Here is an 81,929-nt window from a genome sequence, read left to right on the forward strand (position 1 = left end):
GAAGAATGCGTTAGCAGAGAGAGTCAATGGGATACTAAAACAAGAGTTCCTACTCAATAGGTGTCAAGACATCAAAGAGCTCAACCAACTAGTAAAAGAGTCTATTAGTATCTATAACAATATGAGACCACATCTTAGCCTCGGGATGAAAACCCCAAATGAGGTTCATGAAAAAAGCCAGCTGCTAACGCAGTTGGCTTAGCATAAAACTGTCAACGTATTTTAGGACGAGACAGTAGCAACAGGGGAAGGGGATGTCCCGCTTATTAGCTTGTCGTATTCCTTGACTCTGTGTTAGCGGTCCAATAACTCTTTGCTGCGCCAAAGAGTCATCAGAAAGGCGCTTTAGTCTCGAGTGCGCTGTTCGGTCGGTTTTAGGCGTTCCCGACACCGAAAACCTAAAAGTTCGTCCTGAACTTTTACCTAATGAGGTGGACGAATTTGAGTGGCGTGATTGCGTTGGACAAGAACATAAGACAAAGCCTAATCACATAGATAATTATGTGATTAGGCTTTCAAGTTCAGCATCAATATGAAAGTCTTTCTCCAAACTAGTTGGTGTTATAGCTAGGCAACCAAATGAGAAAAGTCTCTGAGCATAGTGAACTATGTGATGAGATTTTCGAGTGTAGGTTAACGACGCTATAGCACCAAATAGGCAGGAGGACTCCTCAAACTAATTAGAATCACAGCTAGGCGAACAAATGAGCAAAGCCTCTGAGCATAGTGAACTATGTGATGAGGTTTGAGAGTGCAGCTCAACAACGCTGTGACTCTGATTAGGAAGAGGAAGGTTAGTGCATGGCGTGCAGGCTTACCAACACGATGGCACTAAAACCAATCACAAACCAACTCGAACCCATAACTAATGCAGTTTTTAATTCAGTACTCACTTTACTTCTCCTCAATATCTCGAGATTAATCCCTAGTAAACTGGGATTTTATTTTGATTATTTTTGAAGCAACAAGGTACACCAATGACGTGCTACTGTTATCTGGCGAAGCTTACTTTTCATTTTTGATCGACTCCCCATATCGCGCTTTGCTATTACCAACGGATAAAGGAAGGGACTACAATGTGGTTCACTCTTCCTTGTAAGTGATAAACATGAGTTGTAATACCTGCCAACAGAACTGGTTTTGGCGCAAGATTGGGCGCTGCATGCGCTGCGTCTATCAGCTGAGCGGATTATCGCTACTGAGTATGGTGAGCTGGTGGCTGATGTTTCGTGATACTCCTAAGAGCATTGAATCTATCGCGTTGATTACTGCGATGGTTGGTTTTACTGGGTTGTTAGCATTGCACCTTTGGATGCGCTGGGTGGTTATTCCACTTCGCTCCCGAAGTAGAAATGAAAAAAGGCGATAGCCAATTAGCCATCGCCTTTCTATTTAGCTTAAATCGGCTAGGGGATTAGCCTAGGTAAGCTTCTAGCTCTTCGCTGCCACCGATGTGTTTACCACCGATAAATACTTGAGGAACCGTCGTGCGACCCGTGATTGCACGTAGGCTCACCGTGGTTGCGTCTTTACCTAGTACAAGCTCTTCGTAGTTCAGACCTTTGTCGATTAGGTTCTGTTTTGCTTTCATACAGAATGGGCAACCAGGTTTTGTGAATACTGTGATTGACGCTTGCTCTTTGTGCTCTGGCGCAATGTAGTTCAGCATAGTGTCTGCATCAGAGACTTTGAACGGGTCGCCTGGTACGTTTTCTTCAACGAACATTTTCTCAACCACACCGTTTTTCACTAGCATGCTGTAACGCCATGAACGCTTGCCGAAGCCTAGATCGTTTTTCTCAACCAGCATACCCATGCCGTCAGTAAAATCACCGTTACCATCTGGGATGAACGTGATGTTTTCTGCTTCTTGGTCTGCTTTCCATGCGTTCATTACGAAAGTGTCATTTACAGAAACACATAGGATGTCATCAACGCCGTGCTCTTTGAATACAGAGAATAGCTCGTTGTAGCGAGGTAGGTGGCTTGATGAACAAGTCGGAGTAAATGCACCAGGTAAGCTGAATACGATAACGGTCTTGTCTTTGAATAGATCGTCAGTCGTTACGTTAACCCAAGCATCACCTTGGCGAGTTGGAAAAGTAACTTGTGGTACAGCTTGACCTTCTTTTGATGTAAACATGGTTAAATCCTTATTAACGATATTGTTCGTTGGTAATATATCTGAGAGTTGGGTGGACTCAATCTTTTTTCTTTGCAGTTATTATAAAAATTTTTATTAATCGCACTAATCGTTTAAGACGATGGCTTTGATAGTCATTAACGTTTGGTGTTATGATTTTGATAGTTTGATCCTATTGGTAAAGGATGGTTTATGAATATTCGTGATTTCGAATACTTAGTCGCCTTGGCTGAGCACAATCATTTTCGTAAAGCGGCGGAAGCCTGCTTTGTTAGTCAGCCGACCCTAAGCGGGCAGATCCGTAAGCTGGAAGATGAGCTAGGTACCGCGCTATTAGAACGCAGCAGTCGTCGCGTGTTGTTTACCGATGCGGGTTTGCAGCTGGTCGAGCAGGCGAAAAAAATCCTCAGTGAGGTGAAGCTGTTCCGCGATATGGCAAGCGATCAAAGTGGCGCGATGACAGGACCGATGCACATTGGTTTTATCCCGACGGTGGGTCCTTACATTCTGCCGCGTATTGTTCCTAAGTTGAAAGAGCAGTTTCCTGAGCTTGAGCTTTATCTGCATGAGGCACAAACTCAGCAACTTGTTCATCAACTTGAAGACGGCAAGCTGGATTGTTTGGTGTTAGCGGCGGTAGAAGAAACGGCGCAGTTTAAAGAAATTGAAGTTTACAGTGAGCCATTAAGTGTAGCCGTGCCTTGCGAGCATGAATGGGCATCGCTGGATGAAATCGACATGTTAGAGCTCAATGGACGCACGGTTTTAGCGTTGGGTGATGGGCATTGTTTACGCGACCACGCGTTAGGCTTTTGCTTTGCTGCGGGCGCTAAAGATGATGAGCGTTTTAAAGCAACCAGTCTAGAGACCTTACGCAACATGGTCGCAGCAGGAGCAGGGATCACCTTGCTACCAAAACTGGCGCTGCCAAAAGAGAAGATCAAAGATGGCGTTTGCTACGTGCGAGCAGTCAACCCGGAGCCGACGCGCAGTATTGTTGTGGCTTATCGCCCAGGTTCGCCATTTAGAGCGCGCTTTGAGCAATTGGCAGAGACAATTAAGCAGCAGCTTGAAGCTTAATTCACACTGTTTGATTGGAATAAAAAAGAGGTTGGCATTGCCAACCTCTTTGCGTTTATGACTTGAGAAGGTGTCTAGAACAGCTCTTCGCCTTCGTCACTTGAGTAGATAGTATCGGTGAGCTCTTCAGAGACATACTCTGTTGGCTCATGACCTTCACGGAAGTACTCAAACATCGACGTACCATCGACTTTATTGGTCAGTAGACCTGAATCGCGGTCAATACGAATACGCACGATACCCGGCGGGATATCTTTGTCTTGTTCAGCATTGAGCGACAGTGCCGTATGCATAAAGTCGATCCAAGCTGGTTCTGCGGTTTTCGCCCCAGACTCAGCGCCAGTGATTTGACCTTTTCCAAGGTTTGCGTTTTGTGTCGTGCGACCTAGAGTGCGGCTGTGATCATCAAAGCCAACCCATGCAATCGCGACAACACCCGGACCATAACCGTTGTACCAAGTATCTTTCGAATCATTGGTGGTACCGGTTTTACCGCCGATATCACGACGTTTCAGTTTTTGTGCTCGCCAGCCCGTACCGTTCCAGCCTGTGCCATCACGCCAGCTACCGCCGCCCCAAATGTTGCTGTACATCATTTCACGTACAAGGAATGCAGTTTGCTCAGAGATCACTTGCGGAGCATAAGGTGATTCAACTTTTGCAGTTTCTTCAGCTTCGCTACCCGTTGAGATATCTTGTTCGTTAAACTCATTTTCTGGTTGGTCAGCTTGAGCTACTGGGGCAATTTGTGTTGCTGGGCAGTTTTGCTGACAAATGGTTTTTGGCGCAGCTTCAAATTCCATATCACCGTAAGGACCGGTTACTTTCTCGATGTAGTAAGGCTCAACATAGTAACCACCGTTAGCAAATACTGAGTAGCCTTGCGCCATTTTCATCGGTGTTAAGCTGCCCGCGCCAAGCGCAATGGTTTCTGAACGTGGCACATCATCAATGGCAAAACCAAAGCGAGTGAGGTAGTGACGGGTGTCATCCAAGCCCACTTCACGTAAAACGCGTACCGCCATTACGTTCTTCGATTGGGCAAGACCGATACGCAGACGGGTAGGACCGACATAAGTTGGTGGTGAGTTCTTCGGACGCCATGCAGTGCCTTGGCTTTGATCCCATTGGTTGATTGGCGCATCGTTAATCAGGGTTGCGAGTGTTAAACCTTTATCGATTGCTGCTGAGTAGATAAATGGCTTAATACTTGAGCCCACTTGGCGTACCGACATAGTGGCGCGATTAAACTTGTTATGCACAAAGTTAAAGCCGCCTACCAGTGATAGTACCGCACCATTTTCAGGGTTCATTGCGACAAATGCGGTGTTGGCGTTTGGCACTTGGCTTAGTTGCCAGTGATAAACTACGTCACCTTCCTCTTGTTGATTGGCAATTTGGCGCACCCAAATCTGCTCACCCACTTCGAGTACATCACTTGCTTTCTTCGGTGCAGGACCTTGGCGTTCATCAGTGCGGAATTGACGTGCCCACTTAATGCCATCCCAATCCAGTTTTGCTTCACCGACATTTTTAATGGTGACGGTTGCTGATTTTGCCGCAACGTTAGTGACAACTGCCGGCGTTAGCTCACCGTAAGTTGGGACGTTACGCAGCGTTTTTTCAATTTGCTCAGCCGTCATTGGCGCTGCATTTGGTTTCCACAGCACTTTTTCAGCGCCGCGGTAGCCATGGCGTTCATCGTAAGCAAGCAGGTTATTGATGGCGGCATCATTGGCTGCGCTTTGTAGCTTTGAGTTCACCGTGGTGTAGACGTTCATACCTGAGGTATACGCATCTTCACCGTAACGTTCTACCATCCAAGCACGCGCCAGCTCTGCCACATATGGCGCGCTAAGCTCAATCTCGGCGCCGTGATAACGAGAGACAATCGTCTCTGCACGCGCTTGCTCGTACTCTTCCTGAGTGATGTATTTCTCATCCAACATACGCAGCAGAACCACGTTACGACGGTTGGTCGCACGTTCAATCGAGTAGATTGGGTTCATAGTCGAAGGCGCTTTAGGCATGCCCGCTAAGGTGGCAATTTCGCTCAAAGTCAACTGGCTAAGATCTTTACCAAAGTAAACACGTGCTGCGGCACCAAAACCGTATGAGCGATGTCCCAAGAAAATCTTGTTTACATACAGCTCCATGATCTCTTGCTTGCTAAGAAGTTGCTCAATATGGATCGCAATAAAGATCTCTTTAATCTTACGCATGATCTTCTTCTCGTTGGATAAGAAGAAGTTACGCGCAAGCTGTTGGGTAATGGTACTTGCACCTTGTTTGGCAGAACCTGACATTGCTACCACGATTGCTGCGCGAGTGATACCGATAGGATCAATGCCGTAGTGATCGTAGAAGCGGCTGTCTTCAGTCGCGATTAAGGCTTCAACAAGATGTGGCGGGATTTCGTCATATTTCACTGGAATACGGCGTTTTTCACCGAACTGAGAAATCAGTTTGCCATCTTGGCTATAGACTTGCATTGGCGTTTGAAGTTTCACGTCTCGCAAAGTCGCCACGTCTGGCAGTTCTGGTTTAACGTAAAGATAGAAACCAAAAATAGTTCCCACTCCAAGGATCATGCAAACCACAATGAAAATGAGCAATCGCTTTATGAACTTCACCGGATATTCCCTGATTGATTGAGGTCAGCAAGACCTAATGCCTTGTAACCTTAGCTAACAATTTAGCTTGCGTTAATGTTGTGCTTCTTTATCGGCAACCATGCTGTTTTCGCAAATTGTCACCGATGCCTGGAGCACAGCGATATGAGTTATTCATTAATCACTGGCGTTGATATTGGTCATTACAGCATTAAAGCCGTTGTTATCAAACCAGTAAAAGGTCGTCTCACTCTCGTCTCTGTTCGAGAGTTGGCGGTCGAAGCTATTATTTTCTCCGATAACCACCTGTTAAATCATCAGGAAATTGTAAAGAAACTAAAGCAACTTAGAAAGGCTTTGCCTCTGTTTATGCGCTCGGTTGCTTTTGCGATACCTGATGACTGTGTTATCTCGAAATTGCTGCAGATAGATAAAGCCTTGTCTGCTCAAGAAAAAGAGTATGCCATTATTGAGGCTTTTTCTCATCAATCTGCCTATCAAGTGGAAGAGCTTTATCTTGATTACGAACTGCTTGCGCCCGCGCCTGCATCGTTAACGCAAGCGGTGCAAGTGTATGCTAGCAAGAGATCGGTGGTAGATAACTATGCCACAGCATTTCACCAAGCTGGCTTTACTCCCTTGTTGTGCGATTCACATCAGCATGCATTGGTTCGTTTATGGCAAGCGATGGCGAAGAAAACGCAGTTGGACAACTGGCTGCTGTTAGATATCGCTACCACTCGCGCCACATTGGTGTATGACCATGCCGAGCAAGCACCGTGGTGCAGAGAGTTCGCTTTTGATGCGGCGTTAGGTCAGCAAGTTGAACCGCTGGTGGAAGTAGTCATGCAACATGTATTACGCCAGTGGCAACTGATGTCGAGTGTCGAGCGAGAAGCTATTGGCGGGATCTGGCTTACGGGCGGTGAGTTTGCAGCCTTAACTCTCAGCGATGCTCTTGCTGCACAATTAGGGCTTAAATGCTGTTTGTTTGATCCTTTGAGCTTGTTCGAACATCAAGGCGTTCAGCTTGCAAGTCACGGTTATGATTGCGCGTTAGCAACGGGACTGGCGCTGTTGGGAAGCGATTGGCAGGAGAAGCGAGATGTTGCATAGCATCAACCTACTGCCATGGCGCGAGCAGTATCGCCAAGCTAAGCGAAATCAATGGCGAGCTTGGTTGGTTGTGAGCCTGATTTTGACGCTGCTTATTCTGTTGGGCGCAAAGAGTTTGATTGCCAACCAGCAGGTGTTGCAGCAGCAAAGAGTCAGCTTTTTGCAAACCCAGCTAGACCAATGGTTATTGGAGCAAAAGCAACTGCAGAGGCTTTTGCAACAACTTCAGCAAGTAGAGCAAAAGAATCAGCACTTCGAGAGTTTAGAGAGACAACGCTCTAAGGTAACCCGCTTGATGAGTTTATTCGCTCAGCATGTACCGGATGGGATTTATCTTGAACGAGTTGAAACGCGCGACTTACAAGTAGAGCTAAAGGGTTTTGCTCATACCAGTCAGGCGCTGACGCTGTTAGCTGAGCGTTTACAAAACTCTGCTTATATTAATGAGCTAAGTGTTCGCTCGATTCTTCACCAGCAGCAACGTTGGCGGCAAAACTATCAGGCTTTTCATCTCTCTTTTCATTTGCGTTTAGACGTTAAGGGGGAGTGAGTTGATGCTTGATTTTGAAATCAGTGAAATAGCGTACAAGCCTTGCTGGCTTAAATTGGCGCTCTTAGCTGGGATAACGGCGTTAGGGCTGATAAGCGGATATGCGCTATTGCTCAAACCGCAACTGTCACACCTCGAACAGTTACGTCAGCAAGAGCACACACTTAAAACCACCATTGATACAGCTCGTCAAACGGTCAAGCAGCTGTCTCAATATCGTTTAATGCTCGCACAAGAGATCGCGCGTGAGCAGGCTTTTTCAAGCCGTTTACTCTCGCAAGGTGAGATGTCGGCGCTGCTGCAAGCCATCAATCAACAAGGTCATCAGCAACAGATCTCTTTTGTTCATCTGGATTGGGGAGAGCCGAAATTGCAAAGCGATTTTGTTGAGTTGCCACTGATGTTGGAGCTTAGTGGTAATTACCACCAAATAGCCCGCTTTAGCCAAGGTCTTGCAGCTATCCCGCACTGGGTGCACGTCAAAGATTTTACCCTCTGGCGCAGTCATGTAGAGGGGCAACAAGTATCAATGCGCATCAGTGGCACCAGCTATCAAGCAAAACCAGCCGTGCTACAGGAGAAACAAAATGGACAATAAAGCCAAGCTCTGGATTGCGCTGCTGTTTTTAACTGGCTGTGATGCTGAACAGAGCGATCTCGCGCCTTATCGCTTTATCTCTCAGCCAGTCGTTGAACTAGAGGTGGCTGGAGAACAAAAACTGGAAGTCTTGCGTTACCAAGAGCAGGAGCGCCGCTCCCCGTTTGTGTTGCCGTCAAATGTTGTCAAACCTGCGCAGCCACTTGTGCCGCTTGAGTCAGAGCAGACGTCGGTAATTGAGTTGGAGCCATCGGATCCGCTCTTCGCCCAAGTGCGCTTATCCGGCGTCATACATGGACATTCTGGCAAGATTGCACTATTCCAACTGCTTGATGAGCGGTTGGTGCAAAAACAACAGGGACAAGTACTTGAGCTTAGTGATTCGCAACGCTCGTTTGTTGTTCGCGAGGTTGGCGAAGACTTCGTCTATTTGCAATCCACAAGCGTGGAGGCTAGCTCCTTGCGATCATTGACCAAGCTAACATTGGCACAAAGGAGCCGTCGATGAAGCATACCTTTTTACTTCGCAATCTTTGGCTTGCGGTTGTTTTGCTGTGTTCACTGACTTCGCATGCAGGCACTACGGGGAATGAATTTGTCGGCTTAGACTTTAAGTTAGACAGCGAGAGAAATGGTCATTTAGTCATAGAGCTGAGCAATCGCAGTATTGCCCTAGATGTGCGCAAAAAGAGCCAAGGTTTAGTGATTGATTTGCCTGACACGACGATCTTGCCATCCCAGCTTAGCCAATACGATGTGCGTGATTTTGCTACCAATGTCCAAACCATCGAGCTGCGAGAGCAGCAAGGTCGCGTGCAATTTGTCGTCAACATCGAGGGTGACTATCGATATCACTATCAGATAAAGCAGCACTATATTGAAGTGGTGATCATGGCTTCAGCATCTCAAAATAGTCTGCTGACAGATATCGATCGCGAGCAGCGTATCTCGATTAATTTTCAAGATATTCCTGTACGTCGCGTGCTGCAGATGTTGGCTGAATACAATCAATTGAATTTGGTGGTTTCTGATTCGGTGACGGGTAACCTGACCATGCGTTTAGATGAAGTGCCTTGGCAGCAAGTTCTGGATATTTTGCTGCAAGCCAAGGGATTAGATAAATACATTGAAGGCAATGTGATGCTGGTGGCGCCCATTGACGAGTTGGCTCAAGAAAGGCTGCGCCAGCAGCAGAGAGAGCGTGATAATTCACAACGCTCGCGGCAATCGCAACTGATCAAAATTAACTTTGCCAATGCGCAGGATATTGCAACGTTAATCTCACCGACCCAAGGAGGCATGCTATCAGAACAAGGCTCCCTTCAGGTTGATGAGCGAACCAACACCTTGCTGATTCACGACTTTCCAACCAATATTAATCGGGTACGGGAAATCGTTGCTTCACTCGATGTCCCTATCAAGCAAGTGCAAATAGAAGCGCGGATTGTCACGGTGAGTGAAGGAACCCTTGATGAGTTGGGCGTGCGCTGGAGCATCAATTCCAATGATGGCAAGCTTGGCGCAACGCTTGATGGTAATTTCGCTCAACGTAACCAAGCACAGTTGTATGATTATCATAGCGGCGATGTTGCCGATTTGCTCAACGTGAATCTAGCAGCCGCGGCGTTGAGCTCTTCCAGCATTGCTTTCCAAGTGGCAAAACTGGGTGGCGGGACGTTACTCGATTTGGAACTGTCGGCATTGCAGCGCGAATCAAAGGCGGAAGTGATCTCCAGTCCGCGTTTAATTACCACCAATAAACAGGCGGCTTATATCGAACAAGGGACGGAAATTCCATATTTGGAAGCTGCGTCGAGTGGCGCGACATCAGTTTCCTTTAAAAAAGCGGTATTAAGCCTTAAAGTAACGCCGCAAATTACCCCTGATAATCGATTGATTCTTGATTTAGATGTTACACAAGACCGACCGGGTGAAGTATTACAAACCGGTACTGGCGAAGCGGTCTCAATTAATACCCAGCGGATTGGTACACAAGTATTGGTGGAAAATGGTCAAACGATTGTCTTGGGGGGCATTTATCAGCACAGCGTGACAGATACGGTGGATAAAGTTCCGCTACTTGGTGACCTGCCATTATTGGGCTCACTGTTTCGTCGTAGCTATCAACAACTGGGTAAAAGTGAGCTACTTATTTTCGTTACGCCCAAAGTAGTTGTGCACTAAATAGAAAATAAATTTGCATTAGGTCGACCTTATCTAGATAATTTCGGGTCTTATCACGAAATATCTGTGAGGAATCGGTGTCACAAGCATCTTCTAAGTCAGCTTAACGCTGTCCCTTCTTGTGGCGATGTCATTGAATTAACGTTGTAAATTACTGCTAAAACATGGCTGAGAAACGCAATATTTTCCTTGTTGGCCCAATGGGAGCCGGCAAAAGTACAATTGGTAGACATCTAGCTCAACAGCTTCATATGGAGTTTGTTGACTCAGACACTGTCATCGAAGAACGCACTGGCGCAGATATCGCTTGGGTATTCGATGTTGAAGGTGAAGAAGGCTTCCGCGCTCGCGAAGAGAAAGTGATTAACGACCTAACCGAAGAGCAAGGTATCGTACTTGCGACGGGTGGTGGTTCAATCCTGAGCAAAGAAAACCGTAACCGTCTATCTGCTCGCGGTATCGTTGTATACCTAGAGACAACCATTGAAAAACAACTTGCACGTACAAACCGTGACAAAAAGCGTCCTTTGCTACAAACGGACGAACCACGTGATGTACTAGAGTCTCTGGCTGAAGAACGCAACCCGCTATATGCTGAAATTGCGGATTACACTGTACGCACAGATGATCAAAGTGCAAAAGTGGTAGCCAACCAGATCGTAAAAATGCTAGAAGAGAGATAAGACTTACTTATTTCGAATTGGAGCATAACCATGGAACGGATTACGGTCAGCTTAGGCGAACGTAGCTATCCAATATCAATTGGCGCCGGATTATTTGATGATCCGGCCCACCTTTCTTTTCTTTCTAACCCTAATAGTTCGGCAAAACAGAAAGTCGTCGTGATCAGTAATGTCACGGTTGCGCCAATCTATGCGGAAAAAATTCTCTCAACGCTGGCACAGCATGGCTGCCAAGCGACTCTGCTTGAATTGCCAGATGGCGAGCAATACAAAAGCTTAGCAACCTTCGAACAAGTGATGAGTTACTTGTTAGAGCACAACCATAGCCGCGATGTAGTGATCATTGCTTTAGGCGGTGGTGTGATTGGCGACTTAGTTGGTTTTGCTGCTTCTTGTTATCAGCGCGGTGTGGATTTTATTCAGATCCCAACCACCTTATTATCTCAGGTGGATTCTTCCGTTGGCGGTAAAACGGCAGTAAACCATCCCCTTGGTAAAAACATGATTGGTGCTTTCTACCAACCGAAAGCGGTGATTATCGACACCAATTGTCTTGCGACGTTGCCCCCGCGTGAGTTTGCTGCTGGTATTGCTGAGGTGATCAAGTACGGCATTATCTATGATGCGGCGTTTTTCGATTGGCTAGAGCAAAATTTGGATGCGCTGTATGCCTTGAATGAAAAAGCGCTGACGTACGCAATTGCTCGTTGCTGCGAAATCAAAGCTGAAGTGGTCGCGCAAGATGAAAAAGAGTCAGGCATTCGCGCCTTGTTGAACCTTGGTCATACCTTTGGTCATGCGATTGAAGCTGAGCTTGGCTATGGCAACTGGCTGCACGGTGAAGCGGTTTCATCTGGCACTGTGATGGCAGCAAAAACCGCACAACTGCTTGGCGATATCAGCCAAGAGCAACTGGATCGCATTATTGCGCTGCTCAAACGTGCCAAATTGCCAATTCATACCCCAGAGAGTATGAGCTTTGATGATTTTATGCGTCATATGATGCGTGATAAGAAAGTGCTCGCTGGTCAATTGCGTCTGGTTTTACCGACCAGTATTGGCAGTGCGGAAGTGGTTAAAGGCGTCTCAGAAGAGATTATTGAACAGGCAATCGATTTTGCCCGCGAACTTTAATTGCAATGCTTAACCGTTGCGTGTTCGAGATTTAGCTTAAAAGCTTAGGTTGATACTATGAGTGTGACACATCAATCCAGAGTGTTGGAATTAGATAGCCAAATAGAATTGTTAGAGCGTTTGCAGCTCTTAACCCATTTTACGTCTAATTTTATTACTGTCTCTGGCGCCGCTGGAGCGGGCAAAACTTGGTTAGCGCAACGCTTTTTAGAAGCGTGGGCGGATGATAAAAACCAAGCCTTGCTGATGTGCCACCCCAACCAAACCGACGAGCAGCGTCGCACGACAATTTTGACGCAAGTGCTTTCCGAGCCGCTGTTTAATCCGGCGGATAATCTGGTCGACAGTTTTACTCGCAACATGGAACATGAGTCATGCAACGTCGTCATTGTTGTCGATGATGCGCATCTGCTCAGTGAGACTCTTGTTTCCGAGCTTTGGCTGTTATTACTACAAGCACAGCAGCGCAATCGCTGGACGATCAATATTGTGCTGTTCAGTCGCGTAGTCAGTCTTGATGCGCTCTTTCGTCGTCTTAGTCATGGTCAAGACATTAAGCCAATTGAACTTGAAATTGAATCACTTAGCTCGCAAGAAGCGGATCGTTTTTTTGAACAATTGGTGATGCGCTTTGTCGAAGATGAGAGAGAAAAAAGGGTGCGTCATGCGTACCGAACCGTTGCGCGTCGTCCGGGAGAAATCATGGCATTAGCAGATCAGAAAGTGGAAAAGAAAGTCGTTATTCGTTCTATTATCGGTTCGCCGCTTAATATTGCGGTCATTGTACTGCTGCTATTGGCACTAATTGGTGGCGGTTATTGGTGGATGATGGCTCAGCCAACGCCGGATGAAACCGCCCAGCAAATTACTGGGCAAGTTGAGCAAACGGTGATCCCTACTTTGGATGAGACAGAGCCTGCTACTGCAGAGTCTTCTGCTACTGATGCAGAGCAAGATAATTCCGAGCCAGACTTCGCGAGTGAGCAAGATAGTAATGGCTTAGCGGTGGAAGATGATTCGAGTGCACTGCCGCCAGAGGTGACAGATAAGCCGGAAAGCGTCGGAGTGATTGAAGATAACTCCCAACGCGTGGTGATCACCTCAGAAGTGGTGGATGCTTTATTAGAAAATGAAGCTGAGCAAGTCGATACCACCGAGATTGAGCAAGTGGTTGATGATGCACGTGAAGAAATCCCACGAGAGACACAGGTTAATGTGTTGACCCCAATCACGTTCGAGTTTGCTAAAGAGCAGCTCAACAGCTACTCGCCGCGCAGCTATACCTTACAGCTTGCTGCGGTGAATAGCCGATTGGAAGTGCAGAACTTTCTTGATCGCTATAACTTGAATGATATCGCGCTCGTTTACCCGACACTGCGCGATGGTCGCGAATGGTTCATTATTACCTATGATAATTACCCAACGATTCAAGTTGCTCGTGATGCGGTGAGTAATCTACCAGAGCCAATCCAAAAGCTTGGACCATGGGCGAAATCACTCAATCAAGTACAACGCGAAATCGCACGCAGCGAATAACTGGCAGGGTACGCACCATTTTATGCACCAAGGTTGACCAAAGCAGTGACTTTCTGCTCGGTCAGCCTAATTCAGCCTGCCAATTGCTTTGGGTATGGCGTTAAATATGTTACATTCCGCAGCCTTAATTTGTGGTTGATAGATAGAGCAGTCGATGAAAAAGCAGCGTGCCTTCCTGAAATGGGCTGGCGGTAAATACGGACTAGTTGAAGATATTCAGCGTCATCTGCCTGAAGCGCGCAAGCTGGTAGAACCGTTCGTAGGTGCAGGTTCTGTATTTCTCAATACTGACTATGAGCAGTACCTGCTGGCGGATATCAATCCCGACCTGATCAATCTCTACAACTTGCTGAAAGAGAGCCCAGAAGAGTATATCTCTGAGGCTAAGCGCTGGTTTGTAGCCGAAAACAACCGCAAAGAAGTCTACCTCGATATTCGCGCTGAGTTTAATCAAACCGACAACGTGATGTATCGCTCGTTAGCATTTCTCTATATGAACCGTTTTGGTTTTAATGGCCTGTGCCGTTACAACAAAAAAGGCGGCTTCAATGTCCCATTTGGCTCTTACAAAAAACCGTATTTCCCAGAGAAAGAATTGGAGTTTTTTGCTGAGAAAGCCAAAAAAGCTACGTTTGTCTGTGAAGGTTACCAAGAGACCTTCAAACGTGCGCGCAAAGGCAGTGTTGTCTATTGCGATCCACCTTATGCACCGCTTTCGACTACGGCTAACTTTACCTCTTACGCAGGTAATGGTTTCTCGCTTGATGACCAAGCGGCACTGGCTGATATCGCCGAAACTACCGCCAAACAGCGTGGCATTCCAGTATTGATCTCTAACCACGACACCACGCTTACTCGTCGTTTGTATCACGGTGCAGAGCTTAATGTGGTGAAGGTGAAGCGCACCATTAGCCGCAATGGGGCAGGGCGCAATAAAGTCGATGAACTGCTGGCACTGTTTAAGCCAAATAACGACTAAGCTACACATTTCTTAACCTACTACTATCATCTGCCTGACCGCTTCGGTAGAATTGCGCCAAATTTATGCAATGAAGCCAATTTACTTTTTGAGGTCAGGTATGAAAGATTTCCTTATCGCTCCTTCGATTCTGTCTGCGGATTTTGCTCGTCTTGGTGAAGACGTAGAGAAAGTTCTCGCAGCCGGTGCGGATGTGGTGCACTTTGACGTTATGGACAACCACTATGTGCCAAACCTGACTTTTGGTGCACCAGTGTGTAAAGCCCTGCGTGACTACGGCATTACTGCGCCAATCGATGTACATCTGATGGTTAAACCGGTTGATCGCATTATCCCGGATTTTGCTAAAGCTGGCGCATCGATGATCACTTTCCATATTGAAGCATCTGAGCACGTAGACCGTACTTTGCAACTGATCAAAGAACATGGCTGTAAAGCAGGTGTAGTACTAAACCCTGCAACGCCACTTGTGCACCTTGAATACATCATGGACAAGGTTGATATGATCCTACTGATGTCAGTGAACCCTGGTTTTGGCGGTCAGTCATTTATCCCGAATACACTCGATAAGCTGCGTGCAGTACGTAAGATGATCTATGAATCCGGTCGCGATATTCGCCTTGAAATCGATGGCGGTGTAAAAGTGGACAACATTCGCGAAATCGCCGAAGCGGGCGCAGATATGTTTGTGGCAGGCTCGGCAATCTTTAGCCAGCCAGATTACAAGCAAGTGATCGACGAAATGCGTGCCGAGCTTGCGCAAGCTAAATAAGTTCAGCAGAGTTGTAGGATAGAGTTTTGAAACAATTAAAACTGATCGCTTTCGATCTTGACGGTACGCTGCTAGATAGCGTGCCGGATCTTGCCGTGGCGGCTGACCAAGCCGTACGTGAATTAGGCTACGCGGGTGTTAGCGAAGAACAAGTGCGTGATTACGTCGGTAATGGCGCCGATATTTTGATTGCTCGCGCACTGAGCCAAAGCATCGATATCGATCCAGAGTTAAGCCCAGAGTTACGTGCAAAAGGACGTGAACTGTTTGATGACTACTACGAAAAGAGTGGTCATAAATTGACGCATCTTTACCCACAGGTAAGAGAGACTTTAGCGGAGTTAAAGCAAGCGGGCTTTACTTTGGCGTTGGTCACTAACAAGCCATCTAAGTTTGTGCCAGATGTACTGGCGCAGCACAACATCGCCGACTTTTTTAGTGATGTGTTAGGCGGTGATGCTTTCCCTGAACGTAAACCTAACCCAGTAGCATTGAACTGTCTGATGGAAAAGCATGGCTGTACGCCAAGTGAAATGCTGATGGTTGGTGATTCGAAAAACGATATCTTGGCGGCCAAAAACGCGGGTTGTCGTTCGTTTGCTCTGACTTATGGCTATAACCACGGTGAGCCAATTTCTGCCAGCAAACCAGATTTTGTCGCAGACAATATCGCCCAATTACTCGAAGTGATCGCTGTTTCTGCTTAAGCAAAACAAAATCACTAGCAAAATACTCTTCAATGAGTACACTGAGATGACCTTATTTTTCTCTATCACAGAGAGAGGTAAGGTTTTTTCTATTTTATGAGATTAAGAAGTCAAAGGAATCCATCCATGAGCAAACCCATCGTATTCAGTGGTGTTCAACCTTCTGGTGAACTAAGTATCGGTAACTACTTGGGTGCTCTACGTCAATGGCAACAAATGCAAGACGATTACGATTGTCACTACTGCGTAGTTGACCTTCATGCGATTACGGTTCGTCAAGATCCTAAAGCGCTGTATGAAGCGACACTAGATGCATTAGCAATCTGTCTGGCAGTTGGTGTTGACCCACAGAAGAGCACGCTATTTGTTCAGTCACATGCACCAGAGCACGCTCAACTAGGCTGGCTTCTTAATTGCTACACCCAAATGGGTGAATTGAGCCGTATGACTCAGTTTAAGGATAAGTCTGCTCGTTACGCTAACGATGTAAATGCGGGTCTATTTGGCTACCCAGTGCTGATGGCTGCTGATATCCTGCTGTACGGCGCGCACCAAGTGCCAGTAGGTAACGATCAGAAGCAGCACCTTGAATTAGCGCGTGATATCGCGACTCGCTTTAACAACATCTATTCGCCAGAAGATCCAATCTTTGTGGTTCCAGAACCGTACATTCCAACGGTGAATGCGCGTGTAATGAGCCTGCAAGATGCGACGAAGAAAATGTCTAAATCAGATGATAACCGTAAGAACGTGATCACTCTGCTAGAAGACCCTAAGTCGATCATTAAGAAGATCAACAAAGCACAAACGGATACCGAGACACCGCCACGCATTGCTCAAGATTGGGATAACAAAGCGGGCATCTCAAACCTAATGGGTCTGTACTCTGCAGCAACTGGCATGAGCTTTGCGGAAATTGAAGCTAAATACCAAGGCGTAGAGATGTACGGTCCATTTAAGAAAGATGTTGGTGAAGCGCTGGTTGCAATGCTCGAGCCTATCCAAGCGGAATACCACCGTATTCGTGCAGACCGTGCTTATATGGATCAAGTGATGAAGCAGGGTGCGGAAAAAGCATCTGCTCGCGCAGCACAAACACTGGAAAAAGTTTACCAAGCGGTAGGCTTTGTTGGTCGCCCATAAGCGATTGAAAGACGAAAAGAAGGTCAGCGAAATGCTGGCCTTTTTCTATTCTAAGCGGCAAAATTTTTACTTGCCTTTATAGGGCACTATTGCACAATACACGCCCTGACTAAGATTGATTATTGAGCTGTTTATCCGTCATGTTGCTGATCATTGATAATTACGATTCGTTTACCTATAACCTCTACCAGTATTTTTGTGAGCTGGGCACGGAGGTACAAGTTGTGCGTAATGATCGGATTGATCTGCAAGGAATAGCCGATCTTGAGCCGACTCATCTAGTCATTTCACCAGGACCGTGCACACCAAACGAAGCGGGTATCTCCTTGCAAGCGATTGAGCATTTTGCGGGTAAACTGCCAATTTTAGGTGTCTGCCTTGGTCACCAAGCGATTGCACAGGTATTTGGTGGCGAAGTGGTGCGTGCACGCCAAGTGATGCACGGTAAGACGTCACCGATTCGTCATACTGGTGAGAGCGTGTTTAAAGGCTTGAACAATCCTTTGACTGTAACGCGTTACCATTCATTGGTGGTAAAAAGCGATACCTTGCCAGATTGCTTTGAGTTAACCGCTTGGACTGAGCTGGAAGATGGCTCAATGGATGAGATCATGGGTTACCAACATAAGACGCTACCGATTGACGCGGTGCAGTTCCATCCAGAGTCGATTAAAACTGAGCAAGGTCATCAATTGCTGGCAAACTTCCTCGCTCGCTGATCATTTCTAATAGAATGCCTCTCTGTGTAGAAAGGGCGATTTAGCTCACTATTTTAACATTTGTTTTACAGTTTTGTCTGTGAGGCTGTTTTGCAAAACTATTCGTTCTCTAGTGGGTAAGAAACCGGTTATCTCTACTCTAATTTCTGAGCTATTTCATCTAATTTCTAATCTCTCAATCCTCTACTCTTCTCGTATCTACCATCTCAACTCTCACATCCACCATCATCTCGAATCTCACCCCTTTCTCTGCACTCTAAAGCTTAGCTTATGGCAATCTTAACTATTAATTACTTCATAAAAGTCGTTTAATGATGCATAAATAGTCATAGCTTGTTTTGGTGAAGTGATCTTTCTCTATTTAAACAGCATAAATCACTATTGAATTGGTTAATTAAATGTAAATACAATGCCGTGTTAGGGAATGCATAACACAAAAAATTGTTTCTATACTTATTTGTAAGGATACAAAACCTACATTGGCATGCGGTATCGAGAGGGAATGTACGATGACGGTAGAAATGAATGTTCAAAGAGCGCTGTTTGACGAGGTGATGGTACCTTGTTACAGCCCAATGGAAATGATCCCAGTGAAAGGTGAAGGCTCACGTGTTTGGGATCAACATGGCAATGAATACATTGATTTTGCTGGTGGTATTGCCGTGAGCTGTTTAGGTCATTGCCACCCAGCAATGGTTACTGCGCTTAATGAGCAGAGCCAAAAAATCTGGCATTTAAGCAATGTCATGACCAATGAGCCAGCGCTGCGTCTGGCGAAAAAACTGACCGCTCTCTGCTTTGCAGACAAAGTCTTCTTTGCTAACTCTGGCGCTGAAGCTAATGAAGCGGCACTCAAACTGGCTCGTCGTTACGCTGCGGATGTTTATGGCGCGGAAAAATCAGAAATTATCGCCTTTAAACAAGGTTTCCACGGGCGGACATTTTTCACTGTGACGGTCGGCGGTCAAGAAGCCTATTCAGATGGCTTTGGTCCTAAGCCCGGAGATGTCACTCACCTTGAATATAATGATGTCGATGCTCTGCGCGCGCATATCTCGGATCGTACTTGTGCGATCATGATGGAGCCATTGCAGGGTGAAGGCGGCATTATTGCACCCACCGATGAATTTATTCAAACCGTGCGTGAGTTGTGTGATAAGCACAACGCGCTACTGATCTTTGATGAAGTGCAAACCGGTAACGGGCGCACTGGTGAGTTTTACGCTTACCAAGGTTTGGGTATTACGCCGGATATTTTAAGTACCGCGAAATCTCTTGGTGGCGGCTTCCCAATTGGCGCAATGCTGACGACCAATGAACTGGCTGAGCATTTAAAAGTGGGCACTCATGGCTCAACTTATGGCGGTAACCCGCTTGCTTGTGCGGTGGCAGAAGCTGTGATTGATGTGGTGAGTGAGCCACAAACTTTGGCTGGCGTTAAAGAGCGTGAAGCGCTGTTCCGCGCTGGGCTAGAGAAAATCAATGCTAAGTATCAGATCTTCAGCGAAATCCGTGGTAAAGGTTTACTGCTCGGCGCTGCGCTTAATGACGAGTGGCAAGGTCGCGCTCGTGATGTGTTGGTGGCAGCGGGTGAACAAGGTCTGATGGTGCTGGTCGCAGGAGCCAATGTAGTGCGCTTTACGCCATCTTTGGTGATCAGCCCGCAAGATATCGAGCAAGGTCTTGATAAATTAGATAAAGCGCTAGCGACACTTACAAAATAGTTAAAACATCAAACGAGGTAAGCGATGTCGAACTTGCCTCGTTATATCAAGCACATTGAATTACTGGATGGCAGTTTAGACTGACTAGATTGCTAGCCTAGCGTGGTTGATATCAGTATCTGGAGGGAGTATCGATGCTGGTTGTTCGTCCTATCTCTATGTCAGACTATGATGCGCTGCATACCTGTGCGGTTGAATCTGGTCACGGATTTACTTCTCTACCGGTTAATCAAGATTTACTGACTAACCGTATCACCCATTCAGAATATAGCTTTGCTAAACCCCAAGTGACCGAACCCGGTGATGAAGGCTATCTTATGGTCGGTTTTGACAGTGACAGTGATGAAGTCGCTGGCTGTACCGGGATTGAAGCATCGATTGGTTGGGATGTGCCATTTTATTCTTACCACATCAGTACCATCGTCCATTCATCGCCCAAGCTTGGCGTGAATAATGTCGTCAAGCTGCTGACCTTTGGCAATAACTACACCGGATGCAGCGAAATCTGTACCTTGTTTTTGCGTGAGAAATTCCGTGGTGGTCTTAATGGACGATTGATGTCGAAGTGCCGTTTTTTGATGATGGCGGAACATCCTCATCGCTTCTCAAAAACCGTTTTTGCCGAGATGCGTGGCGTCTCTGACGAAGAGGGCAACTCTCCGTTTTGGCAATGGCTGCAAGAGAACTTCTTCAGTATCGACTTTACCATGGCGGATTATCTAACCGGCATCGGCAAAAAAGGCTTTATTGCTGATTTGATGCCAAAACTCCCTATCTATATCAATTTACTCAGCCCAGAAGCGCAAGCGGTCATTGGGCAGGTGCATGACAATACTAAACCTGCGCTGAGCTTATTAGAAAAAGAAGGGTTCACTTGCCGCAACTACGTCGATATTTTCGATGGTGGTCCAACCGTTGAGTGCGATCTACGCAATATTGAATCAGTGCGTCACTCTTTCCGCGCAAAAGTCGCGATTAGCGAACACAGCAGTGATAACGACTATTTGATCAGTAACACTTCCTTTGAAAACTTTAGAGCAGTAGCTGCCAAAGCGGCGCACGATCATGCCACTGAGTCAGTAATTATCGCACCAGATGTGGCAAAGGCACTACAGGTAGAACACGGGGATTACGTGCGCATGCTCGCGCAATAATGTTCAACAGTTAAGGACAGATGATATGACACAGTGGATTGCAGGTAAGTGGCTAGAAGGTGCAGGTAAAGTCATCGAATCAACTAGCCCATACAATGGTGAAGTGGTATGGCAAGGTCGTAGTGCAACAGCCGCGCAAGTAGAGCAAGCGGTATCGGCAGCCCGAAGCGCGTTTCTAAGTTGGAAAAAGCTGAGCTTTGAGCAGCGTGAAGCGATCGTGTTGCGCTTTGCCGAGCTGGTAAAAGCCAACAGCGAGCAAATCGCTGAGGTGATTGCTAAAGAAACAGGAAAACCGCTGTGGGAAACCCGTACGGAAGCGGCGGCAATGGCGGGTAAAATTGCCATTTCAATTCGTGCTTATCATCAGCGTACCGGTGAGTCGCAACGTGAGGCGGCAGGTAATCAAATCGTCCTGCGTCACAGACCGTTAGGCGTGATGGCAGTTTTTGGTCCGTATAATTTTCCTGCTCATTTACCCAATGGGCATATCGTGCCGGCGCTGTTGGCCGGTAATAGCGTGGTGTTTAAGCCGTCGGAGCAAACGCCGTGGACCGGTGAACTGGCAATGAAGCTATGGCAGAAAGCGGGTCTGCCAGATGGCGTGATTAATCTTGTGCAAGGGGCAAGGGAGACTGGCATCGCGCTGGCTGAATCAAAACGGATTGATGGATTGCTGTTTACTGGTAGCGCCAATACTGGTCATGTGCTTCATCGTCAGTTTGCCGGACAGCCCGATAAGATGCTGGCTCTGGAAATGGGCGGTAACAACCCAATGGTGATTTCAGATCAGTACGGCGATCTTGATGCGACCGTCTATACCATTATCCAATCCGCATTTATCAGCGCAGGGCAGCGTTGCACCTGTGCGCGCCGACTGTATGTACCAAGCGGCGATAAAGGCGATCAACTGCTGGTAAGGCTGGTTGAAGCCACGCGCAATATTCGCGTTGACCAACCTTTTGCCGATCCGGCGCCATTTATGGGGCCGCAGATCTCTTTATCGGCGGCGAACATAATCCTCGATGCGCAGCAAAACCTGCAATCACTCGGTGGTGAAAGTCTGATTGAAGCTAAGTTAGGTTCATGCGCGTTTGTTTCTCCGGGCATCATTGATGTAACGGCTGTCGAATCGTTGCCAGATGAAGAGTATTTCGGTCCTTTGCTGCAAGTGATTCGCTATCAAGGCATTGAGCAAGCGGTAGAGTTCGCCAATGATACCCGCTTTGGTTTGTCGGCAGGGTTAGTCTCCACCGATGACGCGGAGTGGGAATATTTTGTTGAGCACATTCGCGCCGGTATCGTTAACCGTAATCGTCAGTTAACCGGAGCCAGTGGCGATGCGCCATTTGGTGGACCGGGCGCATCGGGTAACTTACGCCCAAGTGCTTACTACGCAGCGGACTACTGTGCTTACCCAATGGCATCAATGGAAGGCGAACATACCGAGTTACCTGAAAGTCTGAGCCCGGGCATCACACTATAAAAACTTAGACTCAGTCACATAGGTTTAGACTCCGGTGACTGAGTCTTACACTACACTTGATTGACTACTCAAAGAACAATAACAACACCCTACACCGAAACAAGGAGGCGTTATGACGCCAGATAGATTGTTCCAGTCGCTATGGGAAGACTATACTTCGCGCCTTTGCCCCTCAGCGGGTAATGTGCATAAATTGCTGCAAGAAGATGAACCGCTCATCAATGACCACATTGCCCTGCGTACCTTTAACTTAGCGCCGGTTGAGTTAGAGGTGTTAGCTAAACCTTTCTTGGCGTTAGGCTACCAAGAGGCAGGAGATTACCTGTTTGAAGCTAAAAAACTGGTCGCCAAGCACTACCAACACCCTGATCCAACGCAACCGAAAGTGTTTATTAGTCAACTCAAAGTCGAAGAGTGCTCTGCGCAGCTACAAGCGATTGTGAAGCAGTTGGTTGCACAAGTTTCCGCGGAGGACATGCAAGGCAGTGAGTTTTTGTATGCCGGTCGCCCTTGGCAATTAACGCATCAAGATTATCAACTGCTCGCACAAGAGAGTGAGTACGCCGCGTGGTTAGCCGCGCACGGTTATGGTGCCAACCACTTTACTGTGAGTGTTAATCAGCTCAATCAGTTTGACCAAGTGCAGCAGGTGAATGATTACCTGAAAGCTTCAGGCTTTGTGATTAACCAATCGGGCGGTGAAGTTAAAGGCTCTGCTGATGTGTTACTAGAACAATCGTCTACCATGGCAGATAAAGTACAAGTCGACTTTGATGATGGCGTGATGTTGATTCCCGGCGGTTTCTACGAGTTTGCCAAACGCTACCCGATGGCAGACGGGGAGCTTTACCCCGGCTTTGTTGCTGCATCAGCCGATAAGATATTTGAGAGTACTAACGGGTAACGGAACGCTGTCGCTTACGGATGCGGGAACGCTGTCGCTTACGGATATTGGAGTGCTTTGTGTATGGAACGGGGTTTAAGTTGTTTTATCTCGAAGGACGAAGTCCGCTCTCGGAGCAAAGCGTTCCAAATTCTCGATTCCGCTAAAGAAAAAAGCCACCCAAGGGTGGCTTTTGCAATCTTATTTGTTCACTCGGTGTGAATTAGCGAGTGCCGTACACAACGATAGTCTTACCGTGAGCAGAGATTAGGTTCTGCTCTTCAAGCATCTTCAAGATACGACCAACAGTCTCACGAGAACAGCCAACGATTTGACCGATTTCTTGACGTGTGATCTTGATTTGCATGCCGTCTGGGTGAGTCATCGCATCAGGTTGTTTCGCTAGGTTTAGTAGCGTTTGTGCGATACGACCAGTTACATCTAGGAATGCTAGGTCACCCACTTTTTGGCTAGTCACTTGTAGGCGACGTGCCATTTGCGAAGATAGACGCATAAGAATGTCTGGGTTTACTTGAATTAGCTGACGGAATTTCTTGAAAGAAATCTCCGCAACTTCACAAGGAGACTTGGCACGAACCCAAGCTGTGCGCTCTTGGTCTTCTTCAAATAGACCAAGTTCACCGATGAAATCACCTTGGTTTAGGTAAGAAAGGATCATTTCCTTACCTTCTTCGTCCTTGATAAGAACCGCAACAGAACCTTTAACGATGTAGTACAAAGTCTCTGCTTTCTCGCCCGCATGAATTAGCGTGCTTTTTGATGGGTACTTATGAATATGACAGTGTGAAAGGAACCACTCTAATGTTGGATCGGTTTGAGGTTTACCTAGAACCATAATATCTCACTTCCTCTGCAGGGTACGCTTGCGCTTTCCATGTTGTTGCTAAGCCCAAAATGGGGATAACTAGGATAAGAGCACTTTACCAGTGCTGCAAGCTATCTTGTGTTTCGGTTTCAAATAGTATCCTTTTTCCCGAATGATTTCTTGATTTTAATCGGGTACAGGGTGCTATTTTATAAGCGAAAACGTGCACATGATCACGGTATGAAAAGTAATCGCAACCTAATGCACTTTTTTAGCCAATTTTGCCCGTTTCTATCAGTTGTTGAAGAATCGGTCTGACGATCAATTCCATCGCAAAGCTCATTTTACCACCAGGGACAACCAGCGTGTTATGGCGCGACATGAATGACCCATCTATCATTGCCAATAGGTAGGGATAGTCAACATTTTTAAACCCGCGTAAGCGGATTACCACGAAGCTTTCATCCAAGCTTGGAATGCCCTTCGCATCCAGCGGATTTGAAGTATCGACGGTAGGCACGCGTTGGAAGTTAATATGAGTGCGAGAAAATTGTGGGGTAATGTAGTTCAGGTAATCGTCCATTGAGCGAACAATTGAGTCCATCACCGCTTCACGAGAATGACCTCGGTCACGAGTATCGCGGACGAACTTTTGAATCCACTCAAGATTAACGATCGGCACCATGCCAATCAGAAAGTCGACATGCTGCGAGACATTAACATCGCCATCCACCACACCGCCGTGTAAACCTTCATAAAACAGCACATCGCTGTCTTCAGGGAGCTCTTGCCATGGCGTAAAAGTGCCGGGCATTTGGTTGTATGGCACCGCTTCATCAAAGGTGTGTAGGTAACGGCGCACTTTGCCCGTGCCATCTTCACCGTATTGACGGAAAAATTCAGCTAGGGCAGGGAAGTCATTGGCTTGCGGACCAAAGTAGCTGATATGGCGACCCTGTTCACGCGCTTTGCGGATCTCCACATCCATTTCAGGACGCGTAAAGCGATGGAAGCTATCGCCTTCCACCCAAGCAGGTTTGATGTCCATCATGTTGAACATCTTGCGAAAGGCTTCGGAGGTCGTGGTGGTACCCGCACCAGAAGAACCGGTGACGGCAATGATTGGATGCTTTGCTGACATGACAAACCCTGTCTAAAACTAACGTTCCTGTTAATAATTATGTTTGCTCCAAGTCAGTACTGCGCAGGGCAGACTTATTTGGATATCACAGCAATATAACATGCTTTAACTTTTTGTTTAAAAGATTCTACCGTTGGCATGGGTGAACAAAACACGGTGCAGCGGCACAGAAGTATCTATGCCGCATCGAGATTAGAATTTCTGTTTAAGCTGAATATCTACAGTTTCGTGCAGCTCAGAATAGACAATCACAGCCTCGCCAGAAGCGAGCTGCGCTTTTACTTGATCGACTTTAGCTTGCAGTGAAACTTCAACCGCACCGTAATCGGTACCTTCACGTAGTACAAACTCACGAATTAAATTGTCTAGGGTGTCGGCAGCAATTTCTTGCCAAGGGATAATCATAAATACCTCTTACGTTTATGATTGGGAGAGAGCCAGTCTTGCTGGCTCCGATATTATGCTGTTTTTAGTGGCTGATAGTAAGCGGGTAGCATCTCTTCTAGCCAGAATCTTGGTTTGAGCAGTGAGCCAGTGACAAAGCCGACGTGTCCACCGTTATCCAGCAGTCGATAATCGATATTGTCAGGTAGCACAAAGTGAGGGATCACCGCATCAGTCATAAAGGGATCATCTTTGGCGTGAATGATCTGGGTGGGCAGCTTGATTTGTTGTAAGCGATGGATGCCCGAGCAGCGCTGATAATAATCTTCGGCATCTTTAAAACCATGCAGTGGCGCGGTAATCAAATCGTCAAAGTCGTATAACTTAGTCACGCGCTTAATGCTTTGGTAGGTGAGACCAAGCTCCCCTTTGAGTAGATGGTGCTTGCGCAGCGCATTACGTTTGAGCGACTTAAGTAAGTAGGCTTTATAGAGCTTTGAAAAACCCTGTTCAATGCGACTTGAACATGCAGAGAGATCAAGCGGCGCCGAGACAATTGAAGCGGCATTGAGCAGTGGATCATCAGCATACTCGGCTAAGTAATTCGCTAGCATATTGCCGCCAAGAGAAATGCCTACCGCAACTTTGGTCTGCTGAGCAAATTGCTGCTCAATGTGCTCTAAGAAGAAACGTGCATCTTCCACTTCACCGGAGTGATAGGCGCGTGGCAAGCGATTCGGCTTACCGCTACAACCGCGAAAATGCATCATCACTGATAGCCAACCTTGCTTGGCGAAGGCTGACATCAAGCCATTGGCGTATGGGCTATAAAAACAGCCTTCTAAACCATGAAACAGAATAAATAGCGGTTTGTTTTTTGCCGCATCGGATTGCGGATCTTCACTCCAAGCCAGGTCGATAAAGTCACCGTCTGGGGTGTTGAGGGTTTGCCAAATAGGTTCAAACAGCGCTTTTTTACGAATAAAACGTGGCGCTAGTGTTTGCATATGGGGATTGGTCATGCCCGAGGCAGCAGTAAAGTTTGTCATAGCGTGTCAGTTGGGTTATCCGGTACAAAGGGTTGAGAGAAAATGGAGTAAAGGTACTCTCCATCCAACTGACGGCAATAACGCAGAGTAAGGGGCTCATCATCGGCGTTGTGCAGAGTAAGCCCATTGATGCAATCAACTAAATCTGACTGTTGTTGCTTTTCTAGTTGCAACTCAAACTGCAGCGATTCTCGATATAAACTATCAGGTAGGCTGAGTTTGAGTTTTCTTCTTAATTCGCGAAAGCTACTGAGGAGCGTTTCAGAGCGGCTCAAGCACAGTTCGACTTGAGCCCAATCTTGTGGCGCGATTGTCGCGCCTTGTTCATCCAACCACTTGAGAAGCAGCAGGAGGTTGACGTTACCATGGTGATGGTTTTGCAGAGTTAAGCACGCTTCCTTCACTTCTCGCACACTGTAGTATTGCAAGCTAAATTGCCAAAGGCGTTCTAGAGTAAGTGAAAGGTATACGCGCTCATGACTCATAGATTACTGAACTCCTGTTCCATCTGCTCTAGCTCTTCTTGAAGAGCCATCCATTCCATTTCTACATCTTCTAGTTCGGCTTTGCTGGAGGCTTGTATCGCGAGAACTTGATTAAGTTTAGCCTTGTTTTCCGCTTCATACAGTGAGTTGTCCGCTAATTGTTGCTCTGCAGCGGCAAGGCTCTCACCCAACTTATCCATTTTCTCTTCCAGTTTGGTGAGATTTTTGCGAATTGGTGCAGTGAGTTTACGGAACTCTGCTTCGCGACGTTTTTGATCTTTTTTCGCTGCGGCACTGTTAGCGGTGTTTTTCTCTGGTTGTTCCGCTTGTGCTTCACGACGGTCCGCTTTTTGTTGCTCTGTCAGCCACTTGTAGTAGTCGTTCAAGTCACCATCAAATGGCGCTACTTGACGATCATGAACTAGGTAAAGGTCATCGGTGGTCGCACGCAGTAGGTAACGGTCGTGGGAGACAATTACCATTGCACCTTCGAAGGTTTGCAGTGCCATGGTCAGCGCCTGACGCATATCCAAGTCCAAGTGGTTGGTTGGTTCGTCGAGCAGTAGCAAGTTTGGTTTTTGCCACACAATTAACGCCAGCACCAAACGCGCTTTTTCACCACCAGAGAAAGGTGCCACCTTCTCAAGCGCTTTGTCGCCTTGGAAGCCAAAGCTACCCAAGTAATCACGCAGTTGCTGTTCGGTGTGTTTTGGCGCGATCTGCATCATGTGCTGCAAAGGCGTTTCTTCTGGATGTAGCGTTTCTAACTGATGCTGAGCGAAGTAACCAATTTTTACCCCTTGAGAGTACGTCAGTTCACCACTTTGTGGTTTATGTTCACCAGAGAGCAATTTGATCAGTGTCGATTTACCCGCACCGTTACGACCCAGCAGACCAATGCGGCTACCCGGTACTAGGTTAAGGCGGATCTTCTCTAGAATAAGGTTATCGCCGTAACCAGCTGATGCTTCATCCATCATAATGATTGGGTTTGGTAATGCCTCTGGCTCACGGAATTCAAAGCTGAATGGGTTATCAAACTGCGCAGGTAGCACTTTTTCCATTCGCTCAAGGGCTTTGATGCGGCTTTGTGCTTGGCGCGCTTTCGATGCTTTGTAGCGGAAACGATCAATATAGCTTTGCATGTGTGCCATATGCTTCTGCTGCTTGGCATACATAGCTTGTTGCAAGATAAGCTTCTGTGCACGTTGATCTTCAAATGATGAGTAGTTACCGGTGTACTCATTGAGGTTTTGGTTTTCAACGTGAATGATGCGACCAACGATTGGGTCAAGGAAGTCACGGTCGTGTGAGATAAGTACCAATGTACCAGGGTAGTTTTGTAGCCAGCGTTCGAGCCACATTACCGCATCTAAGTCCAAGTGGTTGGTTGGTTCGTCGAGTAGCAGTAAGTCTGAGCGGCATAGCAGCGCTTGTGCAAGGTTAAGACGCATACGCCAACCACCGGAGAACTGCGTTAGGTTCCAACTCATCTGTGGCTGAGTAAAGCCCAGACCATCCAAAAGTTCAGCTGCGCGTGCACGAATACTGTAGCCACCGATGGTTTCGATTTTGCCATGCAGTTCAGCCACGAGTGTGCCGTTATCCGCTTGCTCAGCTTGAGCCAGTTGTTGCTCAAGGGCGCGGTACTCGCGATCACCATCAATCACATATTCAAGCGCGGTGCGGTCAAGGGCAGGGGTTTCCTGAGCGACCCAAGCTAACTCCCAATGTGCAGGTTTGCTAAAATTACCAGCATCAATAGAAAGTTCATCTTTGATCAAAGCAAAGAGGGTCGACTTACCACAACCGTTTTTACCCACCAGACCGACTTTGTCGCCCGGATGGATGGTTGCAGATGCATTTTCTAGCAGGGGTTTACCGCCGCGTAGCAATTGAATATCAGAGAAGGTAATCATAGCGTTTTGTTTTTTCTTTAATCGTTTCCGCACGCATAGTAGGAGGATTGGTCGAAAAAGTCGATCATTGCGTTATGCCTCTCAACCGCGTATAACAAAATGATAACGAAAATAAAAGGAATGCTGTACAAGGAATGGATTTATCAGCAACAGCTCAAGCTAAAGTACTCGTCATTTACGCTCATCCTGAGTCACAAACGTCGGTCGCCAATCAAGTGATGCTCAACAAGATTGCTTCACTTGAACACGTCACTGTGCATGATCTTTACGCCCTTTATCCCGATTTTTTTATTGATGTTCATGCCGAGCACAAGGCTTTGCTAGAGCACGATGTGATTGTCTTTCATCACCCAATGTACCTCTATTCGTGCCCATCGCTGCTTAAAGAGTGGCTTGACCGAGTGTTAGGTAAAAAAGGCTTTGCTTATGGCGAAGGAAGCGCACTGCGTGGCAAGTATTGGCGCAGCGTGATCACTACCGGCGGTAAGCAAGAAGCGTTTGGTGAGCATGGCTACAACAAATACCCCCTTGAACAGATCCTGCAACCGTTTGAGTTAACAGCCGCTCTATGTCGCATGCACTGGATAGAGCCGCTGGTGCTGTATTGGGCGCGCAATGTTTCTGACAATGAACGTGAGCAACACGCTGAGCACTATCGTGAATGGCTCCAGACCCCGCTGGTGGGAGTTAATGTAGTTAGTGGTGAAACACCCTCGTTCCAATTGAGTGCTCAAGGAGGTGATCATGGCTCTAGAAAGTGATTTTCTGCAAAGCAGTGCGATCTTCCTAACGGCTGCGGTGGTTGCCGTGCCACTAGCGCAGCGTCTTGGTCTTGGCTCGGTTTTGGGCTATTTACTGGCAGGAGTGGCGATAGGTCCATGGGGGCTGGGGCTGATTCGAGACGTTGATGCGATTCTCCATTTTGCTGAATTTGGTGTGGTGCTGCTGCTGTTTTTGATTGGTCTTGAACTGAACCCGAAAAAACTGTGGCAGCTGCGCGGACCGATCCTCGGTTTAGGCGGTGCACAAGTGGTGTTAACCACCGCCTTTATTGCCAGTGTCGCTAACGCGATGGGGCTGTCTTGGCAGGTGAGCTTAACTATCGGTATGGGTTTGGCTCTCTCTTCTACTGCAATTGCCTTGCGGGTAATTGAAGAGCAGGGGCTGGCAGGCAGTGAAACGGGGCAATCGGGGTTTGCGGTTTTGCTGTTCCAAGATATTGCGGTGATCCCGATGCTGGCGATGCTGCCGTTGCTGGCTGGCAACACCAGTGGTAATTGGCAAGATGGTTTATGGATGCTAGGTGGCGTTCTCGGGCTTTTGGTTGGCGGACATTTCTTATTGCGACCGCTGTTTCGTTATGTGGTGGCTAGTGGTGTACGAGAGCTGTTTACTGTCGCGGCGCTGCTGTTGGTGATTGGTATTGCACTGATCATGAAGCAGCTTGGGCTTTCAATGGCGCTGGGGGCATTTCTGGCTGGTGTGCTGCTGGCAGAAAGTGAGTATCGTCATGAACTCGAAATCGCCATCGAGCCGTTTAAAGGACTGTTGCTTGGGCTGTTTTTCATTGCCGTCGGCATGGCGGTTAACCTTGGTCTATTAGCGCTGCATCCGTGGAAGATCTTGCTTGGCGTTTTAGCGCTGATCACCGTCAAGGGCTTACTGCTTTATGCGTTAGCACGCGCGGCGGGGAGCCGGGCAAAATCTCGCAGCCGTATGGCGGCGATTCTCAGCCAAGGTGGTGAGTTTGCCTTTGTGATATTCACTGCGGCACAAAGCCAAAACTTACTGAGTGCTGAGCAAACCGCGTTTTTGCTGGTGGTGGTTAGCTTATCGATGGTAACGACACCGCTACTACTGATGGGGCAAGAGAAGTGGTATGCGCTCAAGCTTAACCAAGATGATGAGGTGCAAATTACCAGTGATGTGGTGGATAACCAACCGCGGGTGATCATTGCCGGTTTCGGGCGATTTGGTCAGATTGTCGGTCGCTTGCTCTACGCTAACAAAATCAAGCTGACAATTTTGGAGAGCGATGCCAGCCAAATTAAGCTGCTGCGTAAGTATGGCTATAAAGTGTTTTATGGTGATGCAACTCAGCTTGATCTGCTGCGCGCCGCTGGAGCAAGTAAAGCCGAAGCCATTATCCTGTGTACCGATTCACCGGATGAGATCATGCAAATTGTTGATCTATGTAAGCAGCATTTCCCACAACTCAAAATACTGGCTCGAGCCCGTAGTCGTGTCGAGGCTTATCAATTGCTCAGTCATGGCGTCGACAAGTATTCGCGTGAAACCTTCTTAGGCGCACTTGATCTCGGCAAATTAGCGCTGATTGAGTTAGGGATGCATCCATATCAGGCGCAGCGCGCAGAATCTCATTTTAGAAAGTTAGATAATGCGATGCTCAAAGAGCTGCTTCCGCAGCACAATGAAGATAAACAATTGGCCCAAAGAGCCAAAGAAGCGCGTAAAGAACTGGAAGAGATTTTCGGGCGTGAAATGGAAAGCGATCAGCAGCCGAAAAACTTCTGGGACTAATGCGCCAGTTGTAGCCTAAGAGAAGAGAGTCAGATGAAGAAAAGATTTATTGCCGGGGCAAGCTGCCCTAAGTGCCAACAACAAGACAGTCTACGCTGGTGGATTGAGAATAATATCGAGCTGGTAGAATGTGTTGACTGCAACTATCAAGATCAACGTAAGCCACAATCGGTCGAGCAAACCCCTCGTGCTGATGAAAATATGATCGGTATTTTTAGACCAGAATAATTGTGTTTCTTAAATTCATCCCCATAATACGCAGGGTAAAGTTTTAAATCCCAGAATTCTGGGTCTCAATAATGCCTTGGAGCAATTATGAAAATTGAAAAGAACGTAGTCGTAAGCCTAGCGTACCAAGTTAAACTAGAAGATGGCGCAGTTGTTGACCAATCAACAGTTGATGCTCCACTAGATTACCTACATGGTAACAACAACCTAATCTCTGGCCTAGAAAAAGCGCTAGAAGGTAAGCAAGCTGGCGACAAATTCGAAGTAACTGTAGCTCCAGAAGAAGCATACGGCGAGCACAGCGATGACCTAGTTCAACGCGTACCTGCAAATGTATTCCACGGTGTTGATCAAATCGAAGTTGGTATGCGTTTCCTAGCAGACACTGACCAAGGTCCAATCCCTGTAGAAGTAACTGAAGTTGACGGCGACGAAGTTGTGGTTGATGGTAACCACATGCTAGCTGGTCAAACTCTAACGTTTGAAGTTGAAGTTGTTGCAGTACGTGAAGCAACAGCAGAAGAGATCGAACATGGTCACATCCACCAAGGTGGTGGTTGCTGTGGCGGTCACGACCATGACCACGAAGGCGGCTGCTGTGGTGGCGAAGATAAAGGCGACGATCACGAGTGCTGCGGTGGCGGCGGTTGTGGTTCTCACTAATCGCAAGTTTGCTTAAAGCAGAATAAGAAAAGCGCAGCCAATTGGCTGCGCTTTTTACTTTCAGGTTAAATGCTTTCTGTTCGCTGGGGGTTAAGCTGCAACAGACTCGCGCGTTAAACTGCGCAGTTCCTGCATGGTTTCTTGGTAGCTCTTCTCTTTACCAAACAGACCTGCGGTACCTAAAATAAAGTACTCAATTTTCTCACCAAGACGCTCAATAACTTCAGGGCTAATTGCACCGTCAATCGCGATCTTAGTGTTGGTTCCCTGACGCTCGATCATTTCAATAATACGATCAATACGGTTATATGCATTCGGGATAAATGCTTGACCAGCAAAACCTGGGTTCACTGACATCACTAGAATCACGTCTGTGACATCTAATACATCTTCGATGGCGCTAAGTGGTGTACCTGGGTTAATCGCAAGACCTGATTTGATGCCTTTTGCTTGAATATTTCCCAATGTACGGTGCAGGTGCGGCGGCGCTTCTGCGTGGATATACATGAGCTTAGGACCTAGCGCAGCAAACAAATCAATAAATTGATCTGGGTTGGACAGCATTAGATGAACGTCGTAATCAATATCCGTTAGTTCACGAATGGCTTTGATATCTTCAGGACCTAATGCAAAGTTTGGTACGAAGTGACCATCCATAACATCGATATGCAGCATATCAACTTTGGCTTTTTCAAGCTCTTGTAGCTCAGATGCGAGTTTGGAAAAGTCCACACACATCATTGAGGGACAGAATTTAGACACGGTTACGCCTCCTCAATAGCTGCAATTTGTTCAACACGATTTTGGTGACGACCACCCTCAAACTCAGCACCTAACCAGCAGTCGATGATCATTTTTGCTAGCTCAATACCGATAACGCGTGAACCAAAAGCAAGAATGTTAGTGTTGTTATGCTGCTTAGAAAGCTGCGCTGTGTATGGGTCGCTACATACCACTGCTCGAATACCTTTCACTTTATTTGCCGCTAGTGAAATACCCACACCAGTACCACAAATCAAAATACCCAGATCGACATGTTGATTTTGTACCGCTTGCGCTACCGCTAAACCATATTTTGGATAGTCTGTACGTTCTGTTGAATGGGCACCAAAATCTTCTACTTCGATACCTTTTTCTTGCAAGTGTTTGATAACTAGATCTTTGTGTTCGATACCAACGTGGTCGCAACCAATCGCAATTCTCATAATCTTTTCTCTAACTCTATTTAACCTGAAGGGAATACTTAAAAGTTTACGAAAAAATTCACACGTGTAAATAGTTGTTTAAAGTGAATTGTGGCTAAATTTAGTTAAGTCTATGATTTTAAATAAATTAAAAGTTAACAAAAAAGTTCACGAAGATAAAAAATTCACGAAATTAGAAAAAGTGTGATCTTCGCCTGAGTCGGCGCGAGAAATAATTGCTAGCTTAAATAACAGCTAACTTACCTATAAATATGACGTGCTACAGGTTCTAATATGTCTTACACAATGATTGCTGAAGAGCTGGTTGGTTCTTTAGGCGGAAAAGAGAATATAGTGTCAGTTGCGCACTGTGCGACACGCTTACGTGTCATGGTGGCTGACGAAGAGAAAATTGATAAAAAACGTATCGAAGACACAGATAAAGTGAAAGGTGCTTTTTTTAACAGTGGTCAATACCAAATTATCTTTGGTACTGGTACGGTAAACCGAGTATTTGAAGCGTTTGAGAGCTTGGACCTTTCAATGTCGAGCAAGTCAGAAATGAAAGAAGCCTCGGCGAAACAGGGTACTGCTTTACAGCGTGCGATTCGCACATTCAGTGACGTGTTTGTACCTCTGATCCCTGCACTGGTTGCGACTGGTCTATTTATGGGATTACGTGGTCTAGTCACTCGTCCTGAAGTGCTTGCTCTTTTTGGGCTTACGCCAGAGTCGATTTCTCCAAACTTTATCCTTTATACACAAATTCTGACTGATACGGCGTTTATCTTCTTACCTGCGATGGTGGCATGGTCTGCAAGCCGCGTGTTTGGTGGTACACCATTGATTGGTTTGGTGTTGGGTCTCATGCTTGTTTCTCCAGCCCTACCAAATGCTTGGGCAGTGGGCTTTGGCGATGCTCAGCCATTACTGTTCTTTGGCTTTATTCCAGTTGTCGGCTACCAAGGTTCGGTGATTCCTGCCTTTATCGCTGGTTTCTTAAGTGCCAAGCTAGAGCGCCGCATCCGTTCTGTTATGCCAGAAGCGTTTGATTTGGTGATGACGCCATTTTTGACTCTATTGATCATGAGTGCGGTAGCATTGCTAGCGGTTGGTCCACTGTTCCACGTCGTTGAAGTGGCAATGGTTGATGCAACTAAGTATCTGCTAGATCTACCATTTGGTCTAAGTGGTCTCTTTATCGGCTTTGTGTGGGATCTAATTGTAATTACTGGTGTTCACCATGTATTTAACTTGCTTGAGATTCAATTGCTGGCTAACGAAGGTAGCAACGTATTCAATGCTCTGATCACCGGTGCGATTTCAGCACAAGGTGCGGCATGTCTTGCTGTTGGTATGAAAACCAAGAGTAAGAAACTGAAAGCACTGTGTTTCCCATCAACAGTTTCGGCTTTCCTTGGCATTATTGAACCCGCCATCTTCGGTGTGAACTTACGTTACTACCGTCCATTTGTGTTCGCTCTTATTGGTGGTGCATTGGGTGGCTTTACAGCGCAAATCCTTGGCTTGGCAGCGAGCGGTATGGCGGTGACGGTAATTCCAGGTACATTGCTATACCTTGATGGTCAGCTAATGTCTTACTTCCTAGTACACGCTGTGAGCTGTAGCGTAGCCTTCGCGCTGACTTACACCATGGGCTTCTCAGACAAGATGCTGGAAGAGAAATAATCCTCAAACTTGCCCCCTCATCGTAGGGGGCTTGGAGATCCGATGACATATTCACATACCCTTGCTGACCAACTCTATTTCAATGACGTGCTCGCCATCGCGCTGAATCAAGCAAATCAAGCTTCTGATCCTTATCGCCCGGTGTGGCACTTTGCTCCTCAATTCGGTCTGTTGAATGACCCAAATGGGCTGGCCTATTTCAACGGTGAGTATCACCTCTTTTACCAGTGGAATCCTAAAGCCTGTGCTCATGGCGCCAAAGCATGGGGGCACGCCACCAGTAAAGATCTACTTAAGTGGCAACATCAGCCGCTAGCGCTCGCTCCCACTCAAGAGTTTGAGACGCACGGTTGTTACTCAGGTTCGGGCTTAGTCAATGGTGAAAAACTGGAGCTTTTCTATACCGGTAATGTCAAATTTACTCAAGGCGGTCGTACCGCTTATCAGTGCCGAGCGACTTATGAAGCAGGTAAGCAAGTAGAGAAGAAAGGCATTGTACTTCCACTGCCTGAAGGCTATAGCGGTCATGTGCGCGACCCTAAAGTGTGGCAACACCAAGGGCGTTACTACATGGTGTTGGGTGCTGAAGATCTCGATTATCAAGGCAAAGTGTTGGCGTATGTGTCTGATGATTTACAACAATGGCACTGGCTGGGTGAAGTATTTGGGCATGGACTCAATGGTCACCACAGTGATGACTTTATGTTGGAGTGTCCGGACCTTTTTCCGTTAGCGAATCGTCATGTGTTGATCACTTGTCCTAAAAACTGGATTGAGCGTGATGGCGAAAAGATTGAAACCTTTGATGTGACTTATCACGTTGGCGATTTTGACTATCAAACCGCGGCATTTGCTCACCAAGAGGGTGTGTTGATGGATCACGGTTTTGATTTCTATGCACCGCAGACTTTCGCAGATCAAGAAGGGCGTCGCATTCTATTTGGTTGGATGGGTAAGCCAGATGAGTTTGAGGCTTACCAACCCACCATTGCTCATGGCTGGATTCATCAAATGACTTGTGCGCGTGAGCTGACCCTAGTTAACGGGCGACTAAAACAGCTACCTGTTGCTGAAATTAGCCAAATGCGTCACTCACAACAATGCTTTACCGGTTTGTCTACTTGCTTTGCAGGTCTGTCGGCAGAATTGCAATTGCATGATTTGCAGGGCAAAGAACTCACCATTGAAGTTGCAGATGATTTACGTATTGAAGTGGATAGTACGGGGTTACGCACTGTGCGCCGTAATCTGAAAACCAATCAGTGGCAAAGTATTGAATGGCAGGGGCGAGTTGAGTCACTGCAGTTGCTGCGCGATCACTCAAGCCTTGAAGTCTTTATCAACCAGGGTGAAGCAGTTTCCACCTCGCGCTTTTTCGGCAAAGGCTTTGGCGTCGAAAGTGATAAAGGTTTTAAGGTAAGCAGTAAACAAGAAATCTCAGCAACTTGCTGGCAATTAGCGCAATAACAGGCATTGACTGCTTGAGCGCGTCATGACGAATTAAGGGAGCCTATGTATAATAAAGCGATTGCTTCACAAGGAATGATACTTTCGGTGGATATTAATCAAGTAATTCCCAATATTCGCATGCGATTACCATCGCTAACGCGCACAGAGCAGTCTATTGCTGAGAACTTCCTCAAGCCGCATTTTCTCAATAAGTCTGTTTCAATTAATGAAGTGGCAGAGCGTTTGGGCGTATCAACAGCATTAGTTGTGAAAGTGTCTAAAAAACTGGGTTTCAGTGGCTTTAAGCAGCTGAAAGATGCGCTTAATGCGCATCAAGACTCAGAAACTTATGCGCCAAATGAGCAACTTCTGCCGGATGATTCGTGCGATCAAATCGTGACTAAAGTGCTGCAAAACTCGATCAACGCGCTGCAAGAGATCCTCAACTTTGTTGACGCCAAAATGGTCAGTGCCGCAGCTGATGCGATTATCAATGCGCAAAATATCGAGCTGTATGCGGTGGGTGGGTCGACCATTATCTGTGAGGATTTCCAGCACAAGCTATTGCGCTTTGGTATCCGCACTAATGTGCCGAAAGATCGCCATCTCATGTTGATGTCAGCCAGCGTCTTGAGCGAAAAAGATGTGGTTTTGGTGGTGTCTCACTCAGGACAAACCGTCGATTTAATGGATGCAGTGCGTTTAGCTAAACAATCTGGCGCCACGGTGATCTCGATTACAAACAACTACCATGCAGAGCTATCGCAACTGTCAAACTATCCGTTGTACGCGCCTGCCTCACCAGAGCCTTTGCTGGGTAAAAACGGCATCGCACGTTTGGTTAAGTTGGCGATGATCGATAGTCTTTACGCCACGATCGCGAGCAAGATCCCGCAAGTGGTACAAGACAATCTTGAGAAAACCACTAAAGCGGTTGCTTTGTTGCATCGCTAAGCTGGATTCTGTCATTTTTGTTTAACGAGAGCCAAATAGGCTCTCGTTTTTTATACCATTCAAGTAGACTGGGCTTTTCGCATCCTCCAGGAGCGCCAGTTATGCCATCAGTTAATACTGCCAACACTTCTCCTTTTGCTATCGCTATTCATGGTGGCGCGGGTACGATTTTACCTGAGCATATGAGTGCCGAATTACAGACGGCAATCGAGCAAGACTTGGCGCTCGCTGTAAAAGCCGGGCATGCCATTTTAGTCCAAGGTGGCTTGGCGGTTGATGCGGTAGTAGCCGCGGTTAAAGTGCTTGAAGATTCCCCCCATTTCAATGCTGGTAAAGGCTCGGTTCTTACCCATAAAGAGATGGTTGAGATGGATGCAAGCATTATGGATGGTCGCCACTGCGAAGCGGGTGCGGTTGCTTGTGTGCGTCATATTAAAAACCCGATTGCGCTGGCTTATGACGTGATGCTGCATAGCCAGCACGTGCTTTTATTTGGAGAGGGCGCAGAGGAGTTCGCCTTTAGCCAAGGCTATGACTTTACTGAGCAAGATTACTTCTTTACCGATCGTCGTTATGACCAACTGATGGCGATCAAAGAGCAAGGCGGGGTGGCACTTTCGGAAGCGAATTACTCACAAGCCAGCTATCCCGATGATAACAAGCACGGCACGGTTGGTGCTGTGGCACTAGACCAATTAGGCAACCTTGCGGCTGCGACTAGCACCGGTGGCATTGCCAACAAACGCTACGGTCGAGTTGGCGACTCACCGATTATTGGCGCAGGGACATTTGCAGAAAACGGCAATGTGGCGCTTTCTGCAACCGGAGTGGGTGAGTGTTTCTTGCGTAAAGCGGTAACCGCAGATATCGCGGCTCGCATGCGTTATCTGCAAGAAGATGTATCAACTGCATGTGACAATGTGATTCATGGCGAACTTAAAGATATTGGTGGCGAAGGTGGGGTGATTGGTCTCGATGCCAAAGGAAAAGTACACTTTGCCATGAATTCAACCGGTATGTATCGCGCAAGTATTGATGCAGATGGCACTCTGCAGGTGAAAATTTATGCTGAATAATAGCTAGTTTAACCACTACTTAGCTAAGTGGCTGACTCTGCTCAGCCTTTTATCACGTGATATTCAACCACAACCCGATTAAATCGGTATGATTAAAAAATGACTGCAAGAAGCGTGATTCAGTGCTAGAATCCTTTTTTAACTAGCAATCAGACTTGGAAAGATGGGAAATAACGTAGTCGTTCTAGGCACCCAATGGGGTGACGAAGGTAAAGGTAAAATCGTAGACCTTTTAACTGAAGATGCAAAATACGTGGTGCGCTACCAAGGCGGTCACAATGCAGGTCATACACTTGTAATTGACGGTGAAAAAACCGTTCTTCACTTAATTCCATCAGGTATCCTTCGCGATAACGTAAAATGTGTTATCGGTAACGGTGTTGTTCTATCACCTGAAGCTCTAATCAAAGAAATGAAGCCTCTAGAAGAGCGCGGTATCCCGGTACGCGAGCGTCTTTTCGTTTCTGAAGCTTGTCCTCTAATTCTTCCATACCACGTTGCGCTAGACCAAGCGCGCGAAATCGCTCGTGGTAAGAAAGCAATCGGTACGACTGGTCGTGGTATCGGTCCAGCATACGAAGATAAAGTTGCTCGTCGCGGTCTACGCGTTGGCGACCTATTCGATATGGAAGCATTCGCAGAGAAACTAAAAGAAGTAATGGAATACCATAACTTCGCTCTAGTGAACTACTACAAAGCTGACGCAGTAAGCTACGAAGAAGTACTTGAGCAAGCTAAAGGCTACGCTGAGCTACTAACTTCTATGGTTATTGATGTAACTGACGAACTAGACGCAGCACGTAAGCGCGGCGACAAGATCATGTTCGAAGGTGCTCAAGGTACACTGCTAGATATCGACCACGGTACTTACCCATACGTAACTTCTTCTAACACGACTGCTGGTGGTGTTGCTGCAGGTTCTGGTTTTGGTCCTCGTCACCTAGGTTACATCCTTGGTATCGCGAAAGCTTACTGCACTCGCGTTGGTGCAGGTCCATTCCCAACTGAACTATACGATGGTCTAGACAAGCAAGATCCAGTAGGTAAACACCTAGGTACTGTTGGTCACGAGTTTGGTGCAACAACGGGTCGTCTACGTCGTACTGGTTGGTTCGATGCTGTTGCTATGCGTCGCGCAATCCAAATCAACTCAGTAACTGGTTTCTGTCTAACTAAACTAGACGTACTAGATGGTCTTGAAGAGCTAAAAATCTGTACTGGTTACAAGATGGCTGATGGCTCGGTACTAGAAGTATCACCAATGGCTGCAGATGCTTACGAAAACGTAACGCCAATCTACGAAACTATGCCTGGTTGGTCTGAGAACACAGTTGGTGCTAAATCACTAGACGCGCTTCCACAAGCTGCTCTTGATTACATCAAACGTATCGAAGAACTAACTGGTGTACCAGTAGACATCATCTCAACTGGTCCAGATCGTAACGAAACAATTATCAAGGTTCACCCATTCGAATCTAAGTAATTGGTTACACAGTTTGATAAAAGCCGACTTTAGAGTCGGCTTTTTTGTACCTGCTGGTTGAGGAAGCTTGCTTTCCCGCGCTATAGATGACAAGGGTTGCTGGATTTTTCAGCAACTTGTGGCAAACTATTGCCAACAGATGGCAATTTTTGTCTAAAGAGTTTGCAAGCGTTGCCGATACAGTTATCGAGACTAATTCTGCCTATTATTTAGGTAGGGTAGGCATCGAATTCAACAACAGTGCAGGTATAGTGCAGGTATGAAGCTACGAACAGTAGCAGCTTCGTTGATGACGTCACTGTGTGCGACCTTTAGTTACGCTAACGTAGCGGATGTGGGGGCGCCAGTGCCGATATATTCCGAAGCTGAACTAATTAAACTGATCGAACAGAATAAACATTTAGAACGAGTCAAAGCCGACAACTGCCAGCTGGTGGAAGATATTGTCGCGCGCGCAACCCGTATTAGCCTGCCATCTTACGAGTTTTTGTATGGTGATATGTTGGCGTGGGGCGTGTGTGTTGAGCAAGATGTTGAACTGGGTCTCTACTACATGGAAAACGCCGCTCATCAAGGCTTGCCGACCGCACTTGAGCAGCTTGGTCGTTATTACTCGCGTGGTACGTTAGTACAGCAAGATAAAGAGCGCGCGATCCCTTACCTGCGTGAGGCGGCAGCAATGGGTAACTTGAATGCTCGTATTCACTTAGCGGAACTGCTGCTGCGTGATTACGGCAGCCCACTCGATTATGAAGATGCTTACCGTTGGTTGTACAACTCAGTAACGGCTGATCAGCGCCAACACAAACGAATTTCACGCTTAAGACAAGGTCTTGAGCTACGCATGCCAGACAACATTATTGCGCGTGCGAAACGTCGCGATACCTTCTGGTAAGTCTGCGTTAAAATTTCAAAAAAACTGCACTTATAAAAATGCCCAGCAATTGCTGGGCATTTTTGTCTTCAATGTAGAGAGAGGTTATTGAACCACTTCACCTGATGCGATAACAGTTTCGCGTACCACTTCAGTAAACTCTAGTGCTTCCTTACGGATTTCATCTTCGTCTACCGTTAGGATTTCGCGATCTTGCATGATTAGCTGACCGTCAACGATAGAGTGGCGAACGTTAGCAGAGTTAGCTGAGTACACTAGTGCCGAGTATGGGTTGTAAACCGGTACCATGTTTGGCGCTTTGGTATCGATAACAATGATGTCAGCCAGTTTGCCTGCTTCAAGTGAGCCGATCTTGTCTTCCATGTGTAGTGCTTTTGCAGCCCCCATGGTTGCCATATCGATAACCTTGATTGGTGGCATTGCTGCGCGGTCTTTGTTTACTAGCTTGTGCACTTTTGCCACTTGGTTGAATTCATCAATCGTGCTCAGTGTGTTGCCAGACATAGGACCATCAGTACCTAGACCGATACGTACGTTTTCATCGTACATTTGCAGTGCTGGTGATACACCTTTTGCTGATTTGATGTTGGCACTCATGTTGTGTGCCACACCCATATCAGATTTCTTCACTAACTCGATGTCTTTGTCATCGATTAGGATCATGTGCGCGCCAACGAGGTTTTTGTTTAGTGCGCCAATGCTTTCCATGTATTGCACTGGTGATAAACCATTTGAACGTTCAGCGATCACTTGTTGCTCACGATCAGATTCTGCTAGGTGCATCATTACTGGTACATCTTTCTCTAGCGAAAGCTTCGCTACTTTTTGCAGGATCTCTGTGGTGTTGGTGTATGGACCATGCGGTGCAAATGCTGGTGTGATACGTGGGTGGTCTTTGTATTCTTCAATAAACTTAAGCGTGTAATCGATACCTGCTTCTGCGTTCTTCGCTGATGCTACCGGGAACTTGATGATGGTTTCACCAAGGATTGCACGCATACCAATTTTATCAACGGTTTTCGCTACTTCGTCTTCAAAGTAGTACATGTCAGCGTAAGTAGTCACACCACCTTTTAGCATTTCAACGTTACCTAGGTTTGCACCGATGCGCACCATATCACGTGATACAAGCTTCGCTTCTAATGGGAAGATGTAACGGTGTAGGCGATCTGGCACGTCGTCCGCTAGTGAGCGGAATACGGTCATTGAAACGTGAGTGTGAGTGTTGATAAGACCCGGCATAACGATATCGCCATCCACATCTAACACTTTATCTGCTTTGTATTGCTTCTCTAAAGACTCATCACCAACGGCGATGATTTTGTTGTCTTTCACTACAACAGTACCGTTTTCATAAACAGTTTTGTCTTGGTTCATAGTTAGAACCATAGCGTCGGTGATCATCAGATCAACTTTCTCTGCGGCAGTTGAGACTGCTGAGAATAGACCTAAGCTGGCAATCGCTGTTGCTAATAAAGTGCGTTTCATAGTTATCACTAAACCTATAAAGGGGGAGGGGATAGGAAATTGGCGCTGAATATGGCAATAAGGCGATTTATTTGCAAACGTTTGCTTTATAAATTGCAGTAAAGTGTGATCTTGATCGGTAGTGGTTATCACGTGTACATTGGCTCGCTAAGTTATCAAAATTTCATGGCTATTTTTCCTTTTTGTAACAGCTAAGCTGTAGCTTATATCGTTACTCAGATATAATAGCCACATACCTTCCTTGCTAATTGGGCTTGCTTATGTCAGACCAAATCCAAAACGATCCATTCGCTGATCGTGAATCAGAAAATTATGAAAATCCGATTCCAAGCCGTGAATTCATTCTTGAATTTCTAGCGCAGGCTGGCGTCCCACTAAACCGCAATGATTTATTCGAAGCACTGCAACTTGAAGGCGAAGAGCAGTATGAAGGCTTGCGCCGTCGACTGCGTGCGATGGAGCGTGATGGACAACTGGTCTTCACTCGTCGTCAATGCTATGCGTTACCTGAAAAACTCGAGATGGTGAAAGGCTACGTGATTGGTCATAAAGACGGTCACGGCTGGGTAAGACCTGAAGGCAGCATGAAGAAAGAAGACGATATTGTGCTGCCTCACCATCAGATGAAGAACATCATTCATGGTGACTTCGTGTTGGTACAGCCAACGCAAAACTCTAAACGCGGTCGCAAGGAAGGACGTTTAGTTCGCGTATTGGAAGAGCGTAACACACAAATTGTGGGTCGTTTCTTCTTAGAGTATGGCTATTCATACATGGTGCCAGATGATTCACGCATCAGCCATGACATCTTGATCCCCAATGACCAAAAAGCCGGTGCCCGTATGGGTAACGTGGTGGTTATCGAGATCACCGACCGTGGTTCACGCTCTCGTGGCATGATGGGTAAAGTGGTAGAAGTTCTTGGTGAGAACATGGCGCCAGGTATGGAAACTCAAATTGCTATCCGTACCCACCAAATTCCACACGAGTGGCCAGAAGCTGTCGATAAGCAAGTTGCGAATCTGGGCGAAGAAGTGCCAGAAGAAGCCAAAGTCGGTCGCGTCGATTTGCGTCAGCTGCCTTTGGTCACGATTGATGGTGAAGACGCTCGTGACTTTGATGATGCGGTTTACTGTGAAGCCAAGAAAGGCGGCGGTTGGCGTCTATGGGTGGCGATTGCTGACGTAAGTTACTATGTACGTCCAGAAACGGCGCTCGACAAAGAGGCGATTAACCGTGGTAACTCGGTTTACTTCCCATCGCAAGTTGTACCGATGCTGCCAGAAGTGCTGTCGAACGGCTTATGTTCGCTTAACCCGCAAGTTGACCGTCTATGCATGGTGTGTGAGATGACAATCTCGGCGAGCGGTAAGCTATCAAGCTACAAGCACTATGAAGCGGTGATGAACTCTCATGCACGTCTGACTTACACCAAAGTGGGTGAAATTCTCGATGGCAATGAAGAGCTACGTGAACGCTATCAGCCATTGGTGCCGCATCTAGAAGAACTGCATAAGATGTACAAGGTGCTGAAAGATGCACGTGATAACCGCGGTGCGATCGAGTTTGAAACGGTAGAAGCGAAGTTCATCTTTAATGCTGACCGTAAGATTGACCGTATTGAACCTGTGATTCGTAACGATGCACACAAGATCATCGAAGAGTGTATGATTTTGGCGAACATCGCTTCGGCATCCTTGGTAGAGAAAGCCAAAGAGCCAGCGCTGTTCCGTATTCACGAAACTCCGGGTGAGCTGCGCCTGCAAGGTTTCCGTGATTTCCTTGGTGAGCTAGGTCTAAACCTAGGTGGTGGTCTAGAGCCATCGCCAACCGATTATGCTGAGCTAGTAAAACAGATTGCCGAACGCCAAGATAAAGAGTTGATCCAAACTATGCTGCTGCGCTCAATGAAGCAAGCGGTGTACAGTGCGGATAACTGCGGTCACTTTGGTTTGGCACTCAAACGCTACGCGCACTTTACTTCACCAATTCGTCGCTACCCTGACTTATTGTTACACCGTGCAATCAAATATTTGATCGCCAAAGAAGAAGGTCGTAACCAAGACCGTTGGACACCAACCGGTGGTTTCCATTACTCATTTGACGATATGGACTTCTACGGTGAGCAATGTTCGATGACTGAGCGTCGCGCGGACGATGCGACTCGTGAAGTCGCTGATTGGCTCAAGTGTGAGTACATGCAGGATCACGTAGGTGAAGAGCTAGACGGTGTGATTGCCAATGTAACTAGCTTCGGTTTCTTTGTCCGTTTGACTGAACTGCACATCGATGGCTTGGTTCACATTTCATCATTGGCGAACGACTACTACCAGTTTGATCCAATTGGTCAAAGACTTATCGGCGAAAGTTTCGGTGCTATTTACCGTCTTGGTGATGCAGTAAAAGTGAAAGTGCTGTCGGTCAACTTGAACGATAAGCAAATTGACTTTGAATTAGTCGAAACAAGTCGTAAGCTACGCGGCAAAGGAAAGACGGCGAAGAAGCGTGCGGCAGAAGCACAGCAGAAAGCGAAAGCGAAAAAACGTGCCGCGACGGGAAGCCGTTCGGAGCGCAAAGCAACACCAGACATTGAACCGACTAAACGTCCAGAGCCTGCCGAGCGTAAAGGACGTAAAGAGGTGAGTGGTGATGCCAACAAGCCGAAAGTGAAAAAGGCACGTAAGAAAAAGCCGCATAGCAAGCCGAAGAAAACTAAGCGCGCAAAGAGCGAATAACAGGTTTAGATAATGAGTAACGAATTTCTTTACGGTATTCACGCAGTCAAAGCAGTACTAGAGCGTGAACCTGAGCGTTTCATTGAAGCGTTCGTATTAAAAGGTCGTCAAGACGACCGTCTATTGCCAATTCTGAATGAACTGCAACGTTGTGGTGTGTCGATTCAACAGATGGTGCGTAAAACGCTAGATGACAAAGCGCAAGGCGCAAACCACCAAGGTATCATCGCTCGAGTTAAGCCGGCTAAACAGCTTAACGAGAACGACCTTGATGACATTCTAGCTCAGCATGAACAGCCACTGTTGTTGGTGTTGGATGGTGTGACAGATCCGCATAACCTAGGTGCTTGCCTGCGTAACGCAGATGCAGCAGGTGTTGCGGCAGTTATCGTACCGAAAGATCGCTCAGCACCAATGACGGCAACAGTGAGTAAAGTTGCTTGTGGTGCGGCTGAAATTATACCGCTAATCCGTGTTACTAACCTTGCACGCACGATGCGTGCACTGCAAGAGCAGGGCGTTTGGTTTGTAGGTACGGCAGGTGAAGCGACGCACGACATTTACCAAGCAAAACTGACCGGTAAACTGGCAATCGTAATGGGCGCTGAAGGTGACGGCATGCGTCGCTTAACGCGCGAAACCTGTGATGACCTAATCAAGATCCCAATGGCAGGTACGGTTTCAAGTCTTAACGTATCAGTAGCTTCAGGTATCTGTTTGTTTGAAGCCGTGCGTCAGCGTAGCTTGTAAAAGTGAGCGCAACGCTTAAAGAGCGTTGCTTACGGATCACGGAACGTTAATCTCGATGGAGATTAGCTACCGAGAAGGGATGTGAACGCTGTATAGCTTCACATCCTTTTTTATTCGATGTTGTATTTGGGCTCGTGTGTTTGCGAGCGCAGCGTTCCGTAGCGGAGCATAAGCTTCGCGTTGACCATTCCGTAGTGAAGCGAAAAGCTTCACGTTCCCGCATCTCAAAGCCATGCCAAGCAGGGCGCTCTCATCTCTCCAATCTTTGAAGATTATTTTTCACCCAACCCTTGCACATCAAACTGTGATCTGTATAATGCAGCGCACTGGTTAAGCCAGTTGTGAACCAATGAGCAGCGAGGAGCTGACTTTAAGTCAGGTAATGTAGACTCAGCTTATGTTCGCGGTTAATACAATTAGCTATCTTTTCTTCGGAAAAACTATCCCCAGAGGTGACTCTGGTATGTAGGGGTAGTTAATCGAAAATTAACTGACAATGCGTCCTAATCTTGGATGCTACGGTTTCACATAAATCAATCGGCATTCTCTCGTCTTGACGAGTTTGAGTGGCGATATTGTTTGTGTAATTTTTAATAATTGGAGCTCTGTCTCATGCAGAACCAACGTATCCGTATCCGCCTAAAAGCTTTCGATTACAAACTAATCGACGCTTCTACAGCGGAAATCGTTGAAACGGCTAAGCGCACTGGCGCACAGGTTCGTGGTCCAATCCCACTACCTACTCGTAAAGAGCGTTTCACAGTTCTTATCTCTCCACACGTTAACAAAGATGCTCGTGATCAGTACGAAATCCGTACTCACAAACGTCTAATCGACATCGTTGAGCCAACAGACAAAACTGTTGATGCTCTGATGCGTCTAGACCTTGCTGCGGGCGTTGACGTACAAATTAGCCTAGGTTAAGGGAGATTAGAAGAATGATTGGTCTAATCGGTCGTAAAGTGGGCATGACCCGCGTATTTACTGAAGAAGGCGTTTCTATCCCTGTAACTGTTGTTGAGGTTGAAGCGAACCGTGTAACTCAAGTTAAATCTCTTGAGACTGACGGCTACGCAGCAATCCAAGTTACTGCTGGTACTAAGAAAGCTAACCGCGTTACTAAACCAGAAGCTGGTCACTTTGCTAAAGCAGGTGTTGAAGCTGGTCGTGGTCTTTGGGAATTCCGTTTGGAAAACGGTGAATCGTTCGAAGTTGGTGCTGAACTAACTGTTGAACTATTCAACGAAACTAAGAAAGTAGACGTTACTGGTACATCTAAGGGTAAAGGCTTCCAAGGCGCTATCAAGCGTTGGAACTTCCGCTCTCAAGATATGACTCACGGTAACTCATTGTCTCACCGTGCTCCTGGTTCAATTGGCCAATGTCAAACTCCAGGTCGCGTGTTTAAAGGCAAGAAAATGGCAGGTCACATGGGTGCTGAGCGTGTAACGACTCAAAACCTAGAGATCGTACGTGTTGACGCTGAGCGCAATCTGCTTCTTATTAAAGGTGCAGTCCCAGGCGCAACTGGCGGTAACGTGATCGTTAAACCAGCTATTAAAGCATAACGTCTCAGGAGTAAGTAATGGAACTTATGGTTAAAGGTGCTGATGCACTGACTGTTTCTGAAACTACTTTCGGACGTGAGTTTAACGAAGCTCTTGTACACCAAGTAGTTGTTGCGTTTGCAGCAGGTGCTCGTCAAGGTACACGCGCTCAAAAAACACGTTCAGAAGTTTCTGGCGGTGGCGCTAAGCCATGGCGTCAAAAAGGTACTGGCCGTGCACGTGCTGGTACAATCCGTAGCCCAATCTGGCGTACAGGTGGTGTTACTTTTGCTGCGAAACCACAAGATCACAGCCAAAAAGTTAACAAGAAAATGTACCGTGGTGCTATGAAGAGCATTCTTTCTGAGCTAGTTCGTCAAGAGCGTCTAATCGTTGTTGATAACTTCTCTGTAGAAGCGCCAAAAACTAAAGAGCTAGTTGCTAAGCTTAAAGAGCTTGAGCTAAACGATGTACTAATCGTAACTGGCGAAGTAGACGAGAACCTATTCTTAGCTGCTCGTAACCTATACAAAGTTGATGCACGTGATGCAGCTGGTATCGATCCAGTTTCTCTAATCGCATTCGACAAGGTTCTAATGACTGCTGATGCAGTTAAGCAAGTTGAGGAGATGCTAGCATGATCACTGAAGAGCGTATCCTAAAAGTTCTACGTGCACCGCACATCTCTGAGAAAGCAACTATGGCTGCAGAGAAAGCGAACACTATCGTTTTCAAAGTAGCTAAAGATGCAACTAAGAAAGAGATCAAAGCAGCTGTAGAAAAGCTATTTGAAGTTGAAGTTAAGTCTGTAAATACTCTTATCACTAAGGGTAAGACCAAACGTCAAGGTCTACGCCAAGGCCGTCGTTCAGACGTGAAGAAAGCGTACGTTACTTTGAAAGAAGGTCAAGATCTTGACTTCGTTGGCGGCGCGGAATAACAGGAGTAGTTGAGAAATGGCTATTGTTAAATGTAAGCCGACTTCGGCTGGTCGTCGTCACGTAGTTAAAGTTGTTAACGCTGACCTACACAAGGGTAAGCCTTACGCACCTCTTCTAGAGAAAAACTCTAAGAACGGTGGTCGTAACAACAACGGTCGTATTACAGTACGTCACATCGGTGGTGGTCACAAGCAACACTACCGTCTAGTTGACTTTAAACGTACTAAAGACGGTATCCCAGCGAAAGTTGAGCGTCTAGAATACGATCCAAACCGTAGCGCGAATATCGCTCTAGTTCTGTACGCAGACGGTGAGCGTCGTTACATCCTAGCACCTAAAGGTCTAAAAGCTGGTGATGCTATCCAGTCTGGTGTTGATGCACCAATCAAAGCTGGTAACACGCTTCCAATGCGTAACATCCCAGTAGGTTCAACTGTACACAACGTTGAACTTAAACCTGGTAAAGGTGGTCAGCTAGCTCGTTCGGCTGGTGCATATGCTCAAATCGTTGCTCGCGACGGTGCATACGTAACTATCCGTCTACGTTCTGGCGAAATGCGCAAAGTATTGTCTGAAGGCCGTGCAACGATCGGTGAAGTAGGCAACTCTGAGCACATGCTACGTGAATTAGGCAAAGCTGGTGCTAAGCGCTGGCGTGGTGTTCGTCCAACCGTTCGCGGTGTGGTAATGAACCCGGTTGACCACCCACACGGTGGTGGTGAAGGTCGTACATCAGGCGGTCGTCACCCAGTATCACCTTGGGGTATGCCAACTAAAGGCTTCAAGACTCGTAAGAACAAACGCACTGACAAGTACATCGTACGTCGTCGTAACAAGTAATCTATATAAAGAGGAATCGCCATGCCACGTTCTCTCAAGAAAGGTCCATTTATTGACCTACACTTGCTGAAGAAGGTAGAGAAAGCGGTGGAAAGCGGAGACAAAAAGCCACTTAAGACTTGGTCCCGTCGCTCAATGATCATCCCTACGATGATCGGTTTGACCATCGCTGTCCATAATGGTCGTCAGCACGTACCAGTATTTGTAACTGAAGAAATGATCGGTCACAAACTGGGTGAATTCGCACCAACTCGTACTTACCGCGGTCACGCTGCGGATAAGAAAGCTAAGAAGCGTTAAGGAGTAAATAATGGAAGCTATTGCTAAACATAACTTTGCTCGCATTTCGCCTCAGAAAGCTCGCTTAGTTGCAGATCAAATTCGTGGTAAAAACGTTGACCAAGCACTAGAAATCTTGACTTTCAGCAACAAAAAAGCTGCTGAACTAATCAAGAAAGTTCTTGAATCAGCTATCGCGAACGCGGAGCACAACGAAGGTGCAGATATCGACGATCTAAATGTCGCTAAAATCTTCGTAGATGAAGGCCCAGTAATGAAGCGTATTATGCCTCGTGCTAAAGGTCGTGCGGATCGTATCTTGAAGCGTTCAAGCCACATCACTGTTGTTGTAGCAGATCGCTAAGAGACTAGGAGAGTAAGCAATGGGTCAAAAAGTACATCCAAATGGTATTCGTCTTGGCATCGTTAAGCCTTGGAATGCTACATGGTTTGCTAATACCAAAGATTTCGCTGACAACCTAGACGGCGACTTCAAGGTACGTCAGTTCCTAACTAAGGAACTAGCAAAAGCGTCACTATCACGCATCGTTATCGAGCGTCCTGCTAAGAGCATCCGTGTGACTATTCACACTGCTCGTCCAGGCGTTGTAATCGGTAAGAAAGGTGAAGACGTAGAGAAGCTACGCGCAGCTGTAGCTAAAATCGCAGGTGTACCAGCGCAAATTAACATCGCTGAAGTACGTAAGCCTGAACTAGATGCGCAACTTGTTGGTGACAGCATCGCGTCTCAACTAGAGCGTCGCGTTATGTTCCGTCGTGCTATGAAGCGCGCGGTACAAAATGCAATGCGTCTAGGCGCTAAAGGCATCAAAGTGGAAGTAAGCGGTCGTCTAGGCGGCGCTGAAATCGCACGTTCTGAGTGGTACCGTGAAGGTCGTGTACCTCTACACACTCTACGTGCTGACATTGATTACGCAACTTCTTCGGCTCACACTCAATACGGTGTGATCGGCATTAAGACTTGGATCTTCAAAGGTGAGATCCTAGGCGGTATGCCAGCAGCTAACGCTGTAGAGCCTAAGGCTGACAAGCCTAAGAAGCAGCGCAAAGGCCGTAAGTAAGGAGTCGACAGATGCTACAACCTAAACGTACTAAGTTCCGTAAGGTTCAGACAGGTCGTAACCGTGGTCTAGCTAAAGGTACTGATGTAAGCTTCGGCGAATTCGGTCTTAAAGCTGTTGGCCGTGGTCGTCTAACTGCTCGTCAAATCGAAGCGGCACGTCGTGCAATGACACGTCACGTTAAGCGTCAAGGTAAAATCTGGATCCGTGTGTTCCCAGACAAACCAATCACAGAAAAACCACTTGAAGTTCGTCAAGGTAAGGGTAAAGGTAACGTTGAGTACTGGGTAGCCCAAATCCAACCTGGTAAGGTTATGTACGAAATGGGTGGTGTACCTGAAGAATTGGCTCGTGAAGCGTTCCGCCTAGCGGCACGTAAACTGCCATTCAAGACTACATTTGTAACTAAGCAGGTGATGTGATGAAAGCACAAGATCTACGCGAAAAGAGCGTTGAAGAGCTTAACGCTGAGCTATTGAATTTGCTACGTGAACAGTTCAACCTGCGCATGCAGGCTGCTACTGGTCAACTTCAGCAGACTCATACTCTGAAAGCTGTACGCCGTGATATCGCACGTGTGAAAACTGTTTTGACTGAGAAGGCAGGCGCATAATGAGCGAAGTAAAACGTACTCAACAAGGTCGTGTAGTTAGCGACAAGATGGACAAGTCTATCGTAGTTGCTATCGAACGTTTCGTGAAACACCCAATTTACGGTAAATTCGTAAAACGTACGACTAAAGTTCACGCACATGACGAGAACAACGAGTGTGGCCTAGGCGACACAGTTGAAATCGCAGAGTGCCGTCCACTTTCTAAGACTAAGTCTTGGACTTTGGTAAAAGTTCTAGAAAAAGCTAAAGGTTAATCTTAAGCTAATTCTATGAAATTAAACGGCTCCAAATTTATTTTGGGGCCGTTTATTTTTTGACTACCCAATCACAAAAAAGGGTGGTACAATTCGCGTCCCTTTTAAAGAGGCAGCCCGACCCGTGATGGGTCTAGTTATTAATATTTAGCGGAGCACTAACAATGATCCAAATGCAAAGTACACTTGACGCAGCTGATAACTCAGGCGCGCGCAAGGTAATGTGTATTAAGGTCCTGGGTGGCTCACACCGCCGTTATGCACACATCGGTGACGTTATCAAAGTTACTGTGAAGGAAGCAATTCCTCGCGGTAAAGTTAAAAAAGGTGACGTTCTGAAGGCGGTTGTTGTGCGCACTCGCAAAGGCGTTCGTCGTCCAGACGGTTCTGTCATTCGCTTCGACCGTAATGCTTGCGTATTGCTTAACGACAATACTGAGCAACCAATCGGTACACGTATCTTTGGCCCTGTGACACGTGAGCTTCGTGGCGATAAGTTCATGAAGATCGTTTCACTGGCTCCAGAAGTTCTGTAAGGAGCGCTAAGAGATGGCAGCTAAAATCCGTCGTAATGACGAAGTAATCGTTCTTGCTGGTAAAGACCAAGGCAAGAAAGGTAAAGTAACTAAGGTTCTGACAACTGGTAAAGTTATCGTAGAAGGTATCAATCTAGTTAAGAAACACCAAAAACCTGTTCCAGCACTAGGTATCCAAGGCGGTATCGTAGAGCAAGAAGCAGCTATTGATGTTTCTAACGTTGCGATCTTCAACGCAGCTACTGGTAAAGCAGACCGCATCGGTTTCCGCATCGAAGACGGTAAGAAAGTTCGTTTCTTTAAGTCTAACGGCGAAACTGTTTCTAACTAATAGAAAGTAATTTGGAGTTCTACTATGGCGAAACTGCATGATTACTACAAGTCGTCTGTAGTTGCTGAACTGACCAAAGAGTTCAGCTACTCAAGCGTCATGCAAGTCCCTAGAATCGAAAAGATCACCCTTAACATGGGTGTGGGTGAAGCAATCAACGATAAGAAACTGCTAGAAAACGCAGCTGCTGATATGGCAACGATCTCTGGTCAAAAGCCACTTATCACTAAAGCTCGTAAATCTGTTGCTGGTTTCAAAATCCGTGAAGGCTACCCAATCGGTTGTAAAGTAACCTTGCGTGGCGAACGTATGTGGGATTTTCTTGAGCGTCTAATTAACATCGCTCTTCCACGTGTACGTGACTTCCGTGGTGTTAGCGCTAAGTCTTTTGACGGACGCGGTAACTACAGCATGGGCGTTCGCGAGCAAATCATCTTCCCGGAAATCGACTTTGATAAAGTTGATCGTGTCCGCGGTCTTGATATCACTATCACGACGTCTGCTGGTTCCGATGAGGAAGGCCGTGCTCTGCTGGCTGCCTTTAACTTCCCATTCCGTAAGTAAGGTGAAGGGTTACTGTTATGGCTAAAAATTCGATGAAAGCACGTGAAGCAAAACGTGCGAAGCTAGTAGCTAAGTTCGCTGAAAAGCGTGCAGCGCTTAAAGCTATCATTAGCGATGTAAACGCATCTGAAGAAGATCGTTGGAACGCAGTACTTAAACTGCAAGCTCTTCCACGCGATTCAAGTGCATCACGTCAGCGCAACCGTTGCAACCAAACTGGTCGCCCACACGGTTACCTACGTAAGTTCGGTCTAAGCCGTATCAAAGTTCGCGAAGCTTGCATGAAAGGCGAGATTCCTGGACTTCGTAAGGCTAGCTGGTAATTGCCACTTAATCATTTGGAGTAAATCATATGAGCATGCAAGATCCGATTTCGGATATGCTGACCCGCGTTCGTAACGGTCAGGCAGCAAACAAAGTTGCTGTTAAAATGCCTTCTTCAAAGCTTAAAGTTGCAATTGCTGCACTACTGAAAGCTGAAGGTTACATCGTTGACTTCGCTGTTGAAGGCGAAGCAAAACCTGAGCTAGAAGTTACTCTTAAGTACTTCCAAGCTAAACCAGTAATCGAGCAACTTAAGCGTGTTTCTCGTCCAGGTCTACGTGTTTACAAGAAGAAAGATCAACTTCCTTCTGTAATGGGTGGCCTAGGTGTTGCTATCGTTTCAACTTCCAAGGGTCTTATGTCAGACCGCGCTGCACGTAAAGCAGGTCTTGGTGGTGAAATCATCGCTTACGTAGCGTAATAGGAGTAGAAAATGTCTCGTGTTGCTAAAGCACCTGTCGCTATTCCAGCTGGCGTAGAGGTGAAACTAAACGGCCAAGAAATCACTATCAAAGGCGCTAAGGGCGAGCTATCTCGCGTACTTAACGACGCAGTAGTGATCGCTCAGGAAGAAAACAACCTTACATTCGGTCCTAAAGAAGGTGTTGTAAACGCATGGGCTCAAGCAGGTACTGCTCGCGCTCTAGTTAACAACATGGTTATCGGTGTGACTGAAGGCTTTACGAAGAAGCTAGTTCTTAAAGGTGTTGGTTACCGTGCTGCTATCAAAGGCAACGCTGTAGGTCTAACACTAGGCTTCTCACACCCTGTTGAGCACGAGTTGCCAGCGGGCGTAACAGCTGAGTGTCCAAGCCAAACTGAAATCGTACTAACTGGTTGCGACAAGCAAGTAGTTGGTCAAGTTGCGGCTGACATTCGTTCTTACCGTCAACCTGAGCCTTACAAAGGTAAAGGTGTTCGTTACGCAGATGAAAATGTGCGTACTAAAGAAGCTAAGAAGAAGTAAGGTAACACTATGGATAAGAAAGCATCTCGCATCCGTCGTGCTACACGTGCACGTCGTAAGATTGCAGAACTGGGTGCAACTCGCCTAGTAGTACACCGTACTCCTCGTCACGTGTACGCACAGGTGATTGCGGCTAACGGCTCTGAAGTTATCGCTGCAGCATCTACTGTAGAAAAAGCGATCCGTGAGCAAGTGAAATACACTGGTAACATCGATGCAGCTAAAGCAGTAGGTAAAGCTGTTGCTGAGCGCGCTCTTGAAAAAGGCGTATCTGCAGTTGCATTCGATCGTTCTGGTTTCCAATACCACGGTCGAGTAGCGGCGCTAGCAGAATCTGCTCGCGAAGCTGGTCTGAAATTCTAAGGTAGGGTTGGAAGATGGCTAAAGAACAACAAGTTCAAGCGAATGATTTGCAAGAAAAGCTAATCGCAGTTAACCGCGTTTCTAAAACGGTTAAAGGTGGTCGAATCATGAGCTTTACTGCACTAACTGTAGTTGGTGACGGTAACGGTCGTGTAGGTTTCGGTTACGGCAAAGCTCGTGAAGTACCTGCAGCGATCCAAAAAGCAATGGAAAAAGCGCGTCGTAACATGATTACTGTTGCGCTAAACGAAGGCACTCTTCACCACCCAGTGAAAGGTCGCCACTCGGGCTCTAAAGTTTACATGCAGCCTGCTGCAGAAGGTACTGGTGTTATCGCAGGTGGTGCGATGCGTGCAGTACTAGAAGTTGCTGGCGTACATAACGTACTATCTAAAGCATACGGTTCTACGAACCCTATCAACATCGTTCGTGCTACGATCGATGCACTAGGTAGCGTTAAGTCACCAGAAATGGTTGCTGCTAAACGTGGTCTAACTGTTGAATCTATTTCGGAGTAAGAACACCATGGCAACTATTAAAGTAACTCAAACTAAAAGCTCAATTGGCCGCCTACCAAAGCACAAAGCTACTTTGCGTGGTCTAGGTCTTCGTAAAATCAACCACACAGTAGAACTTGAAGATACTCCGTGCGTGCGCGGCATGATCAACAAGGTTTACTACATGGTTAAAGTTGAGGAGTAATCAGAATGCGTTTGAATACTCTTGCACCAGCTGCTGGCTCTAAGCACGCTCCTAAGCGTGTAGGTCGCGGTATTGGTTCTGGCCTAGGTAAAACTGGTGGCCGTGGCCATAAAGGTCAAAAGTCACGTTCTGGCGGTAAAGTTCGTCCAGGTTTTGAAGGCGGTCAAATGCCTCTGAAACAACGTCTACCTAAATTCGGTTTCACTTCTCGTAAGAGCCTAGTGTCTGCTGAAGTTCGTCTAGCTGAGCTAGCGAAAGTTGAAGGTGACGTAGTAGATCTAAACAGCCTGAAAGCTGCTAACATCATCACTAAGAACATCGAATTCGTAAAAGTTGTTCTTTCTGGTGAAATCAGCAAGTCAGTGACTGTTAAAGGTCTACGTGTGACTAAAGGCGCTAAAGCTGCTATCGAAGCTGCAGGCGGTAAAGTAGAAGAATAATCTTCGAAGGAAAGGTACAGATGGCTAAAAAACCAGGACAAGATTTTAGTAGTGCGAAGAATGGATTGGCGGAGTTAAAATCGCGCCTATTGTTTGTATTAGGTGCACTTTTAGTATTCCGTGCAGGTTCTTTCGTACCAATCCCTGGTATTGACGCAGCTGTACTTGCCGATTTGTTCGAACAGCAAAAAGGTACCATCGTTGAAATGTTTAACATGTTCTCCGGTGGTGCTCTTGAGCGTGCATCTATATTAGCGTTGGGCATCATGCCGTATATTTCGGCTTCGATTGTTGTCCAACTGCTAACTGTAGTTCATCCAGCGTTAGCTGAACTCAAGAAAGAGGGTGAAGCAGGCCGTCGTAAGATCAGCCAATATACACGCTACGGCACGCTTGTACTTGCAACATTCCAAGCTATTGGTATTGCAACTGGCTTACCAAACATGGTCGATAATCTGGTTGTTATCAACCAAACCATGTTTACGCTAATTGCTACCGTAAGTTTAGTAACCGGTACCATGTTCCTAATGTGGTTAGGTGAACAAATTACAGAGCGAGGAATTGGTAATGGTATTTCATTACTGATTTTTGCAGGTATTGTTGCTGGATTGCCTTCGGCAATCGGTCAAACAATCGAGCAGGCGCGTCAAGGTGAATTGCATGTACTTCTTCTGCTGTTGATTGGTGTACTTGCTTTTGCAGTAATCTACTTTGTTGTTTTCATGGAGCGTGGTCAACGTCGTATCGTTGTTAACTACGCGAAGCGTCAACAAGGTCGTAAAGTATTTGCTGCGCAAAGCACTCACTTGCCACTTAAAATTAATATGGCAGGTGTTATTCCAGCAATCTTCGCATCAAGCATTATCCTGTTCCCAGGAACACTGGCTCAGTGGTTTGGTCAGAACGGTGAGAGCAGCGCGTTCGGTTGGTTAACTGACGTGTCTTTGGCTCTTAGCCCAGGTCAACCTCTGTATGTAATGCTTTATGCAGCAGCGATTATATTCTTCTGCTTCTTCTACACGGCGTTGGTTTTCAACCCGCGTGAAACAGCAGATAACTTGAAGAAGTCTGGTGCATTCGTACCCGGCATCCGCCCAGGCGAGCAGACAGCCAAGTACATTGATAAAGTGATGACACGCTTAACCCTAGCGGGCGCGATGTACATTACCTTTATCTGTCTGATCCCAGAGTTCATGATGGTCGCGTGGAACGTACGTTTCTACTTCGGCGGCACATCACTACTTATCGTAGTTGTGGTTATCATGGACTTTATGGCACAGGTACAGACTCATCTGATGTCTCAACAGTATGATTCTGTGTTGAAGAAAGCGAATCTGAAAGGCTATGGCCGTTAATTCGGCGGTAGTGTCAGATTTCATTTACGGAGTTTAGCAATGAAAGTTCGTGCTTCCGTTAAAAAAATCTGCCGTAACTGTAAAGTTATCAAGCGTAACGGTGTCGTTCGCGTGATTTGCAGTGAGCCAAAGCATAAACAGCGCCAAGGCTAATCAGCAGAAATTTTTACTTGAAATGTAAGGTAGTGTCGAGTATATTCCTCGGCCTACCTTTTGCGTGCAAAAGAAGTAGTACTCCGCAGCGTATCCGAGACGGGCTTTGCTGCGGCTAATTCTTTTAAGAAACACTATGGAGTGAATAATGGCCCGTATAGCAGGCATTAACATTCCTGATCAAAAACACGCTGTAATCGCACTAACTGCGATCTACGGCATCGGTAAGACTCGCTCTAAAGCTATCCTAGCTGAAGTGGGTATTGCTGAAGATGTTAAGATCAGTGAACTATCTGATGAACAGATCGATCAACTGCGTGATGGTGTAGCTAAGTACACTGTAGAAGGTGATCTACGTCGTGAAGTATCAATGAACATCAAGCGTCTTATGGACCTTGGCTGTTACCGTGGTCTTCGTCATCGTCGCAGTCTACCACTACGTGGACAGCGTACTAAAACCAACGCTCGCACCCGTAAGGGTCCGCGTAAGCCGATCAAGAAATAATCGGGAAGGTAGAGTACAATGGCTAAACAACCAACTCGCGCGCGTAAACGCGTTCGCAAACAAGTTGCAGACGGTGTTGCGCACATCCATGCTTCTTTCAACAACACAATCGTTACCATTACTGACCGTCAAGGCAACGCTCTAGCTTGGGCTACTGCAGGTGGTTCAGGTTTCCGTGGTTCACGTAAGTCTACTCCGTTCGCTGCACAGGTTGCTGCTGAGCGTTGTGCTGAAATGGCTAAAGAGTACGGTCTTAAGAACTTGGAAGTTATGGTTAAGGGTCCTGGTCCAGGTCGTGAATCTACTGTTCGCGCACTGAACGCAGCTGGTTTCCGCATCACAAACATCGTTGATGCTACACCAATCCCTCATAACGGTTGTCGTCCACCTAAGAAACGTCGCGTATAACGTTTCTAGGACTATTGGAGAAGAATCATGGCAAGATATTTGGGTCCTAAGCTGAAGCTTAGCCGTCGTGAAGGCACTGACTTATTCCTTAAGTCTGGTGTTCGCGCGATCGATACCAAGTGTAAAATTGATAACGCACCAGGTGTACACGGCGCTCGTCGCGGTCGTCTATCTGAGTATGGCGTTCAGCTTCGTGAGAAGCAAAAAGTTCGTCGTATGTACGGCGTTCTAGAAAAACAATTCCGTAACTACTACAAAGAAGCTGCACGCCTTAAAGGCAACACAGGTGAAAACCTGCTTCAACTTCTTGAAGGTCGTCTTGATAACGTAGTTTACCGCATGGGCTTTGGTGCAACTCGCGCTGAATCTCGTCAGCTAGTTAGCCACAAAGCTATCCTAGTTAACGGTAAAGTTGTAAACGTTCCTTCTTTCAAAGTAGCGGCTAACGACGTTGTATCTATTCGTGAGAAAGCTAAACAGCAGTCTCGCATTAAAGCGGCTCTAGAAGTTGCTGAACAACGCGAAAAACCAACTTGGATTGAAGTAGATGGCGGTAAGATGGAAGGTACATTCAAGCGTATGCCTGAGCGTTCTGATCTATCAGCTGACATCAACGAACAATTGATCGTCGAGCTTTACTCTAAGTAAGGTTTAAACTAAAGAGAGGACACAATGCAGGGTTCTGTAACAGAATTTCTTAAGCCACGTCTTGTTGACATCGAACAAATCAGCACGACACACGCAAAAGTAACTCTTGAGCCGTTAGAGCGTGGTTTTGGCCATACTCTGGGTAATGCACTTCGCCGTATTCTACTATCTTCTATGCCAGGTTGTGCTGTAACAGAAGTAGAGATTGAAGGCGTTCTACACGAATACAGCACGAAAGAAGGCGTTCAAGAAGATATTCTTGAAATCCTACTTAACCTTAAAGGTCTTGCTGTACGCGTTGCTGAAGGCAAAGATGAAGTGTTTATTACGCTTAACAAATCAGGCTCGGGCCCTGTGGTTGCAGGTGACATCACCCATGATGGTGATGTAGAGATCGTTAACCCAGAACACGTAATTTGTCACCTAACGGATGACAACGCTGAGATCGCAATGCGCATCAAAGTTGAACGTGGTCGCGGTTATGTTCCTGCTTCTGCTCGTATCCATACTGAAGAAGATGAGCGTCCAATTGGTCGCCTACTGGTTGATGCAACATACAGTCCAGTAGACAAGATTGCTTACTCTGTTGACGCGGCTCGTGTAGAGCAACGTACAGACCTAGACAAGCTTGTAATCGATATGGAAACGAACGGTACTCTTGATCCTGAGGAAGCAATCCGTCGCGCAGCTACTATCCTAGCTGAGCAACTAGATGCGTTCGTAGATCTACGTGATGTACGTGTACCTGAGGAGAAGGAAGAGAAGCCAGAATTCGATCCGATCCTACTGCGTCCTGTAGACGATCTTGAACTAACAGTTCGCTCTGCTAACTGTCTGAAAGCAGAAGCGATTCACTACATCGGTGATCTTGTACAGCGTACTGAGGTTGAGCTACTTAAAACGCCAAACCTTGGTAAAAAATCTCTTACTGAGATTAAAGACGTACTTGCATCACGTGGTCTTTCTCTGGGCATGCGCCTAGAAAACTGGCCACCAGCGTCTATCGCTGAAGATTAATCGATACTAGTTAGAAGGATTAGGTCATGCGCCATCGTAAGAGTGGTCGTCAACTCAACCGCAACAGCTCACATCGTAAAGCGATGTTCAGCAATATGGCTAGCTCTTTAGTACGTCATGAAGTTATCAAGACTACATTGCCTAAAGCAAAAGAGCTACGTCGCGTAGTTGAGCCTTTGATTACACTAGCTAAGACTGACAGTGTTGCTAACCGTCGTCTTGCATTTGCACGCACTCGTGATAACGAAGTAGTTGCAAAACTGTTTAACGAACTAGGTCCACGTTTTGCTGCTCGTCAGGGCGGTTACACTCGTATCCTAAAAGCTGGCTTCCGTGCTGGTGACAAAGCTCCAATGGCTTACATTGAGCTTGTAGATCGCCCAGCTGCTGAAGAAACTGCTGCTGAGTAATCAGGTTCGAAAGAACGAAAAAGCCGAGCATTAGCTCGGCTTTTTTGTATGCTAAATAAATAAAAGCGATAGAGCGGTCAAGTTCTATCGCTTTTCCTTTTCTGGTTAGCTGGTTATGCCTTCCATAGGTTGCTGAGCGAACCGAGTAGCCCTTCACTTGCACCACTCTGTTTTAAGTAATCAAGAATCACCGGCGCAAATTGATTGATCATTGATGGTTCAAGACCAACACTTTCAAACACCTTCTGTACTGATTCAATATTCTCAATATTGCCAAGCATGCCTTGCACATCTGGAAGGTTTGAAGACCAAGGGATTAGAGATTCAAGCTCAGATAAATCACCGGATGAAAGCTGTTGTTGAGCCAAGCCAAATAACGCTCCAGTACCACTTGCGGCTTGCTCTGGAGAGATAGAAAGTTGATCGCTCAGCATGCCCGCTAGAGGAAGACTATGATTGGCAATCTCACTGTGTTCAGATACCAATTTGCTTACGCTGTCTTGCGTATCTTTGTCGGCTAACGAATCTAGCCATGAGCCGGCATATGCACTGCTAGTCAATACCATAAGCATCAGAGCGGCGATTGAACGTTTTTTCATTGTTGTTTTCCTTTTGTTATCGCTGATGCTTAATTTTAGTAAAAAAAAGCGACGCATGAGCGTCGCTTTTTCAATAACTAAGTTTTCCTAACTTATAGGATGTCTAGTAGTTCTACTTCGAATACTAGCGCTGCGAATGGAGGGATTGCAGCACCTGCACCACGCTCGCCGTATGCTAGGTCTTGAGGGATGTATAGTTTCCACTTAGAACCAACAGGCATTAGTTGTAGTGCTTCAACCCAACCTTTGATTACGCCAGTTACTGGGAACTCAGCTGGTTGACCGCGAGATACAGAGCTGTCAAATACAGTACCGTCAGTTAGCTCACCGTGGTAGTGAACACGAACTTGTTTGTCAGAAGTTGGGATTTCACCAGTACCTTCAGTGATGATTTCGTACTGAAGGCCAGACTCAAGAACGTTTACTTCTGGACGTAGAGCGTTGTCTTTTAGGAACGCTTCGCCGTCAGCTGCAGCAGCTTTAGCTGCTTCTTGACGAGCTGCTTCTGCACGCATTTGCATTTCTTGAAGAGCGTTGTTGATTTCGTCGATTTCGATAGCTGGCATGTCGCCAGTTAGAGCAGTTGCGATACCTGCTGCGATAGCATCAACATTTAGACCTTCAAGACCAGCACCTGCTAGTTGCTGACCCATTTGTAGACCAATACCGTAGCTAGCTTTTTGCTCTACAGTTTCAAATTTAACTTCAGACATGGTGTCTCTCTTTCATGGGTGTATAAAGTGTTTAAGGATACCAGTAAAGGCTGGCGGATGAAACGCCGCGACGACAGCGAAGATGTTTCAATATGCAGGAGTAAGAGACCTATCACTCTGTTTGTGATAGAAGAGCGGCACTTATTACTGTCTTGGCTCTGCATAGTGGTAGCGCAGAATGAGAGTTAAGTCTGACTTTTGGGCATAAAGCTGCAGATTTGACAGCAGCATTACTTTCACAGCAGGAATTTTCTATACTCGGAGACGCTAGGTTTTTATACTTAAAGCCAGAGAATTTTGGAGACGGATTGTAATGAATCGCCGTAAGAAAAAGCCCCAACAAGTCGATTACATTCAATTAGCCAAGGATAAGCTACAAGCCATCGATTGGGCTAACCTTAAACAGCAGCTACTTGGTCGCTGGCAACAATTGCCTAAATTGCATCAACGCGCTTTGATGGTGTTAATTCCTGTGGTGTTGCTATTAATCGTTATTCCGTTCCCGCAGAGCGAGCAGCAACAACAGCCTATGGTCGAGTCGCAGCGCGTATCTGTTGCGGTCAATACGCAAAGCCTCAGTGAGCAAGGCGAGCCGCAAGTGAAGCCGTTGCAGTCTGATCAGTGGAAAGAATACACGGTTAAATCGGGTGATACGCTTGCACAGGTATTTCGTGCGAACAGTCTACCGATGGCAGACTTGAATGCCTTAGTCAAAATCGAAAGTAGTGATAAGCCGCTAAGTCACATCAAAGCCGGTCAATTGGTCAGATTTAAGACCAATGCCGATGGTACACTGGATATGCTACAGCTTGAGAAAGCCAACAAGTCAGTAATGTTCTTCCGCGTCTCTGATGGCGGTTTTGCTCAGCAAAAATAATCACTAGCCAAGTGAGCACTAGACTAGCTCATTTGGCGCTTTGCTTTTACGTCGCCGAAATAGCTCTTTATACGGCAGTAACGGCAAAATTATCATCAATATCCCCAGAGCGGTTAGTTGATCTGGGATCTCATCAAACCCCCATGCGCCAATGATCACCACAAACACTAAGCCCGAATACTCGGCGAGCGCAATTTGCCCTGCGGGTGCTTTTTTGTAGGCAATCACCGCAAGCCCGTTATAGCTCAAGATCAACGCTGCACTTATTGCAACCAGCATGATTTGCTCAGAGCTGATAGGCTGCCAATATAAAGCGGCAAGTATTGCGGATAATGGGACGGTCATGACCGATGTCCAAAACAGCGTCGTCACAACAGGTTGTTCGGCTGGAAGTTTGCGCGCCAAAATATTAAATACTGCTAGCGTGGTGGCCGTTCCTAACGCAAACCAAGCTGCCCAATGAAATTGAGATGGGCGCAGTACCATGAGTACGCCAGCAAAACCAATAGCCGTTGCGATCACTTTTGCCAATGGTGGGATTTCCTTAAGCAGCCATACTGAAAGCGGCAGCATGATAAGTGGCGCAGCGTAGAACACAGCGTTGGCAGTTGCTAGCGGTAAGTGAGTGATTGCTATCATCATGCAACCGCTACCCAGCATGATTAGCAGGGCGCGAATGCCGATTAACGTTGGTGCGGTGAGTGCGCGCTCTCGGGCAGACTGCCGCAACCAAAACGGTAAGATGATAAAGACAGACAGTAACTGCCGCATAAACACATATTGAAATGAGCTAATCTCACCATTGAGCAGTTTTACTGCAACGTCGGAAAGTGATGCGGCGAGATTACCGATCACCAACAGCAACACGGCTAAGCTCACCGCAGACCAATGCACTAGTTACACTCACGCAGCATATCCACGTGGGGAATGCCATCTTCTAAGTACATTTCAGACGTCTGCTTAAAGCCGTGTTGCTGATAGAAAGCGGTCAGATGTTGCTGGGCACCAATTTCAATCGGCTCTGTTGGCCACAAGCGTTCACATTCATTGACGGCTTGTTTGAGCAGTTGATGACCTAAACCACTTCCCCGCGCACTGGCTAAGGTGGCGACACGACCAATACTCACCGATGGATAACTGGTGCCTTTGGGTAATAGACGAGAACACGCGACCAGTTCATCACCTTGATAGCCGAGTAAGTGATAGACATCAGCGAGAGTATCTTTGCCATCCAGCTCAGGATAAGGGCAGTTTTGCTCGACAACGAAGACATCGACACGCAGCTTTATTAGTTGGTAAAGCTCAATATTGCTTAGCTGGGTAAAGGGGATTAATTTCCAAGTAATCATAGTGATGCAAGAATGAAGAAATTGACTGCAGAGTAAATTAGCAAGTTTCTCTTTCTATGGCATTAACAATTGTTATTCATCACGATGATTTTGAAATCAACCGATTTCTAAATTAGCGGTTTTTAATTCGGCTTAAGCTGACGGGGGTGATGCCAAGGTAAGCTGCAATTTGGTAGTCACTCAACCTTTGTTCCAAATCGGCAAAGTTTTCGCAGAACAGTTGGTAGCGCTGCTCGGCACTGTAGAGCAGCATAAAGCGTTCTTTATTCTCTTTATACATCAACTGAGTTTCGACCAGCTTGAGGTAGATAGGATGGTTATCGTTCCGCCATTGTTTAAGAGTCTCAATCGGCAAGCACATCAACTCACACGGCGTTAAAGTTTCAAGTAGAAACGCGGACGGTCGCTGCTTAATTAGGCTTTCAAAACCGATAATCCAATCGAGCTCCCAGTAAAACTCTTTACTGAATTCTTTGCCTTGTTCGGTTAAGTAACTGGCGTGACACAATCCATTGAGGACAAAATAGAAACTGTCTGCCAGCGCACCTTGCTCAATCAGAATATGGCGGGTGGGTAACTCGAGCGGCTTGGCAAGTGAGTTGAGTTCATTAACCTCATCGTCAGAAAAGCCCTGCTCAATGAGATGGTGACGAAACTTAGCCTGCATTATTTTCTCCATATACAAAAAAGCCGCTATATCGCTATAGCGGCTTGATATTAACACCTATACCTTGGTAATTAGAAGTTAGCAAACACTCACCTCGCTTCAGCCAAGTATAGGATCAGGGCAAGATATTATTTCTGCAGATCGATTTGGTAAATCGCAAAGCCGATATCATCAGTTGCCACTTGCTTCATTGGGTACTGACCTTTCTCTTTTACGAACTTCGCTGCTTTGTCACTTGGTGAGGTTTCAAAGCGAATATCCAGTGCTTTGTCTGCTTTAATTGGTGCAAATGTCCAGTTGTTGTCTGCACTTGGTGTGACTTCACCTTTCTCTTTGCTTACGCGAGAGATATAAGAAGCTACCACTGAGCGGTTTTCATCTGGAGAATCGAAAGCAACGTGGTCGCTACCAGTACCAGGGAACTTGTTGCTGTATGCGCGGTAGTTGTTGGTTGCTACGATAAACTCTTGCTTCATATCGATTGGCTTACCTTGGTAAGTCAGATTTTGGATACGAGTAGAGTCAGGGTTTACTAGCTTACAGTCACCGTCGTATTTCGCCGGTTGAGTCACATCAACTTGATAGTTTACGCCATCAATAACGTCAAAGTTGTAAGTACGGAAACCATCCCAGTTAATCAGTGACTGTGGCGCAGTGCTGTTAACGTCGATTTGGTTAAATTGACCAACGGCACACTCAAGCCACTCTTTCACTTCGTTACCTGTCATTTTAAGCGCAACAAGTGTGTTCGGGTATAGGTAAAGGTCTGCCGCGTTACGGAAAGTTAGCTGACCTGATTCCACTTCAGTAAAGCCAGATGGGTCATCTTTACGACCGCCCGCTTTAAACGGTGCTGCAGCAGATAGTACAGGGATATCTGCTAGGTCTGGGTCACCTTGAATAAAGCGCTCAACGTAGTCTTTTTGCGCTAGGTTAACGATCTGTACGGTTGGGTCATCTTGTACAAGTGCTAAGAAGCTGTACATCACATCGTTTGATTGACCGATTGGCTGGTTAACAAACTCACGCGTACCTTTATGGTCAGCTTCTAGTGCTTTTACGATGCCTTGATCTGCTTCAACTAGCGCTTTCTTGTTTACTTTGTCGAAGATAGGACGAGCTTCAGTTTTACCTGAAGTTACTTGCCACTTACCATCTTTTTGCTCTAGTACTAGGTCGATAACACCAACGTGGTCACCCCAGCGACCTGGCATAACCGCGGCAACGCCATTGATAGTACCGTTCTTGTTGTCTACGCCAGGTAGGTTATCAAAGCCTTTACCTGGGAACACTGCGTGTGAGTGACCAAAGGCGATAGCATCGATACCTTCAACTTCTGATAGGTAGTAAGTTGAGTTTTCTGCGCCCACTTTATGTGGATCCATTGATACGCCAGAGTGTGGGATCGCAACGATAACGTCAGCGCCTTCCGCTTTCATCTTAGGCACCAGCTCTTCAGCCGTTTCTTTGATGTCTTTAGCGAAGACTTTACCTTCTAGGTTCTTCTTATCCCAAACCATGATTTGTGGAGGTACAAAACCGATGTAACCCACTTTGATTTGCTGTTCAGCGCCATCAGCATCTTTGAAAGTGTGTGTTTTGATAATGTATGGCTTGAAGTAGTGTTCACCAGTTTTTTGGTCGAACACGTTCGCACTGATGTATGGGAATTCAGCATCGTTGAGAGTTTCAGCTAGGAACTCTAGACCGTAGTTGAACTCATGGTTACCAATGTTACCCACATCGTAATCTAGCTGGTTCATTGCTTTGTACACAGGGTGTACTTCACCAACTTCAATGCCTTTATCCGCCATGTAGTCACCCATTGGGCTACCTTGGATCAAGTCACCATTATCAACTAACACGCTGTTTTCAACTTCAGCGCGAGCTTGTTTAACAAGAGTAGCGGTGCGAGTTAAACCAATCTTTTGTGACGGACTGTCTTTGTAGTAGTCGTAATCCATCACGTTAGTGTGGATGTCTGTGGTTTCGATGATACGCAGTTTGATCGTATCAGCCATTGCAGGGCCTGCCATAGTTAGCATGCCGCCGAGTACAGCGAGGGTTAGGGGTTTCACTGCCACTTTCATGTTGTTTAGCTCCGATAGCGTTAGTTTTAACGTTGCGTAATGTAACAAATTCCTCTGCAACAATAATTTCGACGCATGTCAAATTGTGAAGTTGCGCGGTTACTAAATGCTGTTCTGTCACCGTATTCGCAGAATTGCTGAGTATCTGTGCAACAGCACGCTGTTGATTGCAGTTTAAAAGGCGCGTTTTTTCCTGCCTTATCAGTTATTGGTATAAAAAATGAAATTTTAGAATTTCAGGTAATATATCGAGAAGGTCATAATGCAATCATTCACATGGAAGGAATGCATTATGGCGAGCAAGGATAAAGTGTCTCAGTTTCCACTGAACCACTTACGCACCACACAAAATAATAGTCATCGCCCAAGCTTTAAAACCGTGAGTCAGCTACACGCTGGTGAAGTGGCTTTGGTAGGCGCCGGTCCTGGCGACGCTGAGCTGCTGACGATTAAAGCCTTGAGCTTTATTCAACAAGCCGATGTTGTGCTTTACGACTACTTGGTTTCGGATGACATCTTAGCCCTCATACCAGACAGCACTATTTTAGTCTGCGTGGGAAAACGTGCTGGGCACCACAGTGTTCCTCAAGAGAAAACCAATCAACTATTAGTCGATTTTGCCAAACAAGGTCACAAGGTAGTACGCATTAAAGGCGGCGATCCATTTGTCTTTGGGCGCGGTGGTGAAGAGCTTGAAGTGTTAGCTGAGGCTGGCGTGCGTTTTCAGGTGATTCCAGGTATTACCGCTGCCGCCGGCGCAACTGCTTATGCTGGTATTCCACTGACTCACCGAGATTATGCGCAAACCGCGATGTTTATTACCGGTCATTTGAAAGCGGAAAGCGATGATATGGATTGGGCGACGCTCGCTCGCGGTAATCAAACCCTAGTGATTTATATGGGTCTGATGAAGTCAGACTATATCCAGCAGCAATTGGTTAGCCATGGGCGCAAAGCTTCAACACCTATCGCCATCATCGAGCGCGGTACACAAAGCTGCCAAAAAGTATTTAAAGGCGAGCTCTCTGAGCTGGCAACGTTAGCGCAAGACGCTGAGTCACCATCGCTTATCGTGGTAGGTGAGGTGGTCGCGCTGGCTGAGAAATTACAGTGGTTCAATCAAGAAGAGAACGCCACTTTAAACAACAAAGTAACGCAACGTCATTACGCATAAAGATTAAAGACTAGCCGAAACGCTCGTAAGAGCTGCAAAGGAAGCACCAACATGGACCAAGAACGTTTAACTCACCTTAAACAGTTAGAAGCCGAGAGTATTCACATTATTCGTGAAGTCGCGGCAGAGTTTGATAACCCGGTAATGATGTATTCCATCGGGAAAGACTCATCGGTAATGTTGCACTTAGCAAGGAAAGCATTTTACCCAGGCAAAATTCCTTTCCCGCTACTGCATGTTGATACCGATTGGAAATTTAAACAGATGATCGAGTTCCGCGATAAAACAGCGGAAAAGTATGGCTTTGAGCTTTTGGTACATAAGAACCCAGAAGGTCTCGCAATGGGCTGTAGCCCGTTTGTGCACGGCTCATCGAAACATACTGACATTATGAAAACTCAGGGTTTGAAGCAAGCGCTGAACAAATATGGCTTTGATGCTGCCTTTGGTGGTGCGCGTCGTGACGAAGAAAAATCACGCGCGAAAGAGCGTGTCTATTCATTCCGCGATAAGAACCACACTTGGGATCCGAAGAATCAGCGCCCTGAGTTGTGGAAAACCTACAACGGTCAGATCAACAAAGGCGAAAGCATTCGCGTTTTCCCACTGTCGAATTGGACTGAGTTGGATATCTGGCAGTACATCTACCTAGAAAACATCGAAATTGTTCCGCTTTACCTAGCCGATAAACGCCCAGTTGTTGAGCGTGATGGCATGCTGATCATGGTTGATGATGACCGCATGGAATTACAACCAGGCGAAGTGATTGAAGAGAAGAGTGTTCGCTTCCGCACACTAGGTTGCTACCCACTGACAGGCGCGATTGAGTCAGAAGCCAATACGCTAACCGGCATTATCGAAGAGATGCTGGTTGCAACGTCCAGTGAGCGTCAAGGTCGCGCGATCGACCACGATCAGTCTGGATCGATGGAATTGAAAAAGCGTCAGGGTTACTTCTAAAAAGGATCTAAGGAAACAACATGAACAGTGCAGTAGAAGCTCAATTAGCTGAGTTAGGGATCGAGGGATACCTAAAACAACACCAGTACAAGTCACTACTTAGATTCCTAACGTGTGGCTCAGTGGACGATGGCAAGAGTACTTTGATCGGTCGCTTACTCCATGATTCAAAACAAATTTATGAAGATCAATTGGCCGCGGTGCACTCAGACAGCCAACGAGTGGGTACCACGGGTGAGCGCCCGGATTTAGCGCTGTTAGTTGATGGTTTGCAGGCTGAACGCGAGCAAGGCATCACTATTGATGTCGCGTACCGTTATTTTTCGACGCAGAAGCGTAAATTCATCATTGCGGATACGCCAGGGCATGAGCAATACACGCGTAACATGGCAACCGGAGCATCGACTTGTGATGTCGCGGTGATCTTGATTGATGCGCGTAAAGGTGTGCTGGATCAAACCCGTCGCCATTCGTTTATTTCTAATCTGTTGGGACTGAAGCACTTTGTGGTGGCAGTCAACAAAATGGATCTGGTGGATTATTCACAAGATCGCTTTGAGCAGATCCGCGATGAATACCTAGAGTTTTCGAAAAACCTTCATGGTGAAATTGATATTCAAATCATCCCGCTATCGGCATTAGAAGGCGACAACGTGGTGGAAGCTAGTCCGAAAATGAGTTGGTTTGAAGGTAAACCACTACTGGATATTCTTGAAAGCATCGATGTCGATCAAGAAAAAGAAGTCGGTGAATTCCGCTTCCCAATCCAATACGTTAACCGTCCGAACCTCGATTTTCGCGGTTTTGCTGGCACGATTGCTTCCGGCAGCGTGAGTGTGGGTGATCAAGTGACGGCTCTGCCATCGGGTAAGAGCTCTAAAGTTGCACGCATTGTGACGTTTGATGGTGACCTAGAAACTGCACATGCTGGTCAAGCAGTGACGCTAACCTTGGCAGATGAGATTGATATCAGTCGTGGTGATCTCTTGGTGCTTAACCAAGCTGAGGTGACTTCGAGTAACCACTTACTTGCTGATGTGGTGTGGATGACAGAACAACCGCTGCAACCTGGTCGTGAATACGACATCAAGATTGCCGGCAAAAAAACAGTAGGGCGCGTTGAAGCGATTCGCCATCAGTACGATATCAACAATCTTTCGACTCACAGTGCTGCTGAGTTGCCACTTAACGGGATTGGTTTGTGTGAGTGGAGCCTAACCGAATCTGTAGCTTTAGATAGCTATACCGAGTGCCAAGATACCGGTGGCTTTGTGGTGATTGATCGTCTCACTAACGTCACGGTGGGGGCGGGGTTAGTGCGTGAGAGCTTGAGTCAGATTGAGCAAAAAGCTGGCGATTTTTCTGCCTTTGAAGTTGAGCTTAACGCGTTAGTTCGTAAGCATTTCCCTCACTGGGGTGCGAAGGATCTTTCACAGTTATTGAAGTAGTGAAGTGACTACAATCTGGTGCCGCCGTAGGTGCGGCACTGATATTGGATCAAGTAAGGACGCGGTATGTGGCAACAAGGATTTGTGTTGGCTATCTTACTCGGCATTGTCACATGCCTTGTAGCCACCCGTATAAAGCCGAGTTTTATTTTCGCAGGTGCTGCATTTATTGCTTTTCTTGCTGGGATGATCGAACTCAATGAAGTGGCAACCAACTTCACCAATTCCTCACTGTTAACCTTAGTGTTGTTGATCCTCGCATCCGCGGCATTAGAGAAAACCCTGCTCATCAGCTGGGTGAGCCGCAGCCTATCTACTGGGCGTTTAGGCTCTGTGGTGGCAAAAATGGGGGTATCGACCGCGTTATTGTCCTCTTTTACCAACAATACCGCAGTCGTGGTGTCGTTAATTGGTGCGATTAAGCGTAATCAGCAACATGCGCCATCGAAGTTATTGATCCCACTTTCTTATGCAGCGATCTTAGGTGGCACCTTAACCTTGATCGGCACATCGACTAACTTGATCATCAACAGCTTTGTTGAAGATGCAGGCTTGCCAAGTTTAGGATTTTTTACCCCAACAATGATCGGTTTGTCGGTATTGTTTGGTGGCTTGTTGATCCTAATTCCTCTCAGTTATTTATTGCCGAATTACGACGATCAATCGCAAGATGATTTGCCCTATTTTCTTGAAGCGAAAGTCGAGCCAGGATCGCCTCTCGTTGGGCGCAGTATCACCGAGAATAAACTCAGGGCGTTGCGTAAGCTTTTCTTAGCCGAAGTGATCCGCGATGGCAAAACCATGCCCTCGGTTGATCCGGAATTTATTCTGCATGCCAATGACAGACTATTGTTTTGTGGTGACATAGAAAGTGTCGCCACGCTGCAAGAGATCCAAGGCTTAACCTTGTTTGGTCAGCATCACCTGAACGGACAAAGTTTTGTCGAGGTGGTGGTGAGCTCATCGGCGAGCTTTTGCAATAAAACCTTAAAGACGAGTCGTTTTCGTGATCGATTTGATGCGGTGGTGGTGGCAATCCGCCGTGGTCATGAGCGTTTAGAGGGCGGACTGGGTAATATCACGCTCAATGCCGGCGATACCTTAGTGCTGGTACCTGGAAAACGCTTTGAGGCAGAGCGCCGTGCTCACCGCAAAGAGTTTGTCTTGGTCAATGATCTCGACTCGAGCGCACGTCTCGACTTCCAAAAATCCACCACGGTATTGCTCGGTTTTAGCGCCGTCATCGCCCTCGCATTGCTTGAGTGGGTGCCGTTAATCAAAGGCTTGGCGGTTTTTCTTCTCGCAACGCTGTTTCTCGGTATTGTGCAGTTGAGTGAACTGCGCCGCCGCTTCCCTGTGGATATTGTCGTTATCGTGGGTTCAGCGTTGTCGATTGCCCAACTGATGCTCTCATCTGGTTTATCGGTCAAGTTGGGGCAGATGTTTATCGAAACCTTTAACGGTTGGGGAGTGTTTGGCGCGCTGGTGGCAACATATTTACTGACGCTGATCTTAACCGAACTGGTGACCAACAATGCCGCTGCTGCGCTCGCTTTTCCCATTGGCTACAGTATGGCGATTGGCTATGGTGTCGACCCAATGCCTTTTGTGATGGCAGTTTTGTTTGGTGCTAGTGCGAGCTTTATTTCCCCTTACGGTTATCAAACCAACTTATTGGTTTATAGCGTAGGCAATTACAAATTATCCGATTATGTACGAGTTGGGATCCCGATTTCTATTGTTTACTCAGTGCTGGTACTGGCATTGATCCCACTCTTTTTCCCGTATTAAAGGACTAAACCATGACAACAGAAACCAATTTCAAAGACGAGAACATAGTGTGGCATCAGCACACCGTTGATAAAAGCTTTCGTGCCAACTTGAAGCAGCAAAAGCCGGTAGTGCTTTGGTTTACGGGATTATCAGGAGCTGGTAAATCGACCATCGCTGGTGCGCTGGAGAATAAGTTGGCAGAACTTGGTTACCATACTTACTTGTTGGATGGCGACAACGTGCGCCATGGCTTGTGCAGTGACTTAGGTTTTTCAGAACAAGACCGCCGTGAAAACATTCGCCGTATTGGTGAGTTGGCTAAACTGATGGCAGATGCAGGGCTGATTGTGCTCTCGGCATTTATTTCTCCTCACCGAGCAGAGCGCCAGTTAGTACGTGATTTATTGCCTGAAGGTGAGTTTCTCGAGGTTTTCGTCAACACTTCTCTTGATGTGTGTGAGCAACGAGACCCTAAGGGGTTATACAAAAAGGCTCGCGCAGGGGAGATCCCTAACTTTACCGGTATCGACTCAGAGTACGAGGCACCACTAAAGCCGGAGATTGATTTGCCAGCCGGTGAATTACCGATTGAGGCGTTGGTTGAGCAATGTATTGAGGCACTCAAGCAGCGCAAGGTTATTAACTAAAGAATTGCTGTTTTGTATAAGCGCCGCAGTGAACTAAGCATATTGTGCAGCTTAACTAGTTTTAGGTTACCTATGATCTATTTGCTTATCTCACCTTTTCGAGCATTCGGGTTACCATGATCTCAAAGCGAGTTGAGCTGAGGATGAAAGGGGATGGGTTACTATGATCCAAAAGCTCGACAAGCTAGCGCTGCAGTTTTGGGGCTGCCATGTTGCAAATACTTTCATGTACTAAAACGCAAAAAGCTTCCTTGTGACGGGAAGCTTTTTTAATTCTTTGTGTTACACCATTATTCGAAACAAATCTCGATAAAAGCATTACCCCATTGCGAGCTGAATGGCATGATGATAATCGCGCCTTCGCATTTATGGCGAATCGTATGACCTTTGCCTGATACCACGACAGGTGTTGCCATATCGAAATCAAAGCCACTTTCAGCGAGGATTCGTTTTGCACCACCAGTTACCATGTTGGTGATTTCACCAACCATATCCGTAACTTCATCGTTTAAGCCATTTGGACGTTCACCTAGCATGTTTTCCATGATCTCGAGAGCTAGGCTTTCATCAAAGGTAATCGACATAGAACCGCGAGTTTGCGGACCAACCATCCCGATTAGACCTGACACATCACCACGTGCAATTTCGTCTTTTTTTACACGAGGCTTTTGTGGCTTCAACTCCAGTGAAGCCATCGTTTTTAGTACGTTCATCAATGAAGCTAAAAACGGATTGACAAATTCAGCGCGCATATTCTTCTTCTATATCTTTACTCTTTAATATCAGATAAGCATGACTGGCATATACCGTGCGACTCAATCACGTGATTTGTGATCTTAAAGCCATGTTTTTCTGCATTATTAGCCAACAAGGCTACCAAACTATCATCTTGTAGTTCAATAACGTTACTACATTTGTCGCAGATTAGAAGATGCGAGTAATGTTTATGTGCGTTACATGAACAACATTGAATAAAACTGTTAGTTGACTCGACTCGATGAATGAAACCTTGTTCTAATAAAAAGTCGAGCGCACGATAGACAGTCGGTGGCTTTGCTTGTGGTTCGCTAAGCTTTAATTGTTCTAACAACTCATAGGCACTAGACGCTTTTGGGCTAGCACAAATTAATTGGAAGACCTGTTTTCGTTGCGACGTAAGTCTTACGCCTCTTGCAGCACAAATCTCTTCGATTTGTTTGATCAGCTCATGGTCCAAATTTTCCACCATAACGATTGGACTTTTTTTACAATATACCACTCAATCACTAGCGGTGTGCATCATTCGCGTCATTATGATAAGACCATCGAGCGACAATTTTGCCTCGAGGTGAATCAGTTTGCCGTACTATTGAATCACCTAACTTACCAAAATATCTAGAGAAACGATACAGCCGAAGATAAATTGGCGCGTATCTTTGGAAGAGATTACAATATTCGCCCTATTTTCTTAGCTTAAATTCTATTCATTAGACTGGAACACAGACTTATGACTCATTCGTGCAAGTTCTCTATCGCTCCAATGCTCGATTGGACTGATCGTCACTGTCGATACTTTCATCGCTTACTTTCTAGCGAGACGCAGCTGTACACAGAAATGGTGACAACAGGTGCCATCATCCATGGTAAGGGCGATTTCCTTGCGTATAACGAAGAAGAACACCCATTAGTGCTGCAACTTGGTGGCTCTAATGCTGCTGATCTTGCTACTTGCGCCAAGCTGGCGGCGGAACGTGGCTATGATGAGATTAACCTGAACGTGGGTTGTCCTTCTGATCGCGTGCAAAACGGTCGTTTTGGCGCATGTCTAATGGCTGAGCCTCAGTTGGTGGCTGAATGTGTCGCGGCAATGAAAGAAGTGGTTGATATCCCAGTGACGGTGAAGACCCGTATTGGTATTGATGATCAAGACTCGTATGAGTTTTTGACCGACTTCGTTTCCATTGTTTCAGAGAAGGGTGGCTGTGAGCAGTTTACCATTCACGCGCGTAAAGCGTGGTTGTCAGGTTTAAGCCCGAAAGAGAACCGTGAAATTCCACCATTGGATTACCCACGTGCTTATCAATTGAAGAAAGACTTCTCTCATTTGGTGATTGCCGTAAACGGTGGGGTAAAAACACTGCAAGAGACCAAAGAGCATCTACAGCATCTTGATGGTGTAATGGTGGGTCGTGAAGCTTACCAAAACCCATACATCTTGGCAGAAGTGGATCAGCAAATCTTTGGTCTGGATAAGCCAGTCAAGAAGCGTACTCAAGTAGTGCAAGAGATGTACCCATATATTGAAGCGCAGCTATCAAAAGGCGTTTACTTAGGTCATATCACTCGCCATATGTTGGGGCTATTCCAAAATATGCCGGGTGCGCGTCAATGGCGTCGTCATATTAGTGAGAATGCGCACAAGCCTGGCTCAGGTATCGAAGTGGTTGAAGCGGCATTAGCGAAGATTCCAAAAGAGTTGGATGTGTAAAATTGACCACCTTGCTTGGTGAAAAATACCAATAGTTATCTAGAAAGCGCTCTCATCAAAGGGCGCTTTTTTATTGTTATGTTAAAAATCAATGTCTTATGTTTGCTTTTAAACTTGGCACACTTTCTGCGATAGAGGAATTAAAGAAAGGAGAAACACTATGTTTGAGTTAATCTTTGTTTTAGTTTTTATCGCGACCTTATTGGTTACAGGTGTCACCATGCTCACGGTATTTGCAGCGGTTGGTTTTGCGTTGGCGGTAATGGTGTTATTGGGGATGGTTGGTGCTGTGCTGAAAATCCTCCCTTGGTTGATTGTGATCGCGATAGGTATCTGGTTTTTCAAAAACCATGTATGTAGCTCTCGATAGCGAACTTGGCAAAATGTGATAGGCTCAAAAGAGTCAGAATAAAAACTGAGAGCCTATCCACGATGACTAAAAACATGTATTGGCTAACCGCAGCCTCGCTGCTGTTATTTTCCAGCTCAGCACTTGCGAGCTCGATTCGCACCACAGTCGGCGCCGATGCATGGTTTGGTGATACCAAAATAGATGAGCAGCGTCGAGACCACGCCACTGCCCCAAATCTCTTTGTGGCGATTGAGCACGACCAACCTTACTTACCACATGTAAGCTTACGCTATGCCAGTATTGACGCTGATTATGCGAGCTTCGATAAATATGACTTTTCATTTTATTATCGCCTGCTTGAGCGCGAGCACATGCTGTTTGATGCAGGGGCGACTCTCACTAAGTACAGTGACACTTCTTATCGCACCAGTATTTCTGCCCAGCCTTCGTACAGTTTCAATGAACTGACTTTTAACTGGTATGCCTACGCCGAACTCGCTATCCCAAATACGGACTTAGACATTATTGGTCAGTTTGATTTTGGTGAGAGCAAAGATATTAAAAGAGCCGATGTATTAGCCGGTTTAAAATATCAAGCCAGCGATGCACTCGCCATTCGCGCCGGTTACCGAGTGGTGGATCTGGAATTTGATGATCTTGCGACGGCTACCCCGGAAGTCTCGGAGTCGTTTATCTTTATCAATGGCTTCTTCGTTGGTGCCGAGTTTCGCTTTTAACTAAGTGTTAAGGGTAAGGGTTAGTGCAAAGTAGTGTACTTGCTTAATACGCCACTATTCGAATCGGTATTCAATTGGCGCTTCTTTATATTTATTCTTCATAAAGTTTGCGTTTTTACTAGCAGTTTTATCGTTATGCACCATGCTTATCAGTACAGGGAAAGTTACGCAGAGAAGCAAATATGACGATTAACGAGCTGCGCGTATTATATCGAGATAATCAGTTGGTCGAAGCCATCATAGAACCATCAGCCGAAGAAGGACTTTGGGTGGTGGAGTTCCGCCATGCTGAAGGCGGCTTTTTATTGCTGACTGATGTACACGGTGAAGAGTGCCACTATGGTAATTTAGATATCGCCTCTAAATCAGCCATGGCAGTAGGCTTTAACCAAGTGCGTATCGAAGATCAGCGACCGCTGTAACCCCACGACTTTTTGCCTTGCTCAAATGCACCCAGAGCAGGAGGGCTCGCGTCTAGATTTCACACGCTTTAATTCCAAAAGTTATAAAACATTCACTTCTATTCTTTCTTGTTATTAAAAAGAGTGGTTAATCTATCATCACGCAATAAACAGGGATGTCGAGACCATGTCTTTAAATAAGAAAGAGTCTTCAGCCAATGGAGAGCTCTCGCAAGCAAATACACCAGAATTACCATCAATCGCTAGCCCTCTTAATGATCAGCAATTAGGTCAGTTACAGCAAACGGTATCAAGTTTGTCTTCTCAGCAACTGGCGTGGGTGAGTGGTTACTTCTGGGGATTAGCCCAAAATCAACCTGCTGCGGCAGCAGCGCCAATTAGCCAAGCGGCAGCCGTGGTGGCAGCAAAGCCTGCAGGCAAGTTAACCATTATCTTTGCCTCACAAACAGGTAACGCCAAAGGTGTCGCAGAAGAGCTAGAGCAAGAAGCGAAAGCGCAAGGTATCGCAGCCGAGCTATTTGACGCTAGTGACTACAAAGGTAAGAACCTAGCCAAAGAAACCCACGTGATTGTCGTGGCTTCCACCAATGGTGAAGGGGAAGCGCCGGATAATGCCATAGAACTGCATGAATTTTTGCAATCAAAGAAAGCACCGAAGCTCAACAACCTAAAGTACGGTGTGATTGGTCTGGGTGATTCTAGTTATGAGTTCTTTTGCCAAACCGGTAAAGATTTTGATGCTTACCTAGCAAAACTTGGCGCGACTCCTTTTATTGATCGTATTGATTGTGATGTGGATTACGAAGCACCAGCCAAAGAATGGCGTGCTAAAGCGCTCGATACTGTGAAAGATGATCTCTCATCAGGCGCTGAGGCGGAAGTTGTGCAATTGCCAGTAGGGCAGGCTGCTACTGGTCATGCGCAATACAACAAACAGAATCCTTACACCGCAACGTTACTGACGAGTCAGAAAATTACCGGGCGAGATTCAGGTAAGGATGTTCGCCATATTGAGATTGATCTTGATGGCTCAGGCATTACTTATCAACCAGGCGATGCATTGGGTGTGTGGTATCAAAACAGCTCTGAACTTGCCAATGCTATTTTAGCCAAAGTAGGGCTGTCTGGCGTTGAAAGTGTCGATGTCGACGGAGACAGTCTTTCTATTCACAGTGCGTTGGTGGCGAAATATGAAATTACTGCTGCCAATCCGCAGCTAGTAACTAAGTTCGCGGAACTGTCAGGCAGCAAAAAACTGCAAAAGCTGGTGGAAGATAAAGATAAGCTGCGCGAGTACGCGGGCAATACTCAAATTATCGATGTATTGGCTGAGAAGAAAACCAAGTTGAGCGCGCAAGAGTTGGTTGGTTTACTGCGCCGTTTGACGCCACGTCTTTATTCGATTGCTTCGGCGCAATCTGAAGTGGAAGACGAAGTTCATTTAACCGTTGGTGTGGTCGAATATCAGCAAGGTGAAGAGCTCCGCTTTGGCGGCGCATCGAGTTACCTCTCACACCGTTTAGAAGAGGGTGGGGAAGTGAAGGTGTTTATTGAAAACAACAATAACTTCAAACTTCCTCAAGATGATAATACGCCAGTGATCATGATTGGACCTGGGACTGGTATTGCACCTTTCCGCAGCTTTATTCAGGAGCGCGACAACCGTGATGCAGAAGGTAAGAACTGGTTATTCTTTGGCGATCGTACCTTTACTCAAGACTTTCTCTATCAGGTGGAGTGGCAGAAATATCTGAAATCAGGATTGCTCACTCAGCTGGATGTTGCCTTTAGTCGTGACCAACAAGAGAAAGTGTATGTTCAGCATCGCATTCTAGAAAACGGTGCTCAAGTATGGCAGTGGATTGAAGAAGGCGCTTATCTATATGTGTGTGGTGATGCGACTCGCATGGCGAAAGATGTCCATGAAGCATTGGTTTCTGTCGCACAAGAGCACGGCAAACTAAGCAAAGAACAAGCAGAAGAGTTTATTAATAATCTGCGTAAGGAAAAACGTTACCAAAGGGATGTGTACTAATGAGCAAAGAACAACAACAAGTACTTGGTGAAGTATTAGGTCCTTATGCTGACAATGAACGCTTAAAGCGCGAAAGTAATTTTCTTCGCGGTACTATAGAGCAAGATCTGCAAGACCGTATTACGGGTGGGTTTACCGCGGATAACTTTCAACTGATCCGTTTCCACGGTATGTATCAGCAAGATGACCGCGACATTCGTAATGAACGTGCGAAGCAGAAACTCGAACCTCTGCACAATGTCATGCTGCGTGCACGTATGCCGGGCGGCATTATTACGCCAAAGCAGTGGTTAGCCATCGATAAGTTTGCCAGTGAACATTCGTTGTATGGCAGTATTCGTTTAACCACGCGTCAGACCTTTCAGTTCCATGGTGTTCTAAAGCCAAATATTAAGCTGATGCACCAAACACTAAATAGTATTGGTATCGACTCTATCGCCACCGCAGGAGATGTGAACCGAAACGTACTTTGTACCACCAATCCGGTGGAGTCAGAACTTCATCAAGAAGCCTACGAATGGGCGAAAAAGATCAGTGAACATCTGCTGCCAAAAACCAAAGCGTATGCCGAGATTTGGTTAGATGGCGAGAAAGTAGAAACCACTGAAGATGATGAGCCGATTCTCGGTAAACACTATTTACCGCGCAAGTTCAAAACGACGGTTGTGATCCCGCCACAAAATGATGTTGATGTGCATGCCAATGACCTGAACTTTGTTGCCATTGCTGAAAATGGCAAATTGGTTGGCTTTAACGTGCTGGTGGGCGGTGGTTTGGCGATGACCCACGGTGATACCTCGACTTATGCGCGTCGCGCTGATGACTTTGGTTTTGTACCACTGGATAAAACCTTAGATGTTGCAGCTGCTGTGGTCACGACGCAACGTGATTGGGGTAACCGTTCGAATCGTAAAAATGCCAAGACCAAATATACGCTTGATCGTGTCGGTATTGAGGTGTTCAAAGCTGAAGTAGAAAAGCGTGCAGAAGTGACGTTTGCCGCCAGTCGTCCTTATGAGTTCACTGAACGAGGGGATCGCATTGGCTGGGTAGAAGGTATTGACGGCAAGCACCATCTTGCACTGTTTATTGAAAATGGTCGCTTACTTGATTTCCCAGGTAAGCCTCTTAAAACGGGGATGGCTGAAATCGCGAAGATTCACAAAGGTGACTTCCGTATGACAGCCAACCAAAACTTAATCGTCGCGGGCGTTGCTAAGTCCAACAAAGCGAAGATTGAGAAAATTGCACGAGCACACGGTTTGATGGATGACGAGGTCAGTGAGCAACGCAAAAATTCAATGGCGTGTGTGGCATTCCCGACTTGTCCATTAGCGATGGCTGAAGCCGAACGTTTTCTACCGCAATTTGTTACCGATGTGGAAGGTATTCTTGAGAAACACGGTTTACCGAAAGAAGACAGCATTATCTTACGTGTTACCGGCTGTCCAAATGGCTGTGGGCGAGCGATGCTGGCTGAGATTGGCTTAGTGGGTAAAGCTCCAGGTCGTTATAACCTGCATCTAGGTGGCAACAAAGGTGGTACGCGTATTCCGAAGATGTATAAAGAGAACATTACCGATAAACAGATCCTAGAAGAAATTGATCTGCTGGTGGGACGCTGGGCTAAAGAGCGTAATAAAGGAGAGTGCTTTGGTGATTTCGCAATTCGCGCCGGGATCATTGAAGAGGTATTCGTATCAAAGAGGGATTTGCATGCTTAATTCAACCGCGAGTTCACTTGAGTTAAAACAACTACTCACGTTGACTAAAACAGAGCAGATTCTGCAACTGGGTATGATCAATGCCGAGCTAGAACAAATGACAGCACTGCAACGAGTGACTTGGGCGGTGGACAATCTCACAGGTGAGTTTGCGGTTTCTTCAAGCTTTGGCGTTCAGGCGGCAGTGATGCTGCATCTCGTTACTCGAGTAAAACCGGATATTCCAGTGATACTGACGGATACCGGTTATCTGTTTCCAGAGACTTATCAGTTTATTGAGGAGTTAACTCAGCAACTTGGTTTGAATCTGAAAGTTTACCGCGCGCAACAAAGTCCAGTGTGGCAGGAAGCGGTGCATGGTAAGTTGTGGGAGCAAGGTGTTGAAGGCATCGAGAAATACAACAAGCTAAATAAAGTAGAGCCAATGCGCCGAGCTTTAGATGAGCTAGAAGTCGGAACTTGGTTCTCGGGTCTTCGTCGTGAGCAGTCGCAATCTCGAGCTAACCTACCGATTCTTTCGATTCAAAATGGTGTATTTAAGTTTTTACCCGTCATCGACTGGAGTAATAAAGATGTGCACTATTATTTAGAAGATCATGGTTTGCCTTATCACCCTTTAAGAGAAGAAGGCTATCTTTCCGTCGGTGATACACATACGACGAGAAAGTGGGAACCAGGAATGAAAGAAGAAGAAACTCGATTCTTCGGTTTGAAACGTGAATGTGGGCTTCATGAAGAGGATGGAGAAGAGCACGGTTCGGGAATTTAGTTCGACATATAAAGAAAAGGCTGCGTAACGCAGCCTTTTTTATGCTTAAAAAATCACCACGTGTGGATAACTTTGTGGATGAACTGTTGGCTTGCTTGGGGTAAAAATAAACAAATAAGGCTTTGAACGAAAAAGACACACATAAGCGCTATTTTTGCAATTTTTGCAAAATAACGCTTGCCAATGTGACGCCGATCTCTATAATGCACCCCTGTCGACGAGGCAAGGCTCCATAAGGAGTTAAGCGCAGTCGATAAGGTCAAAAAGAATAACGAAATGATTTAAAGAAAGTGGTTGACACTGAAAATTATCTCGCTAGAATGGCCGCCTCTTCCGAAGTGATTTAGCTCACAAAGAAGAGTAGCTCTTTAAAAATAAGAACCTATCAATCTGTGTGGGCACTCGTTGATGATAATCCAAATTAGAAGCTTAGGCTTCAAATTAGATTTCAATGAAACGAAGTGACCATTGCTAGAAATAGCAGCACAGTCAATTCAAACATTACTATGTAATGTTCAGTATTCATTGAGTCACCAAAATCTTAAATTGAAGAGTTTGATCATGGCTCAGATTGAACGCTGGCGGCAGGCCTAACACATGCAAGTCGAGCGGCAGCGACAACATTGAACCTTCGGGGGATTTGTTGGGCGGCGAGCGGCGGACGGGTGAGTAATGCCTAGGAAATTGCCCTGATGTGGGGGATAACCA

91 protein-coding genes, 1 rRNA gene and 1 pseudogene are annotated in these 81,929 nt (G+C 46.4%); 74 read left to right on the plus strand and 19 right to left on the minus strand.

Annotated features, from left to right (window positions below):
• Together DPF93_RS17065 and DPF93_RS17070 are read left to right on the plus strand one after the other, a co-directional pair.
• Positions 1 to 202 (plus strand): integrase core domain-containing protein (locus DPF93_RS17065; protein ID WP_164675390.1); only part of this gene is annotated, 202 nt, incomplete at its 5' end.
• Between the two features lie 906 nt (positions 203 to 1,108).
• Positions 1,109 to 1,369, plus strand: a complete 261-nt coding sequence (locus DPF93_RS17070; RefSeq protein ID WP_114767313.1) for a DUF3624 domain-containing protein — start codon at positions 1,109 to 1,111, stop codon at positions 1,367 to 1,369.
• A 45-nt stretch (positions 1,370 to 1,414) separates the two neighbouring features.
• On the opposite strand, the gene DPF93_RS17075 is transcribed toward DPF93_RS17070, so the two are convergent.
• The gene (locus DPF93_RS17075) at positions 1,415 to 2,143 is read right to left on the minus strand and encodes a glutathione peroxidase (RefSeq protein WP_114767314.1); all 729 of its coding nucleotides are present in this window, start codon (positions 2,141 to 2,143) and stop codon (positions 1,415 to 1,417) included.
• Between the two features lie 192 nt (positions 2,144 to 2,335).
• Between DPF93_RS17075 and oxyR the strand changes: the two genes are divergently transcribed.
• A complete protein-coding gene (gene oxyR, locus DPF93_RS17080; protein ID WP_075651854.1) occupies positions 2,336 to 3,223 on the plus strand; it encodes a DNA-binding transcriptional regulator OxyR in 888 nt (295 codons plus the stop codon).
• A 74-nt stretch (positions 3,224 to 3,297) separates the two neighbouring features.
• Here the strand turns inward: oxyR and DPF93_RS17085 are convergent, their stop codons facing one another.
• Complete coding sequence (locus DPF93_RS17085; RefSeq protein WP_114767315.1) at positions 3,298 to 5,856, minus strand: penicillin-binding protein 1A; 2,559 nt, start codon at positions 5,854 to 5,856, stop codon at positions 3,298 to 3,300.
• Between the two features lie 144 nt (positions 5,857 to 6,000).
• Here DPF93_RS17085 and pilM point away from each other — a divergent pair, with 144 nt between their 5' ends.
• From pilM to DPF93_RS17170, 17 genes are all read left to right on the plus strand, one after another.
• The gene (gene pilM, locus DPF93_RS17090) at positions 6,001 to 6,951 is read left to right on the plus strand and encodes a type IV pilus assembly protein PilM (RefSeq protein WP_164675391.1); all 951 of its coding nucleotides are present in this window, start codon (positions 6,001 to 6,003) and stop codon (positions 6,949 to 6,951) included.
• On the plus strand, positions 6,941 to 7,501 hold the full coding sequence (locus DPF93_RS17095) for a PilN domain-containing protein (RefSeq protein WP_114767317.1): 561 nt from the start codon (positions 6,941 to 6,943) through the stop codon (positions 7,499 to 7,501). Before pilM ends, DPF93_RS17095 begins: the two co-directional genes overlap by 11 nt.
• Before the next feature lie 4 nt (positions 7,502 to 7,505).
• The gene (locus DPF93_RS17100) at positions 7,506 to 8,099 is read left to right on the plus strand and encodes a type IV pilus inner membrane component PilO (RefSeq protein ID WP_114767318.1); all 594 of its coding nucleotides are present in this window, start codon (positions 7,506 to 7,508) and stop codon (positions 8,097 to 8,099) included.
• Positions 8,089 to 8,607: a hypothetical protein gene (locus DPF93_RS17105; protein WP_114767319.1), complete on the plus strand. Its 519-nt coding sequence runs from the start codon at positions 8,089 to 8,091 to the stop codon at positions 8,605 to 8,607. The genes DPF93_RS17100 and DPF93_RS17105 overlap by 11 nt, the downstream gene beginning before the upstream one ends.
• Entirely contained in the window at positions 8,604 to 10,283 is a 1,680-nt protein-coding gene (locus tag DPF93_RS17110; protein WP_114767320.1) for a type IV pilus secretin PilQ, read from the plus strand. The genes DPF93_RS17105 and DPF93_RS17110 overlap by 4 nt, the downstream gene beginning before the upstream one ends.
• 164 nt (positions 10,284 to 10,447) lie before the next feature.
• The gene (gene aroK / locus DPF93_RS17115) at positions 10,448 to 10,966 is read left to right on the plus strand and encodes a shikimate kinase AroK (protein ID WP_114767321.1); all 519 of its coding nucleotides are present in this window, start codon (positions 10,448 to 10,450) and stop codon (positions 10,964 to 10,966) included.
• Between the two features lie 30 nt (positions 10,967 to 10,996).
• Positions 10,997 to 12,100, plus strand: coding sequence for a 3-dehydroquinate synthase (gene aroB / locus DPF93_RS17120; protein WP_114767322.1), 1,104 nt, complete (start codon positions 10,997 to 10,999; stop codon positions 12,098 to 12,100).
• A gap of 57 nt (positions 12,101 to 12,157) precedes the next feature.
• Positions 12,158 to 13,636: an SPOR domain-containing protein gene (locus tag DPF93_RS17125; RefSeq protein ID WP_114767323.1), complete on the plus strand. Its 1,479-nt coding sequence runs from the start codon at positions 12,158 to 12,160 to the stop codon at positions 13,634 to 13,636.
• 154 nt (positions 13,637 to 13,790) lie between these two features.
• The gene (locus DPF93_RS17130) at positions 13,791 to 14,615 is read left to right on the plus strand and encodes a Dam family site-specific DNA-(adenine-N6)-methyltransferase (protein ID WP_114767324.1); all 825 of its coding nucleotides are present in this window, start codon (positions 13,791 to 13,793) and stop codon (positions 14,613 to 14,615) included.
• A gap of 100 nt (positions 14,616 to 14,715) precedes the next feature.
• Positions 14,716 to 15,387, plus strand: a complete 672-nt coding sequence (gene rpe / locus DPF93_RS17135; RefSeq protein WP_114767325.1) for a ribulose-phosphate 3-epimerase — start codon at positions 14,716 to 14,718, stop codon at positions 15,385 to 15,387.
• 26 nt (positions 15,388 to 15,413) lie between these two features.
• On the plus strand, positions 15,414 to 16,094 hold the full coding sequence (locus DPF93_RS17140; RefSeq protein ID WP_114767326.1) for a phosphoglycolate phosphatase: 681 nt from the start codon (positions 15,414 to 15,416) through the stop codon (positions 16,092 to 16,094).
• A 126-nt stretch (positions 16,095 to 16,220) separates the two neighbouring features.
• Positions 16,221 to 17,237, plus strand: a complete 1,017-nt coding sequence (gene trpS, locus DPF93_RS17145; protein ID WP_114767327.1) for a tryptophan--tRNA ligase — start codon at positions 16,221 to 16,223, stop codon at positions 17,235 to 17,237.
• A gap of 140 nt (positions 17,238 to 17,377) precedes the next feature.
• On the plus strand, positions 17,378 to 17,956 hold the full coding sequence (locus DPF93_RS17150; protein ID WP_114767328.1) for an aminodeoxychorismate/anthranilate synthase component II: 579 nt from the start codon (positions 17,378 to 17,380) through the stop codon (positions 17,954 to 17,956).
• 509 nt (positions 17,957 to 18,465) lie between these two features.
• Positions 18,466 to 19,680 carry an aspartate aminotransferase family protein gene (locus DPF93_RS17155; protein WP_114767329.1) on the plus strand — a complete coding sequence of 405 codons (1,215 nt, stop codon included), beginning with the start codon at positions 18,466 to 18,468 and terminating at the stop codon, positions 19,678 to 19,680.
• A gap of 134 nt (positions 19,681 to 19,814) precedes the next feature.
• Positions 19,815 to 20,834, plus strand: coding sequence for an arginine N-succinyltransferase (gene astA, locus DPF93_RS17160; protein WP_114767330.1), 1,020 nt, complete (start codon positions 19,815 to 19,817; stop codon positions 20,832 to 20,834).
• A gap of 25 nt (positions 20,835 to 20,859) precedes the next feature.
• Complete coding sequence (gene astD / locus DPF93_RS17165) at positions 20,860 to 22,317, plus strand: succinylglutamate-semialdehyde dehydrogenase (RefSeq protein WP_114767331.1); 1,458 nt, start codon at positions 20,860 to 20,862, stop codon at positions 22,315 to 22,317.
• A gap of 112 nt (positions 22,318 to 22,429) precedes the next feature.
• Positions 22,430 to 23,221, plus strand: a complete 792-nt coding sequence (locus DPF93_RS17170; RefSeq protein ID WP_114767332.1) for a DUF1338 domain-containing protein — start codon at positions 22,430 to 22,432, stop codon at positions 23,219 to 23,221.
• 202 nt (positions 23,222 to 23,423) lie between these two features.
• On the opposite strand, the gene crp is transcribed toward DPF93_RS17170, so the two are convergent.
• From crp to DPF93_RS17200, 6 genes are all read right to left on the minus strand, one after another.
• Complete coding sequence (gene crp / locus DPF93_RS17175; RefSeq protein ID WP_005597159.1) at positions 23,424 to 24,056, minus strand: cAMP-activated global transcriptional regulator CRP; 633 nt, start codon at positions 24,054 to 24,056, stop codon at positions 23,424 to 23,426.
• A gap of 241 nt (positions 24,057 to 24,297) precedes the next feature.
• Complete coding sequence (locus DPF93_RS17180; RefSeq protein WP_114767333.1) at positions 24,298 to 25,167, minus strand: phosphoribulokinase; 870 nt, start codon at positions 25,165 to 25,167, stop codon at positions 24,298 to 24,300.
• A 192-nt stretch (positions 25,168 to 25,359) separates the two neighbouring features.
• Positions 25,360 to 25,572 (minus strand): YheU family protein, encoded by a 213-nt coding sequence (locus tag DPF93_RS17185; protein ID WP_075651076.1) that lies wholly within the window; start codon positions 25,570 to 25,572, stop codon positions 25,360 to 25,362.
• 53 nt (positions 25,573 to 25,625) lie between these two features.
• Positions 25,626 to 26,600 carry a hydrolase gene (locus DPF93_RS17190; RefSeq protein ID WP_114767334.1) on the minus strand — a complete coding sequence of 325 codons (975 nt, stop codon included), beginning with the start codon at positions 26,598 to 26,600 and terminating at the stop codon, positions 25,626 to 25,628.
• Positions 26,597 to 27,085, minus strand: a complete 489-nt coding sequence (locus tag DPF93_RS17195) for a TIGR02444 family protein (RefSeq protein WP_114767335.1) — start codon at positions 27,083 to 27,085, stop codon at positions 26,597 to 26,599. The genes DPF93_RS17190 and DPF93_RS17195 overlap by 4 nt, the downstream gene beginning before the upstream one ends.
• Complete coding sequence (locus tag DPF93_RS17200; RefSeq protein WP_114767336.1) at positions 27,082 to 29,004, minus strand: ABC transporter ATP-binding protein; 1,923 nt, start codon at positions 29,002 to 29,004, stop codon at positions 27,082 to 27,084. The genes DPF93_RS17195 and DPF93_RS17200 overlap by 4 nt, the downstream gene beginning before the upstream one ends.
• Positions 29,005 to 29,138: 134 nt before the next feature.
• Here DPF93_RS17200 and kefG point away from each other — a divergent pair, with 134 nt between their 5' ends.
• The 4 genes from kefG (at position 29,139) to slyD (ending at position 32,436) form a co-directional block, all read left to right on the plus strand.
• Positions 29,139 to 29,765: a glutathione-regulated potassium-efflux system ancillary protein KefG gene (gene kefG / locus DPF93_RS17205; RefSeq protein WP_114767337.1), complete on the plus strand. Its 627-nt coding sequence runs from the start codon at positions 29,139 to 29,141 to the stop codon at positions 29,763 to 29,765.
• Positions 29,749 to 31,545: a glutathione-regulated potassium-efflux system protein KefB gene (gene kefB, locus DPF93_RS17210; protein ID WP_114767338.1), complete on the plus strand. Its 1,797-nt coding sequence runs from the start codon at positions 29,749 to 29,751 to the stop codon at positions 31,543 to 31,545. Before kefG ends, kefB begins: the two co-directional genes overlap by 17 nt.
• 33 nt (positions 31,546 to 31,578) lie before the next feature.
• Positions 31,579 to 31,773, plus strand: a complete 195-nt coding sequence (locus DPF93_RS17215; RefSeq protein ID WP_114767339.1) for a YheV family putative zinc ribbon protein — start codon at positions 31,579 to 31,581, stop codon at positions 31,771 to 31,773.
• Positions 31,774 to 31,860: 87 nt separating this feature from the next.
• Complete coding sequence (gene slyD, locus DPF93_RS17220; RefSeq protein WP_114767340.1) at positions 31,861 to 32,436, plus strand: peptidylprolyl isomerase; 576 nt, start codon at positions 31,861 to 31,863, stop codon at positions 32,434 to 32,436.
• 90 nt (positions 32,437 to 32,526) lie between these two features.
• Here slyD and rpe (DPF93_RS17225) read toward each other — a convergent pair whose 3' ends face one another.
• Positions 32,527 to 33,198 carry a ribulose-phosphate 3-epimerase gene (gene rpe / locus DPF93_RS17225; protein ID WP_114767341.1) on the minus strand — a complete coding sequence of 224 codons (672 nt, stop codon included), beginning with the start codon at positions 33,196 to 33,198 and terminating at the stop codon, positions 32,527 to 32,529.
• Positions 33,199 to 33,200: 2 nt separating this feature from the next.
• Positions 33,201 to 33,641, minus strand: a complete 441-nt coding sequence (gene rpiB, locus DPF93_RS17230) for a ribose 5-phosphate isomerase B (RefSeq protein WP_114767342.1) — start codon at positions 33,639 to 33,641, stop codon at positions 33,201 to 33,203.
• Positions 33,642 to 33,914: 273 nt separating this feature from the next.
• Between rpiB and DPF93_RS17235 the strand changes: the two genes are divergently transcribed.
• The 6 genes from DPF93_RS17235 to motX all read left to right on the plus strand — a co-directional run bounded on the left by DPF93_RS17235 (position 33,915) and on the right by motX (position 41,166).
• Positions 33,915 to 35,309 (plus strand): sucrose-specific PTS transporter subunit IIBC, encoded by a 1,395-nt coding sequence (locus DPF93_RS17235; protein ID WP_114767343.1) that lies wholly within the window; start codon positions 33,915 to 33,917, stop codon positions 35,307 to 35,309.
• A gap of 42 nt (positions 35,310 to 35,351) precedes the next feature.
• Positions 35,352 to 36,776, plus strand: a complete 1,425-nt coding sequence (locus DPF93_RS17240) for a glycoside hydrolase family 32 protein (RefSeq protein ID WP_114767344.1) — start codon at positions 35,352 to 35,354, stop codon at positions 36,774 to 36,776.
• Positions 36,777 to 36,821: 45 nt separating this feature from the next.
• A complete protein-coding gene (locus DPF93_RS17245; RefSeq protein WP_244204750.1) occupies positions 36,822 to 37,712 on the plus strand; it encodes an SIS domain-containing protein in 891 nt (296 codons plus the stop codon).
• Between the two features lie 101 nt (positions 37,713 to 37,813).
• A complete protein-coding gene (locus DPF93_RS17250) occupies positions 37,814 to 38,788 on the plus strand; it encodes an isoaspartyl peptidase/L-asparaginase family protein (RefSeq protein ID WP_114767345.1) in 975 nt (324 codons plus the stop codon).
• 163 nt (positions 38,789 to 38,951) lie between these two features.
• On the plus strand, positions 38,952 to 40,271 hold the full coding sequence (locus DPF93_RS17255; RefSeq protein WP_114767346.1) for an adenylosuccinate synthase: 1,320 nt from the start codon (positions 38,952 to 38,954) through the stop codon (positions 40,269 to 40,271).
• A 259-nt stretch (positions 40,272 to 40,530) separates the two neighbouring features.
• Positions 40,531 to 41,166 carry a flagellar protein MotX gene (motX, locus tag DPF93_RS17260; protein ID WP_114767347.1) on the plus strand — a complete coding sequence of 212 codons (636 nt, stop codon included), beginning with the start codon at positions 40,531 to 40,533 and terminating at the stop codon, positions 41,164 to 41,166.
• A gap of 84 nt (positions 41,167 to 41,250) precedes the next feature.
• On the opposite strand, the gene DPF93_RS17265 is transcribed toward motX, so the two are convergent.
• Positions 41,251 to 42,660 (minus strand): amidohydrolase, encoded by a 1,410-nt coding sequence (locus DPF93_RS17265; RefSeq protein WP_114767375.1) that lies wholly within the window; start codon positions 42,658 to 42,660, stop codon positions 41,251 to 41,253.
• 254 nt (positions 42,661 to 42,914) lie between these two features.
• Here DPF93_RS17265 and rnr point away from each other — a divergent pair, with 254 nt between their 5' ends.
• From rnr to rplQ, 30 genes are all read left to right on the plus strand, one after another.
• Entirely contained in the window at positions 42,915 to 45,389 is a 2,475-nt protein-coding gene (gene rnr, locus DPF93_RS17270; RefSeq protein WP_114767348.1) for a ribonuclease R, read from the plus strand.
• Between the two features lie 12 nt (positions 45,390 to 45,401).
• The gene (gene rlmB, locus DPF93_RS17275) at positions 45,402 to 46,139 is read left to right on the plus strand and encodes a 23S rRNA (guanosine(2251)-2'-O)-methyltransferase RlmB (protein WP_114767349.1); all 738 of its coding nucleotides are present in this window, start codon (positions 45,402 to 45,404) and stop codon (positions 46,137 to 46,139) included.
• A 612-nt stretch (positions 46,140 to 46,751) separates the two neighbouring features.
• Positions 46,752 to 47,063, plus strand: a complete 312-nt coding sequence (gene rpsJ / locus DPF93_RS17280; protein WP_001181007.1) for a 30S ribosomal protein S10 — start codon at positions 46,752 to 46,754, stop codon at positions 47,061 to 47,063.
• Positions 47,064 to 47,077: 14 nt separating this feature from the next.
• The gene (gene rplC / locus DPF93_RS17285) at positions 47,078 to 47,707 is read left to right on the plus strand and encodes a 50S ribosomal protein L3 (RefSeq protein WP_114767350.1); all 630 of its coding nucleotides are present in this window, start codon (positions 47,078 to 47,080) and stop codon (positions 47,705 to 47,707) included.
• Between the two features lie 17 nt (positions 47,708 to 47,724).
• The gene (gene rplD / locus DPF93_RS17290; protein WP_075651050.1) at positions 47,725 to 48,327 is read left to right on the plus strand and encodes a 50S ribosomal protein L4; all 603 of its coding nucleotides are present in this window, start codon (positions 47,725 to 47,727) and stop codon (positions 48,325 to 48,327) included.
• Entirely contained in the window at positions 48,324 to 48,626 is a 303-nt protein-coding gene (rplW, locus tag DPF93_RS17295) for a 50S ribosomal protein L23 (protein ID WP_004398471.1), read from the plus strand. Before rplD ends, rplW begins: the two co-directional genes overlap by 4 nt.
• Before the next feature lie 16 nt (positions 48,627 to 48,642).
• Positions 48,643 to 49,467 (plus strand): 50S ribosomal protein L2, encoded by an 825-nt coding sequence (gene rplB / locus DPF93_RS17300; protein WP_114767351.1) that lies wholly within the window; start codon positions 48,643 to 48,645, stop codon positions 49,465 to 49,467.
• Positions 49,468 to 49,488: 21 nt separating this feature from the next.
• Positions 49,489 to 49,767, plus strand: a complete 279-nt coding sequence (gene rpsS / locus DPF93_RS17305) for a 30S ribosomal protein S19 (RefSeq protein WP_011078827.1) — start codon at positions 49,489 to 49,491, stop codon at positions 49,765 to 49,767.
• A 10-nt stretch (positions 49,768 to 49,777) separates the two neighbouring features.
• On the plus strand, positions 49,778 to 50,110 hold the full coding sequence (rplV, locus tag DPF93_RS17310) for a 50S ribosomal protein L22 (protein WP_114767352.1): 333 nt from the start codon (positions 49,778 to 49,780) through the stop codon (positions 50,108 to 50,110).
• 19 nt (positions 50,111 to 50,129) lie between these two features.
• Complete coding sequence (gene rpsC, locus DPF93_RS17315) at positions 50,130 to 50,828, plus strand: 30S ribosomal protein S3 (RefSeq protein WP_075651044.1); 699 nt, start codon at positions 50,130 to 50,132, stop codon at positions 50,826 to 50,828.
• Between the two features lie 11 nt (positions 50,829 to 50,839).
• Positions 50,840 to 51,250, plus strand: coding sequence for a 50S ribosomal protein L16 (gene rplP, locus DPF93_RS17320; protein WP_005379577.1), 411 nt, complete (start codon positions 50,840 to 50,842; stop codon positions 51,248 to 51,250).
• Positions 51,250 to 51,441 (plus strand): 50S ribosomal protein L29, encoded by a 192-nt coding sequence (gene rpmC, locus DPF93_RS17325; protein ID WP_004410456.1) that lies wholly within the window; start codon positions 51,250 to 51,252, stop codon positions 51,439 to 51,441. The genes rplP and rpmC overlap by 1 nt, the downstream gene beginning before the upstream one ends.
• Complete coding sequence (gene rpsQ, locus DPF93_RS17330; protein WP_075651042.1) at positions 51,441 to 51,695, plus strand: 30S ribosomal protein S17; 255 nt, start codon at positions 51,441 to 51,443, stop codon at positions 51,693 to 51,695. The genes rpmC and rpsQ overlap by 1 nt, the downstream gene beginning before the upstream one ends.
• 164 nt (positions 51,696 to 51,859) lie before the next feature.
• On the plus strand, positions 51,860 to 52,231 hold the full coding sequence (gene rplN / locus DPF93_RS17335; RefSeq protein ID WP_004745883.1) for a 50S ribosomal protein L14: 372 nt from the start codon (positions 51,860 to 51,862) through the stop codon (positions 52,229 to 52,231).
• A 13-nt stretch (positions 52,232 to 52,244) separates the two neighbouring features.
• Positions 52,245 to 52,562 carry a 50S ribosomal protein L24 gene (gene rplX / locus DPF93_RS17340; RefSeq protein WP_075651040.1) on the plus strand — a complete coding sequence of 106 codons (318 nt, stop codon included), beginning with the start codon at positions 52,245 to 52,247 and terminating at the stop codon, positions 52,560 to 52,562.
• Between the two features lie 24 nt (positions 52,563 to 52,586).
• Positions 52,587 to 53,126: a 50S ribosomal protein L5 gene (gene rplE, locus DPF93_RS17345; RefSeq protein WP_075651038.1), complete on the plus strand. Its 540-nt coding sequence runs from the start codon at positions 52,587 to 52,589 to the stop codon at positions 53,124 to 53,126.
• Positions 53,127 to 53,143: 17 nt separating this feature from the next.
• The gene (gene rpsN, locus DPF93_RS17350; protein WP_075651036.1) at positions 53,144 to 53,449 is read left to right on the plus strand and encodes a 30S ribosomal protein S14; all 306 of its coding nucleotides are present in this window, start codon (positions 53,144 to 53,146) and stop codon (positions 53,447 to 53,449) included.
• A gap of 29 nt (positions 53,450 to 53,478) precedes the next feature.
• Positions 53,479 to 53,871, plus strand: coding sequence for a 30S ribosomal protein S8 (gene rpsH / locus DPF93_RS17355; protein ID WP_114767353.1), 393 nt, complete (start codon positions 53,479 to 53,481; stop codon positions 53,869 to 53,871).
• Positions 53,872 to 53,883: 12 nt separating this feature from the next.
• Positions 53,884 to 54,417, plus strand: a complete 534-nt coding sequence (gene rplF, locus DPF93_RS17360) for a 50S ribosomal protein L6 (protein ID WP_075711290.1) — start codon at positions 53,884 to 53,886, stop codon at positions 54,415 to 54,417.
• A gap of 9 nt (positions 54,418 to 54,426) precedes the next feature.
• On the plus strand, positions 54,427 to 54,780 hold the full coding sequence (gene rplR / locus DPF93_RS17365; RefSeq protein WP_075651030.1) for a 50S ribosomal protein L18: 354 nt from the start codon (positions 54,427 to 54,429) through the stop codon (positions 54,778 to 54,780).
• A gap of 14 nt (positions 54,781 to 54,794) precedes the next feature.
• Positions 54,795 to 55,298 carry a 30S ribosomal protein S5 gene (gene rpsE / locus DPF93_RS17370; protein WP_075711292.1) on the plus strand — a complete coding sequence of 168 codons (504 nt, stop codon included), beginning with the start codon at positions 54,795 to 54,797 and terminating at the stop codon, positions 55,296 to 55,298.
• A 7-nt stretch (positions 55,299 to 55,305) separates the two neighbouring features.
• On the plus strand, positions 55,306 to 55,482 hold the full coding sequence (rpmD, locus tag DPF93_RS17375; protein ID WP_000201159.1) for a 50S ribosomal protein L30: 177 nt from the start codon (positions 55,306 to 55,308) through the stop codon (positions 55,480 to 55,482).
• A 5-nt stretch (positions 55,483 to 55,487) separates the two neighbouring features.
• The gene (gene rplO, locus DPF93_RS17380) at positions 55,488 to 55,922 is read left to right on the plus strand and encodes a 50S ribosomal protein L15 (RefSeq protein ID WP_114767354.1); all 435 of its coding nucleotides are present in this window, start codon (positions 55,488 to 55,490) and stop codon (positions 55,920 to 55,922) included.
• Positions 55,923 to 55,942: 20 nt separating this feature from the next.
• Positions 55,943 to 57,277: a preprotein translocase subunit SecY gene (gene secY, locus DPF93_RS17385; protein WP_075651024.1), complete on the plus strand. Its 1,335-nt coding sequence runs from the start codon at positions 55,943 to 55,945 to the stop codon at positions 57,275 to 57,277.
• Positions 57,278 to 57,316: 39 nt separating this feature from the next.
• Complete coding sequence (gene rpmJ, locus DPF93_RS17390) at positions 57,317 to 57,430, plus strand: 50S ribosomal protein L36 (protein WP_000868186.1); 114 nt, start codon at positions 57,317 to 57,319, stop codon at positions 57,428 to 57,430.
• Positions 57,431 to 57,578: 148 nt separating this feature from the next.
• Complete coding sequence (gene rpsM, locus DPF93_RS17395) at positions 57,579 to 57,935, plus strand: 30S ribosomal protein S13 (protein WP_075651022.1); 357 nt, start codon at positions 57,579 to 57,581, stop codon at positions 57,933 to 57,935.
• Between the two features lie 18 nt (positions 57,936 to 57,953).
• Positions 57,954 to 58,343: a 30S ribosomal protein S11 gene (rpsK, locus tag DPF93_RS17400; protein WP_001118870.1), complete on the plus strand. Its 390-nt coding sequence runs from the start codon at positions 57,954 to 57,956 to the stop codon at positions 58,341 to 58,343.
• A gap of 27 nt (positions 58,344 to 58,370) precedes the next feature.
• Complete coding sequence (gene rpsD, locus DPF93_RS17405) at positions 58,371 to 58,991, plus strand: 30S ribosomal protein S4 (protein ID WP_021708922.1); 621 nt, start codon at positions 58,371 to 58,373, stop codon at positions 58,989 to 58,991.
• Positions 58,992 to 59,015: 24 nt separating this feature from the next.
• Positions 59,016 to 60,008 (plus strand): DNA-directed RNA polymerase subunit alpha, encoded by a 993-nt coding sequence (locus tag DPF93_RS17410; RefSeq protein WP_075651020.1) that lies wholly within the window; start codon positions 59,016 to 59,018, stop codon positions 60,006 to 60,008.
• Between the two features lie 26 nt (positions 60,009 to 60,034).
• Positions 60,035 to 60,418 carry a 50S ribosomal protein L17 gene (gene rplQ / locus DPF93_RS17415; RefSeq protein ID WP_039430775.1) on the plus strand — a complete coding sequence of 128 codons (384 nt, stop codon included), beginning with the start codon at positions 60,035 to 60,037 and terminating at the stop codon, positions 60,416 to 60,418.
• Positions 60,419 to 60,531: 113 nt separating this feature from the next.
• Here the strand turns inward: rplQ and DPF93_RS17420 are convergent, their stop codons facing one another.
• Together DPF93_RS17420 and bamJ are read right to left on the minus strand one after the other, a co-directional pair.
• Positions 60,532 to 61,017, minus strand: coding sequence for a DUF2780 domain-containing protein (locus DPF93_RS17420; protein ID WP_114767355.1), 486 nt, complete (start codon positions 61,015 to 61,017; stop codon positions 60,532 to 60,534).
• A gap of 92 nt (positions 61,018 to 61,109) precedes the next feature.
• Complete coding sequence (gene bamJ / locus DPF93_RS17425; RefSeq protein WP_075651896.1) at positions 61,110 to 61,730, minus strand: BamJ family beta-barrel-assembly machinery protein; 621 nt, start codon at positions 61,728 to 61,730, stop codon at positions 61,110 to 61,112.
• 313 nt (positions 61,731 to 62,043) lie between these two features.
• On the opposite strand from bamJ, the gene DPF93_RS17430 reads away from it, so the two are divergent.
• On the plus strand, positions 62,044 to 62,607 hold the full coding sequence (locus tag DPF93_RS17430) for an OapA family protein (RefSeq protein WP_114767356.1): 564 nt from the start codon (positions 62,044 to 62,046) through the stop codon (positions 62,605 to 62,607).
• An 18-nt stretch (positions 62,608 to 62,625) separates the two neighbouring features.
• Here DPF93_RS17430 and DPF93_RS17435 read toward each other — a convergent pair whose 3' ends face one another.
• The 4 genes from DPF93_RS17435 to cpdB all read right to left on the minus strand — a co-directional run bounded on the left by DPF93_RS17435 (position 62,626) and on the right by cpdB (position 66,713).
• Positions 62,626 to 63,501 (minus strand): DMT family transporter, encoded by an 876-nt coding sequence (locus tag DPF93_RS17435; protein WP_114767357.1) that lies wholly within the window; start codon positions 63,499 to 63,501, stop codon positions 62,626 to 62,628.
• Entirely contained in the window at positions 63,501 to 63,956 is a 456-nt protein-coding gene (locus DPF93_RS17440; RefSeq protein ID WP_114767358.1) for a GNAT family N-acetyltransferase, read from the minus strand. The genes DPF93_RS17435 and DPF93_RS17440 overlap by 1 nt, the downstream gene beginning before the upstream one ends.
• Before the next feature lie 112 nt (positions 63,957 to 64,068).
• Entirely contained in the window at positions 64,069 to 64,623 is a 555-nt protein-coding gene (locus tag DPF93_RS17445; protein ID WP_114767359.1) for a Crp/Fnr family transcriptional regulator, read from the minus strand.
• A 128-nt stretch (positions 64,624 to 64,751) separates the two neighbouring features.
• Positions 64,752 to 66,713, minus strand: a complete 1,962-nt coding sequence (gene cpdB / locus DPF93_RS17450) for a 2',3'-cyclic-nucleotide 2'-phosphodiesterase (protein WP_114767360.1) — start codon at positions 66,711 to 66,713, stop codon at positions 64,752 to 64,754.
• Positions 66,714 to 67,005: 292 nt separating this feature from the next.
• On the opposite strand from cpdB, the gene cobA reads away from it, so the two are divergent.
• From cobA to cysC, 5 genes and pseudogenes are all read left to right on the plus strand, one after another.
• A complete protein-coding gene (gene cobA / locus DPF93_RS17455) occupies positions 67,006 to 67,887 on the plus strand; it encodes a uroporphyrinogen-III C-methyltransferase (RefSeq protein ID WP_114767361.1) in 882 nt (293 codons plus the stop codon).
• Between the two features lie 39 nt (positions 67,888 to 67,926).
• Positions 67,927 to 68,847, plus strand: a pseudogene (gene cysD, locus DPF93_RS17460) (sulfate adenylyltransferase subunit CysD); the annotation flags it as partial.
• 20 nt (positions 68,848 to 68,867) lie between these two features.
• The gene (gene cysN, locus DPF93_RS17465) at positions 68,868 to 70,295 is read left to right on the plus strand and encodes a sulfate adenylyltransferase subunit CysN (RefSeq protein WP_114767362.1); all 1,428 of its coding nucleotides are present in this window, start codon (positions 68,868 to 68,870) and stop codon (positions 70,293 to 70,295) included.
• A 66-nt stretch (positions 70,296 to 70,361) separates the two neighbouring features.
• Complete coding sequence (locus DPF93_RS17470; protein ID WP_114767363.1) at positions 70,362 to 72,086, plus strand: SLC13 family permease; 1,725 nt, start codon at positions 70,362 to 70,364, stop codon at positions 72,084 to 72,086.
• An 11-nt stretch (positions 72,087 to 72,097) separates the two neighbouring features.
• Entirely contained in the window at positions 72,098 to 72,715 is a 618-nt protein-coding gene (cysC, locus tag DPF93_RS17475; protein WP_114767364.1) for an adenylyl-sulfate kinase, read from the plus strand.
• A gap of 290 nt (positions 72,716 to 73,005) precedes the next feature.
• On the opposite strand, the gene DPF93_RS17480 is transcribed toward cysC, so the two are convergent.
• Positions 73,006 to 73,467 (minus strand): chemotaxis protein CheX, encoded by a 462-nt coding sequence (locus DPF93_RS17480; protein ID WP_114767365.1) that lies wholly within the window; start codon positions 73,465 to 73,467, stop codon positions 73,006 to 73,008.
• Between the two features lie 17 nt (positions 73,468 to 73,484).
• Positions 73,485 to 73,943, minus strand: coding sequence for a zinc uptake transcriptional repressor Zur (gene zur, locus DPF93_RS17485; protein ID WP_114767366.1), 459 nt, complete (start codon positions 73,941 to 73,943; stop codon positions 73,485 to 73,487).
• A gap of 258 nt (positions 73,944 to 74,201) precedes the next feature.
• Here zur and dusA point away from each other — a divergent pair, with 258 nt between their 5' ends.
• The 8 genes from dusA to DPF93_RS17525 all read left to right on the plus strand — a co-directional run.
• On the plus strand, positions 74,202 to 75,182 hold the full coding sequence (dusA, locus tag DPF93_RS17490) for a tRNA dihydrouridine(20/20a) synthase DusA (protein WP_114767367.1): 981 nt from the start codon (positions 74,202 to 74,204) through the stop codon (positions 75,180 to 75,182).
• A gap of 160 nt (positions 75,183 to 75,342) precedes the next feature.
• Positions 75,343 to 75,552, plus strand: a complete 210-nt coding sequence (pspG, locus tag DPF93_RS17495; RefSeq protein ID WP_114767368.1) for an envelope stress response protein PspG — start codon at positions 75,343 to 75,345, stop codon at positions 75,550 to 75,552.
• A gap of 62 nt (positions 75,553 to 75,614) precedes the next feature.
• A complete protein-coding gene (locus tag DPF93_RS17500) occupies positions 75,615 to 76,271 on the plus strand; it encodes a TIGR04219 family outer membrane beta-barrel protein (RefSeq protein ID WP_114767369.1) in 657 nt (218 codons plus the stop codon).
• Positions 76,272 to 76,453: 182 nt separating this feature from the next.
• Positions 76,454 to 76,693, plus strand: a complete 240-nt coding sequence (locus DPF93_RS17505) for a hypothetical protein (protein WP_114767370.1) — start codon at positions 76,454 to 76,456, stop codon at positions 76,691 to 76,693.
• 145 nt (positions 76,694 to 76,838) lie between these two features.
• Positions 76,839 to 78,728: an assimilatory sulfite reductase (NADPH) flavoprotein subunit gene (locus tag DPF93_RS17510; protein ID WP_208638801.1), complete on the plus strand. Its 1,890-nt coding sequence runs from the start codon at positions 76,839 to 76,841 to the stop codon at positions 78,726 to 78,728.
• On the plus strand, positions 78,728 to 80,452 hold the full coding sequence (gene cysI / locus DPF93_RS17515) for an assimilatory sulfite reductase (NADPH) hemoprotein subunit (protein WP_114767372.1): 1,725 nt from the start codon (positions 78,728 to 78,730) through the stop codon (positions 80,450 to 80,452). Before DPF93_RS17510 ends, cysI begins: the two co-directional genes overlap by 1 nt.
• Entirely contained in the window at positions 80,445 to 81,221 is a 777-nt protein-coding gene (locus DPF93_RS17520) for a phosphoadenylyl-sulfate reductase (RefSeq protein WP_114767373.1), read from the plus strand. Before cysI ends, DPF93_RS17520 begins: the two co-directional genes overlap by 8 nt.
• A gap of 543 nt (positions 81,222 to 81,764) precedes the next feature.
• Positions 81,765 to 81,929 (plus strand): 16S ribosomal RNA (locus DPF93_RS17525); the annotation flags it as partial.

It is taken from the genome of Vibrio rhodolitus (assembly GCF_003350325.1).
Classification (GTDB): Bacteria; Pseudomonadota; Gammaproteobacteria; order Enterobacterales; family Vibrionaceae; genus Vibrio; species Vibrio rhodolitus.

Bases quoted from the DNA above. Each gene is read 5' to 3' on its own strand.
- aroB (WP_114767322.1), top strand. From the start codon at position 10,997: ATGGAACGGATTACGGTCAGCTTAGGCGAACGTAGCTATCCAATATCA.
- DPF93_RS17100 (WP_114767318.1), top strand. From the start codon at position 7,506: ATGCTTGATTTTGAAATCAGTGAAATAGCGTACAAGCCTTGCTGGCTT.
- dusA (WP_114767367.1), top strand. From the start codon at position 74,202: ATGACTCATTCGTGCAAGTTCTCTATCGCTCCAATGCTCGATTGGACT.
- cysN (WP_114767362.1), top strand. From the start codon at position 68,868: ATGAACAGTGCAGTAGAAGCTCAATTAGCTGAGTTAGGGATCGAGGGA.
- DPF93_RS17155 (WP_114767329.1), top strand. From the start codon at position 18,466: ATGACGGTAGAAATGAATGTTCAAAGAGCGCTGTTTGACGAGGTGATG.
- aroK (WP_114767321.1), top strand. From the start codon at position 10,448: ATGGCTGAGAAACGCAATATTTTCCTTGTTGGCCCAATGGGAGCCGGC.
- cysC (WP_114767364.1), top strand. From the start codon at position 72,098: ATGACAACAGAAACCAATTTCAAAGACGAGAACATAGTGTGGCATCAG.
- DPF93_RS17070 (WP_114767313.1), top strand. From the start codon at position 1,109: ATGAGTTGTAATACCTGCCAACAGAACTGGTTTTGGCGCAAGATTGGG.
- cysI (WP_114767372.1), top strand. From the start codon at position 78,728: ATGAGCAAAGAACAACAACAAGTACTTGGTGAAGTATTAGGTCCTTAT.
- kefG (WP_114767337.1), top strand. From the start codon at position 29,139: ATGGATTTATCAGCAACAGCTCAAGCTAAAGTACTCGTCATTTACGCT.
- DPF93_RS17480 (WP_114767365.1), bottom strand. From the start codon at position 73,467: ATGCGCGCTGAATTTGTCAATCCGTTTTTAGCTTCATTGATGAACGTA.
- rplX (WP_075651040.1), top strand. From the start codon at position 52,245: ATGGCAGCTAAAATCCGTCGTAATGACGAAGTAATCGTTCTTGCTGGT.
- DPF93_RS17190 (WP_114767334.1), bottom strand. From the start codon at position 26,600: ATGACAAACTTTACTGCTGCCTCGGGCATGACCAATCCCCATATGCAA.
- rplN (WP_004745883.1), top strand. From the start codon at position 51,860: ATGATCCAAATGCAAAGTACACTTGACGCAGCTGATAACTCAGGCGCG.
- cobA (WP_114767361.1), top strand. From the start codon at position 67,006: ATGGCGAGCAAGGATAAAGTGTCTCAGTTTCCACTGAACCACTTACGC.
- DPF93_RS17245 (WP_244204750.1), top strand. From the start codon at position 36,822: ATGTATAATAAAGCGATTGCTTCACAAGGAATGATACTTTCGGTGGAT.
- rpmJ (WP_000868186.1), top strand. From the start codon at position 57,317: ATGAAAGTTCGTGCTTCCGTTAAAAAAATCTGCCGTAACTGTAAAGTT.
- rpmC (WP_004410456.1), top strand. From the start codon at position 51,250: ATGAAAGCACAAGATCTACGCGAAAAGAGCGTTGAAGAGCTTAACGCT.
- DPF93_RS17180 (WP_114767333.1), bottom strand. From the start codon at position 25,167: ATGTCAGCAAAGCATCCAATCATTGCCGTCACCGGTTCTTCTGGTGCG.
- rplF (WP_075711290.1), top strand. From the start codon at position 53,884: ATGTCTCGTGTTGCTAAAGCACCTGTCGCTATTCCAGCTGGCGTAGAG.
- rpe (WP_114767325.1), top strand. From the start codon at position 14,716: ATGAAAGATTTCCTTATCGCTCCTTCGATTCTGTCTGCGGATTTTGCT.
- rpiB (WP_114767342.1), bottom strand. From the start codon at position 33,641: ATGAGAATTGCGATTGGTTGCGACCACGTTGGTATCGAACACAAAGAT.
- pspG (WP_114767368.1), top strand. From the start codon at position 75,343: ATGTTTGAGTTAATCTTTGTTTTAGTTTTTATCGCGACCTTATTGGTT.
- kefB (WP_114767338.1), top strand. From the start codon at position 29,749: ATGGCTCTAGAAAGTGATTTTCTGCAAAGCAGTGCGATCTTCCTAACG.
- DPF93_RS17125 (WP_114767323.1), top strand. From the start codon at position 12,158: ATGAGTGTGACACATCAATCCAGAGTGTTGGAATTAGATAGCCAAATA.
- rpsC (WP_075651044.1), top strand. From the start codon at position 50,130: ATGGGTCAAAAAGTACATCCAAATGGTATTCGTCTTGGCATCGTTAAG.
- DPF93_RS17130 (WP_114767324.1), top strand. From the start codon at position 13,791: ATGAAAAAGCAGCGTGCCTTCCTGAAATGGGCTGGCGGTAAATACGGA.
- secY (WP_075651024.1), top strand. From the start codon at position 55,943: ATGGCTAAAAAACCAGGACAAGATTTTAGTAGTGCGAAGAATGGATTG.
- DPF93_RS17500 (WP_114767369.1), top strand. From the start codon at position 75,615: ATGACTAAAAACATGTATTGGCTAACCGCAGCCTCGCTGCTGTTATTT.
- DPF93_RS17075 (WP_114767314.1), bottom strand. From the start codon at position 2,143: ATGTTTACATCAAAAGAAGGTCAAGCTGTACCACAAGTTACTTTTCCA.
- DPF93_RS17240 (WP_114767344.1), top strand. From the start codon at position 35,352: ATGACATATTCACATACCCTTGCTGACCAACTCTATTTCAATGACGTG.
- astA (WP_114767330.1), top strand. From the start codon at position 19,815: ATGCTGGTTGTTCGTCCTATCTCTATGTCAGACTATGATGCGCTGCAT.
- DPF93_RS17505 (WP_114767370.1), top strand. From the start codon at position 76,454: ATGACGATTAACGAGCTGCGCGTATTATATCGAGATAATCAGTTGGTC.
- rpsK (WP_001118870.1), top strand. From the start codon at position 57,954: ATGGCTAAACAACCAACTCGCGCGCGTAAACGCGTTCGCAAACAAGTT.
- rpsD (WP_021708922.1), top strand. From the start codon at position 58,371: ATGGCAAGATATTTGGGTCCTAAGCTGAAGCTTAGCCGTCGTGAAGGC.
- DPF93_RS17420 (WP_114767355.1), bottom strand. From the start codon at position 61,017: ATGAAAAAACGTTCAATCGCCGCTCTGATGCTTATGGTATTGACTAGC.
- rplV (WP_114767352.1), top strand. From the start codon at position 49,778: ATGGAAGCTATTGCTAAACATAACTTTGCTCGCATTTCGCCTCAGAAA.
- rpsQ (WP_075651042.1), top strand. From the start codon at position 51,441: ATGAGCGAAGTAAAACGTACTCAACAAGGTCGTGTAGTTAGCGACAAG.
- DPF93_RS17520 (WP_114767373.1), top strand. From the start codon at position 80,445: ATGCTTAATTCAACCGCGAGTTCACTTGAGTTAAAACAACTACTCACG.
- astD (WP_114767331.1), top strand. From the start codon at position 20,860: ATGACACAGTGGATTGCAGGTAAGTGGCTAGAAGGTGCAGGTAAAGTC.
- rplC (WP_114767350.1), top strand. From the start codon at position 47,078: ATGATTGGTCTAATCGGTCGTAAAGTGGGCATGACCCGCGTATTTACT.
- rplD (WP_075651050.1), top strand. From the start codon at position 47,725: ATGGAACTTATGGTTAAAGGTGCTGATGCACTGACTGTTTCTGAAACT.
- rplP (WP_005379577.1), top strand. From the start codon at position 50,840: ATGCTACAACCTAAACGTACTAAGTTCCGTAAGGTTCAGACAGGTCGT.
- DPF93_RS17470 (WP_114767363.1), top strand. From the start codon at position 70,362: ATGTGGCAACAAGGATTTGTGTTGGCTATCTTACTCGGCATTGTCACA.
- rpsE (WP_075711292.1), top strand. From the start codon at position 54,795: ATGGCTAAAGAACAACAAGTTCAAGCGAATGATTTGCAAGAAAAGCTA.
- rplO (WP_114767354.1), top strand. From the start codon at position 55,488: ATGCGTTTGAATACTCTTGCACCAGCTGCTGGCTCTAAGCACGCTCCT.
- trpS (WP_114767327.1), top strand. From the start codon at position 16,221: ATGAGCAAACCCATCGTATTCAGTGGTGTTCAACCTTCTGGTGAACTA.
- zur (WP_114767366.1), bottom strand. From the start codon at position 73,943: ATGGTGGAAAATTTGGACCATGAGCTGATCAAACAAATCGAAGAGATT.
- DPF93_RS17200 (WP_114767336.1), bottom strand. From the start codon at position 29,004: ATGATTACCTTCTCTGATATTCAATTGCTACGCGGCGGTAAACCCCTG.
- rplQ (WP_039430775.1), top strand. From the start codon at position 60,035: ATGCGCCATCGTAAGAGTGGTCGTCAACTCAACCGCAACAGCTCACAT.
- DPF93_RS17105 (WP_114767319.1), top strand. From the start codon at position 8,089: ATGGACAATAAAGCCAAGCTCTGGATTGCGCTGCTGTTTTTAACTGGC.
- DPF93_RS17250 (WP_114767345.1), top strand. From the start codon at position 37,814: ATGCCATCAGTTAATACTGCCAACACTTCTCCTTTTGCTATCGCTATT.
- DPF93_RS17095 (WP_114767317.1), top strand. From the start codon at position 6,941: ATGTTGCATAGCATCAACCTACTGCCATGGCGCGAGCAGTATCGCCAA.
- DPF93_RS17185 (WP_075651076.1), bottom strand. From the start codon at position 25,572: ATGATTATCCCTTGGCAAGAAATTGCTGCCGACACCCTAGACAATTTA.
- rplR (WP_075651030.1), top strand. From the start codon at position 54,427: ATGGATAAGAAAGCATCTCGCATCCGTCGTGCTACACGTGCACGTCGT.
- motX (WP_114767347.1), top strand. From the start codon at position 40,531: ATGAAGCTACGAACAGTAGCAGCTTCGTTGATGACGTCACTGTGTGCG.
- rpsN (WP_075651036.1), top strand. From the start codon at position 53,144: ATGGCTAAAAATTCGATGAAAGCACGTGAAGCAAAACGTGCGAAGCTA.
- bamJ (WP_075651896.1), bottom strand. From the start codon at position 61,730: ATGTCTGAAGTTAAATTTGAAACTGTAGAGCAAAAAGCTAGCTACGGT.
- DPF93_RS17170 (WP_114767332.1), top strand. From the start codon at position 22,430: ATGACGCCAGATAGATTGTTCCAGTCGCTATGGGAAGACTATACTTCG.
- pilM (WP_164675391.1), top strand. From the start codon at position 6,001: ATGAGTTATTCATTAATCACTGGCGTTGATATTGGTCATTACAGCATT.
- DPF93_RS17110 (WP_114767320.1), top strand. From the start codon at position 8,604: ATGAAGCATACCTTTTTACTTCGCAATCTTTGGCTTGCGGTTGTTTTG.
- DPF93_RS17430 (WP_114767356.1), top strand. From the start codon at position 62,044: ATGAATCGCCGTAAGAAAAAGCCCCAACAAGTCGATTACATTCAATTA.
- rplW (WP_004398471.1), top strand. From the start codon at position 48,324: ATGATCACTGAAGAGCGTATCCTAAAAGTTCTACGTGCACCGCACATC.
- cpdB (WP_114767360.1), bottom strand. From the start codon at position 66,713: ATGAAAGTGGCAGTGAAACCCCTAACCCTCGCTGTACTCGGCGGCATG.
- rplE (WP_075651038.1), top strand. From the start codon at position 52,587: ATGGCGAAACTGCATGATTACTACAAGTCGTCTGTAGTTGCTGAACTG.
- crp (WP_005597159.1), bottom strand. From the start codon at position 24,056: ATGGTTCTAGGTAAACCTCAAACCGATCCAACATTAGAGTGGTTCCTT.
- rpsS (WP_011078827.1), top strand. From the start codon at position 49,489: ATGCCACGTTCTCTCAAGAAAGGTCCATTTATTGACCTACACTTGCTG.
- DPF93_RS17255 (WP_114767346.1), top strand. From the start codon at position 38,952: ATGGGAAATAACGTAGTCGTTCTAGGCACCCAATGGGGTGACGAAGGT.
- rpsM (WP_075651022.1), top strand. From the start codon at position 57,579: ATGGCCCGTATAGCAGGCATTAACATTCCTGATCAAAAACACGCTGTA.
- DPF93_RS17410 (WP_075651020.1), top strand. From the start codon at position 59,016: ATGCAGGGTTCTGTAACAGAATTTCTTAAGCCACGTCTTGTTGACATC.
- rpsH (WP_114767353.1), top strand. From the start codon at position 53,479: ATGAGCATGCAAGATCCGATTTCGGATATGCTGACCCGCGTTCGTAAC.
- rpsJ (WP_001181007.1), top strand. From the start codon at position 46,752: ATGCAGAACCAACGTATCCGTATCCGCCTAAAAGCTTTCGATTACAAA.
- DPF93_RS17235 (WP_114767343.1), top strand. From the start codon at position 33,915: ATGTCTTACACAATGATTGCTGAAGAGCTGGTTGGTTCTTTAGGCGGA.
- DPF93_RS17445 (WP_114767359.1), bottom strand. From the start codon at position 64,623: ATGCAGGCTAAGTTTCGTCACCATCTCATTGAGCAGGGCTTTTCTGAC.
- rplB (WP_114767351.1), top strand. From the start codon at position 48,643: ATGGCTATTGTTAAATGTAAGCCGACTTCGGCTGGTCGTCGTCACGTA.
- DPF93_RS17195 (WP_114767335.1), bottom strand. From the start codon at position 27,085: ATGAGTCATGAGCGCGTATACCTTTCACTTACTCTAGAACGCCTTTGG.
- rnr (WP_114767348.1), top strand. From the start codon at position 42,915: ATGTCAGACCAAATCCAAAACGATCCATTCGCTGATCGTGAATCAGAA.
- rlmB (WP_114767349.1), top strand. From the start codon at position 45,402: ATGAGTAACGAATTTCTTTACGGTATTCACGCAGTCAAAGCAGTACTA.
- rpmD (WP_000201159.1), top strand. From the start codon at position 55,306: ATGGCAACTATTAAAGTAACTCAAACTAAAAGCTCAATTGGCCGCCTA.
- DPF93_RS17440 (WP_114767358.1), bottom strand. From the start codon at position 63,956: ATGATTACTTGGAAATTAATCCCCTTTACCCAGCTAAGCAATATTGAG.
- DPF93_RS17150 (WP_114767328.1), top strand. From the start codon at position 17,378: ATGTTGCTGATCATTGATAATTACGATTCGTTTACCTATAACCTCTAC.
- slyD (WP_114767340.1), top strand. From the start codon at position 31,861: ATGAAAATTGAAAAGAACGTAGTCGTAAGCCTAGCGTACCAAGTTAAA.
- oxyR (WP_075651854.1), top strand. From the start codon at position 2,336: ATGAATATTCGTGATTTCGAATACTTAGTCGCCTTGGCTGAGCACAAT.
- DPF93_RS17215 (WP_114767339.1), top strand. From the start codon at position 31,579: ATGAAGAAAAGATTTATTGCCGGGGCAAGCTGCCCTAAGTGCCAACAA.